Origin of the sequence: Aeromonas sp. QDB03, from assembly GCF_027707985.1 — a bacterium.
Classification (GTDB): domain Bacteria; phylum Pseudomonadota; class Gammaproteobacteria; order Enterobacterales; family Aeromonadaceae; genus Aeromonas; species Aeromonas hydrophila.
On record NZ_JAPCJG010000005.1, the window covers coordinates 57,672 to 173,014 of the forward strand.

General features: G+C 62.4%; 103 protein-coding genes, 9 tRNA genes and 1 pseudogene (2 of these 113 cut by a window edge). 62 read left to right on the top strand and 51 right to left on the bottom strand.

Annotated elements, in window-relative coordinates:
* Together PG900_RS13700 and PG900_RS13705 are read left to right on the top strand one after the other, a co-directional pair.
* Positions 1-530, top strand: the 3' portion of a protein-coding gene (locus PG900_RS13700; protein WP_270831622.1) for a DUF58 domain-containing protein. 457 nt of this gene lie to the left of the window's left edge; 530 of the gene's 987 nt are visible here — the last part of the coding sequence; its start codon lies beyond the left edge, outside the window; it ends in the stop codon at positions 528-530.
* Positions 517-2,490: a transglutaminase TgpA family protein gene (locus PG900_RS13705; RefSeq protein ID WP_270831624.1), complete on the top strand. Its 1,974-nt coding sequence runs from the start codon at positions 517-519 to the stop codon at positions 2,488-2,490. The genes PG900_RS13700 and PG900_RS13705 overlap by 14 nt, the downstream gene beginning before the upstream one ends.
* A gap of 242 nt (positions 2,491-2,732) precedes the next feature.
* On the opposite strand, the gene PG900_RS13710 is transcribed toward PG900_RS13705, so the two are convergent.
* On the bottom strand, positions 2,733-4,175 hold the full coding sequence (locus PG900_RS13710) for an alanine/glycine:cation symporter family protein (protein WP_011706925.1): 1,443 nt from the start codon (positions 4,173-4,175) through the stop codon (positions 2,733-2,735).
* A 743-nt stretch (positions 4,176-4,918) separates the two neighbouring features.
* Between PG900_RS13710 and tal the strand changes: the two genes are divergently transcribed.
* On the top strand, positions 4,919-5,869 hold the full coding sequence (tal, locus tag PG900_RS13715; protein ID WP_016351598.1) for a transaldolase: 951 nt from the start codon (positions 4,919-4,921) through the stop codon (positions 5,867-5,869).
* A 160-nt stretch (positions 5,870-6,029) separates the two neighbouring features.
* Entirely contained in the window at positions 6,030-6,212 is a 183-nt protein-coding gene (locus PG900_RS13720) for a DUF3545 family protein (protein ID WP_016351599.1), read from the top strand.
* A gap of 51 nt (positions 6,213-6,263) precedes the next feature.
* Here the strand turns inward: PG900_RS13720 and PG900_RS13725 are convergent, their stop codons facing one another.
* Both PG900_RS13725 and ung read right to left on the bottom strand, forming a co-directional pair.
* Positions 6,264-6,812, bottom strand: coding sequence for a hemerythrin domain-containing protein (locus PG900_RS13725; RefSeq protein ID WP_011706927.1), 549 nt, complete (start codon positions 6,810-6,812; stop codon positions 6,264-6,266).
* A gap of 158 nt (positions 6,813-6,970) precedes the next feature.
* Positions 6,971-7,639: a uracil-DNA glycosylase gene (gene ung, locus PG900_RS13730; protein ID WP_016351600.1), complete on the bottom strand. Its 669-nt coding sequence runs from the start codon at positions 7,637-7,639 to the stop codon at positions 6,971-6,973.
* Positions 7,640-8,473: 834 nt separating this feature from the next.
* Between ung and grcA the strand changes: the two genes are divergently transcribed.
* On the top strand, positions 8,474-8,854 hold the full coding sequence (gene grcA / locus PG900_RS13735) for an autonomous glycyl radical cofactor GrcA (RefSeq protein ID WP_011706929.1): 381 nt from the start codon (positions 8,474-8,476) through the stop codon (positions 8,852-8,854).
* Between the two features lie 130 nt (positions 8,855-8,984).
* On the opposite strand, the gene PG900_RS13740 is transcribed toward grcA, so the two are convergent.
* The 7 genes from PG900_RS13740 to hemA form a co-directional block, all read right to left on the bottom strand.
* A complete protein-coding gene (locus tag PG900_RS13740; protein WP_270831625.1) occupies positions 8,985-10,265 on the bottom strand; it encodes a dicarboxylate/amino acid:cation symporter in 1,281 nt (426 codons plus the stop codon).
* Between the two features lie 306 nt (positions 10,266-10,571).
* Positions 10,572-11,426 (bottom strand): 3-deoxy-8-phosphooctulonate synthase, encoded by an 855-nt coding sequence (kdsA, locus tag PG900_RS13745; RefSeq protein ID WP_011706931.1) that lies wholly within the window; start codon positions 11,424-11,426, stop codon positions 10,572-10,574.
* Between the two features lie 175 nt (positions 11,427-11,601).
* Positions 11,602-12,402 carry a SirB1 family protein gene (locus tag PG900_RS13750; protein ID WP_011706932.1) on the bottom strand — a complete coding sequence of 267 codons (801 nt, stop codon included), beginning with the start codon at positions 12,400-12,402 and terminating at the stop codon, positions 11,602-11,604.
* A gap of 11 nt (positions 12,403-12,413) precedes the next feature.
* Positions 12,414-12,797 carry a SirB2 family protein gene (locus PG900_RS13755; protein ID WP_224480950.1) on the bottom strand — a complete coding sequence of 128 codons (384 nt, stop codon included), beginning with the start codon at positions 12,795-12,797 and terminating at the stop codon, positions 12,414-12,416.
* A 43-nt stretch (positions 12,798-12,840) separates the two neighbouring features.
* A complete protein-coding gene (prmC, locus tag PG900_RS13760) occupies positions 12,841-13,689 on the bottom strand; it encodes a peptide chain release factor N(5)-glutamine methyltransferase (RefSeq protein ID WP_270831627.1) in 849 nt (282 codons plus the stop codon).
* Complete coding sequence (prfA, locus tag PG900_RS13765) at positions 13,689-14,777, bottom strand: peptide chain release factor 1 (RefSeq protein WP_011706935.1); 1,089 nt, start codon at positions 14,775-14,777, stop codon at positions 13,689-13,691. The genes prmC and prfA overlap by 1 nt, the downstream gene beginning before the upstream one ends.
* A gap of 51 nt (positions 14,778-14,828) precedes the next feature.
* Positions 14,829-16,088, bottom strand: a complete 1,260-nt coding sequence (gene hemA, locus PG900_RS13770; protein WP_016351604.1) for a glutamyl-tRNA reductase — start codon at positions 16,086-16,088, stop codon at positions 14,829-14,831.
* Between the two features lie 121 nt (positions 16,089-16,209).
* On the opposite strand from hemA, the gene lolB reads away from it, so the two are divergent.
* The 15 genes from lolB (at position 16,210) to PG900_RS13845 (ending at position 24,402) form a co-directional block, all read left to right on the top strand.
* Positions 16,210-16,794: a lipoprotein insertase outer membrane protein LolB gene (lolB, locus tag PG900_RS13775; RefSeq protein ID WP_011706937.1), complete on the top strand. Its 585-nt coding sequence runs from the start codon at positions 16,210-16,212 to the stop codon at positions 16,792-16,794.
* Positions 16,795-16,820: 26 nt separating this feature from the next.
* Entirely contained in the window at positions 16,821-17,690 is an 870-nt protein-coding gene (gene ispE / locus PG900_RS13780) for a 4-(cytidine 5'-diphospho)-2-C-methyl-D-erythritol kinase (protein ID WP_270797863.1), read from the top strand.
* Positions 17,670-17,744, top strand: a tRNA-Gln gene (locus PG900_RS13785). Before ispE ends, PG900_RS13785 begins: the two co-directional genes overlap by 21 nt.
* Positions 17,745-18,053: 309 nt before the next feature.
* Complete coding sequence (locus tag PG900_RS13790) at positions 18,054-19,001, top strand: ribose-phosphate pyrophosphokinase (protein ID WP_005298464.1); 948 nt, start codon at positions 18,054-18,056, stop codon at positions 18,999-19,001.
* Positions 19,002-19,103: 102 nt separating this feature from the next.
* The gene (locus PG900_RS13795) at positions 19,104-21,095 is read left to right on the top strand and encodes a bifunctional metallophosphatase/5'-nucleotidase (protein WP_270797829.1); all 1,992 of its coding nucleotides are present in this window, start codon (positions 19,104-19,106) and stop codon (positions 21,093-21,095) included.
* Between the two features lie 197 nt (positions 21,096-21,292).
* The gene (pth, locus tag PG900_RS13800) at positions 21,293-21,889 is read left to right on the top strand and encodes an aminoacyl-tRNA hydrolase (RefSeq protein ID WP_005298460.1); all 597 of its coding nucleotides are present in this window, start codon (positions 21,293-21,295) and stop codon (positions 21,887-21,889) included.
* A gap of 249 nt (positions 21,890-22,138) precedes the next feature.
* Positions 22,139-23,230, top strand: a complete 1,092-nt coding sequence (ychF, locus tag PG900_RS13805; protein ID WP_016351608.1) for a redox-regulated ATPase YchF — start codon at positions 22,139-22,141, stop codon at positions 23,228-23,230.
* Positions 23,231-23,465: 235 nt separating this feature from the next.
* Positions 23,466-23,542 (top strand) — tRNA-Met (locus PG900_RS13810).
* Positions 23,543-23,550: 8 nt separating this feature from the next.
* Positions 23,551-23,625 (top strand) — tRNA-Gln (locus tag PG900_RS13815).
* Positions 23,626-23,771: 146 nt separating this feature from the next.
* A tRNA-Gln gene (locus PG900_RS13820) sits at positions 23,772-23,846 on the top strand.
* A 41-nt stretch (positions 23,847-23,887) separates the two neighbouring features.
* Positions 23,888-23,962, top strand: a tRNA-Gln gene (locus PG900_RS13825).
* Positions 23,963-24,000: 38 nt separating this feature from the next.
* A tRNA-Met gene (locus PG900_RS13830) sits at positions 24,001-24,077 on the top strand.
* 45 nt (positions 24,078-24,122) lie between these two features.
* Positions 24,123-24,197, top strand: a tRNA-Gln gene (locus PG900_RS13835).
* A gap of 36 nt (positions 24,198-24,233) precedes the next feature.
* Positions 24,234-24,310: transfer RNA gene (locus tag PG900_RS13840), tRNA-Met, on the top strand.
* An 8-nt stretch (positions 24,311-24,318) separates the two neighbouring features.
* Positions 24,319-24,402 (top strand) — tRNA-Leu (locus tag PG900_RS13845).
* A 241-nt stretch (positions 24,403-24,643) separates the two neighbouring features.
* On the opposite strand, the gene PG900_RS13850 is transcribed toward PG900_RS13845, so the two are convergent.
* Positions 24,644-26,476, bottom strand: coding sequence for an SLC13 family permease (locus tag PG900_RS13850; RefSeq protein WP_011706943.1), 1,833 nt, complete (start codon positions 26,474-26,476; stop codon positions 24,644-24,646).
* A gap of 262 nt (positions 26,477-26,738) precedes the next feature.
* Between PG900_RS13850 and pnuC the strand changes: the two genes are divergently transcribed.
* The 8 genes from pnuC to nifJ all read left to right on the top strand — a co-directional run bounded on the left by pnuC (position 26,739) and on the right by nifJ (position 37,873).
* The gene (pnuC, locus tag PG900_RS13855) at positions 26,739-27,461 is read left to right on the top strand and encodes a nicotinamide riboside transporter PnuC (protein ID WP_270831629.1); all 723 of its coding nucleotides are present in this window, start codon (positions 26,739-26,741) and stop codon (positions 27,459-27,461) included.
* On the top strand, positions 27,458-28,183 hold the full coding sequence (locus PG900_RS13860) for a nucleoside phosphorylase (RefSeq protein WP_270831630.1): 726 nt from the start codon (positions 27,458-27,460) through the stop codon (positions 28,181-28,183). Before pnuC ends, PG900_RS13860 begins: the two co-directional genes overlap by 4 nt.
* A gap of 127 nt (positions 28,184-28,310) precedes the next feature.
* Complete coding sequence (locus PG900_RS13865) at positions 28,311-28,982, top strand: Crp/Fnr family transcriptional regulator (protein ID WP_026080254.1); 672 nt, start codon at positions 28,311-28,313, stop codon at positions 28,980-28,982.
* 43 nt (positions 28,983-29,025) lie between these two features.
* A complete protein-coding gene (yqfB, locus tag PG900_RS13870; RefSeq protein ID WP_270831632.1) occupies positions 29,026-29,343 on the top strand; it encodes a N(4)-acetylcytidine aminohydrolase in 318 nt (105 codons plus the stop codon).
* A 66-nt stretch (positions 29,344-29,409) separates the two neighbouring features.
* On the top strand, positions 29,410-29,811 hold the full coding sequence (locus PG900_RS13875; RefSeq protein ID WP_016351614.1) for a DUF1622 domain-containing protein: 402 nt from the start codon (positions 29,410-29,412) through the stop codon (positions 29,809-29,811).
* A 200-nt stretch (positions 29,812-30,011) separates the two neighbouring features.
* On the top strand, positions 30,012-31,646 hold the full coding sequence (locus PG900_RS13880) for an alpha-glucosidase (protein ID WP_270831634.1): 1,635 nt from the start codon (positions 30,012-30,014) through the stop codon (positions 31,644-31,646).
* A gap of 413 nt (positions 31,647-32,059) precedes the next feature.
* Positions 32,060-33,850: a hypothetical protein gene (locus tag PG900_RS13885; protein ID WP_270831636.1), complete on the top strand. Its 1,791-nt coding sequence runs from the start codon at positions 32,060-32,062 to the stop codon at positions 33,848-33,850.
* A gap of 486 nt (positions 33,851-34,336) precedes the next feature.
* The gene (nifJ, locus tag PG900_RS13890; protein WP_270831637.1) at positions 34,337-37,873 is read left to right on the top strand and encodes a pyruvate:ferredoxin (flavodoxin) oxidoreductase; all 3,537 of its coding nucleotides are present in this window, start codon (positions 34,337-34,339) and stop codon (positions 37,871-37,873) included.
* A 67-nt stretch (positions 37,874-37,940) separates the two neighbouring features.
* On the opposite strand, the gene PG900_RS13895 is transcribed toward nifJ, so the two are convergent.
* A complete protein-coding gene (locus tag PG900_RS13895; RefSeq protein WP_223950090.1) occupies positions 37,941-39,305 on the bottom strand; it encodes an MDR family MFS transporter in 1,365 nt (454 codons plus the stop codon).
* 176 nt (positions 39,306-39,481) lie between these two features.
* Between PG900_RS13895 and PG900_RS13900 the strand changes: the two genes are divergently transcribed.
* Positions 39,482-40,078 (top strand): HAD family hydrolase, encoded by a 597-nt coding sequence (locus PG900_RS13900; RefSeq protein ID WP_011706953.1) that lies wholly within the window; start codon positions 39,482-39,484, stop codon positions 40,076-40,078.
* 85 nt (positions 40,079-40,163) lie between these two features.
* On the opposite strand, the gene PG900_RS13905 is transcribed toward PG900_RS13900, so the two are convergent.
* The 19 genes and pseudogenes from PG900_RS13905 to tapM all read right to left on the bottom strand — a co-directional run bounded on the left by PG900_RS13905 (position 40,164) and on the right by tapM (position 58,169).
* Positions 40,164-40,961: a DUF1338 domain-containing protein gene (locus PG900_RS13905; RefSeq protein ID WP_011706954.1), complete on the bottom strand. Its 798-nt coding sequence runs from the start codon at positions 40,959-40,961 to the stop codon at positions 40,164-40,166.
* Between the two features lie 109 nt (positions 40,962-41,070).
* Positions 41,071-42,540: a succinylglutamate-semialdehyde dehydrogenase gene (astD, locus tag PG900_RS13910; protein WP_270831640.1), complete on the bottom strand. Its 1,470-nt coding sequence runs from the start codon at positions 42,538-42,540 to the stop codon at positions 41,071-41,073.
* A gap of 70 nt (positions 42,541-42,610) precedes the next feature.
* Complete coding sequence (astA, locus tag PG900_RS13915; RefSeq protein WP_011706956.1) at positions 42,611-43,630, bottom strand: arginine N-succinyltransferase; 1,020 nt, start codon at positions 43,628-43,630, stop codon at positions 42,611-42,613.
* A 75-nt stretch (positions 43,631-43,705) separates the two neighbouring features.
* On the bottom strand, positions 43,706-44,923 hold the full coding sequence (locus PG900_RS13920; RefSeq protein ID WP_041218447.1) for an aspartate aminotransferase family protein: 1,218 nt from the start codon (positions 44,921-44,923) through the stop codon (positions 43,706-43,708).
* A gap of 277 nt (positions 44,924-45,200) precedes the next feature.
* Positions 45,201-45,782, bottom strand: a complete 582-nt coding sequence (locus PG900_RS13925; protein WP_029304205.1) for an aminodeoxychorismate synthase component II — start codon at positions 45,780-45,782, stop codon at positions 45,201-45,203.
* Between the two features lie 20 nt (positions 45,783-45,802).
* Complete coding sequence (locus PG900_RS13930) at positions 45,803-46,018, bottom strand: hypothetical protein (protein WP_011706959.1); 216 nt, start codon at positions 46,016-46,018, stop codon at positions 45,803-45,805.
* A gap of 123 nt (positions 46,019-46,141) precedes the next feature.
* Positions 46,142-47,146: a tryptophan--tRNA ligase gene (gene trpS, locus PG900_RS13935; protein WP_106553132.1), complete on the bottom strand. Its 1,005-nt coding sequence runs from the start codon at positions 47,144-47,146 to the stop codon at positions 46,142-46,144.
* A 39-nt stretch (positions 47,147-47,185) separates the two neighbouring features.
* A complete protein-coding gene (locus PG900_RS13940) occupies positions 47,186-47,854 on the bottom strand; it encodes a phosphoglycolate phosphatase (protein ID WP_106553133.1) in 669 nt (222 codons plus the stop codon).
* Entirely contained in the window at positions 47,841-48,515 is a 675-nt protein-coding gene (rpe, locus tag PG900_RS13945) for a ribulose-phosphate 3-epimerase (RefSeq protein WP_016351625.1), read from the bottom strand. Before rpe ends, PG900_RS13940 begins: the two co-directional genes overlap by 14 nt.
* A gap of 5 nt (positions 48,516-48,520) precedes the next feature.
* Positions 48,521-48,799 carry a hypothetical protein gene (locus PG900_RS13950; protein ID WP_199796096.1) on the bottom strand — a complete coding sequence of 93 codons (279 nt, stop codon included), beginning with the start codon at positions 48,797-48,799 and terminating at the stop codon, positions 48,521-48,523.
* Between the two features lie 46 nt (positions 48,800-48,845).
* Positions 48,846-49,718: a Dam family site-specific DNA-(adenine-N6)-methyltransferase gene (locus PG900_RS13955; protein ID WP_011706963.1), complete on the bottom strand. Its 873-nt coding sequence runs from the start codon at positions 49,716-49,718 to the stop codon at positions 48,846-48,848.
* A gap of 70 nt (positions 49,719-49,788) precedes the next feature.
* The gene (locus tag PG900_RS13960; protein ID WP_270831643.1) at positions 49,789-51,396 is read right to left on the bottom strand and encodes an SPOR domain-containing protein; all 1,608 of its coding nucleotides are present in this window, start codon (positions 51,394-51,396) and stop codon (positions 49,789-49,791) included.
* Entirely contained in the window at positions 51,386-52,468 is a 1,083-nt protein-coding gene (gene aroB, locus PG900_RS13965) for a 3-dehydroquinate synthase (RefSeq protein WP_085735549.1), read from the bottom strand. Before aroB ends, PG900_RS13960 begins: the two co-directional genes overlap by 11 nt.
* Before the next feature lie 14 nt (positions 52,469-52,482).
* Positions 52,483-53,001, bottom strand: a complete 519-nt coding sequence (aroK, locus tag PG900_RS13970) for a shikimate kinase AroK (RefSeq protein ID WP_005298388.1) — start codon at positions 52,999-53,001, stop codon at positions 52,483-52,485.
* Between the two features lie 191 nt (positions 53,002-53,192).
* Positions 53,193-55,395 (bottom strand): annotated as a pseudogene (gene pilQ, locus PG900_RS13975) (type IV pilus secretin PilQ).
* 14 nt (positions 55,396-55,409) lie between these two features.
* Complete coding sequence (locus PG900_RS13980) at positions 55,410-55,940, bottom strand: pilus assembly protein PilP (protein ID WP_011706967.1); 531 nt, start codon at positions 55,938-55,940, stop codon at positions 55,410-55,412.
* Positions 55,937-56,536 carry a PilO family type IV pilus biogenesis protein TapO gene (gene tapO / locus PG900_RS13985; RefSeq protein WP_270831645.1) on the bottom strand — a complete coding sequence of 200 codons (600 nt, stop codon included), beginning with the start codon at positions 56,534-56,536 and terminating at the stop codon, positions 55,937-55,939. Before tapO ends, PG900_RS13980 begins: the two co-directional genes overlap by 4 nt.
* A complete protein-coding gene (tapN, locus tag PG900_RS13990; RefSeq protein WP_270797816.1) occupies positions 56,533-57,111 on the bottom strand; it encodes a PilN family type IV pilus biogenesis protein TapN in 579 nt (192 codons plus the stop codon). Before tapN ends, tapO begins: the two co-directional genes overlap by 4 nt.
* Positions 57,099-58,169 (bottom strand): PilM family type IVa pilus assembly protein TapM, encoded by a 1,071-nt coding sequence (gene tapM / locus PG900_RS13995; protein ID WP_029299362.1) that lies wholly within the window; start codon positions 58,167-58,169, stop codon positions 57,099-57,101. The genes tapN and tapM overlap by 13 nt, the downstream gene beginning before the upstream one ends.
* Before the next feature lie 286 nt (positions 58,170-58,455).
* Between tapM and PG900_RS14000 the strand changes: the two genes are divergently transcribed.
* Positions 58,456-60,945 (top strand): penicillin-binding protein 1A, encoded by a 2,490-nt coding sequence (locus tag PG900_RS14000; RefSeq protein WP_270797815.1) that lies wholly within the window; start codon positions 58,456-58,458, stop codon positions 60,943-60,945.
* Positions 60,946-61,020: 75 nt separating this feature from the next.
* Here PG900_RS14000 and oxyR read toward each other — a convergent pair whose 3' ends face one another.
* From oxyR to PG900_RS14020, 4 genes are all read right to left on the bottom strand, one after another.
* The gene (oxyR, locus tag PG900_RS14005; RefSeq protein ID WP_029304212.1) at positions 61,021-61,917 is read right to left on the bottom strand and encodes a DNA-binding transcriptional regulator OxyR; all 897 of its coding nucleotides are present in this window, start codon (positions 61,915-61,917) and stop codon (positions 61,021-61,023) included.
* 156 nt (positions 61,918-62,073) lie between these two features.
* Positions 62,074-63,714: a methyl-accepting chemotaxis protein gene (locus PG900_RS14010; protein ID WP_139706952.1), complete on the bottom strand. Its 1,641-nt coding sequence runs from the start codon at positions 63,712-63,714 to the stop codon at positions 62,074-62,076.
* A gap of 222 nt (positions 63,715-63,936) precedes the next feature.
* On the bottom strand, positions 63,937-64,572 hold the full coding sequence (locus tag PG900_RS14015) for a DsbA family protein (protein ID WP_139706950.1): 636 nt from the start codon (positions 64,570-64,572) through the stop codon (positions 63,937-63,939).
* Between the two features lie 80 nt (positions 64,573-64,652).
* A complete protein-coding gene (locus PG900_RS14020) occupies positions 64,653-65,513 on the bottom strand; it encodes a Vmh family MBL fold metallo-hydrolase (RefSeq protein ID WP_270797814.1) in 861 nt (286 codons plus the stop codon).
* Between the two features lie 126 nt (positions 65,514-65,639).
* Here PG900_RS14020 and PG900_RS14025 point away from each other — a divergent pair, with 126 nt between their 5' ends.
* Positions 65,640-66,539: a LysR family transcriptional regulator gene (locus PG900_RS14025; protein ID WP_102988179.1), complete on the top strand. Its 900-nt coding sequence runs from the start codon at positions 65,640-65,642 to the stop codon at positions 66,537-66,539.
* Between the two features lie 82 nt (positions 66,540-66,621).
* Here PG900_RS14025 and PG900_RS14030 read toward each other — a convergent pair whose 3' ends face one another.
* Positions 66,622-67,398 (bottom strand): BPSS1780 family membrane protein, encoded by a 777-nt coding sequence (locus tag PG900_RS14030; protein WP_270831647.1) that lies wholly within the window; start codon positions 67,396-67,398, stop codon positions 66,622-66,624.
* Positions 67,399-67,574: 176 nt separating this feature from the next.
* On the opposite strand from PG900_RS14030, the gene PG900_RS14035 reads away from it, so the two are divergent.
* Together PG900_RS14035 and PG900_RS14040 are read left to right on the top strand one after the other, a co-directional pair.
* Positions 67,575-68,429 (top strand): hypothetical protein, encoded by an 855-nt coding sequence (locus PG900_RS14035; protein WP_029299356.1) that lies wholly within the window; start codon positions 67,575-67,577, stop codon positions 68,427-68,429.
* A 43-nt stretch (positions 68,430-68,472) separates the two neighbouring features.
* Positions 68,473-69,297: a M23 family metallopeptidase gene (locus tag PG900_RS14040; RefSeq protein WP_044800557.1), complete on the top strand. Its 825-nt coding sequence runs from the start codon at positions 68,473-68,475 to the stop codon at positions 69,295-69,297.
* 77 nt (positions 69,298-69,374) lie between these two features.
* On the opposite strand, the gene PG900_RS14045 is transcribed toward PG900_RS14040, so the two are convergent.
* Positions 69,375-70,706, bottom strand: coding sequence for an MATE family efflux transporter (locus PG900_RS14045; RefSeq protein WP_041213679.1), 1,332 nt, complete (start codon positions 70,704-70,706; stop codon positions 69,375-69,377).
* Positions 70,707-70,861: 155 nt separating this feature from the next.
* Between PG900_RS14045 and mscM the strand changes: the two genes are divergently transcribed.
* The 7 genes from mscM (at position 70,862) to frdD (ending at position 80,798) form a co-directional block, all read left to right on the top strand.
* Positions 70,862-74,140, top strand: coding sequence for a miniconductance mechanosensitive channel MscM (gene mscM, locus PG900_RS14050; RefSeq protein WP_270797813.1), 3,279 nt, complete (start codon positions 70,862-70,864; stop codon positions 74,138-74,140).
* Positions 74,141-74,162: 22 nt separating this feature from the next.
* Complete coding sequence (locus PG900_RS14055) at positions 74,163-74,882, top strand: glycerophosphodiester phosphodiesterase (protein WP_270831649.1); 720 nt, start codon at positions 74,163-74,165, stop codon at positions 74,880-74,882.
* A gap of 125 nt (positions 74,883-75,007) precedes the next feature.
* Positions 75,008-76,885: a methyl-accepting chemotaxis protein gene (locus PG900_RS14060; RefSeq protein ID WP_242797864.1), complete on the top strand. Its 1,878-nt coding sequence runs from the start codon at positions 75,008-75,010 to the stop codon at positions 76,883-76,885.
* 517 nt (positions 76,886-77,402) lie between these two features.
* On the top strand, positions 77,403-79,187 hold the full coding sequence (frdA, locus tag PG900_RS14065) for a fumarate reductase (quinol) flavoprotein subunit (RefSeq protein ID WP_011706984.1): 1,785 nt from the start codon (positions 77,403-77,405) through the stop codon (positions 79,185-79,187).
* Positions 79,180-79,914 (top strand): succinate dehydrogenase/fumarate reductase iron-sulfur subunit, encoded by a 735-nt coding sequence (locus PG900_RS14070; RefSeq protein WP_011706985.1) that lies wholly within the window; start codon positions 79,180-79,182, stop codon positions 79,912-79,914. The genes frdA and PG900_RS14070 overlap by 8 nt, the downstream gene beginning before the upstream one ends.
* Before the next feature lie 16 nt (positions 79,915-79,930).
* Entirely contained in the window at positions 79,931-80,329 is a 399-nt protein-coding gene (locus PG900_RS14075; protein WP_005298336.1) for a fumarate reductase subunit C, read from the top strand.
* A 112-nt stretch (positions 80,330-80,441) separates the two neighbouring features.
* On the top strand, positions 80,442-80,798 hold the full coding sequence (frdD, locus tag PG900_RS14080; RefSeq protein ID WP_011706986.1) for a fumarate reductase subunit FrdD: 357 nt from the start codon (positions 80,442-80,444) through the stop codon (positions 80,796-80,798).
* A gap of 144 nt (positions 80,799-80,942) precedes the next feature.
* Here the strand turns inward: frdD and PG900_RS14085 are convergent, their stop codons facing one another.
* Positions 80,943-81,641 (bottom strand): DAPG hydrolase family protein, encoded by a 699-nt coding sequence (locus PG900_RS14085; protein ID WP_190283919.1) that lies wholly within the window; start codon positions 81,639-81,641, stop codon positions 80,943-80,945.
* A gap of 93 nt (positions 81,642-81,734) precedes the next feature.
* Here PG900_RS14085 and PG900_RS14090 point away from each other — a divergent pair, with 93 nt between their 5' ends.
* Positions 81,735-82,376, top strand: a complete 642-nt coding sequence (locus tag PG900_RS14090) for a TetR/AcrR family transcriptional regulator (protein ID WP_270797810.1) — start codon at positions 81,735-81,737, stop codon at positions 82,374-82,376.
* A 131-nt stretch (positions 82,377-82,507) separates the two neighbouring features.
* On the opposite strand, the gene PG900_RS14095 is transcribed toward PG900_RS14090, so the two are convergent.
* From PG900_RS14095 to PG900_RS14105, 3 genes are all read right to left on the bottom strand, one after another.
* Positions 82,508-83,284, bottom strand: a complete 777-nt coding sequence (locus PG900_RS14095; RefSeq protein WP_017409219.1) for a substrate-binding periplasmic protein — start codon at positions 83,282-83,284, stop codon at positions 82,508-82,510.
* Between the two features lie 56 nt (positions 83,285-83,340).
* Positions 83,341-84,561 carry a winged helix-turn-helix domain-containing protein gene (locus PG900_RS14100; RefSeq protein WP_270831652.1) on the bottom strand — a complete coding sequence of 407 codons (1,221 nt, stop codon included), beginning with the start codon at positions 84,559-84,561 and terminating at the stop codon, positions 83,341-83,343.
* 277 nt (positions 84,562-84,838) lie between these two features.
* Positions 84,839-85,477, bottom strand: coding sequence for a class I SAM-dependent methyltransferase (locus tag PG900_RS14105; RefSeq protein WP_270797808.1), 639 nt, complete (start codon positions 85,475-85,477; stop codon positions 84,839-84,841).
* Positions 85,478-85,694: 217 nt separating this feature from the next.
* Between PG900_RS14105 and PG900_RS14110 the strand changes: the two genes are divergently transcribed.
* The 7 genes from PG900_RS14110 to PG900_RS14140 all read left to right on the top strand — a co-directional run bounded on the left by PG900_RS14110 (position 85,695) and on the right by PG900_RS14140 (position 92,148).
* A complete protein-coding gene (locus PG900_RS14110) occupies positions 85,695-86,339 on the top strand; it encodes a thermostable hemolysin (RefSeq protein ID WP_270797807.1) in 645 nt (214 codons plus the stop codon).
* Positions 86,336-87,802, top strand: a complete 1,467-nt coding sequence (locus PG900_RS14115) for an AMP-dependent synthetase/ligase (RefSeq protein ID WP_270797806.1) — start codon at positions 86,336-86,338, stop codon at positions 87,800-87,802. The genes PG900_RS14110 and PG900_RS14115 overlap by 4 nt, the downstream gene beginning before the upstream one ends.
* Positions 87,799-88,458: a TenA family transcriptional regulator gene (locus PG900_RS14120; RefSeq protein ID WP_043121138.1), complete on the top strand. Its 660-nt coding sequence runs from the start codon at positions 87,799-87,801 to the stop codon at positions 88,456-88,458. Before PG900_RS14115 ends, PG900_RS14120 begins: the two co-directional genes overlap by 4 nt.
* Positions 88,455-89,300, top strand: a complete 846-nt coding sequence (locus PG900_RS14125; protein WP_270797805.1) for an SDR family oxidoreductase — start codon at positions 88,455-88,457, stop codon at positions 89,298-89,300. The genes PG900_RS14120 and PG900_RS14125 overlap by 4 nt, the downstream gene beginning before the upstream one ends.
* A 1-nt stretch (position 89,301) precedes the next feature.
* Positions 89,302-89,940, top strand: coding sequence for a tetratricopeptide repeat protein (locus tag PG900_RS14130; RefSeq protein WP_043165314.1), 639 nt, complete (start codon positions 89,302-89,304; stop codon positions 89,938-89,940).
* Positions 89,941-90,022: 82 nt separating this feature from the next.
* Complete coding sequence (locus PG900_RS14135; RefSeq protein ID WP_011706997.1) at positions 90,023-90,712, top strand: response regulator; 690 nt, start codon at positions 90,023-90,025, stop codon at positions 90,710-90,712.
* Entirely contained in the window at positions 90,709-92,148 is a 1,440-nt protein-coding gene (locus PG900_RS14140) for an ATP-binding protein (protein WP_049048249.1), read from the top strand. Before PG900_RS14135 ends, PG900_RS14140 begins: the two co-directional genes overlap by 4 nt.
* Positions 92,149-92,203: 55 nt before the next feature.
* Here the strand turns inward: PG900_RS14140 and rloA3 are convergent, their stop codons facing one another.
* Entirely contained in the window at positions 92,204-92,710 is a 507-nt protein-coding gene (gene rloA3 / locus PG900_RS14145; protein ID WP_043119333.1) for a retropepsin-like aspartic peptidase RloA3, read from the bottom strand.
* 405 nt (positions 92,711-93,115) lie between these two features.
* On the opposite strand from rloA3, the gene PG900_RS14150 reads away from it, so the two are divergent.
* The 6 genes from PG900_RS14150 (at position 93,116) to PG900_RS14175 (ending at position 98,732) form a co-directional block, all read left to right on the top strand.
* The gene (locus tag PG900_RS14150; protein WP_017409231.1) at positions 93,116-94,159 is read left to right on the top strand and encodes a GMP reductase; all 1,044 of its coding nucleotides are present in this window, start codon (positions 93,116-93,118) and stop codon (positions 94,157-94,159) included.
* Positions 94,160-94,253: 94 nt separating this feature from the next.
* On the top strand, positions 94,254-95,462 hold the full coding sequence (gene earP, locus PG900_RS14155) for an elongation factor P maturation arginine rhamnosyltransferase EarP (protein WP_270831653.1): 1,209 nt from the start codon (positions 94,254-94,256) through the stop codon (positions 95,460-95,462).
* Between the two features lie 43 nt (positions 95,463-95,505).
* On the top strand, positions 95,506-96,072 hold the full coding sequence (efp, locus tag PG900_RS14160; RefSeq protein WP_011707002.1) for an elongation factor P: 567 nt from the start codon (positions 95,506-95,508) through the stop codon (positions 96,070-96,072).
* A 139-nt stretch (positions 96,073-96,211) separates the two neighbouring features.
* The gene (locus tag PG900_RS14165) at positions 96,212-96,838 is read left to right on the top strand and encodes a DUF2238 domain-containing protein (protein WP_270831654.1); all 627 of its coding nucleotides are present in this window, start codon (positions 96,212-96,214) and stop codon (positions 96,836-96,838) included.
* Positions 96,839-96,905: 67 nt separating this feature from the next.
* A complete protein-coding gene (locus PG900_RS14170) occupies positions 96,906-97,658 on the top strand; it encodes a DUF3530 family protein (RefSeq protein ID WP_011707004.1) in 753 nt (250 codons plus the stop codon).
* Between the two features lie 117 nt (positions 97,659-97,775).
* A complete protein-coding gene (locus tag PG900_RS14175; protein WP_011707005.1) occupies positions 97,776-98,732 on the top strand; it encodes a D-2-hydroxyacid dehydrogenase in 957 nt (318 codons plus the stop codon).
* A 60-nt stretch (positions 98,733-98,792) separates the two neighbouring features.
* Here PG900_RS14175 and PG900_RS14180 read toward each other — a convergent pair whose 3' ends face one another.
* On the bottom strand, positions 98,793-99,260 hold the full coding sequence (locus tag PG900_RS14180; RefSeq protein WP_016351662.1) for a YMGG-like glycine zipper-containing protein: 468 nt from the start codon (positions 99,258-99,260) through the stop codon (positions 98,793-98,795).
* A 209-nt stretch (positions 99,261-99,469) separates the two neighbouring features.
* Entirely contained in the window at positions 99,470-101,029 is a 1,560-nt protein-coding gene (locus tag PG900_RS14185; RefSeq protein ID WP_270831658.1) for a GGDEF domain-containing protein, read from the bottom strand.
* 289 nt (positions 101,030-101,318) lie between these two features.
* Between PG900_RS14185 and PG900_RS14190 the strand changes: the two genes are divergently transcribed.
* Entirely contained in the window at positions 101,319-101,921 is a 603-nt protein-coding gene (locus PG900_RS14190) for a nitroreductase family protein (protein WP_270831660.1), read from the top strand.
* 48 nt (positions 101,922-101,969) lie between these two features.
* On the opposite strand, the gene PG900_RS14195 is transcribed toward PG900_RS14190, so the two are convergent.
* Entirely contained in the window at positions 101,970-102,620 is a 651-nt protein-coding gene (locus PG900_RS14195; RefSeq protein WP_270831662.1) for an HAD-IA family hydrolase, read from the bottom strand.
* Positions 102,617-102,862: a hypothetical protein gene (locus PG900_RS14200; protein WP_011707010.1), complete on the bottom strand. Its 246-nt coding sequence runs from the start codon at positions 102,860-102,862 to the stop codon at positions 102,617-102,619. Before PG900_RS14200 ends, PG900_RS14195 begins: the two co-directional genes overlap by 4 nt.
* Before the next feature lie 117 nt (positions 102,863-102,979).
* Between PG900_RS14200 and PG900_RS14205 the strand changes: the two genes are divergently transcribed.
* A complete protein-coding gene (locus tag PG900_RS14205; protein ID WP_171281092.1) occupies positions 102,980-103,888 on the top strand; it encodes a LysR family transcriptional regulator in 909 nt (302 codons plus the stop codon).
* Positions 103,889-103,959: 71 nt separating this feature from the next.
* Here the strand turns inward: PG900_RS14205 and PG900_RS14210 are convergent, their stop codons facing one another.
* The 4 genes from PG900_RS14210 to PG900_RS14225 form a co-directional block, all read right to left on the bottom strand.
* A complete protein-coding gene (locus PG900_RS14210; protein WP_011707012.1) occupies positions 103,960-104,916 on the bottom strand; it encodes a diguanylate cyclase domain-containing protein in 957 nt (318 codons plus the stop codon).
* 161 nt (positions 104,917-105,077) lie between these two features.
* On the bottom strand, positions 105,078-105,722 hold the full coding sequence (locus PG900_RS14215) for a cold-shock protein (protein ID WP_270831668.1): 645 nt from the start codon (positions 105,720-105,722) through the stop codon (positions 105,078-105,080).
* 116 nt (positions 105,723-105,838) lie between these two features.
* A complete protein-coding gene (locus PG900_RS14220) occupies positions 105,839-106,405 on the bottom strand; it encodes a cysteine hydrolase family protein (protein WP_270831670.1) in 567 nt (188 codons plus the stop codon).
* Positions 106,406-106,438: 33 nt separating this feature from the next.
* Positions 106,439-107,602 carry an FAD-dependent oxidoreductase gene (locus tag PG900_RS14225; protein ID WP_270831672.1) on the bottom strand — a complete coding sequence of 388 codons (1,164 nt, stop codon included), beginning with the start codon at positions 107,600-107,602 and terminating at the stop codon, positions 106,439-106,441.
* A gap of 267 nt (positions 107,603-107,869) precedes the next feature.
* Between PG900_RS14225 and miaB the strand changes: the two genes are divergently transcribed.
* From miaB to lnt, 5 genes are all read left to right on the top strand, one after another.
* On the top strand, positions 107,870-109,303 hold the full coding sequence (gene miaB / locus PG900_RS14230; RefSeq protein WP_171281436.1) for a tRNA (N6-isopentenyl adenosine(37)-C2)-methylthiotransferase MiaB: 1,434 nt from the start codon (positions 107,870-107,872) through the stop codon (positions 109,301-109,303).
* Positions 109,304-109,358: 55 nt separating this feature from the next.
* Complete coding sequence (locus PG900_RS14235; RefSeq protein ID WP_017409245.1) at positions 109,359-110,402, top strand: PhoH family protein; 1,044 nt, start codon at positions 109,359-109,361, stop codon at positions 110,400-110,402.
* Entirely contained in the window at positions 110,399-110,863 is a 465-nt protein-coding gene (ybeY, locus tag PG900_RS14240; protein WP_024944233.1) for an rRNA maturation RNase YbeY, read from the top strand. The genes PG900_RS14235 and ybeY overlap by 4 nt, the downstream gene beginning before the upstream one ends.
* 95 nt (positions 110,864-110,958) lie before the next feature.
* Complete coding sequence (gene corC / locus PG900_RS14245; protein ID WP_011707019.1) at positions 110,959-111,843, top strand: CNNM family magnesium/cobalt transport protein CorC; 885 nt, start codon at positions 110,959-110,961, stop codon at positions 111,841-111,843.
* A gap of 210 nt (positions 111,844-112,053) precedes the next feature.
* Positions 112,054-113,598, top strand: a complete 1,545-nt coding sequence (lnt, locus tag PG900_RS14250) for an apolipoprotein N-acyltransferase (protein WP_011707020.1) — start codon at positions 112,054-112,056, stop codon at positions 113,596-113,598.
* A 215-nt stretch (positions 113,599-113,813) separates the two neighbouring features.
* On the opposite strand, the gene PG900_RS14255 is transcribed toward lnt, so the two are convergent.
* Complete coding sequence (locus tag PG900_RS14255) at positions 113,814-114,302, bottom strand: zinc ribbon-containing protein (protein ID WP_171281438.1); 489 nt, start codon at positions 114,300-114,302, stop codon at positions 113,814-113,816.
* Positions 114,303-114,447: 145 nt separating this feature from the next.
* On the opposite strand from PG900_RS14255, the gene leuS reads away from it, so the two are divergent.
* Positions 114,448-115,343, top strand: partial view of a leucine--tRNA ligase gene (gene leuS / locus PG900_RS14260; protein ID WP_270797793.1) — the 5' end (the start) only. The gene runs 1,684 nt beyond the window's last position; 896 of the gene's 2,580 nt are visible here — the first part of the coding sequence; it begins with the start codon at positions 114,448-114,450; the stop codon falls past the right edge of the window.

Consider the following 115,343-nt stretch of genomic DNA (forward strand, 5'->3'; position numbering starts at 1 on the left):
TGGAGAGGCTGCGGGTGGAGAGCCGCTACCCCCTCGGCCTGTTTCGCTGCTGGACGCTGCTGGACCTGCAACTGGAGGGCTGGCTCGCGCCGGCCCCCGAGTATGGCCCCCTGCGCGGGGAGGCCGCGACCGATGCGGCGGGCAACCGGGGGCAGCCTACCCCGGCCTCGATGGGGGATTTCGACATGCTGCGGGCCCACCAGAGCGGGGAGCCGCTGAGCCGGGTCGCCTGGAAGCAGCTCGCCCAGGGACATGGCCTGCTGGTAAAGCAGTTCTGCGAGCCGGGGCAGGATGATACCCACCTCAGCCTGCAGCGGGTCGGCGGCCGGGATCTGGAGCAGCGGCTGGCGGTGCTCACCTGGTGGTGTGACGACTACGCCAAGCGGGGCATTCCCTTCAGCCTGACGCTGGCGGGCCGGACGCGCGGGCCGGACAGCGGCGCCGCCTTTTTGCAGCGCTGCCGGCTGGCGCTGGCCCGCGTCGATGCCATAGAGCCGGCGCAGGAGACCGACCTCGATGCTGCTCGATAACCGGCGTCTGCTGCCGCTGCTCGCCCTGCTGCAACTGCTGCTGATCCCGGCTCTCTGGCCCCAGCTGCAACTCTGGGTGGTGGCCGTTTCACTGCTCACCCTGGGCGTGCGGGCCATGATGCAGTGGCGGGGCTGGCGTCCGCCGCCCGCCGCCGCGCTGGCACTGCTGGCCATGCTGGGCGTGGCGCTGCTTGGCTGGCAGTGGCGCCAGCTCGGCACCCTGCCGGCCCTCATCAACCTGCTCTGGCTCGGCTACGGCCTCAAGCTCATCGAGGTCCGGCGAGAGCGGGATGTGGAGCAGGTGCTGCTGCTCGCCTTCTTTCTCGTCGCGCTGGCGCTGGTGCAACGGCAAAGCATGGGGTGGGCCCTGGCGATGATGGCTGCACTCTGGCTGGCGGTCACCACCTTGCTGGCGGCGGTGCAGCCCCTCGGCCAGCGGCTGTGGCGCCGTGCCGGGCTCATCCTGCTGCTGGCCATCCCCCTGCTGCTCACCCTGTTTCTGCTGCTGCCAAGGCTGGCGCCACTGTGGCAGATGCCGAGCAGCAGCCGGGCCCTCTCCGGCCTCTCGGAGGAGGTGGCTCCCGGTAACATCAGCGAGCTGGTCAACTCCTCCGAGCTGGCCTTTCGCATCACCTTCGCCGCCGCGCCGCCCCCGCCGAAGGAGCGCTACTTCCCGCTGATGCGCCAGGAGCTGTTCGATGGCCGGCGCTGGTTGCTCAGCGAGCAGGTGCGCCGCTGGCAACAATCTCAATCCGTGCAGATGCTGCCGGCGGCCAACCCGGCGACGCCGCTGCCGGCCGGCAGCTATCAGGTGATCACCGAGCCCCAGCGCCTGCGCTGGACCCTGGCCCAGACCAACCCCGAGGTGTTGAGCGGCCCGGTCATCTTGAGCCCCCTCGCCACCCTCTATCGCCAGGATCGGGGGGATGGCCGCGTCAGTTACCGGGTCAGCACGGCCGCCATGGCGCCACCAGCCGATGACGCTGCCCGTCACCTCAACCTGCAGTTGCCCGCCGGCGGCAACCCCAAGGCCCGGGCCCACGCCCTGGCGCTCAAGGCCCGCCATCCGACGCCGGAGGCGCTGGCCGCCGCCCTGCTGGGCGAGTTTCGCCAGGGCGACTTCTACTACACCCTGCAGCCGCCGCGGCTGGGACAAGACGGGGTGGATGACTTTCTGTTCGAGAGCCGGCGCGGCTTTTGCGGTCACTACGCCACGGCCACCGCCTTCGTGCTGCGGGCGGCCGGCATCCCGGCCCGGCTGGTGACCGGCTACCTCGGCGGCGAGTGGAATCCGAGGGGCAACTACCTGGAGGTGCATCAGTTTGATGCCCACGCCTGGGTGGAGTATCTGGATGAGCAGAACCGCTGGCAGCGGCTCGATCCCACCGCCGCAGTGGCCCCCCAGCGCATCGAGGGGGGCATGCCGGCGGCCCTTGGCGGCGAGTTCGCCGCCGCTGACCCCCTCTCCTTGCAGCGCTATCGCAACTGGGCCCTGCTCAACCAGTTGCGCTGGTGGGGGGCCAATCTCGACTACCAATGGACCCGCTGGGTGCTCAACTATGATGCCGCCAGCCTGTGGCAGCAGCTGGGACAACGCTGGCCGGTGCTGGCCGGCCATACTCACTGGCTGATCCTGGCCGCCCTGCTGGGGGTGGCCAGCCTGGTGGGTGGCCTGCTGATCTGGCGCGGCCCCGCTCCGCTCCCCCTGCGGCTATGGCAGCCCCTGCGCCGGCGCGCCGCCCACCATGGCTGGCAGCCCTTGGCGGGGGAGAGCCTGGCCAGCTGGTGCGAGCGCCTCGCCGACCTCAGACCCTCTCTCGCGCGGCCACTGCAACAGGGCGCCTGGCTCTACCGGCGCTGGCGTTATGCCCCCTTGTCGGCTGCACAGCGCCACCGCACCTTGCGCCAGCTACGGCGGCGGTTACGCCAGATCTGCCGGCGCTGGGATGCCCGCCACTGACGGCAGTGCAACGTCAACACACCTTGCACACGCTGCGGCCACGGCTGCGCCAGATCTGCCAGCGCTGGGATGCCCGGTACTGACGGCAGTGCAGCATCAACACACCTTGCACAAGGTGCGGCGACGGCAGCGCCAGACCTGCCGGCGTTGGGATGCCCACAGCTGACGGCGATGAAAACAACGCCCAAACGAAAGGGGAGCCAGTGGCTCCCCTTGTTGTCAGACAACGGCGACTGCGAGGCTTATGCCTGCTTGCTGTTTTGCGCCGGATTGTCCCAGATCCCCTCTTCCAGCTGGCTGCGGATCTCGGGGTACTTGTTGGCGTCGAAGGTGGGCACCTTGCCCAGCTTGAGCTGGTCGTTGTAGTCCCGCGCCAGCTTGATGGCCACCCCGGAGAGCAGCAGAATCGCCACCAGGTTGACGATGGCCATCAGCCCCATGGAGACGTCCGCCATGGCCCACACGGTCGGCAGCTCGCCCACCGAGCCGAACATCACCATGCCCAGCACGAACATCCGGAACAGCATCAGGCCGCCCTTGTGGTTGTGCTCGAGGAACACCAGGTTGGTCTCGGCGTAGGAGTAGTTCGCCACGATGGAGGTGAAGGCGAAGAAGAAGATGGCCGCCGCGATGAAGATGTTGCCACCGCCACCGATCTGGGAGGAGAGCGCCCTTTGGGTCAGCTCCACCCCGGTGATGCCGGAGCCCGGTTCAAACTGGCCGGACATCAGGATGATGGCGGCAGTACAGGTACAGATGACGATGGTATCGAGGAACACCCCCAGCATCTGCACATAGCCCTGGGAGGCCGGGTGCGGCGGATAGGGCGTCGCGGTTGCGGCGGCGTTGGGAGCGGAGCCCATACCGGCTTCGTTGGAGAAGAGACCGCGCTTGATGCCGTTGATCATCGCCTGGGAGATGGCGTAGCCCAGCGCACCGGAGCCGGCCTGCTCAAGACCGAAGGCAGACTTGATGATCAGGCTGAACACCCCCGGCAGCTCGCTGATGTTCATGGCCACCACGAACAGCGCCATCAGGATGTAGGCCAGCGCCATGAAGGGCACGACCAGCTCGGCGAAACGGGCGATGCCGCGAATGCCGCCGAAGATGATGAGACCGGAGAGCACCACCAGCGCCAGACCGCTGACCCAGTCGGGGATGCCGAAGGCCACGTTCATCGCCAGGCTGATGGAGTTGGCTTGTACCGCGTTGAACACCAGACCGAACGCCAGGATCAGGCAGAGCGAGAACAACACCCCCATCCAGCGCATGCCGAGCCCCTTCTCCATGTAGTAGGCGGGGCCGCCACGGTAGTTGCCGTCCTCATCCTTGACCTTGTAGAGCTGGGCCAGGGTGCTCTCGACGAAGGCGGTCGCCATGCCGATGAAAGCGATCAGCCACATCCAGAAGATGGCACCCGGGCCACCCAGATAGATGGCCACCGCCACCCCGGCCAGATTGCCGGTACCCACGCGGGCGGCAAGGCTGGTACAGAGGGCCTGGAAAGAGGAGATGCCGGCGTTGTCTGATTTGCGGCTGTTGCGCAAGACGGAGAACATGTGGCCGAAGTGGCGGATCTGGATAAAACCCAGGCGGAAGGTGAAGAAGATGCCGACGCCGATGAGCAGGTAGATGAGCACGGCTCCCCACATCAGGTCGTTAATCATTGCGATCAAGGTGTCCATATTTCTCTCGTTGTTATCACATCCATGGTCAGTCTGCGCTGACCCCTTGCTGTCTGTTTCTGAATTTGCGGTTCACTAAAGGGGCGGAATCTAGCATAGCGAGGGAGTTCAGAATAGTGATCGGGATCACTGCGGAAACAAAAAACGAGCGATCCAGTGCATTAAAGCTTCATTTAACTCGCAAAATTTCAACAAAACTGAGAATCCAATCAATCAGCCGACAAATTAGACCCAAAAGAGCACTTTTTGGCAATTATCTACATAGAGGTAGAGCAAGCAGAGAAGGGGGCAAACCATTACGCAAGCGTTTATCCATCCGGGTAGCCAAAACCCCCTTGTTTCGCCAAACGTTTTACACGTAATAAAATTTCAAGAGGCTGATCTGACAATTTGTGTGATCGATGCCACAAAACCGATAATCAACCAAAAAAGTTGTTTTTGGCGGCCGCTAAATTCACTCTGGCAAAAATGATAAAAGTCGTTTTTTATCAAATACTTTTAGCCACTCTTTCCCACTGCGGCCAGGGAGTGGCTGATAAGCATACAGCCCCCCCTATTGCAGGATGAGCCACATCCGTATTAATTAGGCAGGCAATGACGATGGGGCACACCCATCGCGCTTTTCTGAGCCTGAGTCGCCGGGATTTTGTAATTTTATTTCAGAACTGTCGTCTCACGCCCGCCACCCCCGAGCCAGCACCCTTTGCAAGAGAGTGCGCCCTCATAAAGAGATGATATTTGCCATGGCCGATAAATTAACCCAGCTGAAAGCCCTGACCACAGTTGTCGCCGACACCGGTGATATCGAAGCCATCAAGCGCTACCAGCCCATCGATGCCACCACCAACCCCTCTCTGGTGTTGAAGGCATCCGAGATCCCCGAATACGCGGCGCTGATCGAAGACGCCATCAACTGGGCCAAAGCCCAGAGCCAGGACAAGGCACAGCAAATCATCGACGCGGGCGACAAGCTGGCGGTCAACATCGGCCTGGAAGTGCTGAAAATCGTCCCGGGCCGCATCTCCACCGAAGTGGATGCCCGTCTCTCCTTCGATACCCAGGCCAGCATCGCCAAGGCCCGCAAACTGATCCGTCTCTACAACGAAGCCGGTATCAGCAACGATCGCATCCTGATCAAGCTGGCCTCCACCTGGGAAGGCATCCGTGCCGCCGAGGTGCTGGAGAAAGAGGGTATCCAGTGCAACCTGACCCTGCTGTTCTCCTTCGCCCAGGCCCGTGCCTGTGCCGAAGCCGGCGCCTTCCTGATCTCCCCGTTCGTCGGTCGCATCCTCGACTGGTACAAGGCCAAGCACAACCGTGACTACACCGCCAGCGAAGATCCGGGCGTGGTTTCCGTCACCTCCATCTACGACTACTACAAGCAGCACGACTACCCGACCGTGGTCATGGGCGCCAGCTTCCGCAACACCGGCGAGATCCTGGAACTGGCCGGCTGCGACCGTCTGACCATTGGCCCGGCCCTGCTGGAAGAGCTGAGCAAAACCGAAGGCGCCGTGGTCCGCAAGCTGAACTACACCGGCGAGCGCAAAGCCAAACCGGCTCCGATGACCGAAGCCGAATTCCGCTGGGAACTGAACCAGGACGCCATGGCCCACGAGAAGCTGGGCGAAGGCATCCGCATGTTTGCCATCGACCAGGGCAAGCTGGAAACCATGCTGGCCAGCCGCCTCTGATGAGAGCCGTCATGAGCCGATGAAAACCGGGTTCCCGCAAGGGAACCCGGTTTTTTTATGAGCGTCGGACCCTTGTCATGTGTTCGTCACGAAAACGTTTTATTTTCAATGCCGTTATGTTATACGGATGGTGAAAACGAGAATAACCAAGGAGGGAGCCATGGAAATGTTCAACTTCGAATATGACGATGTAGTTGAGCTCGGTTCACGTAGCCGCGGGACAACGGGAAAGAAACGTAAATGGCGTGAGATTGAGGCGTTGAAAGACAAACACCGCCTGCAGAAGGAGCTGCAATCCATCGACATCGCCTACGAAGGTCTCTCAGACGAGATCGAACTGTAAAAACAAGGCCCCGGTTAACCGGGGCCTTGTTTTTTAAGGGCGTGTCACCCCTCAGGAAGAGAGCGGCAGCGATAGACGCTTGGCCAGTGCCTGAAAGTGCTGGCTGATCTCGGGCCCGAACAGCGGATCCCCGATGGCGCGGTTCTGCCAGATCTGTTCGAGGTGACGCCAGTCATCCTCGGTCAGCGAGTCGCGCAGATGGGGGAAGATGACCCCCTCCTCGTAGTTCATGTGCGCCTCCTGCAGCGCCACGAACTGCTCCAGCTTGGCGGTAAACTGATCGAGCGGGATCACCGCATCCATCAGGATCATCTCCACCATCTCCTTGAGTTCGGCGCCGGCCTCCAGCAACTTGGCATGCTCGGCCTGAAGCCGGTTGGCAACGTCCCCCTCCACGACCCGGTACTTGAGGTAGTAGTCATAAATGATGTCTTCCTTCGGATGGTGATACTTGTCCGACACCTCCCTCAGGTAATCCACCACATCGCGGATCAGGAAATAGCTGACCCGCTGTTCATCGCGAATGGCGGCGAGCTTGTGTTTGAGCAGATCCAGCAACCTGGCGATGTTGAGATGGTCCTTGTGCAGACTGGCTAGCATGGGCACTCCTTGCGCTGAAATGAGACGATCCTGTTTCGAGTATACGGTCATTTATCGCGCCAACTTTGCACTCAATCAAGTCATCTGCAGACAAAACAGCGGGTAACGCACAATGCCGCCCCCCTGTTCATGCCCCCGCTCGTCAGCCGTCGGGCCCCTTACTCGCAGACCGAGTGCCAGTTGATGGGGCTCATCCCCTGCTGGCTCAGCAACCGGTTGGTTTCGGAGAAGTGGCCGCAGCCGATGAAGCCGCGATGAGCAGAGAGCGGGCTGGGATGCGGCGCGCTCAGCACATGATGCCGCTGCCTGTCGATGAAGCGACCCTTCTTCTGGGCATGGGCGCCCCACAGCAGGAAGACCACCCCCTGACAGCTGGCATTGATCTGCTCGATGACCCGGTCGGTGAAGGTCTCCCAGCCCAGATGGGCATGGGAGTGGGCCTGGCCCGCCTGGACCGTCAGCACGGTATTGAGCAGCAGCACCCCCTGTCTGGCCCAGGACTCCAGAAAGCCGTGACTGGGTGTGACAAAACCCGGCAGGTCCCGCTGCATCTCCTTGTAGATGTTGACCAGCGAGGGGGGCGTGCGCACCCCGGGCAACACCGAGAAGCAGAGGCCGTGTGCCTGATTGGGGCCGTGATAGGGATCCTGACCCAGGATCACCACCTTGACCTGATCCAGCTCGGTCAGCTTGAAGGCATTGAACACGTCGGTCGCCGGCGGATAGATCACCTTGCCCGCCTCCCGCTCACTCCTGACGGTCGCCAGGGTCGCCTTGAAATAGTCCTGCTCCTTCTCGGAGCCAATTACATCAGTCCAGGTCTGCACCCCAATCTCCTCATTGAATCTGTCCGGATGGACGCCCTGTTACCCCGTGCAGGGTCACACCGTCTGATGCGGGTCGGCGCGCCACCATCCTCGATGAATACGGCGGGTTTTGCGGCATGCGGCTTGGCCCATGCCGGGCCATGCGAGCCAGCACGCCGCCATCCTCGCTGAATGCGGCAGGACATGGTGCTGGGCCAGTGCTGGCATCACCATGCCCTCATTAATGCGGCAAGGGGCTCAGGATAGGGGGCCAGCCCCCGGGACGCAACCTTGGCACCCTCTTCCGAGCCCCCTCGCCCCCGAATGGCAACGGTATGACAACCTCCCGCTCACCCAGCTCTCCCGGCCACTGTGGGCAACGGGGTCACGTTGACCGTGACAATCGGCGGCTCGGCTGAGGCAGCCTTATGCCAAGGCAACCTTATATAGCTGTGTGAACAGCAGAGAGAGGGCAAACCTGGCCCCGCCACCTTCACCGCAGGCTTGGCCCCGATGCCCCCACAGAGGAGATGGGGTCGACTCATGCATGACGCAAACTTTAAAACATGTAGTTAAATTACTAGATTTAATTAACAGAAGATGCATAATTCAGATATCTTACATAATCAGAAAAATGACCTCTTTTTGATTAATCTCAATAATTTAATCCCTTCTCGCTCGTGCAAACCGCGTATTTTTTGATTTAGATCAATTTTCGTAATATTACCATCGTGGTATATATGACCCAACAAAGTAAAGGTGTAAGGCAAGGGCCCTTTAAATCATCCCGGTGGTTTAAATACATCAGGGTAATTTCCTTACAGTTGAATCCGCTTTCCTATGAGGAGTCATACCATGATCAAGGGCATCCAAATCACCCAGTCTGCCAACGCCGCTCTGCTGAACTCGTTCTGGCTGCTGGACGAAGAGAAGCAACAGGCTCGTTGCATCTGCGCCAAAGGCGACACCTTCGCCGCCGATCAGGAAGTCAGCGTCTCTGACCTGGGCCAGTTCGAATACCGTGAACTGCCGGTACAAGCCGAGCCGGCTGTCGAAGGTGGCCAGCACCTGAACGTCAACGTCCTGCGTCGCGAGACCCTGGAAGACGCCATCGCCAACCCGGAAAAGTACCCGCAGCTGACCATCCGTGTCTCCGGCTACGCCGTGCGCTTCAACGCACTGACCCCGGAACAGCAGCGTGACGTGGTGACCCGCACCTTCACCCAGAGCCTGTAAGTCGCTCTGCAGCAACCGGTATCATGAAAAACGGCCCAAACGGGCCGTTTTTTTATGGCTTGAATTCACCCACCCGTGCTCGCCGCCCTTGCTCGACAGGCTGTCAGCGCACGGCGCAGACATCGGCAGCTCAATGCTGATCCAGCTTGACGGCTTGTGGTGGGTTGCTCAGCGCCTCATGCATCTGCTGCTCATCGAGCTGATCGCAGTAACGGGCCACCACCAGGGTGGCCACCCCGTTGCCGATGAGGTTGGTCAGGGCGCGGGCCTCCGACATGAAGCGATCGATGCCGAGGATCAGCGCCAACCCGGCCAGCGGCAGGTGGCCCACCGCCGAGATGGTGGCCGCCAGCACGATGAAGCCACTGCCGGTCACCCCGGCGGCCCCTTTCGAGGAGATGAGCAGCACCACCAGCAAGGTGATCTGCTGGAACAGATCGAGCGGGGTGTTGGTGGCCTGGGCGATGAAGATGGCCGCCATGGTCAGATAGATGGAGGTGCCGTCCAGATTGAAGGAGTAACCGGTCGGGATCACCAGCCCCACCACCGACTTCTTGCAGCCGAGTGCCTCCATCTTCACCAGCATGCGCGGCAATACGGATTCAGAAGAGGAAGTTCCCAGCACGATCAGCAGCTCTTCCCGGATATAGGAAATAAAGCGCAGGATGCTGAAGCCATTCGCTCTGGCAATACTTCCCAGTACCAGGAAAATAAACAGCAGGCAGGTCATGTAGAAGCAGGCAATTAATTGTCCGAGCTGAACCAGCGAGCCGATACCATATTTTCCGATGGTAAAGGCCATCGCGCCAAATGCCCCAACCGGTGCCAGCCGCATGATCATGTTGATGATCCCGAAAATAACCTGGGAGAAGCTGTCGATGACATTGAATATCACTTTGCCCTTCTCGCCGATATGGTGCAGGGAGAAGCCGAACAGCACCGCAAATAACAGCACTTGCAGAATATTGCCGCTGGCGAAGGCGCCGATCACGCTGCCCGGGATCACGTCCAGTAGGAAGGGGATGATGCCTTGAGCCTTGGCCTGCTCGGCGTAGGCGGAGATGGCGCTGGCGTCCAGCGTGGCGGGGTCGACGTTCATGCCCGCCCCCGGTTGCAGCAGGTTGACCACGCACAGCCCGATGATGAGGGCGATGGTGCTGACCACTTCAAAATAGAGCAGCGCGATGGCGCCGGTTTTACCCACCGCTTTCATGCTCTCCATGCCGGCAATACCGGTCACCACCGTGCAGAATATAACCGGGGCGATGATCATTTTGATTAATTTAACAAAACCATCCCCCAGCGGTTTCATGTCCGCGCCGAGGTCGGGATATACATGTCCCAGAATGACCCCGAGGGTGATCGCTAACAACACCTGAAAATACAGGCTGCTGACTATTCTTTTCTGCATTCTTAACGTCCTGTCAATTTAATGAGATGTGTCATGGCAGAAATACGCATGCAGCAATCCGTGACGAAATAGTGTTATCTCGCCCGGTTCGTGCCGTTCCCTCATCACAACAGGAGTTACTTTCCCATGTTAAAAAAAGCAATTAATAGACATCAATCACACAACGGATTTAACAACATTAACACCACGGAAACCTGGCTGTATTTATTCCGTGATTGATTTATGCTGCCCAAAGAAATAAAAACAGGCCGCAAACAAAAATGCCCCGCAGTGCGGGGCATTTTTATTGGGCAAGCAAAGCCGGACTTAGATGGAAGTATCGAGCGGCTCGAAACCCTTGATGAGATCGTCGATGGCCTTCATCTGCTTGAGGAAGCCTTCCAGCTTCTCCAGCGGCAGCGCGCTCGGACCGTCGCAGCGGGCAATTTTGGGGTCCGGGTGGGATTCAATGAACAGACCGGCCAGACCGACCGCCATACCGGCACGGGCCAGCTCGGTCACCTGCTCGCGGCGACCGCCGGAGGCAGCGCCCATGGGATCGCGGCACTGCAGGGAGTGGGTCACGTCGAAGATGACCGGGTAACCGCCGGTGCTCTTCTTCATCACGCCCAGCCCCAGCATGTCCACCACCAGGTTGTCATACCCGAAGTTGGCACCGCGCTCGCACAGGATCAGACGGTCGTTGCCGCACTCCTCGAACTTGTCGGTGATGTTCTTCATCTGGCTTGGGCTCAGGAACTGCGGCTTCTTGATGTTGATGACATTGCCGGTGCGGGCCATGGCCTCCACCAGATCGGTCTGGCGCGCCAGGAAGGCGGGCAGCTGGATGACGTCGACCACCTCGGCCACCGGCTTGGCCTGATGGGGCTCGTGCAGATCGGAGATGACCGGCATGCCGAAGGTCGCTTTCAGCTCCTGGAAGATCTTCATCCCCTCTTCCAGACCCGGACCGCGGTAGGAGTGGATGGAGGAGCGGTTGGCCTTGTCCCAGCTCGCCTTGAACACGAACGGGATACCCAGCTTGGAGGTCACTTCCACGTACTTCTCGCACACCGCCATCGCCATGTCGCGCGATTCCAGCACGTTCATGCCACCGAACAACACGAACGGTTTGTCGTTGGCGACATCGATGCCATTGACCTTGATATTCTTCTGTTCCATCTCAGGCTTCCTTAGGTAAAAGGGCTTGCAGGGCTTGAATCCACATCCGGCCGCGCTGCCCAGGGCAGCGCGGCCTCGATACTCGTCGGTTGCATCTCCCAGGCCTTGCATGCAACGGCATGGGACTCTTCATTCGGCCAGGGCCTCGCCATGCAGCGGGGCCGTTGCCCGCCCCTCAGTGGAGGGGCTTGGGGCTCAGATCCAGCGCGGCCAGCTGGGCCTTGAGCACGTCCGCCACCGGATCGTCCGGGCACTGTTCAATAAAGTATTCAAAATCGTCGGCGGCAAAACGCGGGCAGTCGAGCTGCTCGTAGATGAAGCCGCGATCCCGCGTCTCCAGCGGGTCGCCGGGCTTCATCCGCAGCAGCAGTTCGCTGCAGCGCAGCGCCTCGGTCATCCGGTCTTCCCGCAGCAAAGCGCCCTTGCTGACGTTGAGCAGCCGCTCGATGATCTCCCACTGACCGGCAGGCTGCAGGTGATCCGAGCTGAGGGTGGCCAGATTGCCGAGGGCCCCGCGCAGCAACAGCTCGATGTGGTGCAGGCTCAGCTCGTCGCCGGTAAAGGGGTCGACATAGACCTCTCCCTCACTGCCGGCAAAGCTCACCAGGAAGTGGCCGGGGAAGCAGATCCCCTCCACATCCAGCCCGAGCTTGCGCCCCAGCTGAATGATGAGGATGCCAAGGCTGACCGGAATGCCCTGCTTGCGGGCCAGAACCTCGGCCAGATCGCAGTTGGCCACCGAGAAGTAGTCCTGCCAGTCGCCGTGAAAGCCTAAGGTCTGATAGAAGCCCTGCAGCAGCTGGCGGCGCACCTGGTCGCAATCCCCTTCCTCGATGGCCTCGTCCAACCAGGCGTCGAGCCGGGCCAGCTCCGCCGTCCCGCGGCCGCTGATGCCATGGATCTCGTCGCTCACCGACAGCGCCAGCTCGGCGATGTCATGGGCTTCGAAATCGGTCCATTCGTCTACGCGTATCATCGTCATCATCCTTAACCGAACAGGCTGGCCTGCTTGTAGACGGCCAGCTTGGCGATGAAGAAGACCCAGCCGAGGGCTCCCAGAAACGCAAACCAGCGGATGCCGTTACTGCGGGCCAGGCGCAGTGCCATCATGGCCAGAAAGGCCACCACCAGGATGGCGGTCAGCTTTTCGCTGAGCCAGGGGGTGGCGTTGTTGAGCGGGTTGAGATCCAGCACCATGCACAGCAGCACGCCGGAGAGCACCACCAGGCCGTTGAGCCAGCCGCTCAACCTGAGGGTACCGGCGCTGGCGGCGCGGCTCGAGCCGGTCTGCAGCCAATAGAAGCGCAACATGAACATCAGCACGGCCAAGCCTATCAGCAGCAAGTGCAGATGTTTGATAGCAAAATACATAACGTGTCCTTGAACAAAGGCAGGCCCGGCCTGCCCGTCATCATCACTGAGCCAGCCGCCCCAGGGTCACCCGCTCGTTATCGCCGTAATCGCGCACGGTTTCCACCTGAAGGTAGCCCTGTTGCAGCAGGAGTTGACGCACCGCCTCCCCCTGCTGCCAGCCATGCTCCAGCAACAGCCAGCCGCCCGGCAGCAGATGGGCCGGCGCGCCTGCCACGATCAGCCGGATATCCGCCAGTCCCTGCTCGTCCGCCACCAGGGCGGAGCGGGGTTCGAAGCGCACGTCCCCCTCATCGAGGTGCGGATCCGCCCCGTCGATGTAGGGCGGGTTGGAGACGATCATCGCAAAGCGCGGCGCCTTGCTTGACGAGGGCGCGACCAGCGGCTCAAACCAGCTGCCGTCGCGCACCTCGATGGGAAGGCCAAGGGCGGCGCTGTTGGCACGGGCCAGGGCTGCCGCTGCCGGCATCCTGTCCACCGCCCATACATCGGCATCGGGTCGTTCCGACTTGAGCGCCAGTGCAATGGCGCCGGTGCCGGTGCCCAGATCCAGCACGACGCAGGAGCCTGCTGGCAACCGCGCCAGCGCCTGTTCGACCAGCACCTCGGTATCGGGGCGCGGGATCAGGGTGGCCGGGCTCACCTTGAGCGGCAGCGACCAGAACTCCCGCTCACCGATCAGGTGGGCGATGGGCTCCCCCTCAAGACGGCGTTCAAGCCAGCCCTGCAGGGTCACCTGCTGGGCTGCATCGAGCTCGCGCTCCGGCCAGGTCATCAGGTAGCTGCGCCGGCACTCCAGCAGATGGCAGAGCAGCGCATCGGCATCGGCGCGTGGGGATTCCCCCCCTGCCAGGGTCGCCATGATGTGGGCGCGAGCCTGCTGGATCTGCATCAGTTGCTCTCGGCCAGGGAGGCGAGCTGATCGGCCTGGTACTCCTGGATCATCGGGCTGATGACGCAGTCCAGGTCCCCTTCCATGATCTCGCCGAGGCGATAGAGGGTGAGGTTGATGCGGTGCTCGGAGAGGCGCCCCTGCGGGTAGTTGTAGGTGCGGATACGCTCGGAGCGATCTCCCGACCCCACCAGGTTGCGGCGGGTGCTCTGCTCGGCGGCGCGGTGGCGCTCATCCTCGGCCGCCTGCAGGCGGGCGGAGAGCACCGACATCGCTTTGGCGCGGTTCTTGTGCTGGGAGCGCTCATCCTGGCACTCCACCACCAGCCCGGTGGGCAGGTGGGTGATGCGGATGGCGGAGTCCGTCTTGTTGACGTGCTGACCGCCGGCCCCGGAGGCGCGGAAGGTGTCGATCTTCAGCTCCGAGGGGTTGATCTCGATCTGCTCGGCTTCCGGCACTTCCGGCAGCACGGCGACGGTGCAGGCGGAGGTGTGCACCCGGCCCTGGGATTCGGTTTCCGGCACCCGCTGCACCCGGTGACCACCGGATTCAAATTTGAGGCGGCCGTAGACGTGCTCGCCCTCTACCTTGGCAATTACCTCCTTGTAGCCGCCATGCTCGCCGTCGTTGCAGCTGACGATGGAAACCCGCCAACCCTGGCGCTCGGCGTAGCGCGAATACATGCGGAACAGATCGCCCGCAAAGATCGCCGCCTCGTCACCACCGGCACCGGCGCGGATCTCCAGATAGCAGTTGTTGTCATCCTTGGGGTCGCGCGGCAGCAGCATCACCTGCAGCGCCTGCTCCTGCTCCTCGAAGGTCGCCTTGGCCAGTGGCAGCTCCTCCTGCGCCATCTCGCGCAGGTCGGCATCATCCTCTTCCAGCATCTGGCGGGTGGCGTCCAGGTTCTCTTCGGCCTGGCGGAATTGCTGGAAAGCGTGAACGATATCTTCCAGCTGGGCATATTCCCGGGTCAGGGCGCGGTAGCGATCCTGATCCGCGGCCACGTCCGGCTCGCCGAGCATGGCCTGTACTTCTTCGTGGCGCTCGATGAGGCCTTCCAGCTTTCTGATCAGTGACGGGTTCATAAATCTTGTGTTCTCGATGGAGGACGGGACGACCGGCTGGTCGCCCCAAAACTATGACTCTTGTGACAACCCCAGCACTTGGCGCAACTGGGCCAGCTGGTGGTGATCCCCCTGGGCCGCGGCATGGCGCAGAGCCTGGGTCGGTGCGTGGATCAACTTGTTGGTGAGGCGGTGGGCCAGCGCCTTGAGCGCCTGCTCGGCATTCTCGCCCTGCTGCAGGGCCAGCAGGGCGCGCTGCAGCTCTTCGTCGGCCACCTGTTGGGACTGGTGGCGGTAATCGCGGATGAGATCCACCGAGTGCTGGCTGCGATACCAGCCCATGAAGTCGTCGCGCTCTTCCTGCACGATGAGCTCGGCCTCGGCGGCGGCCCGTTTGCGGGTCTCGAGATTCTGCTCGATGATGCCCTGCAGGTCATCCACCGTGTAGAGATAGGCGTCCGAGAGCTCGTCCACCTCCGCCTCGATGTCGCGGGGCACGGCGATGTCCACCAGGAACATGGGCTTGAAGCGGCGGGCCTTGAGCGCGCGCTCCACCATGCCCTTGCCGATGATGGGCAGGGGACTCGCGGTGGAGCTGATGACGATGTCCGCCTCGTGCAGGTAGTCCGGGATCTCTTCGAGCGTCATCACCTGGGCGCCGAACTCCTCGGCCAGCAGCTGGGCCCGCTGCAGGGTGCGGTTGGCCACCATCATCTGGGTGACGTTCTGCTCGCGCAGGTGGCGGGCCACCAGTTCGATGGTCTCGCCGGCACCGACCAGCAGCACCTTGGTCTGGGAGAGATCGGAGAAGATCCGCCGCCCCAGGCTCACCGCGGCAAAGGCCACCGACACGGCGCTGGCGCCAATCTCGGTATCGGTACGCACCCGCTTGGCCACCGAGAAGGATTTCTGGAACAGCCGCTCCAGCGATCCCTTCACCGCCTCGGACTGCTGGGCATGGGCGTAGGATTGCTTGATCTGCCCCAGGATCTGCGGCTCGCCCAGCACCAGGGAGTCGAGCCCGCAGGCCACCCGCATCAGGTGACGGACCGCCTCCTCGTCCTGATGCTGGTAGATGGCGGAGACCACCTCGGCCGCATCCAGACCGTGGAAACGCTGCAGCCACTGCAACACCTGCTCGCCCTGCCCCTGCGCCAGGCTGCAGTAAAGCTCGGTGCGATTGCAGGTCGAGACGATCACCGCCTCGCTTACACCGGGTTGGGCGACCAGCTCACGCAAGGCGCGATCGATGCAGTCCGGGCCGAAGGCGACCCGCTCCCGCAAGGCGACACTGGCGGTGTTGTGGTTGATTCCGAGGGCAAGCAAACTCATGAGTGGGCGTGGATCGTATCTGTGCGCTGGGAGTAAAGGCTGCCAATTGTACGAGAAAGGGTAAGTCTTTAAAAGCAATACGGCCGCCCCGTATACTGTGGCAAATCACCTTTTCCGGAGCATGACCTTGTTGTTGCGTCTTTTCACCCTTGGCTGCCTGCTGTTGCTGGCCGGTTGCGCCACTACCCAACCCCAGCGTGATCAGGTCAACTGGCAGCAGGAACGTACCCGTCTCGAGCAGCTCAGCCACTGGCAGCTGTCAGGCAAGATGGCCATCATCACCGCCCAGCAGAAGGGCAGCGCCCGGGTCAACTGGCAGCAGGATGGCGACGACTATCGCCTCAACCTCACCAGCCTGATCGGCACTCACATCCTCGAGCTCTCCCGCAGCAAGGGCGAGATCACCCTGATCGACAACGAGGGCAACCCGCACCAGAGCCAGGATGCCGAGGCGCTCATCTATCAGCTCACCGGCTGGAACATTCCGGTGGCCGGGCTGCCGGAATGGATCAAGGGCCTGCCGGGCCAAGCCGAATTCGAGCTCAACCCCGACCGCAGTCTGGCAAGCGTGCGGGACGGTCAGTGGCAGATCGTCTATGGCGACTACCGGGATCAGGACGGTTACCGCCTGCCGCACCTGCTCACCATGACCGGCCAGGGCAGTCGCCTCAAGCTGCAGATCAACCAGTGGACCATAACCCGCTGATGGCGGCCATCGACAAGGACTCCTCCATGAGCGTCATGCGCTGGCCGGCTCCGGCCAAACTGAATCTCTTTTTGCACGTCAACGGCCGTCGCCCGGACGGCTACCACGAGCTGCAGACCCTGTTCATCTTCCTCAACCACGGCGACTGGCTCGAGTTCGAGCCGCTCACCGATACCGACTTGCTCACCCTGAGCCCGGCCATTCCCGGCGTGCCCGACGAGCAGAACCTGATCATCCGCGCCGCCCGCCTGTTGCAGGCCAGGCTGCCAAGCCCGCAGGGAGCCCATATCCGGCTGGAGAAGGTGCTGCCCATGGGCGGCGGCATCGGCGGCGGTTCATCGGACGCGGCCACTACCCTGGTCGCCCTCAACCATCTCTGGCAGGCCGGCTTGAGTGAAGACGAGCTGGCCGAGCTCGGCGTGCAGCTGGGCGCCGACGTGCCGGTGTTCGTGCGCGGCAAGGCGGCCTTTGCCGAGGGGGTCGGTGAACGGTTGCAGCCGGTCGAGCTGCCGAGTGCCTGGTATCTGGTGCTCAAGCCCGATTGCCATGTGGCGACCGCCGCCGTGTTTCAGGATCCGGACCTGCCCAGAGATACCCCGAAAATGGCATTGCACAATCTGCTGGAAGGGGAGTGGAAAAACGATTGCGAATTGCTGGTGAAAAAGCGCCACCCCGAGGTTGCCAATGCGCTCGGCTGGTTGCTAGAATACGCGCCGTCAAGAATGACGGGCACAGGAGCCTGCGTCTTTGCTCAGTTTGAAGACGAAGTGGCTGCTCGGGAAGTGTTGGCAAAAGTGCCGAAAGGATGGGATGGGTTTGTCGCCAAGGGCGAGAACATATCACCACTCTTCGCTGCATTGCAACAAGTCAGTGATTGGGGTATCGCCAAGCGGTAAGGCAGCGGGTTTTGATCTCGCCATTCCTAGGTTCGAATCCTAGTACCCCAGCCATCTCCTGAACATCGAACAGGGTATATCGATTCACCTGCCGCAGCAGTCTTGCCGGGAGTGCACACTCCCCCTCGCCGGTTGCAGCACCCATCGTTACCCTCTCGTTGTCGGGAGGTCACTGGTCATCATGGATGACGGGGCGTCGACCAGCACGACGCTCAACCGACTTGCCGCATGCAACGTAGGCACCTGGCCTGAAAGCAGCCTATAGTGGTCTGACCCGTCAACTTGATAAATCGTTTGCCCCAAAACGATAAGGGTCTGAATAAGACTCCCCACATACTGGATGCAACCCCGAGGTTTCAAACCGTGCCTGACATGAAGCTGTTTGCTGGTAACGCAACGCCGGAACTAGCCCAGAAGATCGCAGATCGCCTGTTTATCAAACTCGGCAATGCTGCCGTAGGTCGCTTTAGCGACGGCGAGATCAGCGTACAGATCAACGAGAATGTACGTGGTGGCGATATCTTCATCATTCAATCCACCTGTGCCCCGACCAACGACAATTTGATGGAATTGATCGTGATGGTGGATGCTCTGCGTCGTGCTTCAGCTGGCCGTATTACTGCCGTTATCCCCTACTTTGGTTATGCCCGTCAGGACCGCCGCGTCCGCTCCGCCCGTGTTCCCATCACCGCCAAGGTCGTCGCCGACTTCCTCTCCAGCGTCGGTGTGGATCGCGTGCTGACCGTTGACCTGCATGCCGAACAAATCCAGGGCTTCTTCGACGTCCCGGTCGACAACGTGTTCGGCAGCCCGGTGCTGCTGGAAGACATGAAGTCCAAGAACCTCGAATCCCCCGTGGTCGTGTCGCCGGACATCGGCGGCGTGGTACGTGCCCGTGCCATCGCCAAGCTGCTGGACGATACCGACATCGCCATCATCGACAAGCGTCGTCCCCGCCCGAACGTCTCCCAGGTCATGCACCTGATCGGTGACGTGGCCGGCCGCGACTGCATCATCGTCGACGACATGATCGACACCGGCGGCACCCTGTGCAAAGCCGCAGAAGCCCTCAAGGAGCGCGGCGCCAAGCGTGTATTCGCCTACGCCACTCACCCGGTCTTCTCCGGTTCCGCCGTGGAGAACATCAAGAACTCCGTGATCGACGAACTGATCATCACCGACTCCATCCCGCTCACCGCGGAGATGAAGGCGGTCGACAAGGTCAAGCAGCTGACGCTCTCTTCCGTGCTGGCCGAAGCCATTCGCCGCATCAGCAACGAAGAGTCCATCTCTGCCATGTTTGAGCATTGATAGACCCGGTTGTGACAAAAACCGCCAGCTGGCGGTTTTTGTCTTTTTAGTCCCAGTTACACCCGGTACTGCCCTGCCCCGTCGCAGGTTAAGGATTGTTCCATGAATCGCTTGCGCCCGCTGCTGCTCCTTGCCTTCTGCAGCTTCCTGTTCGCCTGTCAGCCCGGCAATGAAGGCCAGCCCTTCGTGCTGACCCTGGCTCACATGAACGACACTCACTCCCAGTTTGACCCGGTCAACGCCGAGCTGAAGGGGCCCATCTTTGGCAAGCAGGGGGAGACCGACACCCTCTACACCCGCTTCGGCGGCTATCCGCGCCTGCTCACCATGGCGAAATCCTTCCAGGCCGATGCGCTGGCCAAGAACCAGCCGATCCTGCTGCTGCACGGCGGCGATGCCTGGCAGGGCAGCGGCTACTTCAAGCTCAACGAGGGGATGGCCAACGCCGAGCTGCTGAGCCAGTTCGGCCTCGACGCCATGGCCCTTGGCAACCACGAGTTCGATCTCGACAACCAGAAGCTCGCCCGCTTCATCCAGGGAGTCAACTTCCCGGTGCTGGCCGCCAATCTGGACACCCGCGACGATCCGGATCTGCGCCACGCCGCCAATCTCAAGCCGTTCGTCATCTACGCCTTCGACGGCAACCAGAAGAGCCCGGTCAGCGATCTCAACAACCTGCCCCAGGGCAAACAGCTGGTCGCCGTGATGGGGCTGGTGCTGGAGGACATGGCCAACATCTCCCCCAACGTCGGCAAGCTGCGCTTTGGCAACGAAATCACCTCGGCCCAGGCGACGGTGGACCTGCTGCGCCAGCACGGCATCAACCAGATCGTGGCGCTCACCCACATCGGCAACCAGCGGGATCTGGCGCTGGCGGCCAAGGTGAACGGCATCGACGCCATCGTCGGCGGCCACTCCCACAGCCTGCTCGGCGATTTTCGCAACATCGGCTGGGGCAACACCGGCGAGTACGCGGCGCTTGTCACCAACCCGGACGGGGTCGGCATGACCTGCGTGGTGCAGGCCGGCTCCTATGCCCAGGCCATCGGACTGGCTCAGGTGAGCTTCGATGCCCAGGGCCGGGTCATCGCCTGCAAGGGCCAGAACCAGCTGCTGGCCAGCCGCGACTTCTTCGCCGATCCCGCCCGCAAGCAGGCACTGGACGAGGCCCGCGGCAAGCAGGCAGCCAAGTTCATCGACGCCCAACCCAATCTGGTGACCGTGGATGAGGATCCCCGCCTGCGCGGCATCATCGACAGCCACTACAAGCCCGCCCTCGAGCAGGCCTTCGGCCCCGTCATCGCCACCCTGCCGGCCGCCCTGCAAAATGCCCGTCGCCCCGGCGACAACGGCAGCGACAGCCACGGCTCCGACGTCGCCCCGCTGGTGGCCGAGGGTCAGTACTACTGGGCCAATACCCCGGCGGTGCAGGCGCTGACCGGCGGCCCGGTCCACTTCGCCCTGCTGGCGGTGGGCGGCGTACGCGCCGATCTGCCGGCCGGCGAGCTGCGCGAAGGGGATGCGGCGCTCACCCTGCTGCCGTTCAAGAACCAGCTTTCGGTGCTCACCCTGACCGGCGCCGAGGTGCGTGCCCTGTTGACCGAAACCATCACCGCCACCCTGCCCGCCAGCGCCCACGCCGGCAAGTTCCCCTACGGTGGTCACCTGCGCTACACCTTCACCGAGACCACACCGGGCAAGCGCGGCACGCTGACCCAGCTGCAGTGGCAGGACGCTGACGGCCAGTGGCAGGATCTGGTGGATGCGACGCGCTACCGGGTGGTGATGAACGCCTACAGCGCCAACGGCAACGACGGCTGGCAGGCGCTGGCCCGCGCCCAGGCCCAGCACGCCGAGCGCCAGGATCTCGCCTGGCAGGATGGCAAATTGACGGCGTTCCCGGTCGAGCGGGTGGAGCAGAGCGGCGATCAGCTGAGCGCCCGCTACACCGCCGGCCATCAGCTTGACTGCAAGGCAAGCGGCCTGGATTGCGGCACCGACGCCGCCTCCTTCGTGCAGTATGTGCGCGAACAGCGCCCTACCCTGACGGCGCTGGCGGAAGAGACCGTCACCCTGGTGCGGGCCGCCCAATGAGTCGACTCTGCCACCGGCAAGCCACACCACGGGCCCCACGCAGGGGCCCGTTTTGCTGCCGTTGGCCACCGGTTCTCCCGCTTTTCCCCGGCACTGGCCGAGCTTTGGTTGAGTGATCGCCAGTCGGCGGCTAGAATATTGCGTCCCATTGCCCTGGGCAGTCGGCCCATTGCAAGCAGCGAGTGAAGAAATCAAGCGTGACAAGCCAAATCAAACTGATCGTGGGTCTGGGCAATCCCGGCCCGGAATATGCCAAGACCCGCCACAACGCCGGGGCCTGGTATGTGGAGCAACTGGCACGCTGGCACAACGTCAGCCTGCGCGAAGAGCCCAAGTTCTTCGGCCACACCGCCCGCATCCAGGTGGATGGCCAGGATGTGCGCCTGCTCATCCCGAACACCTACATGAACCTCTCCGGCAAGGCGGTGGCCGCGCTGGCCCGCTTCTACCAGATCGAGCCGGAAGCCATGCTGGTGGCCCACGATGAGCTGGACCTGCCCCCCGGCATCGCCAAATTCAAGCAGGGCGGCGGCCACGGTGGCCACAACGGCCTCAAGGACATCATTGCCAGGATGGGCAACAACAATAATTTCTTCCGGCTGCGACTGGGGATAGGTCACCCGGGCGCCAAGGAGCTGGTCGCCGGTTTCGTGCTGACCAAGGCCCCCAGCAGCGAACAGAGCCTGATCGACGCCGCACTGGACGAGTCCCTGCGCGCCACCGACATCCTGTTCAAGCAGGACATGACCAAGGCCATGAACCGGCTGCACAGCTTCAAGGCCGAGAAAGTCTGAATACAGATGCCTGACACGCGTCAGGGTCGAACAATATGACGGGGTCGCCCAAGAACCTGTTCATGCTCTGTAACGAGAGGTTGTCAGCAAGGTAAAGCGCAGCGCAGGAACCGGAGCGTATAGTCATACGTGAGCGCTCTTGGTTTCACATAAGCGAGCAGCACATGAGCCTTGATCACGGCCTCGCAGCAAGAGCATGGACAGGTTCTGCGGCCCTCACACAGCATCCATCAAGTAAGGTAACAATCCATGGGTTTTAAATGCGGTATCGTGGGCCTGCCCAATGTAGGCAAATCCACCCTGTTCAACGCGCTGACCAAGGCCGGCATCGAAGCCGCCAACTTCCCGTTCTGCACCATCGAGCCGAACACCGGCGTGGTACCGATGCCGGATCCCCGCCTCGATCAGCTGGCGGCCATCATCAATCCGCAGCGCGTTGTGCCGACCACCATGGAATTCGTGGACATCGCCGGCCTGGTGGCCGGTGCCTCCAAGGGTGAAGGTCTGGGCAACCAGTTCCTGGCCAACATCCGTGAAACCGAGGCCATCGGTCACGTGGTGCGCTGCTTTGACGACGAGAACATCGTCCACGTCGCCGGCAAGGTCTCCCCGGCCGACGACATCGAGGTGATCAACACCGAGCTGGCCCTCTCCGACCTGGATGCCTGCGAGCGCGCCATCAACCGCCAGTCCAAGCGCGCCAAGGGCGGCGACAAGGATGCCAAGCTGGAAGTGGAAGTGCTGGAGAAGATCAAGGTGGCGCTGGAAAACGGCCAGATGATCCGCGGCATGAAGCTGGACAAGGATGAGCTGGCCGCCGTCAGCCACCTCAACTTCCTGACCCTGAAACCCACCATGTACATCGCCAACGTGGCGGAAGATGGCTTCGAGAACAATCCCTACCTCGACAAGGTGCGCGAAATCGCCGCCGCCGAGAACGCGGTTGTGGTGGTCGTCTGCTGCGCCATAGAGGCTGACATCGCCGAGCTGGACGATGCCGACCGCGCCGAGTTCATGGCTGACCTTGGCATCGAAGAGCCGGGCCTGAACCGGGTGATCCGCTCCGGTTACGAGCTGCTCAAGCTGCAGACCTACTTCACCGCCGGTGTGAAAGAGGTGCGTGCCTGGACCATCCCGGTCGGCGCCACCGCTCCGCAGGCGGCCGGCAAGATCCACACCGACTTCGAAAAAGGCTTTATTCGTGCCCAAACCATCGCCTTTGAAGACTTTATCACCTACAAGGGTGAACAAGGTGCCAAGGAAGCGGGCAAGATGCGCGCCGAAGGGAAAGAGTACATCGTCAAAGACGGCGATATCATGAACTTCCTGTTCAACGTCTAATCCCATGAGAGGCCAGCATTTGCTGGCCTCTTTTTTAACTGGCCAAGGCTCGTATCTGCTGGCAAATGTCGTAAAAAAAACCAGATTGTTGGGCTTTTGCACGACAGCGACCAATAACTCACCAAACGCACCCAAATTCGGTTTTTCAAACAAAAAAAGGGTTGACGCCCCAGAGCCAGATACGCATAATTCGGCCCGCACAGTGACGAGGCAACGAGGCACTGGAAGCAAGGTTGGCTATGTAGCTCAGTTGGTTAGAGCATCGCACTCATAATGCGGGGGTCACAGGTTCGAATCCCGTCATAGCCACCATCTCTAGTTGGGGTATCGCCAAGCGGTAAGGCAGCGGGTTTTGATCTCGCCATCCCTAGGTTCGAATCCTAGTACCCCAGCCATTATTTCAGTTGTCGGCATTCAGATGTCGGTGACGGGTCAAGGGAAGCAGTGATGGGTGTTGAACTCGTCAATGTGCCCAGGTTCAAATCCTGGTATCCCGGCCACTGTTAAAAGATGTTTGATAGAATCTGTCAGGCATCGCTGTTGGGGCATCGCCAAGCGGTAAGGCAGCGGGTTTTGATCTCGCCATACCTAGGTTCGAATCCTAGTGCCCCAGCCATTTTTAAAAGATGTTTGATAGTCTCTGTCAGGCATCACTGTTGGGGTATCGCCAAGCGGTAAGGCAGCGGGTTTTGATCTCGCCATCCCTAGGTTCGAATCCTAGTACCCCAGCCATTATTCTGTTCTCTTCCACACCGTGGTTGACAACAAACGGCTATGTAGCTCAGTTGGTTAGAGCATCGCACTCATAATGCGGGGGTCACAGGTTCGAATCCCGTCATAGCCACCATTTTTAAAAACGTTCCTTCAATCATCTGATTGCAAAGAACACTGTTGGGGCATCGCCAAGCGGTAAGGCAGCGGGTTTTGATCTCGCCATACCTAGGTTCGAATCCTAGTGCCCCAGCCATTTTTGCTTGTATTCGACGCAAGTCGTGCACAAGACGGCTATGTAGCTCAGTTGGTTAGAGCATCGCACTCATAATGCGGGGGTCACAGGTTCGAATCCCGTCATAGCCACCATTACTCCTGCGGAAGTGGCGAAATTGGTAGACGCACCAGATTTAGGTTCTGGCGCCCTAGGCGTGAGAGTTCGAGTCTCTCCTTCCGCACCATCAAAAGCAGTACCAAACAGACCAGCTCAGGCTGGTTTTTTTGTATCCGGCGTTTGCCACTCTTCTTCCCCTCCCCATGCCATCGCACGTCTGCAATACCGCCCATGTATCAACGGCTGCGCCCTGTGCTCCCTCTACGACGGCGCTGATGCCCGGTTCCCGCTTTATTCATCCCTTTTCATGTCAGAGCATTGCGGGCAATAAAAAGGCGGCCCGCAGGCCGCCATGTCGTTTGCTGTCGTCAGAACGGGAAGAACCAGGGAATGGCGATGACGCTCACCACCATCACCAGCAAGGTGAAGGGCACGCCGATGCGCACAAAATCCACGAACCGGTAGTTGCCGGGGCCCAGCACCAGGGTGTTGACCGGCGAGGAGACCGGCGTCATGAAGGCCGCCGAGGCGGCGATGGCGATGGTCATGGCGAACGGATAGGGGGAGATCCCCATCTGCTGCGCCGTGCCCAGCGCAATCGGCGCCATCAGTACCGCCGTCGCGGTGTTGGAGATGAACAGCCCAATGATGGCGCACAGGGCGAACAGACTGGCCAGCATCACCCGTGGCCCCATCTCCCCTACCGCCGAGATCAGCGCGCCGACGATGAGATCCACCCCGCCGGTCTTTTGCAGCGCCAGCGCAAAGGGCAGCATGCCGACGATGAGGATCAGGGTCGGCCAGTGGATGGACTTGTAGGCGCTCTCCATGTCGATGCAGCGGAATTTGCCCATCAGCAGGCAGGCGATCAGCGCCGCGATCACGTTGGGCACCGGATCTGTCACCATCAGGGCGATCATCACCCCGAGGCAGATGAGGGCGTGAATGGCTTGACTGCGGGCCGGCGCCATCTCGTCCACCTCGGCCGGCAGCCCCAGCAGCAGGAAGTCGCGGCTGTGAGTCTGCAGCAGGCGGATCAGGCTCCAGTTGCCCACCACCAGCAGGGTGTCCCCCAGTTGCAGCGCCTCGTCCACCAGCTTGCCGCCAAGCGCCTCGCCGGCGCGGCGGATCCCCACCACGTTGAGGCCGTAGTGGGAACGAAACGCCACCTCGCGGATGCTCTTGCCGAGCAGACGGGATTCCGGGATGAGCGACACCTCTGCCATGCCCACCTCGCGCGCCTGATCAGAAAAATATTCGCCGCGCAGGATCATGGGCTCGAGTCGCGCCTCGCTGCAGAACTCGCGCACGTCCACCTCGGGGTCGGACATGTCGATGAGCAGCACGTCCTTGGCCTGGAACTCGGTCACCCCGGAGACGGTGACCATCACCCGCCGAAACTTGCGCCAGCGCTCCACTCCGATGACGTTGGCCCCGTAGCGGGCTCGCAGTTGCAGCTCGTCCAGAGTCTGGCCGATCAGCGGTGAATCGGGCCGGATCGCCAGCCGGCGCGCCCGGCCGGCCAGCCGGTAGTCGCGAATGAGATCGCGCATGGTGCTGCGCCCGATCTGCTTGCTCTTGCCCTCCTCCCCGTCACGCACCAGGGAGGTGCGCATCAGCAGCATGTAGAGGATCCCCATCCCCAGAATGATGACCCCCATGGGGGTGAAGCCGAAGAAGCCGAAGCCGTGGATGTTGTGGCGCATCAGCTCGCTGTTGACCACCATGTTGGGCGGCGTCGCTACCAGCGTCATCATGCCGCTGATGAGGCCGGCAAAGCCGAGCGGCATCATCAGCCGGCCGGCCGGGATCCCCATCCGGTTCGCCACGCTCAGCACCACAGGGATGAAGATGGCCACCACCCCGGTGCTGCTCATCACGGCCCCGAGCAGGGCGACCGCCACCATCAGCAGCACCAGCAGGCGAGTCTCGCTGCTGCCGGCCACCTTCACCAGCGCATCGCCAACCTGATAGGCGATGCCGGTGCGCACCAACCCCTCCCCCACCACGAACAGGGCGGCAATCAGGATGACGTTGGGATCGCTGAACCCCGCCAGCGCCTCCGGCAGGGTCAGGGTGCCGCTCAGCACGAACAATATGATGATCAGCAAGGCAACCACGTCCATGCGGACCTTGTTGCTCACAAACAGATAAATGGCGCCCACCAGCATGCAGAGGACCCAGACCAACTCGGAATTCACACTTGCTCCTTTTGTTCAGCTCCACCCCGGCCGGAGCGGATTCCATCAGACCACAGCTCATTTCCCCCCGATTTGTTACATATCAATAAAGGGGCAGGGCATCATCGCATATCAGGGCGCCATCGGGGGCCTAAAGTTGCCCCTGCTGTTTGTCCATTCTTTGAGGTGGCTCGGCCCGGGTCGGACAAAAGTCCTGCCCCCCTCCCCCCGTCGCCCCTAGAATAGGCCCGGTTCACGCCCCCAATTTTCAAAGGAAACGAAAATGAGCATATTCGAGTGGTTCAGCATCAATCACACCCTGGTGACCATACCGCTGGGCGGTGGTTACGCCATGTCGTGGATTGAAGCCGTCGGCACCCTGTTCGGGCTGGCCTGCATCTGGTGCGCCAGCCAGGAGAAGACCATCAACTACCTGTTCGGGCTCATCAACGTCAGCCTGTTCGCCATCATCTTCTTCCAGATCCAGCTCTACGGCCTTTTGCTGCTGCAGCTGTTCTTCTTCTGCGCCAACCTCTATGGCTGGTACGCCTGGACACGGCCGGCCAACGCCCAGGGGGATACCCTGCAGATCCGCTGGCTCAGCAAGTCCAAGCTCATCGCCACCGCCGCCGTGAGCGTGCTGGCCATCGCCCTGCTGACCCTCTACATCGACCCGGTATTCGCCGCCCTGGCCCGCACCTCGGTCGCCCTGCTCAACCTGTTTGGCGCCAATCTCGCTACCCCAGAGCCCTCCCCCGATGCCTTCCCCTTCTGGGATGCCAGCATGACGGTGCTCTCCGTGGTGGCCCAGATCCTGATGACCCGCAAGTACGTGGAGAACTGGATCCTCTGGGTGGTCATCAACATCATCAGCATCGGCGTCTACGCTGCCCAGGGGGTCTATGCCATGTCCCTTGAGTACCTGATCCTGCTGTTTATCGCCGCCAACGGCACGCGCCTGTGGATGATCAGCGCCAAACACCCGCAACAGGAAGCGATCGCATGAGCCTGCTGCCCCATCTGCAATGCCGCCCGGACCAGATCGCCGAACGGGTGGTGCTGTGCGGCGACCCGGCCCGGGTCGACCGCATCGCCGGCCAGCTCGACGGGTGTGACGTGCTGGGCCAGCACCGGGAGTTTCGCCTGATCAACGGCTGCTACCGGGGGCTGCCCGTCACGGTGTGCAGCACCGGCATCGGCGGCGCCTCCGCCGTCATCGCGCTGGAGGAGCTGGTGCAGGCGGGTGCCCGCTCGCTCATCCGGGTCGGCTCTGCCGGCGCCCTGCAGCATGAGGTCGCGCTGGGGGATCTCATCGTGGTGGAGGGGGCGGTGCGCAGCGAAGGCGCCTCGCTGGCCTACCTGCCCCCCGAGTACCCCGCCTGCGCCGACATTCGCCTGCAGGCCGCCCTGCTCGCCCATCTCGGCGCCAGCGGCCAGCCTCACTGGCACGGGCTGGTGCGCTCCCACGACAGCTTCTACCGGGATGACGAGCAGGAAGTCTGTCGCTACTGGCACGCCCGCGGCGTGCTTGGGGCAGACATGGAGACCGCGCCCCTGCTCGCCGTGGGGCGCCTGCGCAAGGTGCGGGTGGCCGCCGTGCTTTGCAACGTGGTGGCCTTCGAGCAGGACGTGCAAGCGGGGGTGAGCGACTACGCGGCCAGCGAAGCCGCCATGATGACCGGCGAGCGGCTGGCCATCGCCGCCGCCCTCCACGCCCTAACGCAATAGACCGGGTCTGCCGGGGCCGCAGCGGCCCCGGCAAAACGTTAAGCCCGGCACATTCAGAGGCGCCAAAGCTGGCATCCCGCCTGCGCTCTTGCTAGCCTCATGGCCCTCGTCAAGCCGGGCCTTCACCATGCAGCAACAACCCTATCCGCTCGGTCGCTTTCACGCCGAGCTTGCCGCACTCGAACCGCGCTTTGCCGCGGCGCTGGCAGACTGCACCCTGTTTTCGCGCCGCTACCTGCCCGGTGAACCCATCATGCGCCAAGGGGAGTTGTGCGAGCAGCTCTATCTGGTGGCCCAGGGCCGGATTTCCCTCAACAGCGCGGTGCACTCAGGGCGGCTGTTTCAACTCGGCGAAATCGAGTGCCATAGCCAGATCTTCGGCGAGATGGAGTTCTTCAGCGCCACCCCGGTGCAGTGGAGCGTGGTGGCCGAGACCGAGCTGGACGCCGCCGTCATCTGCGCCGACAAGCTGGCCAAACGGCTGCTGGCCGAGCCCGAGCTGACCCTCTTCTTCGCCGCGGCGCTCGCCAGCGACTATCTCGATACCCTGGACATCACCACCAGCCGGTTGCTGCACCCCATTGCCTACAACATCGCCTTCGAGCTGTGGCGCGAGCGCCAGCGCACCCCCATGCTCGGCTCGCGCAAGCGGGCCCACGAGGCGGCGCGCTTCGGTACCACCGAGCGGGTCTATCGGCGCGCCCTCAAGGAGCTGATCGAACAGGGCATCGTCGCCGACGGCAGCGACGGCCCGGTCATCGCCGATCTGGCCAGGCTGCGCGCCTATCTCGACCTTTGATTTCCATTCATCCCATTTCGATTCACCCTGTCAGGAGAGTGCCATGTCTACCTATCCCGAGTTCACCTTCTTCAGCCGCTTCGTCGCCGACATCCAGGCCGGCCGCAAGACCATCACCATCCGCGACGAGAGCGAGGCCAACTGGCAACCCGGCCAGCGGCTGGCCCTGCTCACCAACCCGGAGCACCAGCCCTTTGGCACCATCGAGGTGCTCTCGGTCAAGGCGGTCGCCTTCGATGAGCTCAATGACGAGCACGCCCGCCAGGAGAACATGACCCTCCCCGAGCTCAAACAGGTGATCCGCGACATCTACCCCGCGCTGCCGCCGCTCTATGTCATTGAATTCAAACTGCTTGCCTGAGCCGGATTTGGTCTTTGCCGAGCGATGTGTTAATAGTGTCCTCTTTTGAATCAGGAGGTGACCCGAGTGTTTGAGATAGCGAGCCTGCGAGAGGGCATGATGCACGGGGTCGAGCTGTTCCAGCTGCTGCTGGAGATCATCTCCATTGCCTGTGTGGTGATAGGGCTGGGCAAGACCCTCTGGCTGGCGGCGCGGGTACGGGATCACGAGCCCGGCTTTCCCCATATCCGGCTCTGTTTCGGCAGCTGGCTCATTCTGGCGCTGGAGTTCCAGCTCGCCGCCGACATCCTGGCCACCACGGTGGCGCCGAGCAAGGAGGAGCTGATCCGCCTCGCCATCATCGCGGTGATCCGCACCTTCCTGAACTACTTCCTTGGCAAGGAGCTGGAAGCACAAGCGGAACGCCAGCAAGACAAGGCAGAGCGCCAGCAGGAACAGCGCAGCGAGCAGGCCAAGGCTGCTCAATAACCCGTTTCTTTGCACAGCATCATCGCTGAGTGTCGTGCCATCCCGACCACAACCATGGCTCGGGATGGCCCAGTTGTGACCCTCCCCTCACTTTTGGCAATCAGCTAACTATGGAACCCTTTTCAAGCCTTCCCCCGCCCTGTCGAGGGCCCGCGCATCTGCGTAAGATAAACCATCGCTTCCCCCAACCGGCCCAGCTGATGAACCCGCGACCTCTCCACACACCCGACCTCGATAGTTGCGTTATCTACCAGATCTACCCCATGAGCTTTCAGGACAGCGATGGCGACGGCATGGGCGACATCAACGGCATTCGTCAGCGCCTCGGTTATCTGGCCACCCTGGGGGTCGATATGCTGTGGCTCACCCCCCTCTATCGCTCCCCCAAACGGGACAACGGTTACGACGTGGCGGACTACCGCGCCATCGACCCCGCCTTCGGCACCCTGGCCGAGATGGAACAGCTGGTAGCCGAGGCGGCCGCTCACGGCATCGGCATCATGATGGATATCGTCGCCAACCACACCTCCACCGAGCATGAGTGGTTTGTGCAGGCGCTGGCCGGCGATCCCCGCTATCAGGGCTATTACGTGTTTCGCGATCAGGCCTTCGTCGATGCCCACCCGGTCACCTCGATTTTTGGCGGCAGCGGCTGGCAGTATGTGCCGGCGCTTGATCGCTACTACCTGCACAACTTCGATGCGAGCCAGGCCGACCTGGACTGGGACAACCCGGCGGTGCGGGCCGAAATGGCGGCGGTGATCAACTTCTGGCTGGGCAAGGGAATCAAGGGATTTCGCTTCGATGTGATCGACATGGTGAGCAAGACCTGGTCGCCCCTCGCCATGAGCAACGGCCCGCGCCTGCACGACTATATCCGCGAGCTCAATGCTGCGAGCTTCGGCGGCCAGGGGATCATCACGGTGGGGGAGACCTGGGCAGCGGATCTCGCCCATATGCAGAACTATTCGAACCCCGATGGCAGCGAGTTCAGCATGGTGTTCAACTTCGAGCATCTGGGGCTCGGCAGTGACAAGTGGACCTCCCGCTTCGACCCCCTCGCCTTCAAACGGGCCATGGCCCGCCACCAGCAGGGGCTGCACGGGCAGGGCTGGAACAGCCTGTTTCTCGGCAACCACGACCTGCCCCGCGCCGTCTCTCGCTTTGGCGATGACAGCCCGACGTGGCGTGTAACCAGCGCCAAGCTGTGGGCCATGGTGCTGCACCTGATGCAAGGCACTCCCTTCATCTATCAGGGGGAGGAGCTCGCCATGACCAACCGCCACTGGCAGCCGGACGAGCTGCGCGACGTGGAGGCGATCAACTACCGCGCCAGCCAGGCGGGACTGGCGCCTGCCGAGCTGAGTCGGCGGCTCGATGCCATCGGCCGCGACAACGCCCGCACCCCGATGCAGTGGGACGCCGGCCCCCACGCCGGGTTCAGCACGGCCCCCCCCTGGATTGCCCTAAACGCCAATCACCTCGAGATAAATGCCGCCGAGCAGCTGGCCCGCCCCGACTCGCCGTTTCACTGCTATCGCCAGCTCATCGCCCTGCGCAAGGCCCATCCCGTCATTCGCCACGGCGATTTCGAACTGCTGGATGGGGACGACCCCGATCGCATCAGCTATCGCCGCTGCTGGCAGGATCCGGCCAGCGCAGAGCGGCACACCCTGCTGCTGCTCGCCAACCTCACCGAGCGCCCCCTGGTCATGCCGCACCTTGATCAGGTGGAGGCAGGTGCCACCCTGCTGATGAGCAACTACCCGGGGCAACCCACCGCCACCTTTGCCCCCTATCAGGCGGCCGCCTGGCTGCTGCCAGCAAGGGAGTAACAGGCAGCGCTATCCCTCGCGCCATCCTCCGCCACGGGGGGTGGCCCTTGCCCCCTGATGATTTCCCTCCCCCTCGGCGGTCGATACGCCCCGGCGATTTACTCACTTAAAAACTTTGCGTTTTCAGGCCCGCACCGCCTTGCCAGACAATAGCCAGTCACGGCTCGCTATCGACAATTGAAATAGTTCAACACCCTGTTTTTATTGGCAATAATCGCCATCAAAAACGACGTTTTTATCATCAAACGGCGATATTAAACGCTGTTTAGTCAGGGTTAAAAGTCAATTCAGATTTGCGCCCTTGTGGTTCTTCGCCGGCTCCTTATGGTTTCCATCCGAAGCGTGCGGCACGGCGCCGCACGCCGACGTTCAGGCTCGCGGGCACTCTCCCGCCATAACAACAGGAAATCATCATGCGCAAAACCGGCGTGGCACTCGCCATCTCCACCCTCTTCTGGTTCCACTCGGCCATGGCGGCCCCTCTACTCTTCCCGGACGATCCGACCCTCACCGACGGCCAGCACTCCCCCGCCCTCGATCGCAGTTTCCAGCTGGCCCAGGACGATCTGGGCAACCGGATCCACCAGCTCCACCTGCCCCTCCAGACCGAACCGGAACTGGTGGCGGAGCTGGAGCAGATCGGCAGGGAGCAGGAGTTCTCGGTCAGCACCCACGCTGACATGTACACCTGGACCGAGGACAACATGTGGCTGTCGCGCGATGGCGCCCTCATCTTCCGCCCCCGGGCGCCGCTGGCCGACAAGGATAGCTACCACGCCTTCGTCACCGCCCTCACCGAGCAGAGCCCGGAGGCCGAGCAGGAGGGCCACCACAGCCTCGGCAGCCAGGCCTCCCAGGGGCTCAACGAGAGCATGCTCTCCCAGGCCAACACCTTCGCCGAGGCGCAGGGGCGCGAGCTCATCCCCACCTTCTCCATCATCGATGGTGGCAACATGCTGACCGGCCAGCGGGCCGACGGTACGCCCTATGCCCTCATTGGCCGCGACGCCCTGCTGCAGACCACCCTGCACCACAGCCGGCTGGACAGTGAGCGCATCGCCGCCTTGCAGGAGAAGATGGAGCGCGACGGCGAGTTTCGGCTGAAACTGAACGAAGAGGAGTGGCTGGGCAGCCCCTATACCTTCCAGAAGGGTCATGACACCGAGGTGGACCTCATCCTGCTGGAGGCGGCCAACCTGTTGCCGCAAGGGCTGGATGAGCCGCAGCGCCACGCCTTTGCCAAAACCGCGCGCGCCAAGGCCGAGCTCGCCAAATACGAAGTGGACGGGTCAACCCGGGAAGCGGCGGAGCAGCGGATGTTTCTGAGCCCGCAGCAAGGGGAGCGGATTGCCGAGCGCTATCGCGCCATCCATGGCCAACCGCTGCCGGCCTCCTTCGATCTGCTGACCCGCCTCAAGCAGGAGTATGCCAGCCTGGTGGTGACCGCCGAGCTTCACTCCGAGTTCAATGATGAGCAGATAGCCCAGGCACTGCCAACGCTGGCGGCCGATAACGCCACCCTGGCCCGGCTGGGTCACATGTTGCAGGCCGGTGGCTACCAGCGAACAGGGCTGGCTGGCGCCGAGCAAGATCACCAAACCCGCCGCTTCCTCGCCATGATGGCCATCAGCCAGCGCCTGATGGCGCAGGAGCTCAAGGTGGCCGAGCAGGATCTGGTGATCCTGGCCCAGCCCGGTTTTCACCTCGACATGGCCATGCGCCCGCTGGCCGACGGCCGCATCTTGCTGAACGATCACGGGGCCAGCGCAGCGCTGGTCGAACAGGTGCTGGCCGAGGCCGGCAGCCTGAGCGAGAACGAGCGACAGGAACTTCGCCAGAGCGTGACCGACCTGCACCAGCAGAGCGAGCGCTGGCACAGGATCCACGCCCTCATCCGCCAGCAGTTGAGCGATGCCGGCCTGACCCCCATCGCCACCCCGGGCGTGTTCAGCGTGGGCAAGCGGCCGATAAACTGGATGAACGGCATCATGGGCACCCGCCAGCAACCCTTCTACATCACCAATGCCGCCAGCATCGCCCCCCTCAATCAGGCATTCGCCGCCTGGCTGCAACGCGAGGTGGCCGGGCTCACCCCCTATTTCGTGGGTCAGGCTGTCAGCAACAATCGGGAGGAGTTCAACCAGGCGGAAGCACTGCTGCGCGGCAGCGGCGGGCTGGATTGCATCACCCTGCACCACGAGTAGGGCTACCCCCTCTCACAGACCGACAATGCATCTGGCTGGTCCATTCCCCGAGGCCAGATCCAAGGGAAATCGTGGTGGCAGAGAGCCGCCAAGATGATCCAGAAGGGCTCCTTAAGGAGCCCTTTTTATGGCTAATGTGAAAGGCCCTCCCGTACCATGACCCTGTTATCCCGGCCATGAAACACTCTCGCATCGCCCGACGGCGCAAATTAATTTGCCGCTTGATTATTTATTTACGAGCCCGGATCGACCCGTTTTGCGCCTGATTCAGTTAATCGAATTACCCTCAACAACCATCCCGCCCGACCCTCTGCCGGCTTGTCACCGTCACCGGCAGTGGTCCGCCATCCCGCGCCGCCGCTGCCTTCGGCCTGATTATTTATCCCGTTTGTTCCGCGTTAATTTCCACTCTTACTATGACGACGACCTATCCATGGCCGGCTGATCGCAGCCGTCATTCAAACTGGCATAGCAAGTGGGCAATTCATGATCACCACAGACGGAAACAACGCGGTCGCCTCGGTGGCCTACCGCACCAGCGAAGTCATCGCCATCTATCCCATCACCCCCAGCTCCAGCATGGCGGAGCAGGCGTCGGCCTGGTCGAGCGAGCGGGGCCTGAACCTGTGGGGCGACGTGCCACGCGTGGTCGAGATGCAGTCGGAAGGGGGCGCCATCGCCGCCGTCCACGGCGCCCTGCAGACCGGCGCGCTGGCGACCTCGTTTACCTCGTCCCAGGGCCTGCTGCTGATGATCCCCAACCTCTACAAGTTGGCGGGCCAGCTCATCCCCTTCGTGCTGCACGTGGCGGCGCGCACGGTGGCGACCCATGCCCTGTCGATTTTCGGCGATCACTCGGACGTGATGGCGGTGCGCCAGACCGGTTGCGCCCTGCTCTGCGCCAGCAATGTGCAAGAAGCCCAGGACTTTGCCCTGATCGCCCAGGTGGCCAGCCTCAACAGCCGGCTGCCCTTCATCCACTTCTTCGACGGCTTTCGCACCTCCCACGAAATCACCAAGATAGTGCCGCTCGATGACGACACCCTGCGCGCCCTGCTGCCCGCCGAGGCGATCCGTGCCCATCGGGAGCGGGCGCTGACCCCCGACAAACCGGTCATTCGCGGCACCGCCGCCAACCCGGACACCTATTTCCAGTGCCGGGAGGCCACCAACCCCTGGTATGACGATGGGTATCGCCATGTGAGCGAGGCGATGGACGCCTTCGGTGAGCGCACCGGCCGCCACTACCGGCCGTTCGAATACCTGGGTCACCCACAGGCCGAGCGGGTGCTGGTGCTGATGGGTTCCGCCATCGGCACCTGCGAGGAGGTGATCGCGCGGCTGATTGAACAGGGCGAGAAGGTGGGGCTGGTGAAGGTACGGCTCTACCGCCCCTTCTCGGCCGCGCACCTGCTGGCGGTCATTCCCGAGAGCGCCCGCAAGATTGCGGTGCTGGATCGCACCAAGGAGCCGGGCGCCCTGGCCGAGCCGCTCTATCTGGACGTGATGAGCGCCCTGGCCGAGGCGGTCAGCCGGGGGGATCGTGCCAGCCTGCCGCGGGTCATCGGCGGGCGCTACGGCCTCTCCTCCAAGGAGTTCAACCCGGCCTGCGTGCAGGCCATCTTCGATGAGCTGGCGCTGGATAACCCACGGCCGCGCTTCACCGTCGGCATCTTCGACGACGTCACCGGCCTCTCCCTGCCGCTGCCGACGTTGGATCCCGGCATTGGCAACCAGCACAAGCTGGAGGCACTGTTCTACGGCCTTGGCAGTGACGGCACCGTGTCGGCGGCCAAGAACAGCATCAAGATCCTCGGCAACCACACCGACCTCTACCCCCAGGGCTACTTCGTCTATGACTCCAAGAAGGCGGGTGGGCTCACCGTCTCCCACCTGCGGGTCGGCGAGCGGCCGCTGCAATCGGCCTACCTGGTGGACGAGGCGGACTTCATCGGCTGCCACCAGTGGCAGTTCATCGACATGTACCAGATGGCGGAGCGGCTGAGGCCCGACGGCATCTTCCTGCTTAACAGTCCCTACGACGCCGATCAGATCTGGCAGCGACTGCCCCAGGAGGTGCAACTGGCCCTGCTCCAGAAGCGTGCGCGCCTCTATACCATCAACGCCGCCAAAATTGCCCGCGAGTGCCAGCTCGGCAATCGCATCAATACCGTGATGCAGATGGCCTTCTTCCAGCTCACCGCCATCATACCGCCGGCAGAGGCGACCGAGCTGCTGCGCCAGACCATCGCATCGAGCTATGGCAGCAAGGGGCAGACACTGGTGGAGCGCAACTGGCAGGCCCTGGCCGCCACCTGTGAGGCGTTGACTCAGGTGCCGCTGCAGGCGCTTGACCCCGCCAGCCACCAGCGCCCGCCCGTGGTATCGACCAAGGCGCCGGACTTCGTGCAGACCGTCACCGCCACCATGCTGGCGGGGCTGGGTGACAGCCTGCCGGTCTCCGCCTTCCCGCCGGACGGCACCTGGCCCGTGGGCACCACCCGCTGGGAGAAGCGCAACATCGCCAAGGAGGTGCCCATCTGGCAGGCAGACCTCTGCACCCAGTGCAACTACTGCGTGGCGGCCTGCCCCCATTCCGCCATCCGTGCCAAGGTGGTGGACAAAGCGTCGCTGGCCGGTGCCCCCGCCACCCTGGATGCACTGGATGTGAAGGCCCGCGACATGCGCGGCCTGCAATACGTGCTGCAGGTAGCACCTGAGGATTGCACCGGCTGCAACCTCTGCGTCGAGGTATGCCCGGCCAAGGATCGCACCGAGCCGAGCCGCAAGGCGATCAACATGGAGTCCAGGCTGGATCACCTCGAGGCCCAGAAGGCCAACTACGACTTCTTCCTGGACTTGCCCGAGCGCACCGCCGAGCAGCTGGAGCGCATCGACATCCGCACCTCCCAGCTCATCTCGCCGCTGTTTGAATACTCGGGTGCCTGCTCCGGCTGCGGCGAGACCCCCTACATCAAGCTGCTGACCCAGCTCTACGGCGACCGGCTGCTGATTGCCAACGCCACCGGTTGCTCCTCCATCTATGGCGGCAACCTGCCCAGCACCCCCTACACCACCAATGCGGACGGGCGCGGGCCGGCCTGGGCCAACTCCTTGTTCGAGGACAACGCCGAGTTTGGCTTGGGCTTTCGGCTCACCATGGATCAGCATCGCGAGCGGGTACGCCGCCTGCTGGCGAGCCTGGGGGACGCCGTCCCGGCCGGGCTGCAACAGGGGCTGCAAGACACCAGCCTGCCGGTCTCCGAGCAGCGCGCCCATATCGAGCAGCTGCGCGCTCTGCTGCAGGGGCGCACCGACGCCGCGGCTCAGGAGCTGGCCCGTGATGCGGACTACCTGGTGGAGAAATCAGTCTGGCTCATCGGCGGCGACGGCTGGGCCTACGACATCGGCTACGGCGGGCTGGATCACGTGCTGAGCCTGGGGGAGAACATCAACGTGCTGGTGCTCGATACCCAGTGCTACTCCAACACCGGCGGCCAGCAGTCCAAGGCCACCCCGCTCGGCGCCATCACCAAATTTGGCGAGCAGGGCAAGCGCAAGGGGCGCAAGGATCTTGGCGCCAACGTGATGATGTACGGTCATGTCTACGTGGCGCAGATCTCCCTCGGCGCCCAGATGAACCAGACGGTGAAGGCCATTCAGGAGGCCGAAGCCTACCCGGGTCCGTCGCTCATCATCGCCTACAGCCCCTGCGAGGAGCACGGCTACGATCTGGCCCAGAGCCACGAGCAGATGAAGCAGCTGACCGCCACCGGCTTCTGGCCGCTCTATCGCTACGACCCGCGCCGCAGCGAGGAGGGCAAGGCGCCGCTGGCACTGGACTCCCGGGCCCCCAGCGCATCGCTGGCCGAGACCCTGCAGCAGGAGCCCCGCTTCAAGCGGCTGGAACGCCAGTTGCCGGAAATCGCCAGCCAGCTCTACCGGGAAGCGGAGCTGGACGCCAACCGCCGCTTCGCCTGGCTGAGCCAGCTGGCCGGCAAGGAGGCGCCAGCCCAGGAGTAGCAACGCAGACCCACCAACAAACAGGGCTCCCCATGGGGAGCCCTGTTGCTATGTCGCGGTGACGCCATCAGGCGTGGATGCTGGCCAGCTCGTGACGTTTCAACGCCAGCAGGGTGATGAGTAGCGCGGCGGTGGCGATCAGCGCCATGCCGATATAGGTGGCGCTGAAACCGGGCGCCAGCTCGGCCGGGCTCAGGCTGGCCAGGTTGTGGCTGCTGCCCGCCGGCAGAGCGGAGTGAAACAGCACGGAGCAGATGGCCACCCCGACCGCCCCCCCCAGCTCGCGACCGAAGTTGAACAGCGACATGCCGATGCCGCGATCTTCCCGTGGCAGAGCGTTTTGCACCACCACCGACAGCGCCGGCAGCACCAGGCCCAGCCCCAATCCGGCAAACCCCAGCCCCAGTCTGGCCCAGACGTCGAAGTGGATCTGCCACAGCGCCAGCGCCGACAGGGCGAACCCCACCACCACGAAGCGCCGGTAGTAACCGGTGCGGCCGATCAGCTTGCCGCCGACGAAGGCCCCCGCCGTGATGCAGACCATGAAGATCACCATGTAGAGCCCGCTCTCGCTGGCCCCCATCCCCTTCTGCCACTGCATTTGCAGCGGCAGATAGACCAGCACCGCGAACATCAGCAACTGCGAGGCCAGCGCCAGCAGCACGCTGACCAGATAACCGGGCAGCCGGGCCAGATGGGCCGGCAGTATGGGGTCGTGGGCCCGCCGCTCCACCAGGATCAGCAGCAGCAGGGCCAGCGCCAGTCCCGCCGCCAGCCAGATGGCGGGCAGGGCCGTCTCCGGCGAGAGCAGCAGCAGGCTCAGGGTGGTGACGGTGATCAGCAGCGCCGCCCCCTTCCAGTCGAAGCGACTGTGGCGACGCACATTGAGGTGACTCAGGTTGCGGTTCACCAGCCAGAGCGCGAGCGCCCCGAGCGGCAGGTTGATCCAGAAGATCCAGCGCCAGCTGAGCTGCTCGGTGAAGTAGCCGCCGAGCAGGGGCCCGGCGATGCTGGAGACCGCATAGACCGCCGAGATGTAGCCCTGATACTTGCCCACCTCCCGCGGCGGTATGCTGTCGGCGATGACGGTGAAGGCGAGCGCGATCAGGCCGCCGCCCCCCAATCCTTGCAGCACGCGGGCCGCCAGTAGGGTCGGCAGATCCTGGGCCAGGCCGCAGGCCACGGAGCCGGCCAGAAACAGGCCGATGCCGATGTTGAGCATGCGCACCCGGCCGAACATGTCGCTCAGCTTGCCGTAGATGGGCAGGGCGGCGGTGGCCGCCAGCAGGTAGGCGGTGACCACCCAGGTGAGGGCGGCGCCGGCGTTCAGCTCGGCCCCTATGATGGGCAAGGGGGTGGTGACTATGCTCTTTTCCAGTGAACCCAGGGCGATCACCAGGGCCACGCTCGAGAAGATGGTTTTTGGGGACATATGACGGGCTCGCTCATTTGAAAATGCCGGGATCTGCAACGCAGAACTTATTATTGTCTCATAAATCATCAGCCGATGGCCAAAACCGCCCCTGAGCGGCAAGCATGACCCCGGTCGCGGCATTGCCTCCTGCATTCTGGTAGGCTGGCTGTTCACCCCCAAGAGGAAGCAGCCCCATGTCCGAGCAGTTCCGGTTTGAGCAATACGATGCCCTGATTTTCGATATGGACGGCACCCTGGTCGACTCCATGCCCCTGCATCTGGATGCCTGGGAGGAGACCAGCGCCGAGTTCGGCCTGCCCTTCGATCGTGCCCAGCTCAATGAATTCGGCGGCATTCCCACCCGCAAGATAGTCGCCATCCTGGCCGAGCAGCATGGGCTGGATATCGATGTGGACGCCTTCACCCGGCGCAAGGTGGCGCTCTATCTTGAGCATATCGACAAGGTCAGCGTGTTTCCCGCCATGTGGGAGCTGGTCAAGCGCTGCCACGGCAAGGTTCCGATGGGCATAGGAACGGGCTCATCGCGCGAGCACGCCCTGCACATCCTGAAAAACACCGGTCTGGATGCCTATATTCCCGTACTGGTCAGTGCCGATGACATCGACAACCACAAGCCCCACCCCGACACCTTCCTGAAAGTGGCCGAGTTGCTCGGCGCCAATCCCGCCAACTGCCTGGTGTTCGAAGATACCCAGATCGGCCTGCAGGCCGGCCGCGCCGCCGGGATGGAGACGGTGCTGGCACTGGAGGGGGAGCTCTACCAGCGCTAGGCCACAATGCCCCTGCCACCAATGAAAACGCCTCCACAAAGGAGGCGCTTTGCATGCAGCAGTGCCGGGATAACCCGGCCCCGCCTTACATGGCGTTGGTGGATTCGAAGATCTTGTCGGCCGAGGCTTCGACGAAGCCCGGGTAGAGCACGCCGTCGGCCTGCGGGTAGCGCAGGGCGAATTCGTAGAAGCAGCTCGGGATGGTTCGCACGCCGTCGGTGAAGGCCACGTCCGCCTTGTCGGCCATGGTGGACGATTGCTCCAGCATCACCTGCGGGTCCCCTTTCACCTCGCCACCCACGCCATTGAGCACGAAGCCCGCGGCCTTGAGGGCGGCGTTGACCTGTTGGATGGTGTCGAAGTCCTTCAGGCGGTTGATGTTGACGGTGAAGTGGTTGGCACGATAACCCCAGGCCGCCATCCAGGCCGCATACTCGCTCTCCGCCAGCAGGGTCTGGTAATCGGCCCAGGATACCTGCCAGGGTGCGCCGGCATAGAGGAAGGCCTGGGTGTCGGTCAGATGATCGGGCACCTGAGCCGCCAGCTTGTGGATGATGGCCTGGGCCGCATCGGAGAGCTCTTCCACCTTCAGCTCGCTGATGAACACCTTGGGCGCGTCCGGATCTTTATGCTCGAAGTGCTTGGCGTAGAGCTTCTTGGCCTTGAACACGTACTCGCCCTTCTGCTCGTAGCCGAGCGCCAGGAAGTGGGCGGCCAGTTTCTCCAGCCCCAGCTTGGGCAGGTTGTAGGTGCGAAACGCCACGTGGTCGTTGACGATGGGCTCGCCGCCCCCCAGCAGTTGATGAACCTTGTGGGCACTCGGGGTGACTTGAATGTAGTTATCCCACAAATGACCGAACAGGGTGTCGATATCCTTTTGCATCTCTCTTTCCTTTGATTGCGGGTACAGACAAGGGCACCTGTTCAGTGCCCCTTTTATTGTCGTGGTCAGGCGCTGGCTCCAACACAGAAAGCGCCCACCTTTGCCTTGCTTAGAACCTCAGGCCGGGAGACAGCTGATCCGGCATGGCGGCCTTGCTGTCTTCGACGGAAGCCACCGGATACGCACAGTAGTCGGCGGCGTAGTAGGCGCTCGCCCTGTGGTTGCCGGAGGCACCGATGCCACCGAACGGCGCGGCACTGGAGGCACCGGTGATGGGCTTGTTCCAGTTGACGATGCCGGCGCGAATGCGCTTGAAGAAGTGGTTCCAGTCCGCCTCGTTGTCACCGAGCAGGCCGGCCGAGAGGCCGAAGCTGGTGGCATTCGCCTTCTCGATGGCGGCATCGAAGTCGTCGTAGCGAATGAGCTGCAGCAGCGGGCCGAAGTACTCTTCGTCCGGCAGCGCGCTGACTGCGGTCACGTCTATGATGCCCGGGGAGACGAAACCGGTGCCTGCTTCCAGATGCTTGAGGGAGAGCAGACTCTCGCCACCGAGGCGCTGCAGGTTGGCTTGCGCCTCGACCATGCCGAGCGCTGCCTTCTCGCTTATCATGGCGCCCATGAACGGCTGCTCGGCGGCGTCATAGAGGCCGACCTTGATCTGGCTGACCACCTCTACCAGGCGCTTGACCAGGGTATCGCCCCGCTCGCCGCGCTCGACAAACAGGCGACGCGAGCAGGTGCAGCGCTGGCCCGAGGTAATGAAGGCGGACTGCACGATGGCATGGACGGCGCCGTCGATGTCGCTCACGTCTTTCACGAGCAGCGGGTTGTTGCCACCCATCTCCAGGGCCAGGATCTTGCCAGGTTGACCGGCAAACTGCTGATGCAGGAAGTGGCCGGTACGGGAGGAGCCGGTGAAGAAGAGGCCGTCGATGTCCGGATTGCCGGCCAGTGCCTTGCCGGTGTCGACCTCGCCCTGCACCAGGTTGAGCACGCCCTTGGGCAGCCCCGCCTCCTGCCAGATCTTCAACATGGCCTCGGCCACCATGGGGGTCAGCTCGGAAGGCTTGAACACCACAGTATTGCCGGCGATCAGCGCCGGTACGATATGGCCGTTGGGCAGGTGGCCCGGGAAGTTGTAGGGGCCGAACACGGCCACGACGCCGTGGGGCTTGTGGCGCACGAACGCCTTGGCGCCCGGCATGGGGTTCTCCACCGTACCGGTACGCTCGTCATGGGCGCGGATGGAGATGGCGATCTTGCCCTGCATGGCGGCCACTTCGGTGCGGGTCTCCCACAGCGGCTTGCCGGTTTCACGGGCGATGGTCAGCGCCAGCGCCTCCTTGTGCTCGCCGAGCAGGTCGGCATAGCGGCGCACGATGGCCAGACGATCGTCGAGGGCCAGATCGGACCAATGATAGAAGGCATGGCGGGCGGCCTTGACGGCGGCCTCCACCTGGGCGGCGCTGGCGGCCTCCCCTTGCCAGATCACCTGATTCTTGGCCGGGTCCTTTGACTCGAACGGCTTGCCTGCACCGGCCAGCCACTGACCATCAATAAACTGAACTAACTGGCTCATCCTTCACTCCCTGTGGTTCGCAGGCAGCCTTGGCTGCCTGTTTCATATGCGGTTTTACTGCTGATATGGCTCAATCGAGATCGACGGCGCGCACCATGTCGCCATCCTGCACCTTGAGTGCGGCCGCCATCTTGGGCGGGATGATGGCTTCGTGCTTGTCCAGATCGACCCGGATGTTGCCGTAACAGGCGCGGTAGTGCTCGTAGCGGGTATTGCAGACCAGATGGGTCTTGCCACCGATGGGCTCCCCCACCAGCACCCGCAGCTTCTGGCTGCGGCGCACGCTGCGAATGTTCTTCACGTCGCACTCGACGGTGGGGCCGGCATCGAAGATGTCGACATAGCCGCGATTCACGAATCCTTCGTCCTGCAGCATCTTGATGGCTGGGCGGGTCTTCTCGTGGGTCTGACCGATGACGGCGCGCGCCTCGTTGCTCAGCAGATTGACGTAGATGGGGTACTTGGGCATCAGCTCGGCGATGAAGCGCTTCTTGCCGATGCCGGTGAGATAGTCGACGGTGGGAAAATCCATCGAGAAGAAATGCTTTTGCAGCCACTCGTAGAAGGGGCTGTGACCATCGGCATCGGAGACGCCACGCATCTCGGCGAAGACGGTCTCGTCAAACAGCTCGGGGTGTTCGGCCATGAACAGAAAGCGGTGCTTGGAGAGCAGACGGCCGTTGAGCCCCTCGCGGGCGCATTCGCGCAAAAACAGGGTGCAGAGCTCGGAATTGCCGGTGTAGTCGTTGGAGAGGGTGAGGGTTTCCACGACGTTGTAGATGCCGAGCTTGGGGGAAGAATGCACCACCTTGCCGATGTGATAATTGTAGAACGGCTGGGACAGGCCCACGGCCGCATCGATGGCGCAGGTACCGACCATTTCGCCGGTCTCCAGATCCTCGGCGACGAAGAAATAGAGGCAGTCCCCCTTGCCCGCAGGCTTGTCCGAAAAGGTCTGGGTGGAAGCGTCTATCTTGCGCTGCAGCAGTTCATCGTTGACAGGCAACGAGGTCATGCCGGTGCCGGATTCGATGGCACAGGTCTTGAGACCGGCAAAATCTTTTTGCTCGATGGGACGGATAACCAACATAAATGACAACTCCCTTTCATTGACGACAGGTGGGGTCCCGGCTCCTGCCGGGAGGGCTCCCCACCTCAATTTGGATCAGGCGTTAACCACCTGGGCAACCGCTTTTTCGAACCGTACCAGCCCTTCCTTGATGTCCGCTTCCGGAATAACCAGGGACGGCGCAAAACGCACCACGTTGGTGCCGGCGACCAGCGCCATCAGACCCTGGTCGATGGAGGCCAGCAGGAAGTCGCGCGAGCGTCCCTTGTAGTCGTCGTTCAGCACGGCGCCCAGCAGCAGACCCTTGCCGCGCACTTCGCTGAAGCAGTGGTACTTGGCGTTGATGGCCTCGATCCCTTCGCGGAACAGCTGTTCGCGCTGCTTGATGCCATTGAGCACTTCCGGGGTGTTGACCACGTCGATCACTGCCTCGGCCACCGCGCAGGCCAGCGGGTTGCCGCCGTAGGTGGAGCCGTGAGTGCCCACTTTCAGGTGGGAGGCGATCTCGGTGGTGGTCAGCATGGCACCGATGGGGAAGCCGCCGCCCAGCGCCTTGGCGCTGGTGAGGATGTCCGGCGTGACGCCCAGACCCATGTAGGCAAACAGATCGCCGGTACGACCGACGCCGGATTGCACTTCGTCATAGATCAGCAGGGCGTTGTGCTTGTCACACAGCTCGCGCACCCCTTTGGCAAACTCGTCGGTGGGACGAATGATGCCGCCCTCGCCCTGCAGCGGCTCCATCACCACGGCGCAGGTATTGTCGGAGATGACGGCTGCCAGCTCCGCCAGATCGTTGTAGGCCACGTGGGTGATGTCTGCGGGCTTGGGACCGAAACCATCGGAGTAGGCAGCCTGGCCGCCCACGCTGACGGTAAAGAAGGTACGACCGTGGAAGCCCTGGTGGAAGGCGATGATCTGGGTCTTGTGGGCACCGAACTTCTCGATGGCGTAGCGACGGGCCAGCTTGAGGGCGGCTTCGTTGGCTTCGGCACCGGAGTTGCAGAAATAGACCTTGTCGGCGAAGGTGGCGGCGACCAGCTTCTTGGCCAGGCGCAGGGCCGGCTCGTTGGTCATCACGTTGGAGAGGTGCCACAGCTTCTCGCCCTGGGTTTTCAGGGCCTCGACCAGCTTGGGATGGCAATGGCCCAGGCCATTGACGGCGATCCCGCCGGCGAAATCCACATACTCACGGCCTTCCTGATCCCAGACACGTGACCCTTCACCACGCACCGGGATGATCTTGGCGGGCGCATAGTTGGGAACCATCACTTCATCAAACACTTCACGTGTCACTGCCAACAACTCTGACATATTGCTCTCCTTCGATCTGGCGACAGAATAATCCACCGCCCAAAAGTTAAATCCATGTAAACACACCGGCATTGTCACAGAAAAAAAGCTAAAAGTCTGCAACAAAGCGCGTTACAGGGAACAATGTTCGACTGCCCGTGAGATTTTAGGCAACCGCATTGCATAACGGCTCAGGGGGTGTTGGCAAGAGATAATTTGGACAGGGAGGGAGGTGAATAAAGTGTCAGGGAAAATATTTTTGGCCTCCTTTCAATTCTGGGAGGCCGATCACAACTATTCAAGGATTAGCCAAAAAATTGGCCAGCAACTGATGACCCTGCTCGCTCAGAATGCTCTCCGGATGGAACTGAACACCCTCTATATTCAACTGCTTATGGCGCAGTCCCATGATCTCGTCCGGGCTGCCATCGGCATGCTCGCTCCAGGCGGTGATCTCGAGGCAATCGGGCAAGGTATCGCGCTCCACGATGAGCGAATGGTAACGAGTGACCCGCAGCGGGTCGTTGAGCCCCTTGAATACCCCCTCGCCGCGATGGCGAATGAGCGAGGTCTTGCCGTGCATCACCTGACGGGCGCGCACCACCCTGGCACCGAAGGCCTGCGCCAGCGACTGGTGGCCGAGGCAGACGCCGAGAATGGGGAGCTGGCCGGCAAAACGGGAGATGGCCGCCAGCGAAATACCCGCCTCATTGGGGGTGCAGGGACCGGGAGAGATCACCAGATAACGGGGAGAGAGCCGGGCAATGGCGTCCAGCGTCAGCTCGTCATTGCGCTTCACCACTACCTCCTGTCCCAAGGCGCCAAAATATTGCACCAGATTCCAGGTAAAGGAGTCGTAGTTATCGATCAACAACAGCATGGGTCAACCAGAGCAGAGAATTAACGATCCAGATAGCGACCCTGTTCCATTTCACGCTCGCGCTGGCACTCGGCCAGATAGATGGCGGCGGCGATGGCAGGGGTTTTGTGGTGCTTGTCGATGGCATTGGAGACCATCAGTTGCAGGGTATTGAGGTTTTTGGCCTTGCGAAACTTGCGCAGCCAGTGACCCTTGTCACCCAACTCTTCAATCGTGGTATTTGATTCGACAGACATGCTAACTCTTGGGGCAGACGCCCGCGTTTGAAATTGGAAGATGAAATAACGAATAGCAGGTCGGGTAAAACAAAGAAAGCCAGGCAAATACCCAGCTCTCTTCTACTACACCTTCCCAGTATGTCAGGCTCGAGGAACGAAGCCGACTACATCATATACGCTGGCCAGGGTTTTTTCAGCCCTTTCCCGCGCCTTTTGTGCACCGGCCGCCAAAATGGCCTGCAGATGAGCCTCATCCTGACGCAGCTCGTGGAAACGGGCCTGAATCGGCTCCAGCAGGGCAACCACGGCCTCGGCGGTCTCGGTCTTGAGATGACCGTACATCTTGCCTTCGAAATGCTGCTCCAGTTCGGGGATGGAGCGGCCGGTCACCCCGGACATCAGGGTCAGCAGGTTGGAGACCCCCGGCTTGTTTTCCGGATCGAAACGCACCACCGCCGGCTCGTCGGAGTCGGTCACCGCGCGCTTGATCTTCTTGACGATCTGCTTGGGATCTTCCAGCAGGCCGATGAAGTTGGCCTCGTTGTCGTCCGACTTGGACATCTTCTTGGTCGGATCCTGCAGGCTCATCACCCGGGCGCCTTCGGTCGGAATAAAGGGCTCAGGCAGGGTGAACACCTCGCCGTAGAGGTTGTTGAAGCGGGTGCAGATGTCGCGGGTCAGCTCCAGATGCTGCTTCTGATCGTTGCCCACCGGCACCTGATTGGCCTGATAGAGCAGGATGTCGGCCGCCATCAGCACCGGATAACCGAACAGGCCGACGTTGACGTTGTTCTCGAAACGGGCGGACTTGTCCTTGAACTGGGTCATACGCGACAGCTCGCCCATCTGGGTGTAGCAGTTCAGGATCCAGCCAAGCTCGGCGTGCTGCGGTACGTGGGACTGGATGAACACGGTGCTCTTGGCCGGATCGATGCCGACCGCCAGATAGAGGGCGGCGGCATCCAGGCAGGCCTTGCGCAGGGCAGCCGGATCCTGGCGGGTGGTGATGGCGTGCAGATCGACGATGCAGTAAAGGCAGTCGAAGTCATCCTGCAAGTTGACCCACTGACGCAGGGCCCCCATGTAGTTGCCGATGGTCAGCTGGCCCGACGGTTGGGCCCCGCTCAATACGATAGGTTTAGTCATCAGAGTGTTGATCCTTGTTATTCGGCCTGCCTGGCCAGCTTATTCGGCCAGCAGCACGTCGAGCTGGGCAAACTGTTCACATACCCAGTCCGGGCGGGAATCTGCAATGGGACGGCCGTAGTTGTAGCCATAGGTCAGTCCCACCACCTTCATGCCGGCAGCCTGAGCGGCCAGCACGTCATTTTCGGAGTCGCCCACCATCAGGGTGCGCGACGGGCTGACGCCCAGCTCGTGGCAGGCCAGCAGCAGCGGCTCCGGGCTTGGTTTCTTGACAGGCACGCAGTTGCCCCCCAGCCAGAGTGCGAAACAGTCGCTGATGCCGAGGGCATCGAGGATCGGCTGCACGAAGTGACTCGGCTTGTTGGTCACGATCGCCTGCTGGTAACCCAGCGCCTGCAGGCGACGCAGGCTCTGTTCGACCCCGTCATACATGGCCAGCCCTTCCAGCAGGCAGGCCTGATAGTGACGGTCAAACAGCGGACGGGCGCTGGCAAACAGCTCGGGTGCCGCGCGATAGTCCAGCGCACGCTGGATCAGCTTGTCGGCACCGTTGCCAACCCAGGTCCGCACCACGGCCTCGTCGGCCTCGGCCAGCCCGAGTTCGGTCAGCGTACGATTGACCGCCAGCGCCAGTTGCGGGGCGCTGTCGATCAGGGTGCCGTCCAGATCGAACAGCACCAGGTCAAAATCACGTTCAGCGTTTGACATGAGAGAGCTCCGCCCGCATCTCGTCGATCACCGCCTTGTAGTCCGGACGACTGAAGATGGCCGAGCCGGCCACGAACATGTCGGCGCCAGCCTGGGCAATTTCACGAATGTTGTCGACCTTGACCCCGCCGTCGATCTCGAGGCGAATGTCGCGGCCGCTCTCGTCGATGAGGCGACGCACCTGGCGCAGCTTGTCGAGGGTGCCGGGGATGAAGCTCTGGCCACCAAAGCCCGGGTTGACCGACATCAGCAGGATCACGTCCAGCTTGTCCATCACGTACTCCAGGCAGGTGAGCGGCGTGGCCGGGTTCAGCACCAGACCTGCCTGGCAGCCCTGCTCCTTGATGAGGCCCAGGGAGCGGTCGACGTGGTCGGACGCTTCCGGATGGAAGGTGATGAGGGAAGCACCTGCCTTGGCAAAGTCGGGAATGATGCGATCCACCGGCTTGACCATCAGGTGCACGTCGATGGGGGCTTCGATACCGTAGTCACGCAGGGCCTGGCAGACCATGGGGCCTATGGTCAGGTTGGGCACATAATGGTTGTCCATCACGTCGAAATGGACCACGTCGGCACCGGCGGCCAGCACCTTGGCGACATCGTCCCCCAGACGGGCAAAGTCGGCGGAGAGGATCGAGGGGGCAATCAGAAAGTCTTTCATCAGCGTCATCCATTGGCAGCGTGGCAGAAAAAGCGGCGCAATTTTACCGTAAACGGACGCTGAAAACGACCCGCACACGGTACGGAAAAAGCAAACGCCATCATCACCGCAAACGGACGCTGAAAACGACCCGCACAGGGTACGGAAAAAGCGAACGCCATCATCGCCGCAAACGGACGCTGAAAACGGCCTGCACACGATACGGAAAAAGCGAACGCCATCATCACCGCAAACAGGCACTGAAAACGGCCCGCACGCGGTACGGAAAAAGCGAACGCCATCATTGGCCGCAGCAGACATAAAAAACGGCACCCCGAGGCGCCGTCTGTGTCAGCCGAGTGGCGCCAGTTCGGCGTCGCTCGGGTAGTAGCCCTGCTCCGGCTCGATGCCGGGCGGATAGAGCGCCAGCAACTCGGCCACCTTGTTGCGGGTGCCGCCGTTGCGGCTGATGGTGCGCTTGACCAGGATTTCGTCGAGGCGGGCGCCGCGATAAAGCTCGCGGGTCAGCTCGATGTCATGGTTGCTGATGAGCACGGGCACCCCTTTACGCGCCGCGGTGTGGCGGGCCAGCCTGGCCAGCACGGCCTGATCGTCCAGGGTGAAACCACCAGCCGAATAGGTGGTGAAGCTCGCCGTAGTGGAGAGCGGCGCATAGGGGGGATCGCAATAGATGACCCAATCCTCTTCCGCGCGCTGGATGGCATCGGCATAGCTTTCACAGATGAAGGTCGCCTTCTGCGCCTTCTCGGCGAAGGCCCACAGCTCTTTTTCCGGGAAATAGGGCTTCTTGTAGGAACCGAACGGGACGTTGAAGCCCCCCTTCTTGTTGTACCGGCACAGGCCGTTGAAACCGTGTCGATTCAGAAACAGGAACAGCAGGGCGCGCTCGAAGCTGGTGTCGGTCTGGTTGAACTGGGTGCGCAGCCGGTAATAAGCCGCCTTGTGGTTGTGCTCGGTCACGAACAGCTTGCGCGATTCAGCGATGAACCGATCCGGCGTCAACTTGAGATGATTGTAAAGACCGATCAGATCCGGATTGATGTCATTGAGCACATAGGCGTCGTAGTCGGTGTTGAGAAACACGGACCCGGCCCCGACGAAGGGCTCCAGCAACACACGCCCGGCCGGCAAACGCTCGGCAATCTCTTCAACCAGGGAGTATTTTCCCCCGGCCCATTTTAAAAAAGCGCGTGTTTTTTTCATGGAAATCCGGTGTTAAGAAGGCATCGACCAAAAAAGGGGGACGATTCTACCCCCTTCCCGGTCAAAATGGCTATTGCTTCAACTCTTTTTGTACCTGCGCAAACGACTTGGGCCAGGGTTGACCCTTCAGCAAGGCGGGCGACAGCTTGCGAATGGCGGCCTTGGCCTGGTTGCTGCTGGCGTAGTCCCCCTGCAGCACCACGTACCAGGGGCTGCCGCGGAACTTGGTCTGATAGACCCAGATCTTGCCGGCCAGGCCATTTTCGGCCACGAACTTGTCGACCGCCTTGGTGTTGCTCGCACCCATCAGCTGGATGCTGTAGTGGTTTCTGGGCTTCTTGTTCAGAGTGGCAGCGGGGGTCAGCGCCACCTTGGGAGCAGGTACCGCTACCGGTTCAACCGCGACTGGCTTGGCCACCGGCTTGCTGGCCGCTGGCGTGGGTTGGGCCTTGGCGGTGTTTGCCGGCTGGGCAGTCTGAGCGGTGGCATTGGGTGTGACAGCCTGCTCGGCAGGAGCAACCTGAGTGGCCACCGCTTGCGAATCGGCGCCAGTCAGCTCATCCACCACCGCTGTGGGCAGTGCGCCGCTGACGTTGGGCTGCTTCATCAGCTTCTCGACCACCTCGTCGGAGATCACCACCCGGCGTCCTTCGTAGTTGGTCGATTCGGTGGTCACGGTGTCGCTCTCCACCGCCTTGGGCAATACCTTGGCATCCGGCTGCCAGTCGCGTACCACGCCGCCGGGATTGCTGGCGGCGCCATCACTGGCCGCACTCTGGCTACCGTTCTGGCTGGTGTTGCTGCCACCGATGGTCAGCGGATCGCCACCCGAGACGGGGATGGGCAACGCCGTGGTTTGGGTGGGCTCGGGGGCAGAACTCTTGCTGTCGCCGCCAAACAGGGCCGGCAGCAGATAACTCAGCGCCAGCAGACCGCCGGCCAACAGGGCCAGCAGGGTCGCAATCTTCTTGACGGGCAACTCGGCCTGACGTTTCTTGGGCCTTCTGTCGGTCATGATATCCTCCAGTAACTGCATGATGGTGGACGGATGTCCATTTGCCACTTTCAGGATCTCTTCCACTTTCGGCTTGGGCAAGAGGGCTGTCGGGATCTTGAGCTCTTTGGCCTTCTCATACAAGAAGATGCGTTGTTCGGGCGCACCAAGCGGCGCGACTTCCAGCTCCAGCGCGGGCATGGCCCGCCCTTTCAGCTGCGCCTTCTGATTGCGACACCAGACGTCACTGCCGGAGAGCACGATGGCCAACTGATGGGGGATCTTCAGGGTATCGTTGTGACGACACAGGCTCCACAGCTCGCCGACCAGCTCGGCAGGCAGCTCGTCGGCCCGCTCAATGAGCAGCAGCAGGGTGGCGGGTTTGCCTTCCAGCATGCGGAAAAAGCTGTCTGCCAGCGCATCCTGCGGGTTGAACAACGGCCGGGCCACCACCTGGGGCAGCAACAGCTGGCGCACGTCCACCATCTTCATGGCGGGACTGCCGATCAGGCTGACCACCCGCACTTTTTCCGGCAACGCTCCCAGCAGGGATTCGCACAAAGTGCCACGGCCACTGCCGGGTTTGCCGGAGAGAAAGATAAAAGGGTGATTGAATTCAATCAGATGCAGCAGCCGGTCAACCAGCTGCCGCTGGGAGGGAAATTTCAGCAGTTTATTCGTCACGACCAGACTCGATCACCGCCAGCAGTTCAGCATCGGAGACATCAGCCACCACCTGGGCATGACCTATGCCGACCGGCAGCACCAGACGCAGTTTGCCTTCCAGCACCTTCTTGTCGCGGCGCATGTGACGAATGAAGGCCGCAAAATCCATCTCTGACGGCGCCTGCACCGGCAGATTGGCCGCCAGCAGCAAGGCCCGGATACGGTCTACCTGTTGCTCGGTCACGTCCCCACGGGCCAGGGCGGTATTGGCGGCCAGCATGGTGCCTGCCGCCACGGCTTCGCCGTGCAGCCAGTTGCCATAGCCCTTCTCGGCTTCAATGGCATGCCCAAAAGTGTGGCCCAGGTTAAGCAGGGCACGCACACCGTGTTCGGTCTCGTCCTGGCCAACCACATCGGCCTTGATCTCGCAGCAGCGGCGGATGGCGTAGGCCAGCGCAGCCGGCTCCTGCGCCTGCAGACGGGACATGTTGGCTTCGAGCCAGCAGAAGAATTCGACATCCCAGATGATGCCGTATTTGATCACCTCGGCCATGCCGGCGGCAAATTCGCGGGCAGGCAGGGTCTGGAGACACTCGGTATCGATCACGACGTGTCTGGGCTGATAGAAGGCCCCGATCATGTTCTTGCCGAGGGGGTGGTTGACGGCGGTCTTGCCACCAACGGAGGAATCAACCTGGGAGAGCAGTGTGGTAGGCACTTGAATGAACGGAATGCCACGTTGATAGCTTGCAGCAGCGAAGCCGACAACGTCCCCTATCACACCGCCACCCAGGGCAATCAGAGTGGTATCACGACCATGGTTGGTTTCCAGCAGAGCGGACATGATCCGCTCAAAGGTAGCCAGGGTCTTGTAGGCCTCACCATCCGGCAGGATCAGGTGTTCAACCTGATAGCCCGACAGCAACTGGACAATCCGCTCAAGATACAAGGGCGCAACCACTGTGTTGGTCACAATCATGACCCGCTTGCCCTTGATGGTTTGCGTCAGCACCTCTGCGTGCTGCAACAGACCTGCGGCTATCTCGATGGGATAGCTGCGTTCACCCAGTTCGACCTTCAACCTTTCCATGGACGTCCTCTATATTACATGCCGATCAACTTAACGATTTGATTGGCAACAACTTTAGCGCTCTGGTCATCAGTCTGGATGACAAAGTCAGCCACTTCTTCATACAGGGCGTTGCGTTCTTGTGCCAGACGCTCGAGTACTTCGCGCGGCGGCTCTTCGGTTTGCAGCAAGGGGCGACGCTTATCTCTTTGCGTACGTGCCAGTTGCTTCTCAATGGTGGTTTCGAGGTACACCACGATGCCGCGAGCAGAGAGCTTGTTGCGTGTTTCACGGCTCTTGATGGCACCGCCACCCGTCGCCAGCACGATACCCTGCTGTTCGGAAAGGTCACCGATGACCTTCTCTTCGCGGATCCGGAAACCCTCTTCGCCTTCAACATCGAACACCCAGCCGATATCGGCACCACTGCGGCGCTCAATCTCATGATCTGAGTCGAAAAACTCCATATGCAGTTGTTCTGCCAGATGTCTACCTATGGTGCTCTTGCCCGCACCCATGGGACCTATCAGGAAAATATTGCGTTTCTCAGCCATGTCTTTTCGTTAGTAATTACAAACTGTACGACCCCGACAAACTCTCGATCGGGGTACCTATGAACCTTATCTTGCGATGGATCAGGAGGGGGATTATCTCAATAGAAATCAGGACTGGCAACCGCAGCCCTTACGCCCCAGCCTCATTGGGGCGTAAGGTTATATGTGTTTTACCTTCACATGTAAAGTCTTCAGAAGGCGTCGGTGACTATCTTCGGCGTCACGAAAATCAGCAGCTCGCGCTTTTTGTTCTCGCTGGTTGTCTTGCGAAACAACACCCCCAGACCCGGGATGTCACCCAGCAGGGGCACCTTGGTGACGTCGCTCTTGATGGTCTGTTGATAGATGCCACCAAGCACTAACGTCTCGCCATTGTTGACCAGCACCTGGGTGGTGATGGACTGGGCGTTGATGGAGACGGCATCACCGGTACCGGTCGGCACGGTTTCACCCTTGGTATCCTGGGTCACGGTCAAATCCAGGATCACCCTGTTGTCGGGGGTGATCTGCGGCGTCACCTTGAGGCTCAGCACCGCCTTCTTGAAGGTGACCGAAGTTGCCCCGCTGGAAGAGGACTCCACATAGGGGATCTCGGTACCCTGTTCGATCAGCGCCGGCTTCTGGTTGGCCGTGGTGACCCGGGGACTGGCAATGATCTCGGCCTTGCTCTCTTTCTCAAGGGCCGACAGCTCGAGATCCAGCAAGGTACCATCCGCCAGCCGCGCCACCTGGAAGGCCAGGGTGCCGGCGGCGTTGGTCACCGGCAGATTGACGTTCAGCCGATCGTCCACCCCAGGTCGGGTGATGGTCGAGCCGCCATTGTTGTTGCCGGAGCCGTCATTGCCCTCGATGGTGCCCGAGGTACTGTTGCCGTGACCGTCATTCTTGGTTACCCCCCAACGCACCCCGAGCGCCTCGTCAAAGCCGTCATCAATGGTCACCATCCGCGCCTCGATCACCACCTGCTTGACCGGAATATCCAGGATATCCAGCATGCGCTTGATGTTGCTGATGACGTCGGCAGTGTCCTTGACCACCAGCACGTTGGTCCGCTCATCAACACTCACCGCCCCCTTGGAAGAGAGCAGCTTGGTGCTCTCGGACGAGAGCAGCGCCGCTACTTCGGATGCCTTGGCATAGTTGATTTGCAGATACTCGGTATAAAGCGGTGCCAGATCGGCGACCTGGTTGCGGCTCTCCAGCTGCTGTTTCTCGCGAGCGGCAATCTCTTCGGCTGGCGCGACCAGCAGGATGTTGTTGTCCAACCGCTTGTCGAGCCCCCGCACCTTCAAGATGATGTCGAGTGCCTGCTCCCAGGGCACCCCGTCCAGCCGCAGGGTGATGTTGCCCGACACCGAATCCGTGGTCACCAGATTGAGGTTGTTGAAATCCGCGATGAGCTGCAGCACGGTTCTCACCGGGATATCCTGGAAATTGAGAGAGATGGGTTTGCCCTGATACTGCTTGCCGGCAGTCGCCGCGCTGCGCTTTTTCACCTCGACGATGAACATCTTGTCCGCCTGATCGTAACGGTAATCAAACTGGCCGTTGACCGAGAGTTCAAACAAGGTGTCGTTACCCTGGCGGAACACCTCAACCTGAGAGACAGGGGTAGCAAAATCCTGCACGTTGATCAGATTAAGCAAATCGTCCGGTACCCGGGTGCCGTGAAACTTGGCAAGCACCGTCTGGCCACGGCTGCTGACGTCAACGGCGGCGGAGCTGTTATCCAGCGTCACCAGAAATTCCCCCTGCCCGTCCTTGCCACGCCTGAAATCGACCCCTTTCACGGAATTGAAGTAGGCACCGCTGGCCGCCGTCTGTGGTGATGGCAAGACCGGCTTGCTGGCCACGGGCGCTGCCACTGGAACGCTCTGGCGAGCAAGCTGCTGACTGTTGATCAGTGCGGACGAGGCTGCCGGCTGGGTATTGATAAGTGCAGACGAGGTCGGCTGGGGGGCCACCAGTCCAGAGGATGCTGTGGTGGCTGGCAGCGGCATGGCTGTTTTTTTCTCCCAGTGCCACCAACAACTTGTTGCCCTGCTGATGCACCTGATAGGGGGTCAGTTGATCGAGGGCGATCTTGATATCGAGACCTGCCCCCTTGCCCTCAACCTTGAGGTTGTCCACCCCTTGCTGCTTGATGGGCAAGGGGTTCACGTTGAGTGCTCCCACTGCCCCCGGCACATGCAGCAGCAGTTGGTTGGGTTCATAGGAGAGACGATCGGTAAATCCGCTGACCGGTTCACTGAAACTCAACTCCAGCAACAGCTGATCGGCCATCAGCGGATTGACCTTGACCTCCTGCAGGGTTGCCACAGCCCAGGCCTGGCTCCATGCTCCGGCGCAAAACAGCAGGGTAACTCGGGCTACCATACCTATTGTTGTTTTCATCGCATCATCCCTGATTATCGTTTTGCTTCAAGATTGGCCATGCCCAGCTGAGTTTCTCGAGTCACCCAGCATCCTTTGCCATCCGGTATAGTCTCAATCAAATCCACGTAGGTGTCAGTGATCCTGATCACCCGTCCTTGATCCAGTCCCATGTGTTGATTGAGACCCACCCGGATGGATTGACCATCAGGAGTCCTGATCAAGGCCCACAACTGTCCCTGCTTGCCAAGTGAGCCCTGCATGCTCAGGCTGGCCAGTGAATAGCGCTCCAGTACTTCTTTCTCCCTGTTGGCCACTATCTGGGCGCAATCCGGCTTCACCTTGGCATCCACCTTGGCACTGCTGGTTTCAGGCTGGGGGGCGATGAAGGGGCTGCGCTGATCGCTGAGGTGATAAGCCATGGGGGAAAAGGGTTTGATTTCGGGAAGAGGCTCGATGGGTACTGGTTTTCTGGCCTTGGTTGCGGCCACATAGTTGTCCATGTCGTCCTGCCCACCGCAGGCGGTCAACAACAGGGCAGGCAACAGCACGCAGAGTAGCTTCATTTGGTCTGCCCCACGGTTTTGCCATTGTATTTGTAAGTTTTGGCCAGCATCGACATGGCAATCATGTCACCCTGCTCCTTGCCCTGTCCCAGCGTGAACGATTCCAGGATGACGATACGCGGCAAGGCCGCCATGTCGGCCGTGAACTTGCCTATCTCATGATAAGTGCCCACTACTTCGATTCGCATGGGCAGCTCGGTGGAGAACTCGTGTTTGATCTCGGGCTCCCAATTGATGCGATTCAATTTGAGCCCATTGTCGGTAGCAATGAAACTGATGTCATCCAGCAATCCGGCCACTTCGTGAGTATTCGGCAACTGCTTGAGCTGGGTATCAACCAACTGTTCGAGCTGCACCATCTGCGTCTTGTAGGCACCGAGGTTGGCTGCCAGCATCGCCTTGCTCTCGAACTGCGCCTTGAGTTCGGCCTCCTCGTTGGTTTCCTGGGTCAACAGGGTCAGTGAGTTGGCAATCACGTAGTAATAGATGGCTCCCCCCAGCAAGGCACAGAAGAACAGGATGAAAATCCCCTTGGCCAGCTTGGGCCAGCTGGCAATGTTGTTGAGATCCAGTTCGTTGAGCTGTTGTAGATTCATTGCTGCTCCTTAGCCACATCGACCGTGGCACCTGCCGCACCCGCGACCTGGAACATCATGGAGAACTGGCTGAGCGAAACGGGCGCCACATCGGCCGCAAAAATCGTGCTGATCTGCGACTGCCCCAGCCAGCCGGAGCCATCGATACGACGCATCATGCTGGCTACCCTGCCATAGGCCTCGGTCTTGCCATTCACATCTATTTGGTTGTTCTGCAAGGCAAGCGTATTGAGGTAAACCCCGTTGGGAACCAGCGAAGGCAACTGGTTGAACAGACGAACCGGCAGATTGCGACGCATCTGCAGGTGTTCGATCAATTGCATGCGATCGATCAGCTCCTTACGTCGCTCCTTGAGCAGGCGGATCTCACCAAGCTGGGCATCGAGGATGGTCATCTCCTGCTGCAAACGCTGGTTGCGCTGCTGCTGATGGCCTATCTGCTGCTCTACCAGCCAGTCGGCGGCAAAGCCGAGTGAAGCCGTGATGGCCATGAAGATGCCCAGCATGACCCCGAATTGCTTTTTCTGCCGCTGGGCCCTGGCCTCACGCCAGGGCAGGAGGTTTATATTTGACATGGCGTGAAGCTCCTCAATGCCAGACCCAGCGCCGTCATGAACTTGGCACCGTGGACCGCCCCCTCCCCTTTCGGCTTGCCGAACAGGGCAAAGGGATCAGGATGCAATACCTCACAGTTCAACTCGTTGCCGACCTGGGCCACCAGCCCGGGTAGCAGGCTTCCACCGCCGGTGAGCACCAGTCTGGAAAGCTCCCTGTGTCCGGAAGAGCTGCAAAACAGCTGCACGTTCCGCCTGACTTGCTGCAGCAGGGCATTCATATGGGGCAGCAACACATCCAGTTCGTGATCAACCGGCAGCTTGCCTTGCAACTTGGCTTGCTCGGCATCATCCAGCGACAGGTTGTAGAAAGAGGCCAGCGCCTGACTATATTGATCGCCACCGAAGTTTTGCAGGCGTGAGTAGATAACCTCTCCCTTTACCAGTGCAGCAAAGGTCATGGCGCTCGCTCCGATATCAATAACGCCGACCGGTTTCTCCCACTCCTGCAGCTCCGGCAGGCAGGCAAGCACGGCGCGGCCCAGTGCGTGGGCGCCCACATCCACCACCTTGGTGGTCATGTCGGCTTCCGCCAGCGCGGTCACCCGCCCGCTCACGCTCTCGGTGCGGGCCGCACTCAACAACACTTCGCGGCGCTCCTGATCGTTGACCTTGCCCAGAATTTCAAAATCCAGGCTCACTTCATCTAGGGGAAAGGGGATGAGTTGTTCGGCCTCGAGCTGAACCTGATTCTCCAGCTCGTTCTCACCCAGCGCGGCATCCACCTGAATGACTTTGGTGATAACGTTGGAACCGGTGACGGCAGTCGCAACATACTGGCTGCTGCCGGAGATGAGGCGCTTGAGGGCCTTGAGAGACTGGCTGACCCGTTCGATATCCTGCAGCTGATAATCGACCAGAGTGCCTTTGGGAGTGGCAACTTCGGCCACCGATTCGAGATGCAGTTTGCCGGGACGACCGGTAATGGTCACGGCCTTGATGGTCTGGCTGCCAAAATCAATACCCGCCAGAGGAAGCAGAGAACCTTTGTTGAATAGCCCAAACATATACACATCCATGCGTTATTGGGTTTTAGGATTGATTGTAGGACAGCTAATCAGAAGATGATGACTTAACTCATCCTAAATGCTCTATCTATCAATGTCATAAAGTTTATGCCGAAAAGTGATACAACTCGCTTTCCGGCTGCCCCTCGCCTCCCCTTGGTTATTGAGCCACAGAATGCTAACCTCCCGCCTCTTCTCGAGGAGCCGGGCAGCCGTCAGGAAAACCTCGAATTTCCGGAGGCAAAAGGGCTATACTCTGCGCCCGTTGGCTAATTTTAAGACGATTGGTAGTTCTTCCATGCTGAAATGGCTCGTACGCCTGTTTATTGTCATGATGCTGGGTGCTGTGCTGGGTGTTGCCAGCCTCATCGGTATCTACTTCTACATCAAGCCCCAGTTGCCGGATGTGACCGCGCTGCGCGACGTCAAGCTGGCCACCCCGATGAAGGTGTACAGCCGGGATGGGGAATTGATCTCCCAATTTGGCGAAATTCGTCGCATCCCGCTGCATCTGGATGAAATTCCCCAGTCCATGATCGATGCGGTACTGGCGACCGAAGATGCCCGTTTCTATGAGCACCCGGGGATCGACCCCATCGGCATCATTCGTGCAGCCACCGTCTGGGCCGTCTCCGGTCAGGCCCGCCAGGGCGCCAGCACCATCACCCAGCAGGTTGCCCGCAACTTCTTTCTGAGCAATGAAAAGACGCTGGTGCGCAAGATAAAAGAGGTCTTCCTGGCCTGGCGCATCGAGCAGAATCTCTCCAAGGACGAGATCCTGCAGCTCTATCTCAACAAGATCCCGCTCGGCTACCGGGCATTCGGGGTCGGTGCCGCCGCCCAGGTTTACTTTGGCAAGGAGGTCAAGGACCTGACGCTGGACGAGATCGCCATCATTGCCGGTCTGCCCAAGGCGCCGTCCATGCTGAACCCGATCCGCTCACCGGAGCGTGCCTTTGCCCGTCGCAACGTGGTACTTGGCCGCATGCTGGAAACCGGCAAGATCACCCAGGCCCAGTTCGACGAAGCATCCAAGATGCCGGTCAAGGCCCGCTATCACGGTGCCGAGATCACCTTGAATGCCCCTTATCTGGGGGAGATGGTGCGCCAGAAGATGGTGGAGCAGTTCGGTGAAGATGCCTACACCATGGGTCTGCACGTCTATACCACAGTCACCGCCAAGCGCCAGCGCGCCGCCCGTCAGGCCTTGCTCGACGGCGTTTTCGACTATGACATCCGCCATGGCTACAAGGGCGTGACCGCCCAGCTGTGGAAAGCGGGCGAAGCCGATTGGGATTATGACAAGATCATGGCCCATCTGGCCAAGCAGCCCACCTATGAGCCGCTGATGGCCGCCGTCGTCACCAAGCTGGCTGACAAGAGTGCGACCATAGTGCTGAAGAACGGCAAGCAGGCTGAGCTTGGCTGGAACGGCATCAAGTGGGCACGCGCCTTCATCACCGACGATCGTCAGGGCTTTGCTCCCCGCTCGGCCCGCGACATGCTGAAAGTGGGCGCCCAGATCTGGGTACGGGAAAAGGGTGAAGAGCTGCTGCTCTCCCAGATCCCCGAGGTCAACGCCGCCCTGGTGGCCATGAACCCGCAGGATGGTGCCATCGAGGCGCTGGTAGGCGGCTTCAGCTTCGAGCTATCCAAGTTCAACCGGGTCGATCAGGCACGCCGCCAGATAGGCTCCAACATCAAGCCCTTCCTCTACGCCACCGCGCTGGAACAGGGCTACACCCTGGCCTCCCTCATCAACGATGCGCCGATCAACCAGTGGGATCCCTCCAAGGGCCCCATGTGGCAGCCCAAAAACTCCCCGGCCATCTATGAGGGGCCCACTTCCCTGCGCCTCGGCCTCGCCAAGTCGAAGAACGTGATGTCGGTGCGCCTGATGCGCGCCATCGGGCTGGATACCTACATCGACGGCCTGACCCGCTTCGGCTTTGCGCGCGATACCATCTCGCCCAACGAATCGCTGGCCCTGGGTGCTGCCGAGTTCACCCCGCTGGAAGTGGTGCGCGGCTACTCGGTCATGGCCAACGGCGGCTTCCAGGTCACCCCCTATTTCATCACCGAAGTCACCGACAGCTTCGGCGCGCCTCTCTATCAGGCCAACCCGGCAGCCGCCTGCCGTGACTGTGGTGTGCTGGCCGCCGCCGGTCTCGACAGTGCGGATGCCTATGCCAATACGGCGCCGGACTGGAAAGCCCAGTGCCCCATCGATCCGGTCGTTCCCGGCAACATGGCACCGCAGACCATCAGTGCCCAGAGCACCTTCTTGGTGACCGACACCCTGACCACCGCCATCTGGGGTGGCAATGGCTGGCGCGGTACCGGCTGGCGGGCGGCGCGCGACCTCAAGCGCCACGATATCTCCGGCAAGACCGGGACCACCAACGAATCCCGTGATGCCTGGTTCTCCGGCTATACCCCGAATCTGGTCGCCACCTCCTGGATCGGTTTTGACAACCACCAGCGTGGTCTGGGCCGGGCCGAATTTGGCGGCGGTGCCGCACAGCCCATCTGGATCGACTTCATGAAGACGGCGCTCAAGCAGGTGCCTGAGCGCAAGATGCCGGTACCGGAAGGGATCATCACGGTGCGGATCGATCGTGAGACCGGCCTGTTGACCAACCGAACCGACGGCAGCAGCACGGAAGAGTTCTTCAAGGAAGGCACCGAGCCGACCCGCTACGCGACACAGAGCTCGGATGGCAATCAGGTGTACGGCGGTGAGGGTTCGCCCACCGATGGTCCCGTCTCCACCGACGATATCTTCTAAACCACCGCAGAAGATAAAAAAACCGGCGCAATGCGCCGGTTTTCTTTTTTGTGGCCTTGTAGTAGCGATGTGCAGTCAGCCAAGCAGGCTCTGCATCAAGCGCGAGATACGAGCGGCCAGCTCGTTGAAGCAGGGACGGCGCACCGAGTAGTGGCGATAGAGCAGCGCTATGGTGCGCCCAGGCACGGGGTCTACCACAGGTCGATAGCTAACGCCTCCCTCTTCGGCATTGGCGGGCACGGCGAGCCTGGGTACCAGCGTCATGCCGCTGCCGGCGGCCACCATGTTGCGCAGTGTTTCGAGGCTGGTGCCCTTGAAGCGCTGATCCTCGCCGATACCGGCGGCGAAACAGAATCCCATCGCCTGATCCCGCAAGCAGTGGCCATCGGCCAGCATCAGCAACTTCTTGCCCTTGAGATTACTGAGCGGCACCGCCTTGGCCTTGGCCTCCGGATGCTGCTGGGGCACCGCCAGCCACATGGGTTCCTGATAGAGCGGGATCGAACCAAATCCGTCCATGCCCTCCAGCTCGGCCAGGATCAGGCAATCCAGCTCCCCCTCTTCCAGCCGCTTGAGCAACACCTGGGTCTGCTCTTCATAGAGGTAGAACTCCAGCTTGGGAAAATGCTCGCGCAGATCCTGAATGATGTGAGGCAGCAGATAGGGCCCGACGGTAGGAATGAAGCCGATGTGGATCTCGCCGGACATGGGCTCGGCAAAGTGCTGGCCGATGCTCTTGAGCTCACGTACCTCTTTGAGTACCTTGCGAGCCTGCTGGGCCATTGCATCGCCAGCCGGGGTAAACAGCACCTTGCGCGAGGTACGCTCGATCAGGATCACCCCTAGTTCATCCTCCAGCTTGCGCAGCTGGCCGCTCAGGGTGGGCTGACTGACGAAGCAGCGCTCCGCCGCCTTGCGAAAGTGCTTCTCCTCTTCCAGCGCCACCAAATACTCGAGATCGCGAAGGTTCATACATCCAGAATCCTGCCAACCAATGGGGTCATTAGCATGCCCAAGAACGGCGGAACGAACAAGGGATGGTGCAAGAGGGAGAGTCGATAGGCCGATAAAACAAGGCGGGCCCGGATCCAGGATCCGGGCTCGCAGCAGCGAGCATCCAACCCGTCTTTACACCCGGAAGCGGCGTACCATCTCCTGCAACTGGGTCGCCAGGTGATTGAGGTCGTTACAGGCCTGTGCCATCTGGGTTGCACCAGCGGCCACTTCCTCGGAGGCATGGCTGATATTGACCACGTTGCGGTTGAGCTCTTCACTCACAGCCCCCTGCTCTTCGGTGGCGGTCGCAATCTGGATATTCATGTGGGAGATGCTCTCCACCGAGCCGCTGATCTCGGAGATGGATGCCCCCGCCTCCCGCGCCGTGCTCACGGTGGAGTTCATCATGTCCTGGCTCTGCTGCATGGTGGTGCCGGCCTGCTCGGCCCGCTGCTGCAGTTCGGCGATGATGGTGTTGATCTGGGAGGTGGAATCTTGAGTCCGCTTCGCCAGGGTGCGCACCTCGTCGGCCACCACCGCAAAGCCGCGCCCCTGCTCGCCGGCCCGGGCCGCCTCGATGGCGGCGTTGAGCGCCAGCAGGTTGGTCTGCTCGGCGATCCCGCGGATCACCTCCAGCACCATGCCGATGTTGCGGCTGTCGTCGCCAAGCTGACGGATCACCACGGCGGTGCTCTCGATGGCGCCGGCAACCTGTTCAATACGTTTGATGGAGTCGTTGACGGTGCGAGCCCCCAGTTCGGCGGTGCTGCTGGCGGCACTGGCTGCGCTGGCGGCATCGCTGGTGTTGCGGGACACCTCCTGCACCGTGGCTTGCATCTCGTTCATGGCGGTGGCCAGCTGGTTCAGCTCGTGCTGCTGGCTGTTCATGTTGTTGGCGGACTGGCGCGCCACCGCGCTGATCTCTTCGGCTGCCGAGCTCAGTTGCACCACGGAGCCGGAGACTTCACTGACCAGGGTACGCAGGTTCTTCTGCATCTCGCCAAAGCCCTTGGCCAACTGCCCCAGCTCGTCGTTGTTGAACTGGCTGGCGTCAAGATGGGCCGCCAGATCGCCAGCAGAAACCTTGCGGGTCTGCTCCAGCAGCGCCATCACCGGATTGCGGATCTGGCCGGTCAGCAGCCAGGCCACCACCACCACGAACAGCACTGTGATGAGGCTCACCACGATACTCATGGTGCGCGAGCTGCTGTAAAGGTCGGCCACCGACTTCACCATGCCATCGGCAATCTCGTTGTTGATCTCACGCAGGCGGTAGGATTTGGTACCCACTTCCTCCAGGGCAATCCGGGTCTCGTTCTTGCGCAGGCTCTTCACTTTTTCCAGATCGCCGCTGGCAAAGGCGGCTACCAGCTGCTCGTGCACCGAGAAGTACTTGGCGCCAGCAGCCACCAGCTGTTCATAAGTTTGCTTCTCTTCATCGGTGCTGAAGGGCAACGAGCCGTACTTTTGCGCCGCCGCGTCAAACTCCTGCTTGGCCTTGTTGAAGGTGACGGTACGTTCGCTTACCTCCTGGGCATCCTTGTTGAGGCCGCCAATCACCTGCGCCAGTTCGGAGCGACGGGCATCGAGAATGGCCACGTGCATCTGGCTGGCATAGCGGGTCGATGGCAACAGGTTGCCCGAAATGGTGGCGGTATCCGTGTAGAGACGGGACAGCTGAGTGATGGAGAACCACGCCAGTCCCACCACTAGCAGGGCCAATACGGCAAAACCGGCGCTCAACTTCTGACCTATAGACATATTTTTGAACATGATTGGTATCCTTGGCGGCTAGACGCAAGCCTGCGGAGCCGAGCTCCCAGACTATCCCCATAGAGCATAGCGCGATGATCGCAAGCGGATGATTTTCAAACTGTCCGCTACTGAATATATCGTCTCGCCTGGGGATAGCATGAGCGCCGGACAGGTAGGAAAAATCTGCGACGAGCACCTCGGACGCTGCACATCCGCCATCGGATACGACCTGCTGTTCGCTCAACGATTCATCATGAGCTGGATCTGGCGAGCAAACACCTCTGGTTCACCCAGGAAGGAGGAGGCGGACAAGGGGGTTACTTTGTCGCCCTGTACCAATCCCAGGGTCGGGTAGCCCTGTCCACCGAGACGGCGCATCCAGCGCTGGCTGTCGGCCAGATGACTCGCCAGGTCGGCCTGCTGGTAGGCCTTCACAAAATCATCCGCGCCAATGTTCTGCTCCGCCGCCAGGCTGGTCAGATGCTCGAGCGAACCAGTCCAGATGCCATCGCGATAGTGGGATTGCTGGATGCGGTGCAGCAGGCTCAGACCGTTGCCACCCTGAGCCGTCACCGCCAGGATGGCACGGATGGGCTGCTCCGAATCGAGCAGCAGACCATCGCGCAGCAGCAACTCGTTGAAATAGCGCTCGCCGAAAGGCTGGCCGGTCAGCGCCTGGATCCGCTCGTCATGGGGACGGACGTAGTCGCGCAGGGCCTGGCCCATCGCCTGCCTGCGCCCGCCAAGCCATAGACCACCGGCGTGCAGCTCGATGCGCAGCTCCGGAATGGCAGCCGCAGCCTTCAACAGCGGGGCGGCGCCGTAGCACCAGCCGCAGAGGGGGTCGTATACATAATGCAGAGTCGTTTCGTTCATGTGATTCACTCGTTCATTCGGCTAAAAAAACCGGGCCCTTGGGCCCGGTAAAAAAACACAGGGAAGTAGGCGTCAGGGGTTTACCACTTCATCTCGCCGGTGTTGACCTTGGCACCGATGGCCAGACCATCGTCGACCGGCAGGGACGGGTAAGCCTTCTTGAGTGCTTCAATCAGCTGGCCGGAGTTCTTGGCTTTGGCCAGCTCCTGCTCAAAGCGCTCTACGTAGTCACGGGTGAAGGTCACGGCGGCGCTGCCCTTGGGAGCAGTCCCCAGGAAGTGACCCGGCACCACGCGCTCGGGCTTCAGCGCCAGCAGATTGTTCAGCGCCTTGACCCAGTTGCTGCGAGCAGCCTTGGTCTGGCTGTCAGCCATCCACACGTGCACGCCGCTGTAGACCGGTACGCCACCAAACGCCGTCTTGATGGACGATGCCCACAGGTAGGCATTCGGGGTGTTCATCTCTTTGATCTCGATCTTCTCGCCATCCAGGGTCAGATGGCTGGCCGTCATCACTTGCGGCACGGTCAGGCTCTTCGGTGCACCCTTGCCGAGGATGGGGCTCCAGTAGCTCAGCTTGGCGTCCTTGGTCTGGTTGATATGGTCGACCACATGCTGGTCCGCCAGCACCTTGACGTCCGGGAAGGCTGCCTTGATGGGTTCCAGACCGAAGTAGAAGTCGGGGTCACCGGCACTGATATAGACGGTGGTCAGCTTCTTGCCGCTCTTCTTGATCATGTCGACCAGCGCCTGGCCGTTTTGTACGTCGAACTGGGCATCGATCAGGATCGCTTCTTTGTCGCCGGTCACCAGGGAGGAGGAGACCGGGAAGATTGCCTTCTCGCCCGGGTTGTAGACGGTCACGGTGAGCGGGGCGGCCATGGCGGCACCGCTCAGCAGGGTGGTGGCCAGGGTCAGGTTGCGGATCAGGGTATTGTTCATCGGGTATTCCTCATCAAGTCATCAGGGGTTCATCAGATGGACACAGTTTATTGGATCAATTACGGTACAAATACAGCATAATAAGCGCATCACTGTTGCATTAATCGAGCATATAGAGAGCCTGAGATGGATCGACTGACCGCATTGCGGGTCTTTGTCAGCGTAGTCGAACAGGGCAGCCTGAGCGGCGCCGGGGAGAAACTGGAGATGTCGCGCGCCATGGTGACGCGCTACCTGGCGGAGCTGGAGCAGTGGATGGGGGCACGGCTGCTGCACCGCACCACCCGCCGGCTCAGTCTGACCGGCCCTGGGGAAGAGGCGCTGAACCGGGCCCGCGCCATGCTGGCGCTGGGGGAAGAGATGGAGCAGATCGCCGTGCGCGGCGACGAGGCCCCCAAGGGGCAACTGCGCATCACCAGCAGCTATTCACTCTCGGAAGCCCTGCTGGTGGGCGCCGCCAATGACTACCTGGCACGCTATGCGGGCACCGCCATCGATATCCTGCTGCTGGACCGCACCGTCAATCTGGTGGAGGAGCGGATCGATCTCGCCGTGCGCATCACCAATGACCTCGACCCCAACCTGGTGGCCCGCCGGCTCGGCACCTGCCACTCCGTGGTCTGTGCCAGCCCGGCCTATCTGGCCAGGCACCCGACCCCGCACAAGGTGCAGGATCTCGCCCTGCACAACTGCCTCACCTACACCTATTTCGGCAAGAGCCTGTGGGAGTTTCAGGGACCGGACGGGCCCGAATCGGTACCGGTGAGCGGCAACCTCAGCGCCAACATCTCCAACCTGCTGCTGGAGGCGACGCTGGAGGGGGCCGGCATCAGCCTGCAGCCCCGCTACTCGGTCCAACCCCATCTCGATACCGGCACCCTGGTGCCGCTGCTGGAGCAGTGGCAACCCAAGCGACTCGGCGTCTACGCCGTCTACGGCACCCGCAAGCAGATGTCACCGCTGTTGCGCAGCTTCCTCGACTTTCTGGTGGAACGCATGGCCGTCGACCCCATGTGGCGAGAGTAGTGGCGGGAACAAGAGACAATGCAAGAATGCGAAAGGGGCCGGCAGGCCCCTTTCGCGCATATGTCACACCAGCCCGTTGGCATCAGGCTTCGAAGCCGGTCAGCGGGGTTTCGGCAGGCGTCTCCTGCGTCACGTCCAGATAGATATCCCGATAGGCCACATAGATGGAGTAGTTGAGCGCCGGGATCACCACCAGCAGACCCACCAGCATCAGCGCCGCGCCAAACAGCATCAGGATGGCGGCGATCAACCCCCACCAGAGGAAGGGCCACATGTTGGTCAGGCAGCCTTTGAAACTCAGTTTGGCCGCCTGCAGGATCCCTACATCGTGGAAAAAGATGAGGACGGGGGCGAAGGTGATGGCCATCAGCACCGGGATCAGCAGTGCCAGCCCCAGCAGCAGACAGAGTAGCAGCCCCTGGGCCTGGGCCGCCGTCACGACCAGAGATTCGGGGTCCTGGGTCAGCAGGGAGGTGAGCCCCCACATGGAGAGCAGCCCCAGGCAGATGAGGCCGATCAGACTGAACAAGGCCAGCACCAGCAGCCCCCCCAGCATCAGCGGGGTCAGCTTGTGGCGAAAACCAGAGAAGAAATCGGCAAAGCGCAGCGGGTTGCCTTCATAACCGTGACGGGCCACCGCCACCCAGCCGGCCCCCCAGACCATGTAAAGCAGCTGGGAGATGAGGCTGCCCGCCGGCAGACGCTCCAGCAGCAGACCGACCGCAAACCAGATGAGGACCATGGCAACACTGACCCCCATCCCCTTGTTGAAGACATCGAAACCGGATCGCACCCAGACCCAGCCACGCCCGATGGGGTGACGAGCAGGTTCTGCGCGCAGGGGGGACAATCCATTCATAACATTTCCTCGGTTCAAAACGGCTGGTTGCCGATTCTAGAGCCATGGGCCGACCGACTCAATGGCGGGTCACCGCCGAGGCCGGTTTTGCACGTCATGGCTGCTTGTATCAGACGTTACGGTTATCATAAGAGACCCCTTTGCAAGGGGCATTCACTTATTCAAGAGAATCCAAGATGCGTACATCTCACCTGGCGCCAATTCTGCTGGCCTCCCTGTTGCTCAACCTCTGGCAGTGGCAGGCCGACCCTGTCAAACCTCAGTCGGGATCCGACACCGCCAGCCCCGCCAACAGCCCGTCGCAATGCGATTCGGCCACCAGCCAGAACAGCGGCCAGAGCACCGGGCAGAGCCTGCTGGCCAAGCTGCCCGGCAAGGGCAGCCAGAGCGAGCCCGCCCCCGCCCAGGAGGTGCTGCCTCCCAATCCCGAGCTGGAGGCCGCCATCAGCCAGTGGAGCCAATCGAGCGAAGGATCCGTGCTAATCGAGCGGCTCTATGACGCCGAACAGGGCAGCCAGCTCACCACCGTCTTCGACCGGCTCGACATAGTGGAAGACGTGCGCGGCCAGGTTCAGGAGCAACTGCGCGAGCTCTATCGCCTCGGCTTCGACCATCCCGATGCCTACGAGCAGGAGAGCCAGCGCATCTGGGGCAACCTCGGCAACCTGCTGGGGGAGGATACCCGCACCCGGCTCGAACAGGAGATCTACTCGGGCGATACCAACCGCCTGCTGGAGATCCAGGGTCGCCTGGCCGAGCACGGCGAGCTGCTGGCACCGGCCCAGCGCCAATCCCTGACGCGTCTGCTGAGCGAGGCGAACCAGCAGCTGGCCCAGCAGGAGAGCGGTGATGCCGGCACCTATCTGGAGAACCAGCGCGCCTATACCCAGCGGGTACTGGAGAGCAGCCGCAGCTTCCTCAATCCGGATCAGCTCAAGGTGGTACAAGACATGCTGGAGCTGGACCTGGTGCGCCAGGAGGTGTCGGTCCAGATGGAGGCCATCTACCAGCGCTTCCAGCCAGCGTCCTGATTTCGTTACCGTTTCGTTTTAGTCAACCCAGTCTGGAATCATCATGAGAGTCGTTTGTTGTCTATTGTTGCTGCTGGCCAGCCAGTCCGCCCTCGCCGAGGGCTTCATCAGTCGCCTGCTCAACCACCCTGTGCCGGGGGGCGTCGCCGTGGTGGCGCTCGGCAGCGAGGCGCAGGCCCCGACCGCCCGCTATCAGGGCAAGCCGGTGCTGGTAGTACGTGAAGAGGGCAAACGCTGGATTGCCATCGTCGGCATCCCCCTCAAAAGCCAGCCCGGCCCCCACCAGCTGCAGGTGAGCGATGGCCGCACCCTCGGCTTCACGGTCGGCACCAAGCACTACCGGGAGCAGCACATCAAGCTCAAGAACAGCCGTCAGGTCAACCCGCTGGCCGAAGACATGACCCGCATCAACCGCGAACTGGCGGAGCAGACCCGCGCCTACCAGACCTTCAGCCCGACCCAGCCGAGCAACCTGCTGTTCGACAAACCGGTGGACGGGCCGCTCTCCAGCCCGTTCGGGCTGCGCCGCTTCTTCAACGGCGAAGAGCGCAACCCCCACTCCGGTCTCGACTTCGCGGTCGGTGCCGGCACCCCCATCAAGTCGCCGGCGGCGGGCAAGGTGATCCTGATCGGCAACTACTTCTTCAACGGCAATACGGTGTTCGTCGATCACGGTCAGGGCCTCATCAGCATGTTCTGCCACATGTCGAAGGTCGACGTGAAGCTGGGCCAGAGCCTACCCCGCGGCGGCATCGTCGGCCGGGTCGGCGCTACCGGCCGTGCCACTGGTCCCCACATGCACTGGAATGTCAGTCTCAACGACGCCCGTGTCGACCCCGCCATCTTCATAGGCGCCTTCAAGCCCTGAGGTCGGTGACCTGTCAGGAGCGCTCAAAACGAAAAAGGCAGCCTAGGCTGCCTTTTTGATGGCCGACTGACGACATATCAGGCGGCGTGCTGACGCGCCTCCTTGCCCATAGCTCGCCACATCACCAGTACCAGCAGGGTGCTGCAGGTGGGCAATGCCAGCCAGACACCGGATACCCCCCACAGGGAGGAGAAGCCCCACAGGAAACCACCGATCAGCACCAGCTTGCCGCCGGTGAGCAGGGAGGCGATACGAGCCCGGTTGATCGCCTGGAAGTAGGTGGCCCCCACCAGCAGCAGGCCTTCCATCGGCAAGCCCCAGAAGTAGAGCCAGATGCCGAGGCTGGCCACCGGCAAGAGGGCTGCGTTGTCCCCGGCAAACAGGTAGACCACCCCCTCCGGCCACAGATAGAGCGGCAGCATGCCGCACAGGGCCACCAGCAGGGTCACCCCCAGCGCTAGGTTGCGCACCCGCAGCACCCGTGCCCAGTTGCCCGCCCCGGCGTTGAAGCTGGCGATGGGCTGGATGCCCATGGCGATCCCCTCGAAGATGAGATAGAAGAAGGCCTCGCTGTAACTGATGACGCCGTAGGCCGCCACGTGCAGCGAGGTGCCCACCGCCAGCAGCGCCTTGTTGTGCAGCGCCAGCACCACCGACAGGTAGAGGTACATCAGAAAGCTCGACACCCCGAGTCGCAGCGTCTCACCCATCAACCGCCAGTCGGGTCGCAGGGTGTCCCAGCCAATGCGCAGCTGGCTGCGCGGGGTGAAGAAGTGCCACAGGCAGAGGCCGCCGGTCACCGCCTGGGAGAGCATGGTCGCAATGGCGGCCCCCGCCAGTCCCCAGGGGATCACCGCCATCAGCAGGTAATCGAGCAGCACGTTGAGCACGCCGCCTCCCACCAGGATCCAGGTGGTGAGGCCGGGTCGCCCGTCGTTGCGCAGCAGGGCGGTAAACGCCATGGAGAGCACCGCAAACACCCCGAGCCAGGCATACCACTGCAGATAGGCGAAGCCGGCGTCAAAGATGACTCCCTCCGCCCCCATCCAGATCAGCATGGCCTCGCCGTAACGGATGCCGATGAAGGCGAGCAGCCCAGAGGCGATGAGCACCATCACCAGTGCGTTGCCGACGATGTGGCGGGCCCTCGCCTGCTCCCCCTTGCCCAGATAAAACGAGGCGAGCGCCGAGGAGCCCATGCCGATCAGCGCCCCCACCGCATAGAGCACCGCGCAGATGGGGTACGCCAGCATCATGCCGGCCAGCCCGTCCTGACCCAGAATATGGCCGACGAAGATGCCGTCTATGGTGACATAGATGCCGGTGACCAGCATGGCGGCCACGGTCGGGGTGACGTAGCGCCAGAACAGGCGGGAAAGAGGGGCCGTGCCCAGATCGACTGCGGACATAAAATGCTCAACGGAGGGAAAAACGGCCAGAATGATAGCCAAAGCGGGCCGGGAACGCCCGTTATTTATGTTACAAATCATTAATATGGAAAACTTTACCCGCCCCGGCCCCTGCTTTAGGCTAGGGCGACCTCACCTGAACGGAAACGTGCGCCATGTTGCAACGCCTGCTCTGCCTGCTGCTCTCTCTTACTCTCCTCACTCCCCTTGCCCAGGCCGATGACGCCATCACCCAGGTGGAAGAGCTGCTGCAGAGCGTGCCCAAGACCGACACCCCGGAAAACCAGAAGTTGCGGGAAAGTTACCAGCAGGCGCTGCAGTTTGCCCGGGAGGCCCAGCGCTATCGCGAGCAGGGCAAGGCCTATCAGCAGATCCTCATCGACTATCCCAAGGAGTCGGCCCGTCTCAAGGAGAGCCTGCACAACTACCAGCCCCAGCCTCGCCCGGCCCTCTCCTCCCTGAAAGAGGAGGCCCTGCGCCAGGCCATCGGCCTGAGCAGCAACCGCCAGCTCAACCTGCGCAAGGAGCGTCAGGGGGTGATGGACAGCCTCAACCAGCTGGAGAGCACCGGCCAGGAGTATCACCTGCGGGTCGACGAGCTGCGCAAGCAGTTGCAGCAGACCCGCGCCCTGCTCGACCGGCTCAGCTTCAGCAGTGAATCGGATCGCCTGCAGGATGCCCAGCAGCTGGTCACCCGCCTCAAGGAGCAGAGCCTCTCCGACCGGATCCAGATGCTGGAGCTGGAGCAGCTCTCCGCCCAGCAGCGCAACGATCTCGGCAAGCTCAGGCTGCAAGAGCTCAACCTCGCCATCACCGACGAGGATGAGTGGCAGGCCAGCCTGCTCAACCAGCAGAACCAGCTGCGCCGCGACAAGACCGAGCAGGCGCTGGCGGAGAGCGAGCGGCTGCGCAAGCAGCTCACCTCCGACATGCCGCTGCTGCTGGAGCAGCAACAGCAGAACCAGGCGCTCTCCATCCAGCTCGGCGCGCTGGAGGATCAGATAGAGCGGGTGCAGGATGAGCAGCGGGTGATCGACAAGAACCTGTCGAGCCTGAACGACCTGGTCAACTCGGTGCGCGAGCAACTGGAGTGGCTGCAGATCAGCAACGCTTACGGCGAGAACCTGCGCAGCAAACTCTCTGATCTACCCGCCTACTTCCCCCTCGACAAGCTGGAGTCGGCCATCGTCAACGCCCGCATGGCCAAGTACCAGTACGAGACCGAGCAGGACGCGCTCAAGGATCCGCGCCAGATGCGCGATCAGCTGCTGGCCACCGACGAAGTGGCCCTCGATCGTGCCCAGCAGGCGGTGCTCGACAACCTGCTCAAGGCCCGTCGCCAGCTGTTGACCCGGCTCAACGACGCCTCCGACAGCCTCATTCAGGAGCAGACCCGGCTCAAGCTGCTCTACAGCCGCCAGAACAGCAAGATCGACGAGATCCGCGAGCTCAGCGCCAGCCACCTGTTCTGGATGCCGGACGTGCGCCCGCTCACCCCGGCCGTGCTGCTCGGGGTGCCGGCGGCCCTCGGCCTCGCCCTCAACCCGGTCAACTGGCTGCAACTGCCCCAGGCCATCGCCGAGAACAACCCCATCACCCTCACCTTCGCCGGCATCGGCATCCTGGTGCTGGCCTGGTGCTGGTTCAAACTGGCTCGCCACCTGACCCACTACAGCCAGCACATAGCGCCCCGCATCGGCAAGGTGACCCAGGACAAGTTCAGCCTCACCAGCCGACTGCTGATGCGCTCCCTGCTCGCCTCCCTGCCGCTGCCCGCCATGGTGCTGATGGTGCGCGGCCTGCTCGACGGCGCCTGGCAATATCCGTTTGCGGTGGCGGTGGCCCGCGGCCTTGGCGAGATCTGGTTCCTGCTGCTGGCGCTCTTGATGGCCCGTCACCTGACGCTGGAGAAGGGGATCCTGATCCTCCATTTCCGCTGGCAGAAGGAACGGGTGCAGAAGGTGTGGAGCCAGTTTCGCACCCTCTTGCTGGTGATCATCCCGAGCTTCTTCGTGCAGGGCATGGCCAACAGCTATCAGGAGCACGCCTTCTACGACTCCCTCGGCCGGCTGGCCTTCATCGTCGGCGCCCTCTGGCTGCTGCTGTTCTTCGCCCGCCTCAACCGGGAGCGGCTGCCGCTCACCTGGGGCCAGGCCGACATGACCAAGCCGCACCTGCTGCACCACTTCATCTGGAACAGCCTGATGCTGGCCCCGTTGCTGGCGGTGATTGGCTCCCTGCTCGGCTACTTCTACACCTCCCGCATCCTGCTGCGCCAGCTGGAGCTGAGCCTGCTGATGGGGCTGGGCTGCCTGCTCGTCTACTATCTGGCGCACCGCTGGATGCTGATCCAGCGCCGCCGCCTCGCCTTCGAGCGGGCCAAGAGCAAGCGGGCCGAGATCCTGGCCCAGCGCGGCCGGGAAGAGGGGCATGACGAGCTCAGCTCCGAGATCCCGGACGTGGTGGAAGACACCGAGCTGGATCTGGATACCATCAGCGCCCAGTCGCTCGGGCTGGTGCGCACCCTGCTGATGCTGGGCTTCACCATGCTGGTGGTGGTGCAGTGGTCCGAACTCAACTCGGCGTTCAGCTTTCTGCGCAGCATCGAGGTGTGGCAGGTGAGCAGCAAGATTGGCGGCATCGAACAGCTCTCCGCCATCACCTTGCAGGATCTGATGCTGACGGTGTTCACCTTCATCTTGACCGTGGTCACCGCCCGCAACCTGCCGGGCCTGATGGAGCTGACCCTGCTCCAGCACCTGAGCCTCTCCCCCGGCACCGGCTTTGCCATCACCACGGTGACCAAGTACATAGTGCTGGTGGTGGGGGCGCTGACCGGCTTCTCCATCCTCGGCATCGACTGGTCCAAGGCGCAGTGGATGGTGGCGGCCCTCTCCCTGGGCCTGGGTTTCGGACTGCAGGAGATCTTCGCCAACTTCGTGTCGGGCCTCATCATCCTGTTCGAGAAACCGATCCGGCTCGGCGACACCGTCACCATTCGCGAGCTGACCGGCACCGTCACCAAGATCAAGACCCGCGCCACCACCATAGTGGACTGGGACAGGAAGGAGATCATCGTTCCCAACAAGGCCTTCATCACCGAACAGTTCATCAACTGGTCGCTGTCAGACGCCATCACCCGGGTACGGCTGCGCATCCGCATCGGCCTGACCCAGGAGCCCAGAAAGATACAGACCATTCTGGAAGAGTCGATCCGGTCCTCCACCCTGGTGCTGGAGACCCCCTCTCCCGAGGTGTTCCTGATCGAATTCACCGACTCGGCGCTGATCTACGAGATCCGGCTCTACGTCAACAGCATGGATCACCGCATGCCCATCACCCACGAGGTCCACTCGCTGGTGCTGGAGAAATTGCAGCAACAGGGGCTGGGGCTGCCGCACCAGCAGATCGACATTCGTCTGAGCCGGGCCTGAGCAGGCACCACAGGAGTACATCATGCAGATCATTGCCCATCGCGGCGCCAGCGGACTGGCACCGGAAAACACCCTCAAGGCCATCCGGCTGGCGCTGGCGCTGGGCGCCGGGGCCATCGAGATCGACGTGCAGCTGGCCGACGGCGAGCTGTGGGTGTTCCACGACCGGCGGCTGGAGCGCTGCACCGACGGCGGCGGCGTGTTGACGGCCCAGTCGCACGCCTATCTGGCGAGCCTGGATGCCGGTGAGGGAGAAGGGATCCCGACCCTGTGGCAGGTGATGGAGGCGATTGCCGGCCAGGCCGAGCTGCACATCGAGCTGAAAGGATCACAAACAGCCGACGAGGTGGCCCGACTGACCCGGCGTGCCGAGGCCGAGCTTGGCTTCACGCCCACGCAGTGGGTCGTCTCCTCCTTCCACCACCCGGAGCTCGCCCGCTTTGCCGCCCTGCGCCCCGACATCCGGCTGGGGGCGCTGACATCCACCATTCCCCTCACCCTGGCCAAGTTTGCCGCCGAGCTGGGGGCCTGGTCGCTCAACTGCGATGTGGATTTTGTCGATCAGGTTCTGGTGCAGGATGCCCACAAGCGCGGGCTCAAGGTGCTGGTCTATACGGTCGATGAACCCGCCGATCAGGCGATGCTGGCCGCCATCGGCGTCGATGGCATCTTTACCAACCGGCCGGACCGCTTCCTGCCACCGACCAAAAACGGACTCATTGTGCCAGGGGGAGATCGATAACCGCTGATTTAAGCTATAAATTTAAAGGCGCACCGGGATACAAAAAGTTCTACTTTGGCCGATACAGTGTTGGCCCATAACAATAAAACCACACATCGCAGACTGACGCTCACAAGGATGTAAACATGAACTTATCCATCAAGAACAAGCTTGTCCTCGCCATCGGGGTCATTATCCTGGTCATCACCGGCCTGCAGGTCTGGTACAACACCACCCAACTGAGAAGCGAAACCCAGCGCCTGATCTGGAGCTTCATCGACGACAGCTCGGCTGCCAATGTGAAAGGCATCTCCCGCTGGCTGGACGCCCGCATCAGCATGGTCACCTCCACCAAGGAGGCCTTCGCCAAGGAAGACGAACCCATCAGCCATCTGGCCCAATCCATGAATGCCGGCAACTTTGACCTGGTCTACGTCGGCACCAAGGATGGCAAGATGATCCAGAGCAAGCCGACCAATCTGCCAGCCGGCTATGACCCTCGTCAGCGCCCCTGGTACAAGGACGCCATGGCCGCCGGCAAGCTGGCCATCACGGCCCCCTACGCCGACATCACCACCGGCCAGCTGATCATCACCATCGCCGAGCCCTTCACCCGGGGCAATACCCAGGGGGTCATCGCCGGTGACGTCTCCATCGACGCCCTGGTACGCGACGTACTGGCCATCAACTCGGAAGGGACCTACGCCATCCTGGTGGACAGCAACGGCACCATCATTGCCCACCCGGACAAGGAGCTGGCCCTCAAACAGGCGACCGCCATCTCCCCCGAGCTGACCGCCGCCAAGGTCAACGAGCTGGCCCATGACAACACCATCTCCGAGATGGATATCAGCGGCAAACCCAGCGTGTTCGACCTGACCGAGATCCCCAACACCAACTGGTATTTCGGCATAGTGGTGGATGAAGCGGTCGCCTATCAGTCCGTCTCCCGCATGGTGACTTCCGCCCTGCTGCAAGGCCTGCTCACCATCCTCATCGTCGCCGGCTTCTCCTATGTCGCCATCAACGGTTCACTGGCTCCGCTGAAAACCCTGGGCGAAGCGATTGCCGATCTCTCCCGCGGCAACGGCGACCTGACCCGCCGCGTCAAGATCGAGCGTGAAGACGAAGTGGGTATCGTCGCCAAGCACGTCAACACCTTCATCGACCGGATCCACGTGATGGTGCAGGACATTTCCAACTCCTCCGGCCAACTGAATCAGCAAGCCAAGTCGTCCCACAACATGGCGGAAAAATCGAGCCAGGGTCTGGCTCGCCAGCAAAACGAGATCTCCCAGATCGCCACCGCGGTACACGAGATGTCTGCCACTGCAGTGGAGGTGGCCAGCAACGCCGAGCAGACCGCCGATGCGGCCCGCAGCTCTTCCAGCAGCTGCGAGCACGGCAAGCAGGTGATCGCCCGCAACCAGCGCTCCATCACGGATCTGGCGACTCAGGTCAAGCAGGCCTCCGGCATCATTCAGGAACTGGAAAAGAACGCCCAGGAGATCAACACCATCCTCTCCACCATTCAGGGCATCGCCGAACAGACCAACCTGCTGGCGCTGAACGCCGCCATCGAAGCGGCCCGGGCCGGTGAACAGGGTCGCGGCTTTGCGGTGGTGGCCGACGAGGTGCGGGTGCTGTCCCAGCGTACCCACAGCTCCACCGTCGAGATCCGCAGCATGATCGAAACCCTGCAGCGCAACACCCAGGGCGCCGTCAGCACCATGCACGAGGGTCAGTTGCTGGCCCAGAACAGCGTGGAAGATGCCAACGATGCCACCCAGGCACTGGAGCAGATCACCGCCTCCATCAACCAGATCTCCGACATGGCCACCCAGATCTCCAGCGCCGCCGAGGAGCAGCGGGCGGTGACCGACGAGGTCAGCCGCAACATCCAGGCGGTCAAGGATGTCTCGGACGAGCTGGCGGTCGATGCCGACAGTTCGCGCCATCTGTCTGAACAACTTAAAAATATTTCAGGTGAACTGAGCAATCAGGTCGGCATGTTCCGGATCTGATCTGCCGAAATCAAAGGGGCCACACAGGCCCCTTTTTTTATGAAAAAATGCTTTTGTTTCAATAGTTATTACCACATCAACCATCGGGACTATGGGGATGGAAATCCCCATACGAAGCGGTATCTCGTCATAAAGCAACGCATCAAGGCCGACATTCGGATTAGTTTTTTGAACTCAAGCACAGTATTGTTCTATCCGTGAATAATTCTTATTAAATATTTTTGATAAAAAACTTAAAAACTTTATTGGTAATACCTAAAAAGAGAGGTGTTTCTCATTTTTTTGAAAGAAAACTACGTATAATCCTGAGCTTAAAATAACCATAGCAATGACAGCGGCTGATACCGATAACTGAAGGATGGCGATAATTACGGCGTTTTCATCCAAGGAATGGGGTGATTTTGATAAAAGTCACCATTGCCAAGCACTAAAACAAACCAGTTTGACTTGCATCAAGCCTGAATTTTTTTCATAGAGCAAAATCGTGCCCAGCAAATCTATCCCTAAGGAGGCAGATGTGGATATTATCAAGACCGATGTCGCCATCATCGGTGCTGGTGGCGGTGGCCTGCGTGCCGCAATCGCCATAGCAGAAGCCCACCCGGAGCTGGAGATCGCCCTGATCTCCAAGGTCTACCCGATGCGCAGCCACACCGTGGCCGCAGAGGGCGGTGCCGCCGGTGTCGTCCGTGATGATGACTCCCTCGAAAACCACTTCAACGACACCGTATCCGGTGGCGACTGGTTGTGTGAGCAGGACGTGGTCGACTACTTCGTCAACAATGCCACCAACGAGATGATCCAGCTGGAGCACTGGGGTTGCCCCTGGAGCCGCAAGCCGGACGGCAAGGCCAACGTGCGTCGTTTCGGCGGGATGAAGATCCCCCGCACCTGGTTCGCGGCAGACAAATCCGGTTTCCACATTCTGCACACCCTGTTCCAGACCTCCATCAAGTACCCGACCATCAAGCGCTTTGACGAGCACTTCTGCATGGATCTCATCGTGGAAGATGGTCGCGTCCAGGGCGTGTTGACCTTCGACATCCAGAACGGCATCACCCGCTTCATCCAAGCCAAATCCGTCATTCTGGCCACCGGTGGCGCCGGCCGTGTCTATCGCTACAACACCAACGGCGGCATCGTCACCGGTGACGGCATGGCGCTGGCCTACCGCCACGGCGTGCCGCTGCGCGACATGGAGTTCGTACAGTACCACCCGACCGGTCTGCCGGGCACCGGCATCCTGATGACCGAAGGTTGTCGTGGTGAAGGCGGCATCCTGCTCAACAAGGATGGCTACCGCTACCTGCAAGACTACGGTCTGGGCCCGGAAACCCCGGTCGGCCAGCCGAAGAACAAGCACATGGAGCTGGGCCCGCGCGACCGTCTCTCCCAGGCCTTCTGGCAGGAGCAGCAAAAAGGCCGCGTGATCCAGGGCCCGATGGGCGATGTGGTTCACCTCGACCTGCGCCACCTCGGCGAGAAGTACCTGAAAGAGCGTCTGCCCTTCATCTGCGAACTGGCCAAGGCCTACGTGGGTGTGGATCCGGTGAAAGAGCCGATCCCGGTCCGTCCGACTGCCCACTACACCATGGGCGGCATCGAGACCAACGGTCAGTGCGCCACCCGCATGCCGGGTCTGTACGCCCTGGGCGAGTGTGCCTCGGTCGGTCTGCACGGCGCCAACCGTCTGGGTTCCAACTCTCTGTCCGAGATCGTGGTATTCGGCAAGGTAGCTGGCGAGCACGCCGGTGAGTTTGCCAAGACCCAGCAACACGGCAACACCCAGGCGCTGGCCGCCAAGGCCGAGGCGCTGATCAAGCAGCACCTCTCCCTGCTCGATATCGATGGCACCGAAAACCCGGCCGATATCCGCAACGAGTTGGGCATGTCCATGGAAGCCGGGGTCGGTATCTACCGTACCGAAGAGCTGATGCAGGGCACCATCGACAAGATCAACGAGCTGAAAGCCCGTTACAAGAAGATCAAGATCAACGACAAGTCCTCGGTCTTCAACACCGACCTGCTGTACGCCATCGAACTGGGCTACATGCTGGATGTGGCCGAAGCCATGGCGCACTCCGCCCTCAACCGGAAAGAGTCCCGCGGTTCGCACCAGCGTCTGGACGGTTACGAAGAGCGTGATGACGTGAACTTCCTCAAGCACACTCTCTCCTTCTACAACGGTGAAGGGGCCCCGACCATCGATTACTCCGATGTGAAGATCACTAAATCCCAACCGGCGAAACGCGTATACGGTTCCGAGGGTGAGAAACAAGACGAGGCTAAGAAGAATGGCTGAGATGATCGAAATTGAAATCCTGCGCTACCGTCCCGAGCAGGATAATGAGCCCTGGATGCAGACCTTCCAGGTGCCCTACCTCAAAGAGATGTCCCTGCTGGATGCGCTGCAATACATCAAGGATCATCTGGACTCTACCCTGAGCTTCCGCTGGTCCTGCCGGATGGCGATCTGCGGCTCCTGCGGCATGATGGTCAACGGCATTCCCAAGCTGGGTTGCAAGACCTTCCTGCGCGACTACCTGCCGGGCAAGATGACCATAGAGCCGCTCAACAACTTCCCGATCGAGCGCGATCTGGTGGTCGACATGTCCGACTTCATCGAGAAGCTGGAGAGCATCAAGCCGTACATCATCCCGGCCGAGCCGCGCAGCCTGTGCGACGGCGAGTACACCCAGACGCCGGCTGACATGGCGAAGTATCACCAGTTCTCCATGTGCATCAACTGCGGTCTGTGCTACGCGGCCTGTCCGCAATATGGCATCAACAAGAAGTTCACCGGTCCGGCAGCACTGGCGCTGGCCTATCGCTACAACGCCGACAACCGCGACAGCGCGTCCAGAGAGCGGATGAAGATCATCAGCCAGGACGAGGGCGTCTGGGGTTGTACCTTCGTGGGCTACTGCTCCGAAGTGTGCCCGAAAGGCGTGGATCCGGCGGCGGCCATCCAGCTTGGCAAGGTCGAGAGCGCCAAGGACTACATGATCGCCATGTTCAAGCCAGATTGAGATCAGGAATGAGACCATGAACAACACCAATAGCAAACGTAAGCCTTACGTCCGCGAAATGAAGAAAGACTGGTGGCTGAAGAATGCCTTCTACACCGGTTACATGATCCGCGAAGGCACCAGCATCTTCGTCTCCATCTACGCCGTCGTGCTGATGTGGGGTCTGTTGCGGCTGGTACAGGGTCAGGAGGCGTTCAACGGCTGGCTGGAATCCCTGCAAAGCCCGATCGCCATCCTGTTCCATGTCATCGCCCTGGCAGCCTGCCTGTTCCACGCCAAGACCTGGTTCGCACTGGCCCCGAAAGCCATGCGCATCTTCCGTGGCGAAGACCTGGTGCCGGAGAAGCCGATCGTCATCGCCCAGTATGTGGCGCTGGCGGTGGTATCCCTGCTTGTCCTGATCATCGTGGCCTGAGGAGAAAACCATGAGACGTTCTGACGAACCCAGTTATTGGTGCCTGTTTGGTGCCGGGCTGTCACTCAGAAACGTTGGCCACGATCTCTCAATCATGATTTGAGGAAAAAATATGAGACGTTCTGACGAGCCTATATACTGGGGACTGTTTGGTGCCGGTGGCATGGTGGTTGCCATGCTGCTGCCGGTCATTGTCCTCATCACCGGTCTGCTGGTGCCCATGGGCATCATGGACGTGGAGACCATGAGCTACGAACGCGCACTCGAGTTCGCCAGCTCCTGGTGGGGTGCCTGCATCCTGCTGGTGATCATCGCCCTGCCCATCTGGCACGGCATGCACCGCATCTACCACGGCCTGCATGATCTGGGGATCCACACCACCAAGCTGCACCACTATGTGTTCTATGGCTTCGCCTTCCTGGTGTCCGCCATCACTCTGGGTCTGCTGATGGTACTGGTATTCCAGTAAGCGCATCCTGACGCAATGACAAACCGGGCCAAGTGCCCGGTTTTTTTATGGCCCCTCGGCGGCTCAGACCGCAGCCCGATAGCGGGCATACTCCCTGGCTGTACCAAGGCACTCAGCAACGTTCAATGCCAACTGTCAGCTCCATCACCAGAGCGTCGGCGCCAGCTCACGGCCGTTTTCCGCGTAGTAGAGCGACGGCAGAAACTGCGCCAGATAGCTGAACTCGCTGTAGCAGTGGCGCATCAGGTTGAAGCCTACCTCGTCCGGCACCTCGTCAAACGGATTGGCGCAGGCCTTGCCCAGCAGGAAGCGGCTGCGCAGCACACAGCCATAGGAAGTATCGCGCGCCAGGTGCAGCATCTCGCCATCCAGCGGCGCCCCCTGCTCATCCAGCGCCACCTCGTCGCCAAAGCCGATACGGGCGCAGATGGCGGCAGAAAGAGCCTGCGTCTCCCGCGCCTCCTGCAGCGCCTGCGACGCGAACACCTCTTCGGCGCCATGAAACTTGAGGCGGGCCGCCACCGGTGGCAGCTCGGCAAGCCACTCCACCGCCGCTATGCTGGCCCCCACGTAGCGCTCCCCTTTTTTCCAGTGATGATCCCAGCCCCGGTGCTCGACGTGGTCGTGCGGGTGCCACCACCTGATGTGCTGGGTCGTTTCGAAGAAGGTGAACCACCAATCTAGCATGCGCCCCTTGCAGCCGTGCAGATCGGTGCGGATGGCGACCGTCAGCAGGCCATCGGTGCTGCGGGTCAGGCCCATTTCCAGGCGCAGCGGCTGCGGCCTGAGCAACTCATTGATGTCATTGACGCCCCAGGGGGCAAACAGCGGGGAAGTATCCATGATGAGACTCCGATAAATTAGGAAACTAATTTCGTTTCCTAATTTAGGCTATGCCTGTATGCTTGGTCTGTCAATGCTTTCCAGGAGCCCATCATGTCACAGCAAACCGATGAAGAAACACGCTCACGAGGCCGCCCGCTTACCCCGGAAGCCGACCTGCGCGCCGCCCTGGCCGAGGCGACGCTGACCTTGTTGCTCAAGGGGGGCTACGGCGCCGCGACCGTGGATGCGGTGGCCAAGCAGGCGGGGGTTGCCAAGAAAACCCTCTACCGCTTTGCCGCCAACCGTGACGATCTGGTGGCGCAGGCGGTGCGCAGCTGGACCGATGCCTTTCAACCGGCCTTCGAGCAGGATGCAACCCATTCCGAGGCGCTGGGGGAGATGCTGGAGCAGGGCTTGCAGGCCATTGCCAGCCAGGTGTTGAGTGCACCGGCGGTGGGCATGTTCCGGCTGCTGCAGCATGAGTTCGCGGGGCGCGATGCCCTGCTGGCGGCCTATCAGGAGAACGGCATTGCGCGCGGCAGGGCGACCCTGGCGGCGTGGTTGCAGCGCCAGCAACAACTGGGCTGGCTGCGCGAGCTGGACACCGCCCAAACCAGCGATCTGTTGCTGGCGATGACCATGGCGGAGCCGCTGCGCCAGATGGCACTCGGCTTGCTGGCACCGGGCAGCGACATCCGCACGCGTATCGCCGCCGCCGTAGCCCTGGTCCTGCCCGGTCTGGTGCGAGAGTAAAGCCCCCTTGGCAAGGAGGCTGCGCCAGGGCAACAGGTGAGATGACATCCGAACGCAGAACCTGGCGAAGAGCCGCCAGGCCCCATCACCGCCATAAAAAACCGGGCGTCAGGCCCGGTTGTTGATGGTGCTCACTCTGTCGGCGGTAAAAAGCGGCGCATCACCTCGTCGCTGTAACCGCTGTCCTGAAACTCGATGAACACCTGATTGAGGCGGGTCACCAGCTCATAGGCTCGTGGCGATCCCTTGCTCACCAGCAGATAGAAGCCCTTGCGGCTGGGCAGGGCGAGGTTGAGCAGGCCGCTCTCGCTCTGGTAGATGCCAAGGCCGATGCCGCTCATCAGCGGTTCAATTTCGCTGGGCAAGAAGTCGCAGCGATCACGCCCCAGCATGTCCAGCGCCTGCTGCAGCTGCTTGACCCGGCGCGGCTCCAGCGCCAGTCCGTAAGGGGCATAGTTGTAGCCGATCACCCCGCACACCCGGGAACGATTGACCGTCTGCAGATCGGGCGCCTCGGGGAAGCGCCGCTTGAGGTAGAAAAATCCGAGGTGGGTGTAGTAGAGCGGCACGCTGTAGAAGGCATACTCCGCCCGCTCCGGCTTGTAGCTGGCATCCCAGGTCAGCTCACACAAGCGGTTCTGGCGATAATCGGCCAGCTCCTGCTGCACTCGCGCCCAGGGCAGATAACGGATCTTGTAGGGCAACCCGAGCTTTTTCAGGGCCTCGAGCACCTGGGTCGTGGCGGAGCCGGTGAGACGGCGGGTGTCGGGCACACCATCCTTGCGCTCCCAGTAGGTGAAGGGGGCCCACTCGTTGCCCTCCCCCAGACAGATCTGCACCTCGGGCTGGGCCGCCTCCACCAGCCCGGCCAAGCCCCATCCCAGCAGCAACAACATGGATCGCGTCATCGTCTCCCTCCTTCGCTTCCCTTGCAGCTTAGTTCAGGTGGGCGTGACGCTCCCCGTCAGGGTGCCTTCTCCTGCCACAGGGCCAGCAGGGGCGCGGGGATGGCGCCGTAGCGCAAGGTCGGGGTCTGGTGCCAGTCGGCCAGCCGCTGCAGCGCTTTGGCCAGATCCTGCGCCAGGGTCCGGGTCACCCTGACTCCCGCTTCCAGATAGAGGCTCTTTACCTCGAAGATCCCCTGCTGGCGATGGGCCTTGGCGTCCATCCTGCCCACCAGCTTGCCGCGATGCAGCAGCGGCAGCACGAAGTAGCCGTACTGGCGCTTGGGCGCCGGGGTGTAGCACTCGATGCGATAGTCGAACTGGAGCAGCTCGCTGGCCCGTTTGCGATCCCAGACCAGCGGATCAAACGGCGACAGCGCCGTGGTGTGGCTGGCCTTGAGAGTGCCGGACTGGGCCTGGGCCAGCTCATCTGCCAGCGAGGCGTGCACGAAGGCGCCGTGCTGCCACCCCTCCACCCGCACCGGCAGCAGCTCTCCCTCGTCCGCCAGCTGATGGAGCAGGGCGTCGTATTTGCCGCGCCGCAACCGATAGTAGTCGGCCACCCAGCCGGTCTTGACCAGCCCCAGCGCCCGGCAACTGGCCCGCACCATGTCTCTTTGTGCCTGTTCCAGGCTCGGCAGATCCCGCTCGTCGCGCCACTCGGGTATCACCCGCTCGGCCAGATCGTAAACTCGCTGGAAGTTGCGCCGCTCGCGCACCATCAGCTGGCCTGCGGTAAACAGCACCTCCAGGTGGCGCTTCTCCGGCTTCCAGTCCCACCAGCCGTTGCCCTTCCCCTCTTTGCGTTCAAAATCCGCCGCTCGCACCGGGCCGTGCTGGCGAATGCGCTCGATGATCTCGCCAATATCCTGTTGGTGGGTGGCGAGCCAGTTGGCCGAAAATTTCCAGCCCATGGCAGCGGGATCCAGCATGCGATGGCGCAGCAGCCGGTAATCCTCGCGCGGCACGAAGCAGGCCTCGTGCGCCCAGTATTCGAAGATCTGGCCATCGGCCAGCAACTGCTCCAGCCAGCGCGGATCGTACTGCCCCAGCCGGCTGAACAGCACCAGATAGGGGCTGCGGGCCACCACCGAGATGGTGTCTATCTGCAGCAGCGCCATGCGGCGGATGGTAGCCAGCAGGTCGACCGCGCGCGCCTTGCCGCGGCGCGGCGTCAGCAGGCCCTGGGCCGCCAGTTGCAGATGGCGGGCATCCTGCAGTGAAAGATGGGGAATCGACATGACGAACCACTCCTTGGTATCGGGGGACGGGCGGCTGGCGGCGCCAGGGGCTAAATGCAGGGAAACAGGCAAGCGGACCCCGCCAATCAGGCCATCAGCATGCCCAAGCCGCCGCCAAATGAAAATGCCCGGCTCAGAACCTGTTCACGATCTGTGACGAGAGGTCGTCAGCAAGGTAAAGAGCAGCGCAGGAACCAGAGTGTATATAAATACATGAGGATTCCGAGCAGCACATGAGCCTTGATCACGACCTCACAGTAAGAACATGAGCAGGTTCTCAGGGTTTGGTGATGACCGCCACATCCACGTGGGGAAACTCGACCTGCGCCTGCCAGCAGGCTGCCAGGGCCCGAAAGGAGGCCTCGGCGAAGAAGACGATGTGGGTCGGATCGTGGCGATAGCGCCACTGCCGAAAGCGCTCATCCCCCAGCACCCGCTGAGTCTGCAGCACCAGCAGGCCGCCGGGCTTGAGGCAGCCCCACAGCCTCTCCAGCACGGCGCGCGGGGTGGCGATGTGCTCGATCACCTCGGTACTGGTGATGAAGTCATACTGCTGCGCCAGCAGCTCGGGCTCATCGGCATAGAACTTGTCGTAACCCGCCATCTGGTAGCCCGCCTCGCGGCCCATGGCGATGAGCGCCGGGCCCGGGCCGCAGCCAAAATCGAGGCCGCTGGCCGGCGGAGGCAGGCGGCGCTGCACCTCGCCGAAGGCCCGCTGCAGAAACTGGCGATAGCGGGGATCATCCACCTGGTTGTCGTGGCCGTCATAGACCGCCTTCTCGCGCGCGGGATCCAGGTGCTCGGCCGCATCCAGCCAGACCAGCTCGCAGGCCCGGCAGCGATGGTACAGCTTGCCGGCCACCGGCAGCTCATAGGCATCGGCGACATAGCAGAGCGGGCAGGATAAGGGGGTCATGGCATCTCCTCTCGAAAGCGGGGCGGTCAAAAGTGGCCGCAGCTTGCCTGCCCGTCTGGCGGCTGACAAGGATTTTGTCCGGCTGCCCCACGATCGGGTCGCAGCTTTACCTCTCTTTTCAACCAGTTGCTTCGGTGTTAAGCAGATTTTTTACCTCTTAAGGGTTTCTTAAGTTTGCCCCTTTAGTCTGATGACAATCGACAAGAAGGAGCCATCCATGACCACTGAAATTCAAGCCCCCTATCGGCTGACGCTGGCCGATACCCCGCAACAGGTCATGGCACTGCAGGGTTACATCCAGGCCGCCTACAGCCAGGAGTTCAACGCCCGCATTCCCCATTTTCTGCCCTGCCTGCTCGGCCTCTACCGGGCCGACGGCCTGCTGGTCGGCGCCTGCGGTCTCAAGCTGGCCAGCAGCGAGCGCCTCTATCTGGAGCAGTATCTGGAGCAACCCATCGAGGCCGCCATCGAAACCCGGCTCGGCGCCCCCGCCCGGCGGGATCGCATCGTCGAGGTGGGCAACCTCGCCTGCAGCGAGCCCGGCAACGCCCGCCTGATGTTTGCGGCGCTCTGCCGCCTGCTGTGCGACAACGACCTCGACTACGTGGTGTTCACCGGCACCGCCAAACTGCGCAACAGCTTTCACCGCCTCCACCTCACCCCGGTCGAGCTGGCCCCCGCCCAGGCCGACAAGGTGGGTGACGACGCCAGCGCCTGGGGCGCCTATTACCACTGCCAGCCCAAGGTGATGGTCGGCGATCTCGGCCAGGGACGGCAGGCACTGGCCCAGGGCAGCCTGCTGCTCTCGCTGCTGGCGCCCATGCCGTCCCTGTTCAACTGCCCGCACCGGAGCGCCTTATGATGCTGTTTGACCAAATCGCCTACTTCGCCCGCCAGACGCCCCACAGCCCGGCCCTCGCCAGCAGCCAGCACAGCCTCAGTTACGAGGCGCTGTGGCAGCAGTTGCCGCCGCTGGCCGACCGCCTGCAGATGGCCGGGATCAGCCGGCTGGCGCTGCAGCTCGACAACGGCCTGCCCTGGGCGCTCATCGATCTCGCCTGCACCATGGCCGGCATCGTGGTGATCCCGATCCCCCACTTCTTCAGCCTGGAGCAGCAGGAGTGGCTGCTAGAGAGCAGCGGCGCCGACGCCCTGATCGGCCCCCACCATCCCGGTTGGCAGGCCAGCGATCCGCTGCAACTGGCGGTCGGCGAGCTGCCGCTGTGGCGCCGTACCCCTGCCCGGTTGCCGCCTCTGCCGGCCGGCACCGCCAAGATCACCTATACCTCCGGCACCACGGGTCAGCCCAAAGGCGTCTGCCTGTCGCTGACCCAGATGATGGCGGTCTGCGCCTCGCTGGCCGAGCGGGTCGCCCCGGCCAAGGTCGAGAAGCACCTGACCCTGCTGCCGCTCACCACCCTGCTGGAAAACCTGACCGGCCTCTACGTGCCGCTGCTCACCGGCGCCTGCAGCCGCATCCCTTCACTGGCGGAGCTCGGCTTTGCCGGCTCCAGCAAGCTGGACCCGGCCACCCTGGCCCAGGCCCTGCTGCGCTGGCCCACCCACAGTCTGGTGCTGGTGCCCGAGCTGCTGCGCCTGCTGCTGGCCCTGTGCAGCGCCAACCCGGCGCTGGCCGAGCAGCTGGCCGGCCTGCGCTTCGTCGCGGTGGGCGGCGGCAAGGTCTCGCCCGAGCTCATCAGCCGGGCCCGCAAGCTGGGGCTGCCGGTCTACGAGGGATACGGTCTGTCGGAGTGCGGCTCCGTCGTGGCGCTCAACGGTCCCGACGGCCACAGCCTGGGCAGCGTCGGCCAGCCACTGCCCCACTGCCGGGTATCGATCGCCGCCGACGGCGAGATCCTGGTGGAAGGGGCCGCCATGCTCGGCTATCTGGGCAGCGACGAACCGACGCCAGCACAGGTCGCCACCGGCGATCTGGGCCACCTGGATGATGAGGGCTATCTGCACATCACCGGGCGCAAGAAGAACGTCCAGATCACCGCCTTTGGCCGCAACTTCTCCCCCGAGTGGGTCGAGGCGGAAGCCCAGCTCTGCCCGGCCATCGCCCGCATCGTGATCTTCGGCGACGGCCAGCCGGCCAACGTCGCCCTGATCCAGACACTGCCAGGCGCCGACGCCCAGCTGGCCCAGCAGATCGAGCAGCTCAATCACCGCCTGCCCGACTATGCCCGCATCCATCACTGGCTGCCGGTGGCGCTGGATCAGCATCCGGAGCTGCTGACCGCCAACGGCCGCCCCCGTCGCGAGCGGATTTATCACCACTTTTCCCGGCAGATCAGCCAATGCCTTACAGGAGAGACCTCATGAGCTTCTATCAAGTGCTGCAACAAGCCACCGCCCCGGCCCGGGAGCATCTGTTCAACGCCCCCATCATAGAGGCGTGCCGCAAGGGGGAGATCTCCCGCGACATCTACCTGCGCTTCCTCTCCCAGGCCTTCTATCACGTGCGCCACACGGTGCCGCTCTTGATGGCCACCGGCGGCAAGCTGGGTCAGGAGTATGAGTGGGTGCGCGGCGCCATCGCCGAGTACATCGACGAGGAGTACGGCCATCAGGAGTGGATCCTGAGCGACATCCGCGCCTGTGGCGGCGATGCCGAGGCGGTGCGTCACGGCCAGCCCGAGCTGCCCATCGAGCTGATGGTGGCCTTCCTCTATGACCAGGTACAGCGCGGCAACCCCATGGGCTTCTTCGGCATGGTCCAGGTGCTGGAAGGCACCAGCGTCGCCATCGCCCTGACCGTGGCCGATCAGCTCAAGGCGGGTCTCGGCCTGCCCCCTCAGGCCATGAGCTACCTGAGCTCCCACGGCGCGCTGGATCAGGAGCACCTCAAGTTCTTCGAGTCCCTGATGAACCGGGTGGAGAGCCCGGCCGATCAGGCAGCCATCATTCACTCGGCCAAGGTGGTCTACCGCCTCTACGCCGACATGCTCTATCAACTGACGGAAAACCAGACATCATGAAGCTTGAAGGAAAACTCGTGCTGCTCACGGGCGCCAGCGGCGGGATCGGCGAAGCGCTGGCCCAGGAGCTGGCGGCCCAGGGGGCACACCTGTTGCTGCACGGACGCAGGGCCAGTGCGCTGGAGCGGCTGTGCAAGGAGCTGCCGCACCCGGAGCGCCACCAGACGGTGATCGCCGATCTGGGCTCGCCCCAGGAGCGGGCCAAACTGTTGCAGCACCCGGCGCTGGACGAGGGGCTGGACGTGCTGATCAACAACGCCGGCTGCAACCAGTTTGCCTGGCTGGAGGATCAGAGCAGCGAGCAGGTGGAGCGCCAGCTGCTGCTCAACGTCGAGGCGCCGATCCAGCTCACCCGCATGCTGCTGCCCCGCCTGCGCAAACCGGCGGTGATCATGAACGTCGGCTCCAGCTTCGGCGCCATCGGCTACGCCGGCTACAGCGTCTACTGCGCCAGCAAGTTCGCCCTGCGCGGCTTCAGCGAGGCGCTCGGCCGCGAGCTGGAGGGTACCGGCATCCAGGTGCTGCACTTTGCTCCCCGCGCCACCCGTACCCGCCTCAACTCGGAGGCGGCCTACGAGATGAATGCCGAGCTCGGCACCCACACCGACAGCCCGCAGGACGTGGCCGAGGAGGCCGTCATCGCCCTGTGCAACGAAACCCGCCGCAGCTGGCTCGGCTGGCCGGAGAAGCTGTTCGTGCGGCTCAACGGCCTGCTGCCCGGCCTGGTCGACCGGGCGCTGGCCAAGCAAAAACCCATCATAGAGCGCTATGCCCGCCACGCGGCGCCCGCTGCCGGCAATGCGGGACACACCACTTCCGTCATGACAGAGAAGGAACGTTAAGATGAAGCACGCCACTTTCCGCCCCCGTTTCACCCACGGCGCCCTCCTGCTGCTCATGCTGGGCTCGGGGATGGCCCAGGCCGCCGACGCCCTGCCCGTCATCCAGCAGCAGTGGGCCGTCTGTCAGTATCAGCAGACCGGCAAGGCCAAGGAGAGCTGCCTCGAACAGCTGAGCAGCCAGGCCGATCAGGCCAGCGCCAAGGAGGCCTTTCGCACCGACCTGCTGATCTGGTCGGCCATCGTCAAGAGCACCTGGGCCGGCGCCAAGGGCGGGCTGGGGGCGCTGGGTCTGGTCAAGGAGGCCAAGGCCAAGCTGGAGATCGCCCTCAAGCAGGATCCCAAGGCACTGGACGGCTCCGCCTATACCAGCCTGGGCTCGCTCTACTATCAGGTACCGGGCTGGCCGGTGGGCTTTGGCGATGACGAGAAGGCCGAGCAGCTGCTCAAACAGGCGCTGGCCATCAACCCGACCGGCATCGACCCCAACTTCTTCTACGGCGACTTCCTGCTGGATCAGGGTCGCAAGGCCGAAGCCAAGAGCTATCTGGAGAAGGCGCTGAGCGCCCCGCCCCGGCCGGGTCGCGAGCTGGCGGATCAGGGTCGACGCATCGAGATCCGCGATCGCCTCGACAAGCTGTAAACCCAAGTCGGCTCAGAGCGCTATTTAAACTCTGCCCACCAGCTTGCATACTGGTGGGCAGCGTCTTTTGAGGGGAATAACAATGCGGATCCTGTTGGTGGAAGATGATGTGATGCTGGGCGACGGCATGGTGGATGCCCTGCGCAGCAGCGGCTACACGGTGGACTGGCTGCAGCAGGGGCTGCCCGCCCTGTCGGTGCTCAAGAGCGAGGAATTTGCCGCGCTCATTCTGGATCTCAACCTGCCGGACATCGACGGCATCAGCCTGCTGCGCAAACTGCGCCGGGAAGGCCAGACGCTGCCGGTGCTGATCCTCACCGCCCGCGACGCCCTGGATGACCGGGTGCTGGGGCTGGATGCCGGCTCCGACGACTACATGGTCAAGCCGTTCGCCCTGCAGGAGCTCAATGCCCGCCTGCGCGCCCTGGTGCGGCGCAGCAAGGGGCAGGCCCAGGCGGTGCTCGAATACGGCGAGCTGCAGCTCTATCCCGAGTCCCAGCAGGTCACCTATCGGGGCGAGCCGGTCAAGCTCACCCCCCACGAATACAAGCTGCTGCAGGAGCTCATCACCCAGAGCGGCCGGGTGCTGAGCAAGGATCAGCTGCAGCAGAGCCTCTACGGCTGGGACGAGGGGGCCGAGAGCAACGCGGTGGAGGTGCACATTCACCACCTGCGCAAGAAGTTCTACAGCGACCTCATCCGCAATATCCGCGGGGTCGGCTACATAGTCCCCCAGCTTGAACAGGCCCAGCGCCGGGACCACCGGGCATGACGCGTCCCCGCTCCATCCGCCGCTTCCTGCTCTCCGGCATCCTGGCGCTGGTCAGCGCCAGCCTGGCCATCAGCGCCCTCATCGGGTATCTGGAGGCCAATCACGAGATGGAGGAGCTGTTCGATGCCCGTCTCGCCCAGTCCTCCCGCATCACCAACCAGCTGCTCAGCCGTTATCTGGAGCAAAATGGCGAACTGCCCGCCAACGGCACCGTCTATCAGGACTGGGAACAGCACAACCCGGATCAGTGGCAGAAGGACACCAGCTTCAACCTGCGGGGAGAGGACAGGGAGCTCACCCCCTTCGGCCACGAATTCGAGCGCAACCTCTACTTCCAGCTGCTGAGCGAGCAGGGCCACATACTGCTGCGCTCCCCCAGCGCCCCCAGCCAGCCCCTAGGCGCCCTGGCCCCCGGCTTCAACAACGTCACCAAGGACAACCACGAGTGGCGCACCTTCACCCTCTACAACCAGGACGAGCACACCTGGCTCATCGTGGCGGAGCGGGATGACGAGCGCAGCGAGCTGGCCAGCAAGATGGCCACCCTGGCCATGCTGCCGCTGCTCATCACCCTGCCCTTCCTGCTCGGCCTGCTGTGGTGGCTCATCTCCCGCGGGCTGGCGCCGCTGCGGCAGCTGGCCCAGGCCATCGGTGAGCGCCACCCGGCCAACCTGAGCCCGCTCACCCTGAAGATCCGGGCCCAGGAGCTGACCCCACTCACCAACGAGATCAACCGGTTGATGCACGCGCTGGCCGACACCATAGAGCGGGAGAAGCAGTTCACCAACGAGGCGGCCCATGAGCTGCGCACCCCGCTGGCGGTGCTGCGCATCCACAGCGAAAACGCACTGGCCGCCGAGGATGCAGAGAGCCGTCAGCACTCCCTGCAGAAGATGCTGCTGGCGCTCGATCGCAGCGATCGGCTGCTGCGCCAGCTGCTGACCCAGGCCCGCATCGACAACCAGCAGGGGCTGGAGCTGACCGAGCTCAACCTGAACCAGCTGTTGCAGGGCACCCTGGCCACCCTGGCCCCCATCGCCCTGAAAAAGGATCAGCAGCTGTCGCTGGAAGGCACCGAGCAGCTGACGGTGATGGGGCAGGCCACCCTGCTGGAGCTGATGTTCAGCAACCTCATCGACAACGCGCTGCGCTACACCCAGGCGCAGGGCGAGATCGCGGTCGAGGCGCGCCAGGAGGGGCACAGGGTCAGGGTCGACATTCGCGACAACGGCCCCGGCATCCCCACCGCCGCCCTGTCACGCCTGTGCGAGCGCTTCTTTCGGGTCAATCCCCAGCAGGGGGACGGGGTCGGCCTCGGCATGGCCATCGTCTCGCGCATCGCCCAGTTGCACGGCGCCGATCTCGATATCCACAACCGGCCGGAAGGGGGGCTGGAGGTGAGCGTGCTGCTGCCCGCCCCCTCTCGCCCAGCCTGATCATCACCATAAAAAACGGGGGCCTGGCCCCCGTTTTTTATGTCGTTCGCTTCCCTCAGCGACAGCTCGGCTGCACCGTGAAGGTACGGCTCGAATCCACTGCGCCCAGATCTGCCAGCAAGCGGCGCCCCAGCAACACCGGATAGATCATCTTGCTGCGATCGCGCAGGGTGAACCACTCCTCATACACCTTGTCACCCAGGCAGATGGACATGGTGACCGTGGGGCGCTGCTCCATGCCGCCGGCACCGCGCACCGTCACCATGTGCTCCACCGGTCGCTCCAGGGTCTGGCTCACCTGCCGGTCGGTGTTGGCATCGGTCACCTGCAGGGTAAAGCGCACCCAGGACTTGCCGTCACGCTTGAAATGGCGCAGATCCCGCGCATCGAGCGAGGAGGTAAGCGCCCCGGTATCCAGCTTCATCTTCACCGCCACCCCGCTCGGCATGATGAGTCCCTTCTCAATCCAGCCATAGACGGCAGGATCGGAGGCAGCCCGCGCCGCTCCCGGCAGGGCGAGACCGACCAGCAACAGCAGCGGCATCATTCGCAATCCGAACATCTTCACTCCTTGTCAGGGCAGGGCCGACGCTGGCCCGAGCAGCCCAGAGTGGGGATGGAAAAGGCAGCTGTCAACTGGTGAACGTGGCCGCCTCGCCGCCACCAGCGCGGCCATGGCGCGCAACGTCAGGATCACGCAGCAACATGCCAAACAGGATTCAATCAGGATCTTTCAAGTGAACGAACGGGGAGACATGAGCGGGCTTGGATGAAACCCAAGGCTGCGCTCAGGTTGTGACGCCAAAGGCTACCACAAGGCTTCGTGAATTATCAGTCTTGTTCCGACGGGATTTTTGCCTACACTGTTGTAAACCGGAGGGCCTGAAAACCACCGGTTTTTTTGCGCCTGCCGAAAAGTTGCCACTGCAAAGTGACCTATCAAACAAGGCTCAATAAGGAATTCGTAATGCGTATCGAAGAAGACTTGAAGCTCGGTTTCAAGGATGTCCTGTTCCGCCCCAAGCGCTCTACTCTCAAGAGCCGTTCCCAAGTCAGCCTGACCCGTCAGTTCACCTTCAAGCACACCCAGACCCAATGGCAGGGCGTGCCCGTCATCGCCGCCAACATGGATACCGTCGGCAGCTTCGCCATGGCGCGTACCCTGGCCAGCTTCGAGATGATGACTGCAGTACACAAGCACTACAGCCTTGCGCAGTGGCAAACCTTCGTCAACGAGACCGACCCGGCGCTGCTGGGTCATGTGATGGTCTCTACCGGCACCTCCGAGGATGACTTCACCAAGACCCGCCAGATCCTGGCCATGTCCAGCGCCCTGCGCTTCATCTGCGTCGACGTGGCCAACGGCTACTCCCAGCACTTCGTCGAGTTTCTGCGCAAGATCCGCGAAGCCTGCCCGAACCACGTCATCCTGGCGGGCAACGTGGTCACCGGCGAGATGGTGGAAGAGCTGATCCTCTCCGGCGCCGACATCGTCAAGGTCGGCATAGGCCCGGGCTCGGTCTGCACCACCCGGGTCAAGACCGGCGTCGGCTACCCGCAGCTCTCCGCTATCATCGAGTGTGCCGATGCGGCCCACGGCCTGGGCGGCCAGATCGTCGGTGACGGCGGCTGCACCTGCCCGGGGGATGTGGCCAAGGCGTTTGGCGGCGGCGCCGACTTCGTGATGCTGGGCGGCATGCTGGCGGCCCACGAGGAGTGTGGCGGCGAAATCGTCGATGTGGATGGCGAACCCTTCATGAAGTTCTACGGCATGAGCTCCTCAAGCGCCATGGACAAGCACGCCGGCGGCGTCGCCGAGTACCGCGCCTCCGAGGGCAAAACCGTGCTGCTGCCCTATCGCGGCCCGGTCGAAAACACGGTGCGCGACATTCTGGGCGGGGTGCGCTCCACCTGTACTTATGTGGGTGCCAGCCAGCTGAAAGAACTCACCAAACGCACCACCTTTATCCGGGTACGTGAGCAAGAAAACAACGTCTACGGCAAGGAGTAACCTGCCGCAGCCACCGTCACGCGCTGACGGTTAGAAGCCAGCCAACCGGTGTGCTACCCTGCGCACCGGTTTTTTTGTATCTGGATGCCCTGACATGACCAGCCCCCTCCCCCCGTTTGACTGGGATATCTTCTGCTGCGTAGTGGACAACTTCGGCGACATCGGCGTCACCTGGCGGCTGGCTCGCCAGCTCAAACAGGAAGGCGCGCTCCCGACCCACGGCGATGAGGTGCAGGTGCGGCTCTGGGTGGACGATCTGGCCAGCTTTGCCCGCATCTGTCCGGGGCTCGACCCCGCGCAGGATAGCCAGTGGGTCGATGGCATCCATATCCAGCACTGGCACGATACCCTGCCGGCCGACACCCTCCCGGCCAAAGTGGTGATCGAGGCCTTTGCCTGCCAGCTACCCGCCCCCTTCATTGAACGAATGGCCGAGCAGATAGCGAGCCAACCCAGGCCCCCTTGCTGGATCAACCTCGAATACCTCTCGGCCGAGAGCTGGGTCGAGGATTGCCACGCCCTCGCCTCGCCCCAGCGGGTCGGCAACCAGAGCCTCAACAAATACTTCTTCTTCCCGGGCTTCACGGCCAAAACCGGCGGCCTCTTGTGCGAGCGCGGCCTCATCGTCGAGCGCGAGCGCTGGCAACAGGATGAAGCCGGGCTTGCCGCCTACTGGGCCAGCCTCGGCCTGCCGCCCAAGCAAGAACACGAGCTGCGGGTCAGCCTCTTCACCTACGAGAGCCCCGCCCTGACCAGCCTGGTCGAAAGCTGGTGCCAGAGCGCCACGCCCGTCACCCTGCTGCTGCCGCTCGGACGTTCCCTCAACGACGTGCTCACCGGCGCCGGGCTGGCAACGGCCATTCCGACGGCCAAGGCAGGGGCGCTGCTGCAAGCGGGCAACCTCACCATCAAGCTGCTGCCGATGACCGATCAGGCCGGTTACGATCGGCTGCTGTGGAGCTGCGATCTCAATCTGGTGCGCGGGGAAGACTCCTTCGTGCGGGCCCAGTGGGCCGCTCGCCCCTTCCTGTGGCACATCTATCCACAGGAAGAGCAGGCCCACATGATCAAGCTGGACGGCTTTCTCGACCACTATCTGGAGGAGCTGCCCACCGCCACCGCCCAATGGCTGCGCGGTTTCAGCCACGCCCTCAATCAGGGGGAAAACTGTCGCGATTGGTGGGCGCAATGGCCGGAACACGCCGCGATATGGCGGCAACATGGGCGACCTTGGTCACAGAAGCAGCTCAGGGATGGGGATCTCGTCACTCGGCTGGTGAAATTTTTAGAAAGCCGTATATAATCTGGCAGTTTTTATCTGCCCGTATACGAACAGGAATTTTTACATGAAAACCGCACAGGAAATCCGCGCTGGTAACGTCGTCATGATCGGTACCGAGCCGATGGTGGTCCAGAAAGCCGAATTCAACAAATCCGGCCGTAACTCCGCCGTGGTCAAGATGAAGCTGAAAGGCCTGCTGAACGGCAGCGCCACCGAGACCGTATTCAAGGCCGACGACAAGCTGGAAGTTGTTCAGCTGGAACGTAAAGAGTGCACCTACTCCTACTTCTCCGACCCCCTGTATGTCTTCATGGACACCGAGTACAACCAGTACGACGTCGAGAAAGACAACCTGGGTGACGCCCTGAACTACATGGTTGACGGCATGGAAGACATCTGCGAAGTGACTTTCTACAACGAGAAAGCCATCTCCGTAGAACTGCCGACCACCATCGTTCGCGAAGTCGAGTACACCGAGCCGGCCGCCCGTGGCGACACCTCCGGTAAAGTGACCAAGCCGGCCCGTCTGAAGGGCACCACCTACGAGCTGGCCGTTGCCGCCTTCGTAGAGATCGGCGACAAGATCGAAATCGATACCCGCACCGGTGAGTTCAAGCGTCGCGTCAACTAAGTTGACCCCTTGAATCCATGGTGAAAAAGCGAGCCTCTGGCTCGCTTTTTTTATGGGTGCACGACGCCACCCGGCTGTATTCAAAGCGCAAACATGGCTAAATGGGCAAGCTGGTTTGTGCCATCCTCCGGAGCGCCCCATGACATCTCTGCATAAAGGTCTGTTGCTGCTGTTGACCCTGGTACTGCTGGTCCTCTCCGGCTGGCAACCCTATGACAGGGCGACCTGGTTGATGGAGGTCGCGCCGGTGCTCATCGCCATGCCGCTGCTTGCCCTGACGCACCGCCATTTTCCGCTCACCAGCCTGCTCTATCTGTGCATCACCCTGCACGCCATGGTGCTGATGCTGGGCGGCGCCTATACCTACGCCCGCGTCCCGCTGGGATTCGAGCTGCAGCAGTGGCTCGAGCTCAGTCGCAACCCCTATGACAAGATTGGCCACTTCTTTCAGGGCTTCGTGCCCGCCCTAGTGTGTCGGGAAATCCTGCTGCGCGGTGGCTATGTGCAGGGCCGGCGCATGCTGGCGTTTCTGGTGGTCTGCGTGGTGCTCGCCATCAGCGCCACCTACGAGTTCATCGAGTGGGGGGCGGCCCTCGCGCTCGGTCAGGGGGCGGATGAGTTTCTCGGCACCCAGGGCGACCCCTGGGATACCCAGTCCGACATGTTCTTCGCCCTGATTGGCGCCGTCACTGCCCTGCTGCTGCTCTCGCCCCTGCACGACCGCCAGCTGGCCGGGCTCGCCAGCACCGAGCGGCCGTCACCCTAGCGCTGCCACTTCCCCCTTCAGAAAACCGGCCTGGTGCCGCTAACCCGAATAACCGGGGGAGCGCATTATGGCCAGATTGTTCTTATCACTGCTGTTACTGACCCTGCTGGCAAGCAACCCCTTGCAGGCCAGCGAGGGCACACCGCTGACGCCGCTCGATTACTGGCAGAACAACGACTGGCAGGGGCTGCCCAACAGCACCCAGATCGACAAGCAGACAGTGCTGTTCGCCAAGCACGATAGCGACAGCTATGTGGGGCTGGCCATCCTCTTGCCCGACTGGCAGCGCAGCGGCCAGCTGTGGCAGCTGACCCGTGCCCTCGGTCGGCTCGGCTTCGACACCCTGCTGCTGCTCCCCTCGCCCCAGCAGACCGAACTGGACCCCGCCGCCGAGAAAAAGCAGCAGGCCATCGACGACTTTCGCAAGCAGTTCGCCACCCGTATCAGCAAGCTGGGGGATGCCAAGCTGCAGGAGGGGGGCTTCAAGCTGATACTGGCGCAAGGCACCGGCGCCGCCTGGGCCACCAACCTCATCGCCAGCGAACAGCTGCCCGCCCCCGATGCGCTGGTGCTGCTGGACGGCTTCTTCCCCGACCAGCAGAGCAACCAGATCTTCGCCAAGGAGATCGCCCAGGCCACCATGCCGACCCTCGACCTCTATCAGGAGGATGGCGGACGCTGGCCGCTGCTGGCCGCCGAAGCGCGCAGAAGCGAAAGCCGCCGCAGCCACAAGCTCAACTACCGCCCCTACGCCCTGCTGGAGCTGGATGAAACGCCGACCCGGATCCAGGGCTGGCTCACCCACCTTGGCTGGCTCTGACCCGAAAAATGCCGCCTGCCTCACATCCGGCGCGATTGCCAAGCCATTGAGGCGCAGCAAACTGGCTCTCGGTCGCCGATGTTTGGCATCATGAACGCCTCAACGGCAGGAGGCTCCATGCAGCAAATTGTGTTTCTCGACAGCGATACCCTGGATACCGGCATCACCCTGCGCCACCCCGACTTTCCCCATCACTGGCAGAGCTACCCGAGCACGGCCCCCGAGCAGGTGGTGGAGCGGCTCAAAGACGCCAGCATCGCCATCATCAACAAGGTGCGCATCGGCGCCGCCGAGCTGGCCCGGCTGCCGGACCTGAAACTCATCGCGCTGGCCGCCACCGGCAGCGACAACGTGGATCTGGAGGCGTGCCGCGCCGCCAACGTCGGTGTCTGCAACATCCGCAACTACTCGGGCCCCTCGGTGCCGGAACACGCCATGGCGCTGATGCTGGCCCTGGCGCGCAACCTCTTCTGCTGGCGCCAGTCGCTGCTGGAGGGGCGCTGGCAGCAGAGCGGCCAGTTCTGCTTCTTCGATCACCACATCACGGATCTGCACGGCAAGCGGCTCGGCATCATCGGCAAGGGGACGCTCGGTCAGGCCCTCGGCGAGCGGGCCAGGGGGATCGGCATGGAGGTGCGCTACGCCCAGAGCCAGGTCGGCGCCAGCCACGACGAGGATCGGTTGCCGCTGGACGAACTGCTGCAAAGCGCCGACGTCATCAGCCTGCACTGCCCGCTCACCCCCTACACCCGCAACCTGATTGGCGAGCGGGAGCTCGAGCTGATGAAGCCGGGCGCCCTGCTGATCAACGTCGGCCGCGGCGGTCTGGTGGACGAGGAGGCCCTGCTGCGGGCACTGGCCAACGGCCGCCTCGGCGGCGCCGGTTTCGACGTGGCGAGCGTCGAGCCGCCGCCCCCCGACCACCCGCTGATGCAGGCACTGCAGTACCCCCACTTCATCCTCACCCCCCACGTGGCCTGGGCCAGCGAGGAGTCGATGCAGCGCCTCGCCGATCAGCTGATCGACAACATCAACGCCTTCGCCGAAGGGCGCCGCCAACACCGGCTGGTGTGAGCGGCGGTCGAGCCAAACAAGAGAGGGGCCCATCGGCCCCTCTCTCATTGCTGGCAGCGATCAATCATCGTCGTGCCATCTGTGTTTCTTGTGCTTTTTGTGTTTCTTGTGGTGCCTGTGCTCATCGTCGTAGTAACGATCGTTGCTCTTGTGGCCATCGCCAGTCTTGGCACCGATGGCGGAGCCGCTGGCCCCGCCGACGCCGGCCCCGATCAGCTGACCCGTGCTGCCACCCACGCTCTTGCCGATGGCCGCGCCACCGAGCGCCCCGACGGCGCCACCGAGGGCCGCTTCATTCTTGTTGCCCTTGTTGGCCGTGGCGGCGCCACCGGCCGCACCGCCCAGCGCCGCCCCCACCAGAGCACCGGTATCACCGCCCAGCTCCTTGCCGATCATGGTGCCGGCCACGCCACCTGCACCGCCACCGAGGATGGTATTGAGTGTCTCCGAGGCCTGCGCTACGCCGCTGACCAGCAGCAGTGAGCCCAGCAGGGCCAGGGCGCTCATGCCACGCTTGTTCATCTCCATGGGGTACTCCTGTCAAACCTGATTAATTTCCCCGAACTATACGATTCCCGCCAAAGGGCGCCACTGTCGCAGGAGAGCGACACCGCCTCCCGCACCGCCTGTGATATCGGTCAATTAGCTCATAACATATTGAATCTAAATACGTAAATGACATCGCATGGAAATTGGGCAACGAACGGTGCCGGGGCCCACCGAGCGGCAGGGGTCGCTTAGCCGTTATCCATATGACAGGATCTGTCAGCACCCTGCTCCTGCCGGGTCCGCTCCGTCAAAGACCAGCCATCGCGCCCCAGCCGCTTGCTCCGATAGAGACACTCGTCGGCCCGCTCGAACAGCAGCACACCGTCATCCGGGCTGTGGGCACCGCCCACGCTCAGGGTCACCGTCTCGCGAAACTCGCGCCACTGCTGATTGCGCACCCGCGCCAGCAGCCGGGTCAGCCCGGCCTCCAGTTCGCTGCGCGGCCAGGGCAGCAGGGCGGCGAACTCGTCTCCCCCGATCCGGTAGACGCAGCCACTGCCCAGCTCCGCCACCAGCAGCTCGGCCACCCGGCAGAGCACGCCGTCCCCCACCGTGTGCCCCCAGTTGTCATTGATGCGCTTGAAGTTGTCGACGTCGAACAGCAGCAGCCAGTGGGGAGTGGCGCTCTCCTCCAGTTCGCAGCGGCGCTGGGTGAAGGCCCGCCGGTTCATGATGCCGGTGAGGGGGTCATGCAGCAGGGCGTCCTGCCCCTGCAGAAAGCTGGCCCGCACCTGGTCTATCTCGCTCAGGCTGCTGTGCACGAACCAGGTCTTCAGCTGACCAGAGGGGCTGGCCCGGGTCGGATCCTGCACTATGCCGGTCAGCGAGCCAGCCACCAGCGCCTGCTCCTGATTGAACACCCGCACCAGAAAGTTGATGCTGCAAAACCAGATGGCAAACAGCGAGAGCAGCGGCAGCACCACCATCTGCATGGCCTCCTCGAGGCCGTCGTGAAACAGCTCGGGCGGCAGATAGATGTTGAGATCCCAGTCGATCCCCTCCAGCTCCCGGCGCAGATGGCGGCCATGCCAGATCACCTCCAGTCCGCGGCCCACCACGCCCGTCATGGTCGCCGGCGGCTGATAGAGCGCCATATTGCAGCCCACCACCAGCTGCTCTCCCCCTCGCGATCTGATGTAGATGGCCGCCTGGTTGCGACCCATGGCCCGTTGCAGTGCCTGCTGGATGGCGTTGAACGACATGTCGACCATCAGCAGGCCGAGCAGCTGACCATCCAGCCCCTTTACCCGCTTGATCAGAGTCAGGATCTGCTTGTCCGAGCCGTACTCCTGATAGGGGCCCAACCAGATGAGCTCATCACCCGGCATCGACAGCGCCCGATACCAGGGGCGGCTGGCGGCACGATACTCGGCAGGCTGCTGCCAGGCCGGGTAGCTGCTGATGCGGTCCGTTTGCGGGTGGTAGAAGTAGATGTAGTGGCTGTCGCGCTTGATCTGGTGGGCAATGGCCCAGAGCGGGTTGTCGGCCGGCTCGCCGCGGGCGATGGCGGCCTTGTCCAGCGACGCCTCCAGCACCGCCAGCTGACGCTGGTTGGCCAGCACCAGCTCGTGGATCAGGGCCGCATCGAGGGAAGAGAGCATGTGGCCGTAGCCGGCCACCGTCTTGTCGATGCTGCGCAGATAGCTGGCCGTCGCCAGGGCCAGGGTCACCACCAGCACCAGGGTGCCCAGCAGCAGGGTCAACGAGGTCAACAGGTAGTAACGCCGACTAATCAACCATTGGATCATCAACACCCCGCAAGAAATACTGGAATGCGGGGATTCTACGGTGGCCGGCCAGAATCATTCGTTGATTAAAATCAGCCGTCACGCCGGACAATTGATAAAAAACATATAAACGTGATACCGCTCATCCATGCCGTGGATATGCATATCAACAAAAAGTAAAAACAGTGACCACTGTGCGTTGACGGCTAACCAGGAAGGGGGTGTTATAGTCTATAGCTTGAACAATCGGAGCCGGATGGCCTTGCCAAGGACCACCGAAGACGATTCCCTGTCAAACAAAGGAGATGTTATGAGCAGTCCGTTTATCGAACAGATCAAAGTACGTCGTACCATCTATGCCCTGGGTGACCAGGTTTCCCATACGCCGGAGCAGCTGACCACTCTCATCCAGGATGCCATCAAGCACAGCCCCTCCTCGTTCAACTCCCAGAGCTCCCGCGCCGTCATCCTGTTTGGCGCCCAGCACCACAAGCTGTGGGACATCGTCAAGGCGGAACTGAAGAAGATAGTGCCGCCGGAAGCCTATCCCCAGAGTGAAGCCAAGGTGGACGGCAGTTTCCGCGCAGGTTTCGGCACCGTGCTCTTCTTTGAGGACACCGACGTCATCAAGGATCTTCAGCAAAAATTTGCCCTCTACGCCGACAACTTCCCCATCTGGTCCGAGCACGGCACCGGCATCGCCCAGTTTGCGGTCTGGACCAGCCTGGCCCAGGAGAAGATCGGCGCATCCCTGCAGCACTACAACCCGCTCATCGACCAAGCGGTACACAAGGAGTGGAACCTGCCCGCCAGCTGGCTGCTGCGCGCTCAGATGCCCTTTGGCAGCATCAAGCAACCGGCCGGTGACAAGACCTTCATGAACGACGCCGCGCGTTTTCGCGTGTTCAAATAAGCGCGTCGCCCACCACCCAAGCCCCCGCTCGACGGGGGCTTTTTGTTGTCAGGCCAGCAGCGTCAGCTGCAGACCCGCCGCCTCCTCCTCCACGCTCACCTGGCGCCAGTCCTGGATCAGGGCGCTGATGTTCGGATCCAGCCGCTGCCTGCCCCCCACCTGTACCACGCGGCAACCCGCCCGCAGCGCACTGGTGATGCCGGCTGGCGCATCCTCGAACACCAGGCAATCGGCCGCCGCCAGCCCCAGACGCTCGGCCGCCAGCAGATAGGGCTCGGGATCCGGCTTGCCATGCACCACATCCTCGGCCCCCACCAGCAGGGCCGGCAACGGCAGAGCGGCACTGCGCAATCGATGACGGGCCACCCGCTGACTGGCGGAGGTCACCAGCGCCCAACGCTCGCTCGGCAAACTTGCCAGCAGAGTCCGGGCCCCGGCGATGGCCTCCGCCTGGCCGGTGTGGTTGATCTCCAGCTCGTCGAGCAGGGCCACCTCCTGCGCCATGTCCAGTTGCGGGGCCAGGGCACTGAGCACCTCTCGCGAGCGCACCCCGTGGCACATGGCCAGCACCGGCTCGGGCGCCAGCCGATGGCGGCGGCACCAGAGCCGCCATACCGTCTCCACTTCGCCGGTGGAGTGCACCAGGGTGCCATCCATGTCCAGCAGCAGGGCGCTGGCCCGCAGCACAAGCCGGCTCATGCACCAACCCCTGCCAGGCCGGGTTCGCTCCCCGCCAGAATGTCGCCGAAGGCCCGCCGCTGAGCCGCCTGTTCATAGCAGGCCAGCGCCTGTTCGGCATTGCTCGCCCAGACTTGCAAGGGGCCGACCGCAAAACCCTGCTGCAGCAGACTGGTAAGCAGCTCTCCCGTCTCCGGCGCAGCCAGCGGCTGGGCCAGCACCAGGGTTCCCTTGATCAAAAACAGATAGCGTTCGGCAGGCATGAGATGACTCCTTGTGACGGATCGGATGGGGCCAATGGGGCCCGTGACCAGACCATTAGAACAAGGCGGTTAGATAATTTATAATCACAAAATGGCCACTTTAGATAACCACATGGAATGAAATTCGATCTGAAGCAACTGCAGGCATTCGTCACCCTGGCCGACACCGCCAACTACCGGGAGGCCGCCAACCGGCTGTTCATCACCCAGCCGGCCCTCACCAAGCAGATCCAGGGGCTGGAGCAGACCCTCGGCAGTACCCTGTTCAACCGGGGTCGCCACGGCGCCGAGCTGACCGCCATCGGCGCCCAGCTGCTCACCCAGGCGAGCGCCCTGGTCGAACACGGCAAGGGCTTCGAGCGCCACGCCATGGCGTTGGCCAGCGGCATCGCCGGGCGCCTCAAGATTGGTTTCGGCCTGTCGAGCTTCGCGCTGGCACCGGCACTGGTGGCCAGCTTCAAGCAGCAGGTGCCCGAGGTGATGGTGCATCTGCAGGACATGACCTCCGCCATCCAGCAGGAGCGGCTGCTGTCGGGCCAGCTGCAGCTCGGCTTCATGCGCCGGCCCCAGGCGCCGCAGTTACAGGAGCACAGACTGCTGACCGATCGGCTGGTGCTGGCGGTGCCGACCCTGATGACGCGGCCAGACCCGGCCGCCTTCGATGTGGAGCAGGCGCTGGCCAGCCAGCCCTTGCTGCAGATGGTCGGCCACCGCTGCCCCGGCCTCAGCCAGCAGATCGCTGGCTTCCTCGGCGCCAACCGGCTGACCGGCATGATCCAGGAGGCGGAGGATATCCAGACCCTGGTGGCACTGGTGGCTGCCGGCATCGGCAACGCCATCCTGCCGCGCAGCGTCAGCTTCATCGCCGGCCCGGACGTCACCCTCTACCCCTTGTCCGGCCCCTGCTCCGAGTGGGAGATAAGCCTGGTGTGGAACCCGGAATTTGCCGATCCCATCCGCGATCGCTTCGTGCAGCTGGTCATCGATGCCCACCCGGCGCCGCAGCCAGCCCTGCCGGATCGCTGATGCGATAGGTTCTGGGAGTCGATATCAGGGGGCAGGCGAGATATCGCCACAGGGGGTGTGGCAATCGAGTATCAGGCGGCCGGCAGCGCGCTGCAGCTGACGCAGTGGCAGCGATTCTTGCCCCCCTGCTTGGCCAGATAGAGCGCCATGTCGGCGGCGGTCAGCAGCTCCTCTTCCGAGACGCGGGCCTGCTGCGGCAACAGAGTGGCGATGCCGACACTGGCGCTGAGTCTAAGTCCATCCGCCCCCGGGATCAGCAGCTCGCCGATGCCGACGCGAATGGCCTCTCCCATGCGGGAGGCGGCCTCATCCCCAGTGTTGCCGAGGATCAGGGCAAATTCGTCGCCGCCGAAGCGGCACGGCAGATCGGTGGCCCGCTGGCAGAAGGTGCTCAGCAGCTGACCCACCTGCTGCAAGAAACCGTCCCCGACCTGATGGCCGAAGTGGTCGTTGCACAGCTTGAAGTTGTCCAGATCCAGCATGATGAAGGAGATGGGGGTCTGTTCGCGCATGCTGCGCCGCCACTCGTTGTGCAGAAAGCTGTTGAACAGCCGCCGGTTTGCCAGCCCGGTCAACGGGTCGTGCAGGGAGAGGTAGGCCATGTCCAGCTCCTGCAGCTTGCGCTCGGTGACGTTGATGTGGCTGATGGTGTAGAACTCCACCTCGATACCCGGGATGGCGGAGACCCGCATCATGAACCAGCGCTGGGTATCCGGGCTGTGACAGGGGTACTCCAGATGAAAGTGCTGCTGTTCGTGGCGCAGTACCCGCCGGATCCCCTCGGCCGCCATCTGGGCCAGCGGCTCTACCGAGTTGTCGCACACCCTCAGATAGTTGACGCCCAGCCAGTCGTATCCCTCGGGCATGCCGTTCTGTTCGGCGAAACTATTCCAGGCGAGGTTGGTGTAGTGGATGACGCCATCCCGATCGATCACCGAGATCTGCTCCTCCAGCGAATTGAGCAATGCAGACAGGTATTGCGCCCGATCGGAGAAGTGAAACAGTGATCCCTGAAAATAGTCCGCCATGACCCTGCTCCTCACCCAACAACGACGCACCGCACCTGCCGCAACCACCAGCGTAATGCCGGCGTTCCGTCCATGACGAAGGGGCATCGGCGGCCATGGTCCGCTCCCGGCCTGCAAGATAAAGATAGATGATCAACCACTTGCACCGGCCCCATCCCTCGTTAGTGGCCACACCACTGGCTTTCACAAGGAATCCCGTTCCCTCTTCCTCTGCCATCCATCTTGGTATTGGGGCAGTTTTGCAAAAACCAGGTCGCCTCCTCGCAGGAGGTCATCTGGGAGCAGTACTGCCGACCGTCGCACTGACGGACGAAGGTGGGCGCCGCCTGCGGGCTGTCTGTGCTGTCTGCTTCCTGCTGACTGAAAGAAGAGCTTGGCGAAGGCGAGACCGACTCGGCCGAGAAGCGGGAGTAAATGGAGAAGATCCCGGCCAGCACCAGCAGCGGGATCAGCTTGCCGCGCCAGTTGCTGCGGCGCCGATAGACGGGGCGCGGGCGTGCCCTGTCTGGCGTCGGCCGCTCCCCGGTCACAGCCTGTCTGCCCACAAAGTGCGCGGGTTGGGCGCCTGCCAGTGACAGCGGCCTATCCGGAAAGAACACCTGCTCGGCCCTGGGTTTGCCATCCTGGCCGCTGCCAAGCTGATAGGAGACCCGCTCGCCAATCTTGGGCAGCGAGCCATCTGACTGCAGCGCCGAGATGTGCACGAACAGCTCGGCTCCTTTTGGCTCGCCATCCCCCTGCTCGGGGGCGATAAAACCAAAGCCGCGCGCCTCGTTCCAGCGCACGATCCGTCCCTGATAACGCATGCCCTCATCCTTGTGGCCATCGATGCTCGCTTCATGTTGCCCAAAATGGCTGCGGCCCGACAGGGGGCCGCAGACAAAATGTCAAAACAGTGAGCAAGCTCCGCCTGCGGACGGGATCAGGCCAGCTGGGCCACCTTGCAGATCTCGGCGATGCGGCCGAGCATTCGCAGCGAGGCATGGTGCTCAGTGGCATCCGCCGCCGCGCAGGCATCCTCCAGAATGGTGATGGCGTAATCCCGATCATGGCCCTCTCGCGCCGCCGCCTGAATGGCCCAACTGGTACTCACCCCGCACAGATAGAGGTGGTCGATGTGGTTGGCCCGCAGCGCCGGCTCCAGCGCGGTGCCGTAGAAGGGGCTGACTCTGGGCTTGGTCAGCACCAAGTCGCCTGGCTGCACGTCGAGGTCGGCGTGAAAGTCGGTGCCGCTGTCACCAAGCGACAGCGCCCCGAACTGGTGAGCCCGGCCAAACATGGGCGAGCCCTTGGGTTGCAGCAGATAGTGCGGGTCAAAACCCACCTTGATCAGCACCACCAGCCAGCCGTGGGCGCGGGCATGGGCCAGCGCCTGATTGGCGTGCGCGATGGCGTCCTGTTCCAGCACATGGGCCGCCGAGGCGGCGATGCGCCCGTCCGGGTGGGCGATGTCGTTGATGAAATCGATCACCAGCAATGCCTTGTTCATGCTGCCTGCTCCCTCATGATGGCGCCGCGCGCCTTAAACCAGCCCCAGCGCATAGCGTAGCGCCATCTCCTTGAGCGGGCCCGCCTTGTCCGCCAGATTGAGGGCCAGGTTGCGAGCCAGCTTGAGTGGGCCTATCTCGTTGCTGAACACCCCGTAGAAGAGATCCATCCCCGACTGCATCAGCAGGTTGTCGGGGCGGCGGCGCCGCTCGTAGCGCCCGGCCAGCCCCAGCTGATGCCAGTCGGCGCCAGCCCCCTGCAGCAGATCGACCCAGTAGGCCACGTCCTTGAAGCCGAGGTTGACCCCCTGCCCCGCCAGCGGGTTGATGGTGTGGGCGGCATCGCCCAGCAGCACCACCCGGCCGGCGTGGTAGTCGTTGGCGTGACGGCGCACCAGCGGGAAGCTCCCCTTGGCCGTCACGGCAAACCCGCCAAGCCGGCTCGGGAAGTGGCGGCGCACCTCGGCGGCCAGCCCCTCGTTGCTCATGGCAGCCAGCGCCCGGATGCGGGCCGGGCTGTCATACCACACCAGGGAGCCGTGTCGGCCCGGCAGCGGCAGGAAGGCGCGCGGGCCACTCGGGGTAAACTGCTGCCAGGTGATATCTTCCTGCTCGAAGTCGGTGTCGATGTTGATCAGCATGCAGTGCTGGCGGTACTCAAAGCGCGACACCCCGATGCCGGCCAGCTTGCGGGTGTGGGATTCAGCGCCGTCGCACGCCAGTACCCAGCGGGCGGCCAGCTCGCTGCCATCATCCAGGGTCAGCACAGCTTCATCCGCACTCTGGCGCAGGCTCGTCACCGCCGCCGGGGTGTGGGTCTGGATGTTGGGGAAATCTTCCATGCGTCTGAGCAACGCCAGCTGCACCAGCCGGTTCTCGATGATGTAACCGAGCTGCGGCAGGCCGAGGTCGGCGGCGTTGAAGCGGGTGGCGAAGCCATCCAGCTCCCAGGTCTCCAGCCGGCGATAGGGGCACAGCCGCATCTGTTGCAGGTGCTGCCAGGCACCTGCCTGCTCCAGCAGCGCCACCGAAGCCTGACTGATGGCGGAGACCCGCAGATCCAGCGGCTGCTCGGGGGCGTATTGCTCCGGCAGCCGGGTCTCGATGACCCGCACCGAGAGACCCTGCGCCGCCAGCAGACAGGCGGTGGCGGCGCCGACCATGCCGGCCCCGACGATGGCGATATCACACTGTTCCATAACTTGATTCCTGCAAGGGGTGAGCCCGGGCAAGGGGAAAACGCAGCCGGACCGAATGATCACATGATACCGCAAGGGGCGCCGGGAAACAGTGAAGGGTGTGGAGAATTAGTGCGCCAAATCAAGGAGAAAGCCGATGTCGACCGGAAGCCCGCCGGCGGCGCTCCGACCGTGGCCGGCTGGATATTCGCTAGGCAGTCTCCGGATTGCGGAGTAAAATGCCCGGTCCTTTGACCATGCCGCATTCAAAACAAGTCAAGAGAAGCAATGAGCAAAAAACTTCACATCAAAACCTGGGGTTGCCAGATGAACGAGTACGACTCGTCCAAGATGGCCGACCTGTTGGATGCCAGCAATGGCTACACGCTTACCGAAGAGCCCGAAGAGGCAGACGTTTTGCTGCTCAACACCTGCTCCATCCGCGAAAAAGCGCAGGAGAAGGTGTTTCACCAGCTGGGACGCTGGAAGAAGCTCAAGGCAAACAAACCCGGTCTGGTGATCGGCGTGGGCGGCTGCGTCGCCTCCCAGGAGGGGGACAACATCCGCACTCGCGCCCCCTATGTGGACATCGTCTTCGGCCCGCAGACCCTGCATCGCCTGCCCACCATGATCAAGCAGGTGCAGGAAGGGCGCGGTGCCCAGGTGGACGTCGCCTTCCCGGAAATCGAGAAGTTCGACAGCCTGCCCGAGCCGCGTGCCGAAGGAGCGACCGCCTTCGTGTCCATCATGGAAGGCTGTTCCAAATACTGCTCCTTCTGCGTGGTGCCCTACACCCGCGGCGAGGAGGTGAGCCGCCCGCTCGACGACGTGCTCTATGAAATTGCCCAGCTCGCCCAGCAGGGCGTGCGCGAAGTGAACCTGCTCGGCCAGAACGTCAACGCCTACCGGGGCCCGACCTTCGACGGCGGCATCTGCACCTTCGCCGAGCTGCTGCGGCTGGTGGCCGCCATCGACGGCATCGATCGCATTCGCTATACCACCAGCCACCCCATCGAGTTCACCGACGACATCATCGAGGTCTACAAGGACACCCCGGAAGTGGTCAGCTTCCTGCACCTGCCGGTGCAGAGCGGCTCCGACCGCATCCTGACCATGATGAAGCGCCCGCACACCGTGCTGGAGTACAAGTCCAAGATCCGTCGCCTGCGCGCCGCCCGTCCCGACATCACCATCAGTTCCGACTTCATCGTCGGCTTCCCGAACGAGACGGACGAGGATTTCGAGGCCACCATGAAACTCATCGAAGAGATCAACTTCGACATGAGCTTCAGCTTCATCTACAGCCCGCGCCCCGGTACCCCGGCCGCCGATCTGCCCGATGACGTCGACATGGAGGTGAAAAAGGCCCGCCTGACCCGCCTGCAGCACGTCATCAACAACCAGTCGATGCAGATTGGCCGCGCCATGCTGGGCTCCACCCAGCGCATCCTGGTGGAAGGACCCTCCAAGCTCGACCCCATGCAGCTGTGCGGCCGAACCGAGAACAACCGGGTGGTCAACTTCGAAGGCCCGCATACCCTGATCGGCGGCTTTGCCGACGTGGAGATCACCGAGGTGCGTCCCAACTCCCTGCGCGGCAGATTCCTGCGCGGCGAGAACGAGATGAACCTGCGCATCGCCACCGCCCCGAGCGAGATCCTCGCCCGTCGCCCGGACAACGTACCGGACCAGCTGGGCGTGGCCGCCTTCACTCCCCACTAATCTGTTCACCCCATCCGGCCCCGGCCGGGTGGGATCGCGTCAAGACGAGGACACTTTGAGCCGACACATCTCGACCCTGAATCTGCATCTGGAACCCGCCGACAACCAGCGTCTCGCCAGTCTGTGCGGTCCGTTCGATGACAACGTCAAACAGCTGGAACGCCGCCTCGGCGTCGAGATCAGCTACCGCGACAACCACTTCCAGCTGCTGGGCAAACAGGCTCAGGTGGAGGCGGCTGCCGTCATCATCAAGCACCTCTATGTGGAAACCCAGCCCCTCAAGGGCGGCAAGGTGACCGACATCACCCCCGACATGGTCCATCTGGCCATTTTGGAGTCGCGGGTGCTGGAGCAGGATGACGAGCCAGCGCCAAGCATCCCCTATGGCAAGGAGGTGACGGTCAAGACCAAGCGTGGCCTCATCAAGCCGCGCAGCCCCAATCAGGCCCAGTACATCGCCAATATCGTGCGCCACGACATCTGCTTTGGCATCGGCCCTGCCGGGACCGGCAAGACCTATCTGGCGGTGGCGGCGGCGGTGGATGCGCTGGAGCGTCAGGAAATTCGCCGCATTCTGCTGACCCGCCCGGCGGTGGAAGCGGGCGAGAAGCTCGGCTTCCTGCCCGGCGACCTCTCCCAGAAGGTGGATCCCTACCTGCGCCCGCTCTACGACGCCCTGTTCGAGATGCTGGGCTTTGAGCGGGTGGAGAAGCTGATGGAGCGCAACATCATCGAGGTGGCGCCGCTCGCCTATATGCGAGGCAGAACCTTGAATGACGCCTTTATCATCCTGGACGAGGCCCAGAACACCACCACCGAGCAGATGAAGATGTTCCTGACCCGCATCGGCTTCAACTCCAAGGCGGTGGTCACCGGCGACATCACCCAGGTAGACCTGCCCCGCAACCAGAAGTCGGGCCTGCGCCACGCGCTGGAAGTGCTGCAGGATGTCGACGGCCTGTCGTTCAATTTCTTCGAATCCAAGGACGTGGTGCGCCACCCGGTGGTGGCCCGTATCGTGCAGGCCTACGAGGCGTTCGATGCCAAACAGGCGGCCGACAAAGCCGCTCCCCACACCAGCAAAGAGAGTGCCCAATGAGCGTGACCCTGGATCTGCAACTGGCCAGTGCCAGCACCGATGGCCTGCCGAGCGAGGCCCAGCTGCAGGGCTGGCTCGACGGCACCATTCTCGGCTTCCAGCAGGAGGCAGAAGTGACGGTGCGCATCGTCGACGAGGCGGAGAGCAACGAGCTCAACCTCACCTATCGCGGCAAGGACAAGCCCACCAACGTGCTCTCCTTCCCGTTCGAGGCCCCGCCCGGCCTGGAGCTGCCGCTGCTCGGCGATCTGGTGATCTGCCGCCAGGTGGTGGAGCGCGAAGCCACCGAACAGGGCAAGCCGCTGATGGCCCACTGGGCCCACATGGTTGTGCACGGCAGTCTGCATCTGCTAGGTTATGACCATATCGAGGATGACGAGGCCGAAGAGATGGAAGCGCTCGAGCGCGACATCATGCAGGAGCTCGGTTTCGCCGATCCTTATCTGAACGACGAAGAGTAAAGAACCGGATGGTCATCGTCTTGAAACAGCCGATGCCCATCCTCATATAGCCACAACGATTTCAAGTATGTTCATACGAGTAACCAAGAGAGAAAATGACCGACGATCACCCTAGTACCGGCTCGCCGAAGAAAACCTGGCTCGACAAACTCAGCCAACTCTTCCAGGGCGAGCCAAAAGACCGCAACGATTTGGTGGAAGTGATAGCCGACGCCGAAGAGCGCGATCTCATCGATCAGGACACCAAGGACATGATCGAGGGCGTGCTCGAAATTGCCGAGCTGCGCGTGCGCGACATCATGATCCCCCGCTCCCAGATGGTGACCATCGAGAAATCCCAGCCAGTGGACGAGATCCTGCCGGTGATCATCGAGTCGGGTCACTCCCGCTTTCCGGTGATCAACGAAGACAAGGATCACGTCGAGGGCATCTTGCTCGCCAAGGATCTGCTGCCGTTCGGGTTTGGCGGCCACCACGCCAGCGAACCGCTGCAGCTGGAGAAGATCCTGCGTCCCACGGTGATCGTCCCCGAGAGCAAGCGGGTCGACCGTCTGCTCAAAGAGTTTCGTGAAGAGCGCTACCACATGGCCATCGTGGTGGACGAGTTCGGCGGCGTCTCAGGTCTGGTGACCATCGAGGACATCCTCGAGCTCATCGTCGGCGAGATCGACGACGAATTCGACGACATCGAGGATGAGCCGGACGAGATCCGCCGTATCAGCAAGCGGGTGTTCGCCGTCAGCGCCCTCACCGAGATCGAAGATTTCAACGACTTCTTCGGCACCCAGTTCAGCGATGAAGAGGTGGATACGGTGGGCGGTCTGGTGATGCACGCCTTCAGCCATCTGCCCAAGAAGGGCGAGGAGATCGAGCTGGAAGGCTACCTGTTCAAGGTGATGCACGCCGACAAGCGCCGCCTGCAGCAGCTGCAGGTGAAGATCCCCGACAACCATGTCGCGGCCCAGTCCGAGGCCCAATAAGCCTTGACCCTTGCCAACAGCGCCCCGCCCGTCGGGGCGCTGTTCGTTTGAGCACACACCACCTCTGCTTCTCCCCGGTCACAAGGCCCGTCATCGCCCTTTTATCCCCTCGCTTCGGGCCGTCGGCCGGGAGGCTCGCCGTTGACCGCCTTTACGGGTTAAGATACCGGCCACTCAACCCATTGCAGTTCAATCCGAGCCTTATCGCCCGTGAAATTACAGCCCGTGAAATCAAAACTCCTGACCAGCCTGTTTGCCATGGCCTCTGGCGCCATCGCCGTGCTCGCCTTCTCGCCCTTCAACTACTGGCCGCTGGTGATCCCCTCCCTGCTCGGTCTCTACGCCCTGCTGGACAAGGCCAACCCCAAGCAGGCGGCCTGGCGCGGCTTTGGCTACGCCATGGGGCTGTTTTTGCCGGGGCTGTGGTGGATCCACGTCAGCATGACCATGTTCGGCGGCATTCCACTGCCGGTGGCCTTCGTGCTGCTGGCCGGGCTGTCGGCCTATCTGGCGCTCTACCCGACCCTGGCCTGCTGGGCCTTCGCCCGCTTCTTCAGCGGTCGCCACTGGAGTCGCTGGCTGCTCGCCTTCCCGGCGCTCTGGCTGATGGCCGACTGGCTGCGCGGCTGGGTGATGACCGGCTTTCCCTGGCTCTGGTTCGGCTACAGCCAGATTGACGGGCCGCTCAAGGGCTTTGCTCCCATCCTCGGCGTGCAGGGCATCACCCTGGCATTGCTGTTGACCGCCTCCGCCCTCTGGCTGCTCTGGCAGAGCCGCAAGCCGGCCTGGCTGCTGGTGCCGGTGGCCCTGGTGGGCGCCGCCCAGGGGCTGATGCAGCTCAACTGGGTGACCCGCGGTGAACCGGTCAAGGTGGCGCTGGTGCAGGGCAACATCGAACAGTCCCTCAAGTGGGATCCGGAGGCGCTGGTGCCGACCGTGCGCAAGTATCAGGATCTCAGCCGCGAGAACCAGGACGCCGACATCATCGTCTGGCCGGAATCGGCCATCCCGGCCATCGAAAAGGAGATGGGCAACTACCTGGAGAGCCTGGACAAGGCGATGAAGGTGAACGATACCGGCCTGCTGGCGGGGATCATCCACTACGATCTCGAGCAGCAGCGCTTCTTCAATACCGTGCTCGGCATGGGGGTGCAGGATGCGGAAGGCAAGGAGTCCTACTACTACCAGCACAAGAACCGTTACTACAAATACCACCTGCTGCCCATCGGCGAGTTCGTGCCCCTTGAAGATCTGCTGCGTCCCATCGCGCCCTTCTTCAACCTGCCCATGTCCTCCTTCAGCCGTGGCGACGAGGTGCAACCGAACCTGATCGCCAAGGGGCTCAAGTTTGCCGCCGCCATCTGCTACGAGATCATCTTCCCGGACGAGGTGCGCCGCAACGTGCAGCCGGATACCGACTTCCTGCTGACCGTCTCCAACGACGCCTGGTTCGGCACCAGCATCGGTCCCTGGCAGCACATGGAGATCGCCCGCATGCGTGCCCTCGAGCTGGCCCGCCCGCTGCTGCGCGACACCAACACCGGCATCACCATCGTCACCGAGATCGACGGCAGCATCATCGCCCAGATCCCGCAGTTCGAGGCCGGCGTGCTGCGCACCGAGGTGCGTCCCGCCCACGGCGAGACCCCCTACCTGCGCTTTGGCAGCTGGCCCATGTATGGCATCGCCGCCCTGCTGCTGGCGCTGGGACTGGGGCTGCGCCCCCGCGCCCACCCCTGGGCGCGCAAGGGCTGACCCGGTCGTTCAACCCGATAAATAAGAGAGGCGCCCAAGGGCGCCTCTCTTCTGTTCAGTCTGATACCCGATCAGAACCTGTTCAGGCTCTGTAACGAGAGGTCGTCAGCAAGGTGAAGAGCAGCGCAGGAACCGGAGCGTATAGATATACGTGAGGATTCCGAGCAGCACATGAGCCTTGATCACGGCCTCGCAGCAAGAGCGTGGGCAGGTTCTCAGGGGGAGAGCGGCTCACGGTGATACTCATCGGCCCCGCACTCGGGACAAGTGCCGAGCTGCTGGGGGTGCAGCACGGTATGGCGCCACTCGCAGTGATCGCACACCAAGACCCCGAGCCCCACCCAGTCGCCGGCCCGGTAGACCCCCTTGTGCTCCAGCTCGTCCGCCAGCTCCTGCCACTCCACCTGGGTGCGGTCGGTCACATCCGCCAGCCATGACCAGGCAGTGTCTTTGAGCGCCAGCATGAAGGCGGACTCCTCCACCTGCTCATCCTTGCGCCCCTCGTCATAGTTGCCCAGATCCCGCTTCACATACTCGGCGATCAGCGCCAGCTCGTCCTGGGTCAGATCCCCGGCCGCCTCCAGATAAGCCTGCACCTTGGCGATCATCCGGTTGAGGCGCTCCCCCTGGAACTGTTCTGTCTCTTGCCACTGCTTTTGCAGCTCGGCAATGAAGGCTTCGTACCCTTTTTGACGTTTGTCCATGGCCGTTACTCCTCTACTGAACCCTGATCAGGCCCGGCTTAAGGCCCGAGGGACGCTGGCGGTTGTTGCCGCCGCAGGATATGGGTATTCTATTGCGATTTCCCAGCTGATTTATCTATCCATTTCACAGATCCGGATGTCACCAATGCAAGAGCAATACGTTCCCCAATCCATAGAACCAGCAGTGCAAAAGCACTGGGATGCCAAGAAAACCTTCAAGGCGGTGGAGAAAGTAGACAAGGAAAAGTTCTACTGCCTCTCCATGTTCCCCTATCCGTCTGGTCGTCTACACATGGGGCACGTTCGCAACTACACCATAGGTGATGTGATCTCCCGTTATCAACGCCTCAATGGCAAGAACGTGCTGCAACCCATCGGTTGGGACGCATTCGGCCTGCCGGCGGAAAACGCCGCCATCAAGAACAACACGGCACCGGCGCCCTGGACCTACGAAAACATCGAATACATGAAGAACCAGCTGAAGATGCTGGGTCTGGGTTATGACTGGGATCGCGAGCTGGCCACCTGCAAGCCGGATTACTACCGCTGGGAGCAGTGGTTCTTCACCAAGCTCTACGAGAAGGGGCTGGTCTACAAGAAGACCTCCTCCGTCAACTGGTGCCCAAACGACATGACCGTACTGGCCAACGAGCAGGTTGTCGACAACTGCTGCTGGCGCTGTGACACCCCGGTGGAGCAGAAAGAGATCCCCCAGTGGTTCATCAAGATCACCGACTACGCCGAAGAGCTGCTGAACGATATCGACAATCTGGAAGGCTGGCCGGAGATGGTCAAGACCATGCAGCGCAACTGGATTGGCCGCTCCGAAGGGGTCAACATCAGCTTCGCCATCGAGGGTCAGGCTGAGCATCTGGAGGTCTACACCACCCGTCCGGACACCTTCATGGGCGTGACCTATGTCGGTATCGCCGCCGGCCACCCGCTGGCGCTACAGGCAGCCGAGAGTAACCCCGAGCTCGCCGCCTTTATCGAAGAGTGCAAGAACACCAAGGTGGCCGAAGCCGAGCTCGCCACCATGGA

Coding starts and splice junctions, on each gene's coding strand:
- PG900_RS13920 (WP_041218447.1), bottom strand. CDS start 44,923: ATGTCAGAGTTGTTGGCAGTGACACGTGAAGTGTTTGATGAAGTGATG.
- PG900_RS14140 (WP_049048249.1), top strand. CDS start 90,709: ATGACGCGTCCCCGCTCCATCCGCCGCTTCCTGCTCTCCGGCATCCTG.
- PG900_RS14010 (WP_139706952.1), bottom strand. CDS start 63,714: ATGTTCAAAAATATGTCTATAGGTCAGAAGTTGAGCGCCGGTTTTGCC.
- PG900_RS14220 (WP_270831670.1), bottom strand. CDS start 106,405: ATGAACAAGGCATTGCTGGTGATCGATTTCATCAACGACATCGCCCAC.
- PG900_RS14225 (WP_270831672.1), bottom strand. CDS start 107,602: ATGGAACAGTGTGATATCGCCATCGTCGGGGCCGGCATGGTCGGCGCC.
- PG900_RS13880 (WP_270831634.1), top strand. CDS start 30,012: ATGAACCCGCGACCTCTCCACACACCCGACCTCGATAGTTGCGTTATC.
- PG900_RS13740 (WP_270831625.1), bottom strand. CDS start 10,265: ATGCAGAAAAGAATAGTCAGCAGCCTGTATTTTCAGGTGTTGTTAGCG.
- PG900_RS13950 (WP_199796096.1), bottom strand. CDS start 48,799: ATGATGGCGTTCGCTTTTTCCGTACCGCGTGCGGGCCGTTTTCAGTGC.
- PG900_RS14025 (WP_102988179.1), top strand. CDS start 65,640: ATGGATCGACTGACCGCATTGCGGGTCTTTGTCAGCGTAGTCGAACAG.
- PG900_RS13750 (WP_011706932.1), bottom strand. CDS start 12,402: ATGATACGCGTAGACGAATGGACCGATTTCGAAGCCCATGACATCGCC.
- oxyR (WP_029304212.1), bottom strand. CDS start 61,917: ATGAACCTTCGCGATCTCGAGTATTTGGTGGCGCTGGAAGAGGAGAAG.
- PG900_RS13900 (WP_011706953.1), top strand. CDS start 39,482: ATGTCCGAGCAGTTCCGGTTTGAGCAATACGATGCCCTGATTTTCGAT.
- PG900_RS14180 (WP_016351662.1), bottom strand. CDS start 99,260: ATGGAGATGAACAAGCGTGGCATGAGCGCCCTGGCCCTGCTGGGCTCA.
- efp (WP_011707002.1), top strand. CDS start 95,506: ATGAAAACCGCACAGGAAATCCGCGCTGGTAACGTCGTCATGATCGGT.
- PG900_RS14175 (WP_011707005.1), top strand. CDS start 97,776: ATGCAGCAAATTGTGTTTCTCGACAGCGATACCCTGGATACCGGCATC.
- aroK (WP_005298388.1), bottom strand. CDS start 53,001: ATGGCTGAGAAACGCAATATTTTCCTGATAGGTCCCATGGGTGCGGGC.
- PG900_RS13885 (WP_270831636.1), top strand. CDS start 32,060: ATGCGCAAAACCGGCGTGGCACTCGCCATCTCCACCCTCTTCTGGTTC.
- PG900_RS13705 (WP_270831624.1), top strand. CDS start 517: ATGCTGCTCGATAACCGGCGTCTGCTGCCGCTGCTCGCCCTGCTGCAA.
- PG900_RS14020 (WP_270797814.1), bottom strand. CDS start 65,513: ATGAACAATACCCTGATCCGCAACCTGACCCTGGCCACCACCCTGCTG.
- PG900_RS14110 (WP_270797807.1), top strand. CDS start 85,695: ATGACCACTGAAATTCAAGCCCCCTATCGGCTGACGCTGGCCGATACC.
- lolB (WP_011706937.1), top strand. CDS start 16,210: ATGACCTTGTTGTTGCGTCTTTTCACCCTTGGCTGCCTGCTGTTGCTG.
- PG900_RS13725 (WP_011706927.1), bottom strand. CDS start 6,812: ATGCTAGCCAGTCTGCACAAGGACCATCTCAACATCGCCAGGTTGCTG.
- PG900_RS14255 (WP_171281438.1), bottom strand. CDS start 114,302: ATGGACAAACGTCAAAAAGGGTACGAAGCCTTCATTGCCGAGCTGCAA.
- pnuC (WP_270831629.1), top strand. CDS start 26,739: ATGAGCATATTCGAGTGGTTCAGCATCAATCACACCCTGGTGACCATA.
- ybeY (WP_024944233.1), top strand. CDS start 110,399: ATGAGCGTGACCCTGGATCTGCAACTGGCCAGTGCCAGCACCGATGGC.
- mscM (WP_270797813.1), top strand. CDS start 70,862: ATGTTGCAACGCCTGCTCTGCCTGCTGCTCTCTCTTACTCTCCTCACT.
- PG900_RS13930 (WP_011706959.1), bottom strand. CDS start 46,018: ATGTCTGTCGAATCAAATACCACGATTGAAGAGTTGGGTGACAAGGGT.
- PG900_RS14165 (WP_270831654.1), top strand. CDS start 96,212: ATGACATCTCTGCATAAAGGTCTGTTGCTGCTGTTGACCCTGGTACTG.
- PG900_RS14095 (WP_017409219.1), bottom strand. CDS start 83,284: ATGACGCGATCCATGTTGTTGCTGCTGGGATGGGGCTTGGCCGGGCTG.
- earP (WP_270831653.1), top strand. CDS start 94,254: ATGACCAGCCCCCTCCCCCCGTTTGACTGGGATATCTTCTGCTGCGTA.
- PG900_RS13940 (WP_106553133.1), bottom strand. CDS start 47,854: ATGTCAAACGCTGAACGTGATTTTGACCTGGTGCTGTTCGATCTGGAC.
- prfA (WP_011706935.1), bottom strand. CDS start 14,777: ATGAACCCGTCACTGATCAGAAAGCTGGAAGGCCTCATCGAGCGCCAC.
- PG900_RS14075 (WP_005298336.1), top strand. CDS start 79,931: ATGAACAACACCAATAGCAAACGTAAGCCTTACGTCCGCGAAATGAAG.
- PG900_RS13795 (WP_270797829.1), top strand. CDS start 19,104: ATGAATCGCTTGCGCCCGCTGCTGCTCCTTGCCTTCTGCAGCTTCCTG.
- PG900_RS14015 (WP_139706950.1), bottom strand. CDS start 64,572: ATGAACGAAACGACTCTGCATTATGTATACGACCCCCTCTGCGGCTGG.
- PG900_RS14210 (WP_011707012.1), bottom strand. CDS start 104,916: ATGGCGGACTATTTTCAGGGATCACTGTTTCACTTCTCCGATCGGGCG.
- PG900_RS13860 (WP_270831630.1), top strand. CDS start 27,458: ATGAGCCTGCTGCCCCATCTGCAATGCCGCCCGGACCAGATCGCCGAA.
- PG900_RS14030 (WP_270831647.1), bottom strand. CDS start 67,398: ATGAATGGATTGTCCCCCCTGCGCGCAGAACCTGCTCGTCACCCCATC.
- PG900_RS13755 (WP_224480950.1), bottom strand. CDS start 12,797: ATGTATTTTGCTATCAAACATCTGCACTTGCTGCTGATAGGCTTGGCC.
- PG900_RS13720 (WP_016351599.1), top strand. CDS start 6,030: ATGGAAATGTTCAACTTCGAATATGACGATGTAGTTGAGCTCGGTTCA.
- tapO (WP_270831645.1), bottom strand. CDS start 56,536: ATGAATCTACAACAGCTCAACGAACTGGATCTCAACAACATTGCCAGC.
- PG900_RS14200 (WP_011707010.1), bottom strand. CDS start 102,862: ATGCCTGCCGAACGCTATCTGTTTTTGATCAAGGGAACCCTGGTGCTG.
- PG900_RS13905 (WP_011706954.1), bottom strand. CDS start 40,961: ATGCAAAAGGATATCGACACCCTGTTCGGTCATTTGTGGGATAACTAC.
- PG900_RS14130 (WP_043165314.1), top strand. CDS start 89,302: ATGAAGCACGCCACTTTCCGCCCCCGTTTCACCCACGGCGCCCTCCTG.
- PG900_RS13925 (WP_029304205.1), bottom strand. CDS start 45,782: ATGCTGTTGTTGATCGATAACTACGACTCCTTTACCTGGAATCTGGTG.
- PG900_RS14115 (WP_270797806.1), top strand. CDS start 86,336: ATGATGCTGTTTGACCAAATCGCCTACTTCGCCCGCCAGACGCCCCAC.
- PG900_RS14035 (WP_029299356.1), top strand. CDS start 67,575: ATGCGTACATCTCACCTGGCGCCAATTCTGCTGGCCTCCCTGTTGCTC.
- PG900_RS14125 (WP_270797805.1), top strand. CDS start 88,455: ATGAAGCTTGAAGGAAAACTCGTGCTGCTCACGGGCGCCAGCGGCGGG.
- PG900_RS14150 (WP_017409231.1), top strand. CDS start 93,116: ATGCGTATCGAAGAAGACTTGAAGCTCGGTTTCAAGGATGTCCTGTTC.
- corC (WP_011707019.1), top strand. CDS start 110,959: ATGACCGACGATCACCCTAGTACCGGCTCGCCGAAGAAAACCTGGCTC.
- trpS (WP_106553132.1), bottom strand. CDS start 47,146: ATGACTAAACCTATCGTATTGAGCGGGGCCCAACCGTCGGGCCAGCTG.
- PG900_RS14055 (WP_270831649.1), top strand. CDS start 74,163: ATGCAGATCATTGCCCATCGCGGCGCCAGCGGACTGGCACCGGAAAAC.
- nifJ (WP_270831637.1), top strand. CDS start 34,337: ATGATCACCACAGACGGAAACAACGCGGTCGCCTCGGTGGCCTACCGC.
- astA (WP_011706956.1), bottom strand. CDS start 43,630: ATGTTGGTTATCCGTCCCATCGAGCAAAAAGATTTTGCCGGTCTCAAG.
- hemA (WP_016351604.1), bottom strand. CDS start 16,088: ATGAGTTTGCTTGCCCTCGGAATCAACCACAACACCGCCAGTGTCGCC.
- PG900_RS14120 (WP_043121138.1), top strand. CDS start 87,799: ATGAGCTTCTATCAAGTGCTGCAACAAGCCACCGCCCCGGCCCGGGAG.
- astD (WP_270831640.1), bottom strand. CDS start 42,540: ATGAGCCAGTTAGTTCAGTTTATTGATGGTCAGTGGCTGGCCGGTGCA.
- PG900_RS14100 (WP_270831652.1), bottom strand. CDS start 84,561: ATGTCGATTCCCCATCTTTCACTGCAGGATGCCCGCCATCTGCAACTG.
- PG900_RS13865 (WP_026080254.1), top strand. CDS start 28,311: ATGCAGCAACAACCCTATCCGCTCGGTCGCTTTCACGCCGAGCTTGCC.
- PG900_RS14000 (WP_270797815.1), top strand. CDS start 58,456: ATGCTGAAATGGCTCGTACGCCTGTTTATTGTCATGATGCTGGGTGCT.
- aroB (WP_085735549.1), bottom strand. CDS start 52,468: ATGGAAAGGTTGAAGGTCGAACTGGGTGAACGCAGCTATCCCATCGAG.
- frdD (WP_011706986.1), top strand. CDS start 80,442: ATGAGACGTTCTGACGAGCCTATATACTGGGGACTGTTTGGTGCCGGT.
- yqfB (WP_270831632.1), top strand. CDS start 29,026: ATGTCTACCTATCCCGAGTTCACCTTCTTCAGCCGCTTCGTCGCCGAC.
- PG900_RS14170 (WP_011707004.1), top strand. CDS start 96,906: ATGGCCAGATTGTTCTTATCACTGCTGTTACTGACCCTGCTGGCAAGC.
- PG900_RS14135 (WP_011706997.1), top strand. CDS start 90,023: ATGCGGATCCTGTTGGTGGAAGATGATGTGATGCTGGGCGACGGCATG.
- PG900_RS14195 (WP_270831662.1), bottom strand. CDS start 102,620: ATGAGCCGGCTTGTGCTGCGGGCCAGCGCCCTGCTGCTGGACATGGAT.
- rpe (WP_016351625.1), bottom strand. CDS start 48,515: ATGAAAGACTTTCTGATTGCCCCCTCGATCCTCTCCGCCGACTTTGCC.
- PG900_RS14090 (WP_270797810.1), top strand. CDS start 81,735: ATGTCACAGCAAACCGATGAAGAAACACGCTCACGAGGCCGCCCGCTT.
- tapM (WP_029299362.1), bottom strand. CDS start 58,169: ATGGATGTGTATATGTTTGGGCTATTCAACAAAGGTTCTCTGCTTCCT.
- PG900_RS13980 (WP_011706967.1), bottom strand. CDS start 55,940: ATGAAGCTACTCTGCGTGCTGTTGCCTGCCCTGTTGTTGACCGCCTGC.
- grcA (WP_011706929.1), top strand. CDS start 8,474: ATGATCAAGGGCATCCAAATCACCCAGTCTGCCAACGCCGCTCTGCTG.
- ispE (WP_270797863.1), top strand. CDS start 16,821: ATGAGCGTCATGCGCTGGCCGGCTCCGGCCAAACTGAATCTCTTTTTG.
- PG900_RS14085 (WP_190283919.1), bottom strand. CDS start 81,641: ATGGATACTTCCCCGCTGTTTGCCCCCTGGGGCGTCAATGACATCAAT.
- PG900_RS14215 (WP_270831668.1), bottom strand. CDS start 105,722: ATGCGTTATCAGGGACGGATCGTGCGCTGGAACGAGGCGCGCGGCTTT.
- PG900_RS13955 (WP_011706963.1), bottom strand. CDS start 49,718: ATGAAAAAAACACGCGCTTTTTTAAAATGGGCCGGGGGAAAATACTCC.
- miaB (WP_171281436.1), top strand. CDS start 107,870: ATGAGCAAAAAACTTCACATCAAAACCTGGGGTTGCCAGATGAACGAG.
- tapN (WP_270797816.1), bottom strand. CDS start 57,111: ATGTCAAATATAAACCTCCTGCCCTGGCGTGAGGCCAGGGCCCAGCGG.
- PG900_RS14040 (WP_044800557.1), top strand. CDS start 68,473: ATGAGAGTCGTTTGTTGTCTATTGTTGCTGCTGGCCAGCCAGTCCGCC.
- prmC (WP_270831627.1), bottom strand. CDS start 13,689: ATGCAGATCCAGCAGGCTCGCGCCCACATCATGGCGACCCTGGCAGGG.
- PG900_RS13710 (WP_011706925.1), bottom strand. CDS start 4,175: ATGGACACCTTGATCGCAATGATTAACGACCTGATGTGGGGAGCCGTG.
- kdsA (WP_011706931.1), bottom strand. CDS start 11,426: ATGGAACAGAAGAATATCAAGGTCAATGGCATCGATGTCGCCAACGAC.
- PG900_RS14060 (WP_242797864.1), top strand. CDS start 75,008: ATGAACTTATCCATCAAGAACAAGCTTGTCCTCGCCATCGGGGTCATT.
- PG900_RS13895 (WP_223950090.1), bottom strand. CDS start 39,305: ATGTCCCCAAAAACCATCTTCTCGAGCGTGGCCCTGGTGATCGCCCTG.
- PG900_RS14205 (WP_171281092.1), top strand. CDS start 102,980: ATGAAATTCGATCTGAAGCAACTGCAGGCATTCGTCACCCTGGCCGAC.
- PG900_RS14105 (WP_270797808.1), bottom strand. CDS start 85,477: ATGACCCCCTTATCCTGCCCGCTCTGCTATGTCGCCGATGCCTATGAG.
- PG900_RS14045 (WP_041213679.1), bottom strand. CDS start 70,706: ATGTCCGCAGTCGATCTGGGCACGGCCCCTCTTTCCCGCCTGTTCTGG.
- PG900_RS14185 (WP_270831658.1), bottom strand. CDS start 101,029: ATGATCCAATGGTTGATTAGTCGGCGTTACTACCTGTTGACCTCGTTG.
- ychF (WP_016351608.1), top strand. CDS start 22,139: ATGGGTTTTAAATGCGGTATCGTGGGCCTGCCCAATGTAGGCAAATCC.
- PG900_RS14070 (WP_011706985.1), top strand. CDS start 79,180: ATGGCTGAGATGATCGAAATTGAAATCCTGCGCTACCGTCCCGAGCAG.
- PG900_RS14190 (WP_270831660.1), top strand. CDS start 101,319: ATGAGCAGTCCGTTTATCGAACAGATCAAAGTACGTCGTACCATCTAT.
- rloA3 (WP_043119333.1), bottom strand. CDS start 92,710: ATGTTCGGATTGCGAATGATGCCGCTGCTGTTGCTGGTCGGTCTCGCC.
- tal (WP_016351598.1), top strand. CDS start 4,919: ATGGCCGATAAATTAACCCAGCTGAAAGCCCTGACCACAGTTGTCGCC.